Source organism: Cruoricaptor ignavus, assembly GCF_014961145.1.
Taxonomy (GTDB): Bacteria; Bacteroidota; Bacteroidia; order Flavobacteriales; family Weeksellaceae; genus Cruoricaptor; species Cruoricaptor ignavus.
Map to the genome: position 1 here is coordinate 748,478 of NZ_CP063145.1, position 115,343 is coordinate 863,820.

Here is a 115,343-nt window from a genome sequence, read left to right on the forward strand (position 1 = left end):
GTAATTCAGACAGTTATCGTAATTGCGCTGTTCCGTTTCATCCCAAAAGAAACGAGCGAGCTACTCGGGATGAAAACCCAGGTGGCCTACCCATTTTTCAGCAACATGGTGGCTAGCATCGCCACTTTTCTGATGCTGCTGCCCATCGCACTAAAAGTAAAATTGGAATTTTCCCGGGAACTTTTCGGCAGGATGTTCAGGTATTCCTGGCCTGTGATGATTGCAGGGCTGGCTTTTATGTTTAACGAAAATTTCGATAAACTCATCCAATATTACAAAATCCCTAAAGCTGATGCCGGCGCTTATTCGGGCTGCTACAAGCTTGCCGTACTGATGACGCTCTTTGTAACCGCCTACAGAATGGGCATCGAGCCGTTCTTCTTTAAGCAAATGAAGAACAACAACGCAAAAATCACTTATGCAAAAATTACGGAATATTTTGCATTTTTCGCAAGCATAGTGGCTATGGGAATTATTGCCAATATTTCCTGGCTGAAAAGGCTTTTCATCCCAGACAGCTCTTACTGGACAGCGATTGACATCGTACCGATTATCGTGATTGCCAACCTGTTTTTCGGGATTTATTACAACCTTTCCACCTGGTACAAGGTGACCGACCAAACGAAGTACGGCACCGTGATTTCCTGGCTTGGCGCGCTGATAACCATTGCGTTACACTTTTTATTACTGGAAAAATACGGCTTTATGGCATCAGCCTGGATTACGCTTTTCGCCTATTTTGTAATGATGCTCACCTCCTACTTCCTTGGGCAGAAGCACTACCCGATACCTTACCGCAGCCGCAAAATCTCAGCATTCCTAATCTTGCTGACAATTTTCGCCTTCATCAGCGTCAAAATCTTTAATTACAACTTTTGGATTGGCAACTTGCTCTTCCTGCTTTACACCGCCATCTTAATTTTCAGCGAGAAAGATTTTATTTTGAGCAGGCTGAAATCTAAAACGTTCGGAATAAATAAATGAAAACTTTTTCTCTAAATTTGCCAGTGTTTATGAAACTGAGTTGAGATTATGAAAATCATCGTTCCTATGGCTGGCCGAGGTTCCAGGCTGCGCCCACATACGCTTACCGTGCCAAAACCGCTGATACCAATCGCCGGGAAGCCCATCGTGCAAAGACTGGTGGAAGACATCGCAAAAGTTGCGGGTGAAAAAATTGACGAAATAGCCTTCATCATCGGTGATTTCGGAACGGAAGTGGAAGAATCGCTGGTGAAAATCGCGGAAAGCCTTGGGGCAAAAGGTTCGGTGTATGTGCAGAACGAGCCGCTGGGAACGGCGCACGCCATAAAATGCGCAGAAGATTCTATGCAGGGAGATGTGGTGGTGGCTTTTGCCGATACGCTTTTCCGCGCAGATTTTACGCTGGATAAAAATTCAGACGGCGTAATCTGGGTGAAGAAGGTGGAAAATCCTTCGGCTTTCGGCGTAGTGAAGCTGGATGATTACGGCTTCATCACAGATTTTGTGGAAAAGCCAAAGCAGTTCGTTTCAGACCTGGCAATCATCGGGATTTATTATTTTCAATCGGCGGAAAAGCTGATGTCGGAAATCAACTATCTCATCGACAATGACATTAAGGAAGGGGGTGAATATCAGCTAACTACAGCGCTGGAAAACCTTCGCAAGAAGGGCGCGAAATTCTCGCTGGGAAAGGTGGATGACTGGATGGACTGTGGCAACAAAAATGCTACCGTGGAAACCAACGGGAAAATTTTGGAGTACGAGAAGGATGAATTTTCCAGGCTGCCGGAAAACGCGAATATTGAAAATTCGCTGATTATTCCACCGTGCTTCATCGGCGAAGGCGTGGAAATCACGAACTCTAAAATCGGGCCGTATGTTTCGCTGGGCAAAGGCACGAAGGTCATCAATTCAAACATCGATAACTCCCTGATTCAGGATAAAACGGTGATAGACCACGGCAACCTTTCGAACTCGATGATTGGCAATAATGCCCAATACTACGGCGTTGCAAGGGAAATTTCGCTGGGCGACTATTCCGTGCTGGATTTCCTTTCCAAATAATTTAAAACGAAAAATTCAGGAAAAGCCGCGCAATTTACAGCGTGGCTTTCCGTTATTTTCAAAAGATTTTAGCCAATGAAAAAATTAGCGCTCATCATTGCAACCGCTTCGCTTTTAGCCGCCTGCAATTCCGTACCGAAATCTCATCCGCAAGAAACGCCTGCGGTTTCAGCAAATTCCAAAGCTGAACTGTTCAGCGCTGCGAACCGGAAGAAAAATTTCGGCCAGGTGAAATTCAGCAGCAAAATAAATGTGGAAACCGATAGAAACGTGCCAAGGCTGAACGGCACGATTTACATTGAAGAAGGGCAGAAAATCTGGGTGAATGTTTCGGCGGCGTTCATCAATGTGGCAAGGGCACTCATCACTAATCAGGGTGTAAAGGCCTATGAATCAATCAATAAGGAATTTGTGGATGAAGATTTCAGCTACCTGAACAAGCTGCTGAGCACGAATTTCATCAACTATCAATCCTTCCAGGATTTGCTTCTGGGAAGAACTTTCATCGATGTGAACGCCCGTGAATTCAGCGTGGCAGAAACTTCGCAGGGCTACACATTCTCCTCCATTAAACCAAACAAAATCAGTGCGGACGGCAAAACTTTCGAGTACACCGCCAAACTTGTTTACAGTAAAAATTTCGAGCTTAACTCGGTGGAAATCAACGAGAAAAACTACGGCGAAAGCGTATCCATCCAATATGGAAACCGGATGGAAACTTCTGCCGGAAGCCTTCCAAAAAATGTTAAAATAATCACAAAAGGAAAGAAACCGGTAGAGATTTCTTTGGAAAATACGAAATTTGACTTTGCTAAAATGAACGCGCCGTTTTCCGTGCCGCAAAATTACAAGAAAAAAGAAATCAAATGATGTGGAAGAAAATCTGCTTGCTTGCCTTCACCGCTGCGTTTACGCTTTCCTTCGGGCAGGAAAAGGAAAAACTTCAGCGGCAGAATAATGAGCTGAAGAAGCAGATTGCCGAAATAAATGCCAACCTTACGAAAACGAAAAACGAAGCGAAACTTTCGGTGGCGTATTTGGCAGAAGTTGGTAAAAAAATTGAGCTTCGGGAAAAGATTTACCGCAACACTCAGAAAGAAAAGGTTTTCATTGAGGACGATATTTACCTGAAGCAAAAGGAAATCAACAGGCAGAAAAAAGAGCTAGAAGCGCTCAGGAAAAACTACGCCGAAGTTTTGGTAAATGCCTATAAAAACAAGGGCATACAGAATAAGGTGACCTTCATCCTTTCCGCTCAAAATTTAGGGCAGGCCATCCGAAGGGTACAGTATCTGAGGACCTATTCCGATTATCAGAAAAAAAAATCGGACGAGATAATGCAGGCTGCCGCAAACATCCAGCGAAGCATAGACCAAAGACAGAAATCCGTAAAAGAAAAGGAAAACCTGCTGGCATCTCAGCAGCGTGATTTGAAAGTGATAGAGGCAGAAAAAGCTCAAAAAGAAATTCTGCTGAAAGAATTCCGCCAGAATGAAGCGAAACTTACCGACGAACTGAAGCAGAAGCAGCAGGAATCCAAAGCGTTGGAAGCAAAAATCCGCGCGATAATTGCGGAAGAAATTCGCATCGCCAAGGAAAAGGAAGCGAGAGAAAGAGCCGAAAGACTGGAAAAAGAACGGCAGGCAAAAATAGCGGCAGAGCGCGAAAAAGCGAGGATAGAAGCGGAAAACCGCGCGAGAATTGCAGCAGCTGCAGAAGCAAAAAGAAAGGCCGATGAAGAAGCGAGAAAGCTGAAAGAAATAGCCGATAAAAAAGCCGCTGAAGAAGCAGAACGGGCAAGGCTTGCGGAAGAAGCCGCACGAAAAAGCGCGGAAGATGCGCGAAAAGCAGCCGAAGCAGAAAAAGCGGAAGCCAAGAGAATAGCGGCAGCAAGGCAGGCCGCAGAAGCAGCGGCAAAAGCGAAGGCTGCGGAGGAAAAAGCAGCGGCAGCAAAAGCCGCAGAAGCAGAACTGGCGCGCAAAAACGAGGAGGCCAAAAAAGCGGCCGAAGCCAAAACGATGACGGCCTATGGCGTAGGAGCAGTTTCCGGAAGCAACTTTGCGGAAAACCGTGGCAGGATAGGCTTCCCAGTTGCCAAAGGCCACATCACGCACCGCTTTGGTAGGCAGCCGCACCCTGTTTTCAAAAACATCGTGGAAGAAAATAACGGCATTAAAATTTCCGTATCGCCGGGAACTCAGGCAAGGTGCGTATTTCCTGGCGTGGTTTCCCGCGTGTTTGTAGATGGCGGCACGAAAACCGTAATTGTGCGGCACGGTGGCTACTTCACGATTTATTCCAACCTGGAAAGCACTTCTGTGGCAGCAAATCAGCAGGTTTCCGCAGGAACAAATCTAGGAACCATCGGTACGGATTTTGACGGCAGCTACACACTGGATTTCCAGATCTGGAATGGCACAACGCCCGTGGATCCGCTGGGCTGGATTTCATATTAAAATTTAAGTCTTAACTTTACCAAAAATTTTCAAAAAATGTTCACACTCACAATACTTGCGCTTTCCTGGCAGCACATCCTAATAGTTGCGCTGATTGTGCTTTTGCTTTTCGGCGGTAAGAAAATTCCTGAAATGATGCGTGGTATGGGTTCCGGAATCAAGGAATTCAAAGATGCGATGAAGGAAGATGAAAAGATGCCGAAAAACACGATGAATACTACAGTTTCTGAACCCACAAAAACTACGGAAACTACTTCATCGAATCCAAATGCTTAAATTTTGAGTTTCACGGCGAAGGCTTGGGAAATCTTCAATCGGGCGGTTGAAGATTATCATCAATGGGACGACATCAACGCTGAAGAAAAAAATCCATTTGCAGACGGCAGTTTGGAACGGCTTTTGTATGCGAAAAACTGGATTGATACGGTTCAGTGGCATTTGGAAGATGAAATCCGGGCAAAGGACATTGCTCCGGGATTTGCCATAGAATTGAAGCGAAGAATCGATGCATCTAACCAAAAACGAACGGATTTGGTAGAACAATTGGACGACTGGTTTTTTGAAAAATTTAGCAAAAGCCAGCTGAACGAAGATGCACGAATCAATACGGAAACACCTGCTTGGGCAATAGATCGCCTTTCAATTCTGGCTTTGAAAATCTTCCATATGAAGGCAGAAGTTGAGCGAGAAAATGCAGATGAGCAGCACCGTGAAAAATGCAGGGCAAAACTGGAAACGCTGGAAATACAGCACCAAGATTTAAGCCGGGCAATAGACGAGCTGCTTGCCGATATTGAGGCCGGAAAGGTGGAAATGAAACTCTACCGCCAAATGAAGATGTACAACGATGAGGCGCTGAACCCAGTCCTTTACCAAAACAAAACATGATGAAAAGGCTTCTGATGCTGGCAGCTGCAGGATTGTTCGGGATTTCGTGCTCGTCGGAAAAAGTTTCGCTTTCGCCAATTTATGATCTGAATACTGATACTGGAGACCCCCGCCCGGAGAGCTTTGGAATTGTTCTGGACGAGATTTTCTATGCTTCTGAAATTACCGGACAGGTTTCCTCTTTCCCAAAATTTGAAAATCACGCCATCAATAAGGAAATTGGCGTACTGAAAAGCAATCTCAAAGACTATGTTGTGGCTGTGAGATCTTATGACGCACGGGAACGGAAATCTGCGCTAAAAAAGGTTCAAAAATCTTACTACAATATAGAAGGGCTTAGGAATTATATGCAGGGAGATGACAGCGCCGTGATAAGCCGGTATCTGGTAAGGATCAAGGGGAATATTTCCCAGATAGAACATATCTCATCTGAAAACACGATTCACAACTAACTGATGATTAGGCGGCAGGCAGAGGCAAATGTTCCGACCGATTTTGGTAAATTCAGCATTCTGGCATATTCCGAAAAACCAGATGACTGGATGCCGCACCTCGCCCTGATCTCGGAAGGGACTGACCTGAGCAAAACAGTGAATGTGCGCATCCACTCCGAATGCATTACAGGCGAAGTTTTCCATTCAAGGAAGTGCGAATGCGGACCGCAGCTGGATGCCGCTATAAAATTCATTCACGAAAATGGCGGCGTTATTATTTATCTTCGGCAGGAAGGCCGGAATATAGGGATTATTAACAAACTAAAAGCCTACGCACTTCAGGAAAAGGGCTTCGATACCGTACAGGCAAATGTTGAGCTTGGACTTTTACCTGATGCCCGAGATTTCGGAATTGCGGTGGAAATACTTGATGACTTGGGCGTTACCTCCATCAACCTTCTGACGAACAACCCTGAAAAACTCCGTTTCATAGAAGAAAGCTCTATTGAATTAAAATCAAGAATTCCGCTGATTATTGAGCCAAATGAAGATGATGCCAATTATCTTGAAGTGAAAAAAAACTATTTCGGGCATTTTTTTGGCAATCTTTGAAAATTGTCCGATACATAATTCTCAATAATATTATTTTCGCCAGCATACTGCCGTGAAGGGCAAAGTTGTAAATTTGCTTATCAAGCATACTTTCGATGAAACGACTGCCCATCATTCTCGCAATATTTTTCTCACAAATCCCCCAGTTTTCAGCGGCTCAATTTTTGCCAACAAACCTTTCTTCAAAAGAAAACCGAGCCGCAAAAAAATGGGTGAACAAAACTTACCGCTCGCTTTCTCAGGATGAGAAACTTGGGCAGCTTTTCATCGTGGCACTTTACACCAATAAAGGTGAGGAGCATATTCAAAGCGTAAGGCAAATTGTTGAAAATGAGCAAATTGGCGGCCTAATTCTGATGCAGGATGATGCTGGGCGGCACATTAATCTGGTAAATGAATTTCAGCGAAAATCGAAAGTAAAAATGCTGATCGGGATGGATGCAGAATGGGGGCTTTTCCAGAGAATTCCTGCGGCGCACAAATTGCCGTGGGCCATTACGCTGGGCGCTGTTCAGGATAAAAGTTTGATTTACGAAATGTCCTCAAAAATTGCGGAAGATGCGAAGAAAATCGGCGTGAACTGGGATTTTGCACCGGTTGTAGATGTGAATACCAATCCGCAAAACCCGATAATTGGCAACCGAAGCTTCGGCTCGGAAGTTGGGAATGTCACGGCTTCTGCGCTGGCCTACGCCAAAGGTTTGCAGGATAATGGCGTGCTGGCGGCCATCAAGCATTTCCCTGGGCACGGCGATACGGATACCGATTCTCACCTGGAATTGCCGGTGGTTTCGCACGATATTCAGCGGCTGGAAAATGTGGAAATGGCGCCGTTCCGAAATTTGATGAATGAGAAAATCGGCGGTGTGATGGTGGCGCACCTTTATGTGCCTGCGCTGGAAAATCGGCAGGGTGTTCCGGCATCAGTTTCGGAAATAATAGTGACGGGAATTCTGAAAAACCAACTGAAATATAATGGCCTAATCATCACCGATGCGCTGAATATGAATGCTGTGGCAGACCGCTACAAAGCCGGCGAACTGGATGCTTTGGCCTTCAAGGCGGGAAATGATTTAATGCTTTTTTCCCAAGATGTAAAGAAAGGTAAGCAGCTGATTCAGAATGAGTTATACAAAAACGAAATCCCAAAACGGCGATTGAAAGAGAGCGTGAAAAAAATTCTCCTGACGAAATATTACTTGGGATTAAATGATTTTCAACCCAGAAATTCCAGAAATATTTCGGAGGAAATCAACAATAAATCTCATCGGGAACTGGCGCAGAAAATTTATGCCAATGCTTTAACTTTAATCAAAAATGAAGGCCAGCTTTTACCGCTGAAAACCTCTGAAACTTATTATTTCGTGCCTTTGGAGGAAGCGGATTACAACACATTTTACAGCGAGCTTGAAAAGCGCTGCGCAAAAATTATTCTGAAAAAACCGTCCGAAATCGGCAGCATTCCGCGCAATTCAAAAGTGCTGGTGAGTTTCCACAAGGACAATTCCACGGCGTACAAACCTTACAAAATCTCAGACGAAAGCCAAACAATTCTTAAAGAAATTGCACAAAATCACCAAGTGCTTCTTAATGTTTTCGGCAGTCCGTACGCTTTGCGCGATATGGACATTAGCAGAATTCCGGCAGTTGCCGTGGCTTACGAAAACAACGATGATTCGATGATTGCCGCAGCAAAGGCTTTCCTTGGCAAAACAAAAATCCACGGCAGGCTTCCAGTCTTGGTAAACGACAGCCTGAAAGCTGGAACAGGAATGGATTTGGAAGAGGAATCACCAAAAAACACCAAATAATGAACCAATTGAAAAAATTCCTGCTGCCTTTACTGCTGCTATTTTCTGTGGTGGTCTTTGCGCAAAACTTGTCGAATTACTGGACGGCTGATGGCGGTAAAATTCACTGGGGGCATTTCAGCGGAAAGCCCGACCCAAAGGTTAATTTTGCGGCCTACATCTACACCGATGTGTACTACCAATATGATGTGGCGTACTCCGACCGCAACATCGTGAAAGTGCGGATGAAGACTACGCCGCTTGTTGCGAAAAAATCCTGGGTAAAGCCCAAACAAAAAACGGCCGAGCTTCTGCGACACGAACAGGGACACTTCAACATCTGCCAGATTTTTGCGGATGATTTCCGACGAAAAACGGAAGCCGCAACATTTTCCCGCGCAAATTACCACAGCGAAATCAGGAAGATGTACATAGAATTTCAGCGCTACTATGCTGCTATGGACAAAAAGTACGACAACCAAACCAACCACGGTTTGCACAAGGGCAGGCAGAAATCCTGGAATGATTGGTTTCGCCAACAGGGATATTGAATAATTTTTAAAATAAAGCACATATTTTTACGAAAATGAAAATAGGAATCATCTGCTATCCTACTTACGGTGGCAGCGGAATTGTGGCAACAGAACTGGGAATGTCTCTCGCAAAAAAAGGCTACGAAATTCATTTTATTTCGGGAAATCTTCCTGCAAGATTGGACATTACCAACCCTAATATCTTCTTCCATCGTGTTGATTTACAGTCATATCCGCTGTTCAAATATCAGCCGTATGAGATTGCGCTCTCATCGATGATTTATCGTGTGGTGAAACTTTACAAGCTGGATTTGCTTCACGCCCATTATGCCGTGCCCTACGCCTACGCTGCGTACACCGCGAAGCAAATGCTGAAGGATGAAGGGCTGGATGTTCCGCTGGTTACCACGCTTCACGGCACGGACATTACGCTGGTTGGCCAGCATCCGTCCTACAAGCACGCTGTGGAATTTTCCATCAACAAAAGCGATACAATTACCACAGTATCAGAGAGTTTGAAGGCTGATACCCTGAAGTTTTTTAACATTAAAAAAGACATCCAGGTTATTTATAATTTCATTGATAATGGGGATTTTGCTAAGGCTGAAAACCCTTGCCAAAGAAGGCAGTTTGCCAATCCTGATGAGAAGATTTTAATCCATGTCTCAAATTTAAGACCTGTTAAAAGAATTGCCGATGTCTTGAGAATTTTCAAAAATGTTGAAGCCAAGATAAAATCCAAACTAATCATCATTGGTGAAGGTCCAGAAATGGAGCGCATCAATCTTTTTCTGGAAGAAAATCCACACCTGATTGACAAAATCCGGCTACTTGGAAAAGTGAACGATCTTTACAGAGTCCTTGAACTGTCGGATGTTTTCCTGTTGCCATCAGAGCAGGAAAGTTTCGGGCTTGCAGCGCTGGAAGCGATGGCAGCGGGAACAGCGGTGGTAAGCTCCAACGCTGGCGGAATTTCGGAGGTGAATATTCAGGGTGAGACCGGATTTCTCGCGGAAACCGGAAATGTGGAAGCGATGAGCAACTACTGCATCAAACTTCTGCAGGATGAAAACCTGCTTTCGCAAATGAAACAGAATGCACTAAAACAAGCGCAACGCTTTGATATTCAAAATATTATACCAAAGTACGAAGCGATGTATCAGAGGACTATTGAAGAATTTCAAAAGTAAATTATCTGCTTTAAACTGTGAACTAAACCGTGACCGAAAAACACCTGCAATACATCTGGAATTTCAAGATTTTCGAAAATTTTGATTTTCGCGATGTGGAAGGCCATGCGCTGGAAATTCTGGATTTCGGGAAGTGGAACCACGATTCCGGACCAGATTTTTCTATGGGCAAAATTCGGCAAAATGGCGTGGAAATCATCGGGAATATTGAGCTGCACCTCCGTTCTTCCGACTGGATTTTGCACAATCACGATCACGATTCGGCTTATCAGAGTGTAGTACTGCACGCCGTTTTTCTTCACGATACAGAAGTTGAAAGCCTGATTAACAAAGGGATTCCAACGATTGAATTGAAAAATTACATCTCTGCGGAAACACTTCGGAAATTTCAAAATTTCGATGCAGCAACGCAATTTATTCCTTGCGAAAAAATTTTCATGCCGGAAAGAATCCCGTTCGGTTTTGGAGAAAATTCATTACTGAAAAAACTTTCAGAAAAATCTCAACTGCTTTCCGAAAGGCTGCAGAACAACGGCAATAATTATGAAGCGCTGATGTTTCAGGAAATTGCCGCAGCATTTGGCTTGAAGATCAATTCGGAAATTTTCCGTCAGATAGCGGAAAACCTACCATTTTCTGTCATTCAGAAAGTTAGGCAAAATCCGGTGCAGCTGGAAGCGCTGCTCTTCGGGAAAGCCGGTTGGCTGGAAAATCCGACTGATGAACAAACGAAAATCTGGCAGAAAGAATACAATTTTCTGCAGACGAAATTCCAACTCTCCGGCGAAAAAATTCCACCAAAATTTCTACGGCTTAGACCGCCAAACTTCCCTACAATCCGGCTTTCTCAATTGGCGCAGCTTTATCATCGTGAACCGAATTTATTTTCAAAAATAACCGAAGCGGAAAGCATCGCCGAACTTTATAAGATTTTTGAGGGCACCGCAGCGTCGGATTACTGGGACGACAAGTTTAACTTTGGAAAGGCCTCTTCTTTTTCACCTAAAAATCTCAGCAAAAGCTTCATCGATTTGGTTCTGATAAATTCCGTTCTCCCGGTGAAATTTTTCTACAATCTCAATTTTCGGGAAGACATTGCAGACAGCATTCTGGATTTTTATGCGCAGCTTCAGCCCGAGAAAAATTCGGTGATTGGCAACTGGAAGTCATTGAAAATCAGTGTGAAAAATGCGCTGGAAAGCCAGGCATACAATTACCACTACAAGACGATGTGCCTTTCGAAAAATTGCCTAAATTGCAGCATCGGATTTCAACTTTTGAAACAATGAGAGAGCCCAAAATCTTCGCGGAAATTCGGCACCGCGCCGAAAGACAATGGTTTGGCGTGCTTACAAGGTACGGCGCAAAGCTCGGCATTCCGGTTTCCAAGCTGCGTATCTTCTTCATTTACAGCACTTTCGCTACGGCAGGCATCTTCTTTCTCGTGTATTTGGCGCTCGCTTTTATGCTTTGGGTGAAGGATATTTTCATCACAAGAAGGCCAAGCGTTTTCGATTTGTAACTGATGGATTTTCAGAAAGTTAAGCCGGAAAACCCAGCACTGATACAGGAAATTTTTTCGGCTTATTCCAAAACATTTCCGGAAGAAGAGCGTAGAGACGAAGCGCAGTTTTCCGCGATTTTGCAAAATGAAGATGCGGCGGTTTTCAGCATTCGGGAAAATTCTGAAAACATCGGCTACATCGTGGTTTGGAAGTTTTTCGGGTTTAATTTTATCGAGCATTTTGAGATTTATGAAAAATTTCGAAGCAAAGGTTTTGGCAGTAAAATCCTTGCAAAAATTTCGGATATTTTCCCAAAAATAATTTTGGAATCTGAACCTTCTCACTTGAATAAAATCGCAGAGAACCGCATCAAATTTTACGAGAAAAACGGCTTCAAAATTATTGAAGAAAATTATCTGCAACCTTCCTACCGACTTGATAATCAGAAAGTTCCATTATTCTTAATGGCTAATTTTTCGGCAGAAAATTTAGACGAAATCAAGGATGAGATTTTCCGAACGGTTTACTCCAAAACAACTTAGCCGAAAATTCGCGCCAAATTATTATCTTTACAATAAATTCAGGCAAAAATGAAAAATATCGCAACTTACTTTTTTGCGGGAAGCCTCGCTTTTTCGGCGCTTTCCTGCGAATCTCAGAAAACTGTAAAAAATACTGAAACCACGATGAATACGGCGAACGCTGATGCGAAAATTCCAGCACATTTGGCGGATAATCCTTTGATGTATAAAAGCCCGCTGCAATACGAAACGCCGCAGTTTGACAAAATTCGGGACGAGCATTACAGGCCCGCTTTTGAATACGGGCTAAAAATTCACCAGCAGGAAATCGAGCAGATTGCCAACAATCCTGAAACGCCGAGCTTCAGCAACACGATAGTTGCACTGGAGAAATCCGGCGAGATTTTGGGCAGGGCACAGTCGGTTTTTTACAACCTGAACGGTTCGGATACCAACCCTACGATGCAGAAAATCAGCCAGGATTTCGCACCGATTTTTGCCGAGCATTCGGATAGAATCTACCTGAACGATTTGCTTTACAAAAGAATTCTGGTGATAAAGCCGGACAACCTGGATGCCGAAGGGAAAAGGCTTCTGCAGCATTACCGTGAAAATTTCGAGAAGGCTGGTGCTGCGCTTTCACCAGCAAAAAAGGCCGAGCTGAAAAAGATTAACAAAGAGCTTGCGGCGCTTTCCACGAAATTCGGCAATCAATTGCTGGAAGCGCGGAAAAATGCGGCACTCATCATCACCGATGTTCGTGAACTGGACGGGCTTACCGAAGACCAGATTGCAGCGGCAGCTGCTGCAGCGGAAAAGGCCGGGCAAAATGGCAAGTACCTGATTTCTCTACAAAATACAACGCAGCAGCCTTTGCTGGCAAGCCTGAAAAACCGCGCTACAAGGGAAAAACTCTTCAAGGCATCCTGGTACCGCGCGGAAAAAGGCGATGCCAACGATACGAGGAAAACCGTAGAACAGCTTGCGAAACTTCGGCTGAAAAAGGCGCAGATTTTAGGCAAGAAAAATTTTGCGGAATGGAAACTTCAGGATCAGATGGCGAAAAATCCTGAAGCGGCGATGAATTTGATGAAGCAATTGGCGCAGCCTGCCATAGAAACAGCGAAAAGGGAACAATCTGATATTCAGGCACTTATCAATCAGCAGGGCGGCAATTTCAAGGTAGAGCCTTGGGATTGGGATTTTTATGCTGAGCAGGTACGGAAGGCGAAATTTGATTTGGATGAAAATGAAATCAAGCCATATTTCGAGCTAACTACCGTTCTGGAAAAAGGCGTGTTCTACGCCGCGGAAAAATTCTACGGCATCACCTTCAAGCGAAGAACGGACATCCCAGTGTACCATCCTGATGTGATGGTTTACGAAGTTTTCGATTGGGATGGCAAATCGCTGGCGCTTTACTTCCTAGATTTTTACACGAGAGACAGCAAGCAAGGCGGTGCATGGATGAATAATTTCGTAGAACAGTCTCATCTTCTGGGCAAAAAACCTGTGGTGGTGAACTGCTACAATTACCAAAAACCTGCACCAGGAAAGCCTTCGCTGATAAGCTATGACAATGTGGAAACGATGTTTCACGAATTTGGGCATAGCATCCATGGAATTTTTGCCGACCAAAAATATGCGACGCTTTCCGGAACTGCGGTGCCAAGAGACTTCGTGGAATTCCCTTCGCAAATCAACGAGCATTTTGCGCTTGAGCCGGAAATTCTGAAAAACTACGCCATCCATTACCAAACGAAAAAGCCGATCCCTCAGGATTTGGTGGATAAAATAAAGCGGGCAAGCACTTTCAACCAAGGCTACCGCACTACGGAACTGGTTTCTGCAGCCATGGTGGATATGGACTGGCACACTGTGACTTCCGAAAGCCAGCTGAAACCGGTGCTGGAGTTTGAGAAGGCATCGCTTGCGAAAAACGGCTTCACGCTTAGCGCCGTTCCGCCGAGATACCATTCGCCGTATTTCTCGCACATTTTTGGCGGCGGATATTCGGCGGGCTATTACGCCTACATCTGGTCGGAAACTCTGGATGCCGATGCGTGGGAATGGATAAAGGCGAATGGTGGCATTACGCGTGAAAACGGCGACAGATTCCGGAAATACATCCTATCCGTAGGCAATTCCAAGGATTTGAACGAAGCCTATCGTGATTTTGCTGGTAGAAATCCGGATATTAAACCGCTGCTGAGAAACAGAGGCTTTATTAAATAAAAGCCAAGCTAAGAGGCAAAGATAACAGATGCGAAAACAAGCAGCAAGAAGCCAAAAGCCGATTGCTGCTTTTTTTTATCCTTCCAATTGTAGATTCAGCGCCTCCCAATCTGCCATTACTTTCTCGAGTTCGGCTTTCAGTTTTTCGTAGCTGGCCAGTTTTTCGGGCGAAGGATTTTCTTTGGAAAAATCCGTTTCCAGCTCGGAAATTCTTTGCTCATAACCTTCAATCTGCTCTTCTGCTTTTTTGATTTTATTCAGCAGATTTTTTTGTTCTTTACTCTGAATCTGAGGTTGAGGTTGAGGCTGAGGTTCAGGTTTAGATTCCTGAGAATGTTTCTGCTCGAGTTTTGCTTTTTCTAAAGACACTTCGCGCAAACTTTCTTTCTGCCGGTATTCCAGGTATTCATCGATGTTTCCGAGGAATTCCTTCATCTTTCCGTTGCGGAATTCAAAGATTTTATCGCTAAGGCCCTGCAGGAATTCTCTATCGTGCGAAATCACAATCAGCGTGCCGTCAAATTTCTGCAGCGCCAGCTTTATAATTTCCTTCGACTGGATATCCAAATGGTTCGTAGGCTCGTCCATTATCAGCACATTGAACGGCTGCAGCAGCAGCTTGCACAGCGCAAGCCTGTTCCGTTCACCGCCGGAAAGCACCTTCGTTTTCTTGTTCACAGCCTCACCCTGAAAAAGAAAACTTCCCAGCAAATCCCGCACCCTTGGCCTCGTTTCCTCGGTTGCCGCATCTTCCGCTTCCTGCTGCACGGTTTTCTCTGGATCCAGCACTTCCTCCTGATTTTGGGCGAAATAGCCGATACGAACATTATGCCCATCCTCCAAATTTCCGCTGAAATCTTTGGTAACGCCGGCTAAAATTTTCGCAAGCGTAGTCTTGCCCTGGCCATTCTGCCCGAGCAGCGCAATTCTGTCGCCTCTTTCCACGAAGAAATCTACACCATCGAAAACTAATTTTTCGCCATAGCTTTTGCCCAGATTTTCAGCCTTGAAGATTACTTTTCCAGGAACGATGCTCTGAACGAACCGGATGTTGAACTTTGAGACATCTTCATTATCCAGCTCAATTCTTTCAATTTTTTCTAATTTTTTGATTAACGATTGGGCAAAACTTGCCTTCGTTGCAGAAGCGCGGAACCTGTTGATATTGTCCTCCATCTGCTTGATTTCCGTATCCTGATTCTTTTTCGCCTGCTCCAGTTTTTCACGTCTTTCTTTGCGAAGTTCCAAGTATTTAGAGTAATTCGCTTTATAATCGTCAATTTTCTTATTGTTCACATCAAAAGTTCTGTTGCAAACAGCCGTCATAAACTGCTTGTCGTGGCTTACCAGAACGATGGCACCTGGATAATCTTTCAGGAAATTCTCCAGCCACATTATAGATTCCATATCAAGGTGGTTCGTGGGCTCGTCCAGCAGCATCAGGTCGTTTTTCTGCAGAAGAAGTTTCGCCAGTTCAATTCTCATCCGCCAACCTCCGGAAAATTCATCGGTAATTTTTTCGAAATCCTCCGCCTTGAAACCCAGCCCAAGAAGCACTTTTTCCATATCGCCCTCCAGGTTGTAGGCATCGTGGTGGAACAGCAGGTCGTTCAGCTCCGTAAGCCTGTCGATGAGTTTTGCATAATCGTCGCTTTCGTAGTCCGTTCTTGTAGCCAGCTGGTTTTCAACATCTTCTAGTTCGTTTTTCCAGAGATTAATCTGCTCGAAGGCCTGCATCGTTTCATCCCACACTGTGCGGCCTTTCACGAAATCCAGGTCCTGCTTCAGAACGCCGATGGAGATATTGCCTTCCGGCACCACATTGCCTTCGTAAAAATTAATCTCGTTGGAAAGGATTTTCAGCAGCGTGGATTTTCCTGCGCCGTTCTTCCCGACCAGCCCGATTTTATCATCTTTTTTAATAGTAAAATTCACATCCCGGAAAAGATAATTCCCGGAATGATGCAGCCCAAGGCCCTGAACTGAAAGCATACTTCAAGCGTATTTAATCCGCAAAAATAGGGAAATTTGCAGGGAAAGATTTTCTTACTTTTGTAAAAAAAATTGGGTTATGGAAAACATCTTGGTAATGCCGAAAAATGAAAGCGAACTTGAAAAAATAAAGGCTTTTTTGAAGGAAATCCACATTGCATTCAAGCCGGTGAAAAGTGGTGAAATCTCTGAAGAACTTTCAAATAAAGTGGAAGAAGCAAGAGCTGATTATGAAGCCGGACGAACTGTGAGAATCGACCGTAAAAACCTATGGGACAATACTTTATAGAATATTCAAAGCGCGCTGCAAAAGATTTAAAGAGCCTCTCCACATCCGGTTCATCAGCAATTAAGAAAAAAATTGAAAACCTTCTGGAAGAACTTGAAAACCACCCGAGAAAAGGAATTGGTTCGCCTGAGCGCTTAAAGTATTACAACGGCGAAATTTATAGCCGAACAATTAGCAAGAAAGATAGGCTGGTTTATGAAATCTTAGAGAGCGAGAAAGTTATTATTGTCGTCCAATTTCTTGGACATTATGATGACAAATAAATCCTCACGCCTCGATATTCTCCGTATTCTCAGAAACCACCGCATCGAAGCCGATTTTCTTGCGAGATTCTGAAATTTTCTCGGGATTTTCCAGGATGAAGTGGTTGCTGCGCACAAGTTCCGTGAGCATCGTCTGCATCTGCTCTGCCGCAATTCTTGGCAGGTCTGAATTTTTCGCGGCCTCTATCACCTGCTTTTTTCCGTTTTCCTGAATTCTCGCCAAATCTTCTTTGCTGAAAAGGTTGAAAGGCTGCTCCTCGATGTTGTAATATTTGTAATCGGTTTCCGTGGAAAGTATTTCCGGCGCCGGAAATTCCAGCAGGCGGATTTTCCGGCTCTCCTCATCCACAGCCCATTTGAATTTCTCGAAATCGTACCCTACGAGAACTTTCGCCTTCACGATCACCAGCGCTTTTTTCGTCTGCGGAATTACGCCGAGAAGCCTCGACTGCTCTTCGTAATTATAAATTTCATTGAACTGCCCTTCCGCCGAAACAATCTTGAAAACCTTCCGCATACTTTCAATCACGGTGTGGGAATTTTCCAGCACCACAGGCGGTTGGGCTTTCTTCCCGGAAATCAGGAAAACAATCAGGCCGCCCAGCAAAAGCCCGATGAGCAGCATTATTAAAATCGTAAGGTTCTGGTTGCCCTGCCCCATCTGATAAATAAAGTAGCCCAGCACAAGCACGGCAGCTATGCCTAAGCCCCAAACCCAGTATTTCGCGTTTTTCACTTCTATTTTTTTTGCAAAGATAATCAGAGGAAAACTTTCGGCATCATTTCCGCTTCAGTTCCAAAGGATTTGGCAAAATCAATTCTTCCGCCCTGCCTTTCAGCTCCAGCTTTTTGGCTAAAATATTTTGCGCTAATTTCCTGATAAACAAATCTTTATCCACCAATTTCCAGTAAGGATCTTCGTGCAGGAGTTTCGCTTCGCGCACATTGAAAAATTCCGTTTTCCAGGAATCAGGATTGTGGTAAAATTCTATGATGCCGCAATGTTCCGGGATTTCAGAATGCGGCACCAAGCCCATCGGTAAAAGAAAGCTGAAGCGGTTGCACACATAATCGCCACAGCAGATTTTATCGTGCTTCAGGAATTTCTCGCCGGTTTTCTGGTTGGTATAGAATTTTTTGAAATCATTGCGGAAATCCGGCTTTGAAAGTTTAATCTCGATTTCGTGGCTGAAGCCATCCCTGCCAATTCTCAGAATATCGGCTTCCCAATCGCCGTGGAAAAAATTCGTCAGCAGAATTTCTTCCGCGAAATCACACTGAGAATGCAGGAAGTTGTAAACGATTTCGTCAATGTTTATACGCGTTTTCATCAGCTTACCAATAAACTGCAACCACGGATATCAGAGTGGTCTATCCTTCCGGCAACAGAAAATTTCGGGTGAAGGCCTGCGGAATTTTCGTGCAGAATGCCCAAATCCTGCGTGGCGATGAACGCGCAGGAATGGCGGTTCGCCAAATCGATAATGCTGATGGCGCCGTTTTTTCCGGGCGGCATATATGCCATCGGGTCTTCCAGGCTGCGCACCAGGATCCTCATCCAGTTCGGCGATTCGTAGATGTTTCCGCCCAAAGAATATGCCTGGGAAAGCAGCTCCGTCATTGAATATTCTGAAAAAATCCGCTCGCTTTGGAAGCCGCTCTTTAGCGAATCCAGCAACTCATCCTTCGTCATTTCTTCCTTCCTGCCCTTCATTCCGCCAGTTTCTATCACTGTTAAATTTTCGGAAAAGTTAATTTTCTTTTGCGATAAATTTAAAAAATCCAGAAAATCCAACAATGCGAAAGAAACGCCAAAAAGTATAACTTTTTGATTATCAATGCTTTGCAATAAATTAAAGAGTTCCTGGTGATTGTAGAGAAAATAGCCGTTTTCTTTTCTGCCGGATTTTTTCATCAGAAAATCTACCATATAAATTAGCGAAGAATGCGGATTTTCCGAATAATTTGGCAGCAATCCTACAAAAATAAAATCTTCCGGATTGCCGATGAACTGGCGGAAACTTCGCTCAATGCTTTCTTCGTAAAGCTGAAAATCTGCGATGAAATGGCGGGATTTCGTTTGAATATTCGTAGTCCCGGAACTTTGGAAATAATGTTTCGGCGAAAAATTTTCATCGATAATCTGATGCTTCTTGAAGGCTTCGATCGGCAGAAATGGAATTTGTTCCAAGCTGTGAACTTCGGTTGGATTAATATTTAGCAGCTCCACAAACCGCCGATAAACAGGCTCATTTTCATACTGAAACCTAAAAGTTTCCAGGCAGGCTTCCAAAAATCCCGCCTGATTTTTTATTGAGAAAATATTTTTCAAGTTTTTATTTTTTTCTTTAACACTGAGACACGGATTGTTTGTCAATTATTTTGGTTAAAAACACCGAGACACGGATTCTGGTGAGTTTTTCTCTAACACTGAGACACGGATTTTTTTCAATTATATCGATAAAACACTGAGACACGGATTCTGGTGAATTTTTCTCTAACACTGAGACACGGATTGTTAGCCAATTATATCGATAAAACACTGAGACACGGATTCTGGTGAAAATCTCTTTGACAAAGAGACACGGGATTCTGTAAAGAAGTTCCTATCACGGTGCTTCTATAACGCTACATCGCCGTGAATTACCCTTTTGTAACCAGTTTTGAAATACGAGACATTGAAGTTGATGAGCAAGCCTAAACGGCATTTGCTGAGCTTCAAGTATGTGAGAACTTGCGCCAAGTGCAAATTGTGCAATGCATCGCAGGCCTTCACCTCGACAATCACCTTTCCGTTCAACAGCAAATCCACACGATAGAAATGTTCCATCGTTCTACCTTTGTAAACCACGGGCAGCGCTTTTTGCCTTTCTACAAACAGACCGCTTTCGCTCAGCTCATAAAAAAGACATTCTTCATAAATGCTTTCCAACAGCCCTGGCCCAAGCTCGCGGTGCAAACGAAGTCCGCAATCGAAAACTATTTGTGAAATTTCATTCTCGTGCAAATCCATTTTCCAATAATTTGTTTAACTCAAAAGGCCTGTGTCTCCGTGTCTTTTTCACAACATTAAAAAAATTCCGTGCCTCCGTGTTAATCATTATCAAATTCCAGCAATTCAAATTTATCTGTGAAAACGCCGTAAGTGAAATACGAAATCCAATCGCCAAGGTTGATGTATTTGGACTTTCCGCCGTATAAATCCAGCTCCATCGGTAAATGGCGGTGGCCGAAAATAAAATAATCGAAGTGCTGCGTTTTCAGTTTTTCTTTGGCGTAAAGTATTAAAAATTCATTCTCTTCGCCGAGAAATTTCAAATCTTCCGCGCCGGAAATCAGCTTGTTTTTCTGTGAAAGATGCGTGGCAATCTTCACCGAAATATCCGGGTGAATCCAGCGGAAAGCCAGCTGTGCCAAAGGATTCATGAAAAGCCTCTTCATCCTTTTGTAGCCTTTGTCTCCAGGCCCTAATCCATCACCGTGCGCAATCAGGAATTTTTTCCCGCCGATTTCAAATTCCTGCTTTTCGAAAAAAACCGTGATGCCCAGCTCTTTTTCGAAATAATCCTTCATCCACAAATCGTGGTTGCCCACGAAAAAATACATTTCTACGCCGCTGTCTTTCAGCTCTGCCAGCTTTCCCAGAACGCGCACAAAACCTCTGGGCACCACGGTTTTCCATTCGTGCCAGAAATCAAACAAATCGCCGAGGAGAAACAGCGCCTGGGCATCTGGCTTTATCATTTCCAGCCAGCGCACGAACTTTGCTTCCCGCTTTTTGCTCGAATGAAAATCCGGCGTACCAAAATGCTGATCGGAACAGAAGTAAATTTTCTTACCAGGCTGTAAATCAATCCGTTTCATCTCAATTTTCTTCCGCGAACCATTCTCCGTAAGAGTTTTCCGTCTCGTGAAGTTTCAAGTAGGCAAGCTGCACGGTTTCTGGCAAATTTCGCCGCAAAATAGCAGCGATGGCATACAGCATATTTTCGCAGGTTGGCTGGAAGTTGCAGTAAATCACGCGGTGCCCCTGCTCTTCCAGGGTTTTGCCCAGATCTTTGTGCGGCGATTGTGCATTCAGTAGAACGGCGTGGTCCCACACCTTCACGATGTGCTCTTCCACGATGGATTTAATGTCGGCAAAATCCACCACCATACCGTTTTTCGGGTGGTCTAAATCCTGTACCGGCTCACCTTTCACGGTCACGAAAAGCTTGTAGGAATGGCCGTGCATATTTTTGCACTTGCCGTCGTAATTAAAAAGGATGTGTGCAGTTTCGAAGGAAAAAATTTTGGTAACGCGTATCATCCCGCAAATTTACGATGATAATGGGAAACGCGGAAAAATGGAAATCAATAAAGTTTCTATAAAATTTTTTGATAAATTTCGCTCATCAATTAAAAAGCTAAAACCTAGCTCAAAAATATGCTTCTCGATTTGCTGCTACCGAACCGCTGCCTGCATTGCAACCGCATCATCCCTGCTGCAATGCCGGTTTGCGAAGCCTGCGAAGCGCAAATCCATTACACCCACTGGAATTTCGACGATAAAAATCCGCTGGCGCAAAAATGCCGGATGCTCTTCCCTACCGAAAAAGCCTTCGCGCTAATGCATTTCGGCAAGGAAGGACTGAGCCGCGAACTCATCCACAGCCTGAAATACAGGCAGCGCGAAATTCTTGGGAAAATGCTTGCCGAGCGAGTTGCCGAGCGCGTTATTTTTGATGACGACAAACCGCAGCTGATAGCATCTGTGCCGCTTCATCCTAAAAAACTCCGACAGCGCGGCTACAATCAGCTGCATCTTTTTGCGGATGCTTTGTCGGAAAAATGGAAAATTCCGCACAATAAAAATTTGCTGAAAAGAAACATCCATAAAAAATCCCAAGCCACCAGTAAATTTGACGAGAGATTTAAAACGCAAAACATTTTTAGCCTAAGCAAAACAATTGAAAATCAGCACATTATGGTTGTAGATGATGTATTCACCACGGGCAATACGATGGCAAGCATTGCGTGGGAATTCCTGAAATCAGAGGGCAACAGGGTAAGCGTTTTGGTAATGGCGATGGATTAGTGCTGTAGTTTTTCTCCGAAAGATAAATCGCCGGCATCGCCAAGGCCAGGCGTGATGTAGCCTTTCGCCGTCAGGTTTTGGTCTAATGCACCTATCCAAAGCTTGGCCTTTGGAAAGGCTTCCTGCAATGCATCCACACCCTGCTGCGCTGCAATTGCCGCCTCGATGTGAATTTGCGAAGGCGTACCGTGATTGAGCAAATCCTTCAGCGCTTCGATTAAGCTTGCACCTGTAGCCAACATTGGATCGGCCACGATTAGAGGCCTGCCGTCAATATTCGGGCAGGTGAGATAATCCTGCTTGATGGAGAAATAATCGTTGGCATCGTGCTTTCGGTATGCCGCCACAAAACCGCAATCCGCTTTGTCGAAATAATTCAGTACGCCCTGAAACAGCGGTACGCCAGCACGAAGAATGGTGACAATCACTGGCTGCACGGCGATTTCCTTCACCGTGATTTTGTCCAAAGGCGTCTGGATCTTCTTTTCCGAAAAATCCAGCGTTTTAGAAATTTCGTAGGCCGCAATTTCGCCGATACGTTCCAGATTTCTGCGGAAGCGAAGCCTATCCTGCTGTACGCCCACATCACGAAGCTCATTCACCCAGGAATTTACCAGCGAAAAATTTTGGGAAAGGATGGTCATACTTTTCAATTTTATTTCTGCCGGAAATACACCTCAAGCGGAACTCCCGTGAAGCCGAAATTTTTCCGTAACTGATTCTCCGTGAAGCGTTTATAAGGCTCCTTCACATATTGCGGCAGGTTGCAGAAAAATACAAACTGTGGCGAAGGCGTTCCCAGCTGCACGCAATATTTTATTTTGATGTATTTGCCCTTCAGTGCAGGAGGCGGATTTTCCTCAAATATTGGCAGCATCACCTCGTTCAGCTGGGATGTTTTGATTTTTTTGCTGCGGTTTTCGTAAACTTCCATCGCCGTTTCCACAGCTTTCAGGATGCGCTGCTTGTTTTTTGCCGACACGAAGAGTATCGGGACGTCTTGAAACTGCCCGAGTTTTTCGCGGATGCCTTTCTCAAAATCGCGCATCGTATTGGTTTCCTTTTCCACCAGATCCCATTTGTTCACAAGGATTACGATGCCCTTTCTGTTGCGTTGCGCAATGCCGAAAATATTCATATCCTGGCTTTCCCAGCCTTGCGTGGCATCCACCATTATTATCACCACATCAGAATGCTCTATCGCCCTCACACTGCGCATCACGGAGTAGAATTCCAGGTCCTCCTTCACCCTGGCTTTGCGGCGCATTCCCGCAGTATCCACCAGCACAAATTCGTGGCCGAACTTGTTGTAAAGGGTTTCGATGGAATCCCTTGTTGTGCCGGCAATATCCGTCACGATGTTTCTTTCCGCATCCAGCAAAGCGTTGGTCAGGGTAGATTTCCCGACATTCGGTCTGCCTGCTATCGTGATTCTTGGCAGGCCTTCAAACGGATCGGTGTAATCTGTGGTCGGGAAATCCTTCACAATATCGTCCAGCAGTTCTCCGGTTCCAGAACCTGTGGCGGAAGAAATGGTATAATATTTTTCGATGCCCAGCTGATAAAATTCCGTGGCAGGCAATTCTTCCTTGGCGGAATCTACTTTGTTCACCACGGTATAGAAGGGTTTTCCGCTCTGCCGCAGCATCCGGAACATTTCCTTATCGGTTTCGGTAAGGCCTTCCTCCACATTTACGAGGAAGATTATGGATGTGGCCTCATCCACAGCAAGCTCCACCTGCTTATCGATTTCCTCCTGGAAAATATCGCCGGTATTTACTTCGTAGCCACCGGTATCAATCACGGTAAACTCCACGCCGTTCCAGTCGGATTTTCCGTAATGCCGGTCTCTTGTAACACCGGAAGTACTGTCCACAATGGCTTCACGCCTTTCCAGCAGCCTGTTGAACAGGGTAGATTTCCCGACATTCGGCCGGCCGACAATTGCCACAATATTGCTCATAAGTTCAGTAAAAAATAAACGCTGATAAATATAGTAATTTACCAGCGTCTTTCCCGTTTAATTTCTTGTGGTTTCTCCAGGAAGATGCCACAACTTTACAAGCATTGTAAGATTAAACAATTTATATTTCAAACACAATCAGGTAACCGAATGGGAACCCTTCTCTCCACTTTTCTGAATTTCTTCGTCAGCAGATGCGACAAAGGTAATAAATAATCTGATACCTATATGAATTTTGAACAGGCTAATTTTTAAGAATTTGGCGGACTTCTTCGTAATTGAGACCTGCCCAACTGCAGAACTCCCGGACACTTATAAACTGATGCTCATTTTTGCCTAAATCCGTGCGGATTTTCTGCAATAATTCGCGGCTGTAACGCTCACTTCTGCCAGTGATTTGCATAATGTCCTTTGGGTTAATACTCATACACTATCCATACTTAGGCTATACTTTAATTATAAATAAAAAAGCCACTTTAGATAGTGGCTTTTTTTGCAGTTTCAGCGGTGCTTTTCTGCTGCAGTAAAGTCCGCAGGCTGGTCATATCTTCGCTGACTTTTTTATCTAGGACTTTGGCGTAATGCTGCGTGGTCTTGATGTTGCGGTGCCCAAGCATTTTGCTGACGCTCTCAATCGGGACATTGTTGGAAAGAGTAACGGTGGTAGCAAAAGTATGTCGGGCACATTCTGAGATTTGATTAAAACTTCTTTAATATCCTTGGTGGAAAGGGAATCTTTTTTTTCTTGGGCAATTGCAAAAATTCCCAGACACAGCATTAATGGTAATATAGTTTTTTTCATATTTTTTTTAAAAAGAATAGCCTATCCTTAAATGAATATCAAATTCCCCATAATTTCTATAGTTGAATTCGTGTCTTAGTCCTATACCAAAGCCAGCTTCATAATTAAAATGATTGCCTAAATTCCTTCTAATCCCCCATTTCGGAACAAAAGAAATGCTCTCAATTGTTTTTAGATTTTTATTGTTAGAGAAGACTACAGCATCCGGCCTGTAATTAATTGCAATTCCAAAAAAATTCCCTGAATTGTAATTTATTGGGTAGCCTTTTTCAAGTCTTTTTTCAAGGTTATAATAATATCTTGGTTCAAGTCTAAAATTTGGATGCCATACAGTGCCGTCTCCTACAAGCCAAATAGGTTCAATTCCAATTTCTGATCTTAGAGCAATTGACCTTGACAATTTTAATTCGTTGTTTGCCCAAAAACCAACAAAGCCTGTCTGAATATTGAAGATTGATTTTTCGAGACTGGTGGTTTTCTCTTGAGACAGTGCTAAAGTAGAAATAGTAAGTAGAGCAATTATATATATATATTTCATTTTTTGTAATTTAATTATTGTTTTGTAACAGACCAGCTGCCATTTAAAGATCCTTGTTTCCAAGTTCCTGATTTAGCATTTAAGTCGCCAGACAGATAAAAACCAGAATTTGAATAGGTGAACATAATAATACCATTATTATAGACTAATCCATAGAAAGTCTCTGAAACATTATTGAAAATTCGTCTCACTTCTATATTGCCAGCTTTATAGACCGTGATTTGTAACTGTCCGTTATCAGAGCCTGTATAAACTCCATACCAGTTTCCCTGGTATGGAGAAGTGTAATTTCTTAACTCTGTATTAAATTGATGTTGCTCAATAATTCGCTGGCAACCGGTGAAGCAAAATACAATAATTAATAAAAAAGTTAATCGTTTCATTTTTCTTAATTATTTATAGTACTAATCTTACTCCCATGCCATTCTATTGTAATATCATCTGTCGTTGCATTATAACGGACAAAATTATTTTCTACTTTTGCAGTAGAATTTTGTTTTACTGGCGTTCTGCCAGTTAACCAAAAACGCTGATAAATCAAAGGATTTAGCAGCGTTTGCATCATTTTGTAATAAAACTTGTGGTTTCTCCAGGAATCGAACCAGGGACACACGGATTTTCAGTCCGTTGCTCTACCAACTGAGCTAAGAAACCATCACTCGATTAGAGTGGTGCAAAAGTAATATTATTTTATTTAACCTGCAAATTTTTGATTTTATTTTTTTTCAAATCTTCATAGACGACTGCTCACCGGACGAGTAATCTGACATTGCCGGCTCAGGCTTGCTCAATTCTTCCAGCACAGGCTTTATCGTGCTCTCCGGCAAGTCGCTGATGCGGATGTACATCAGCCCGTCTATAGCATCGCTAAAGCTGGGATCCACATTGAAGGCGATTACTTTCGCATTCTGCTTGATGTATTTTTTGATGAGCACCGGCATCCGCATTCCGGGCTCCAGATCGTCTATTATTTTATCAAGCTTGTTCAGGTCGGTGTCGATTTCCTGAAGGAAGAGGTTTCTGTCGCGCCTGTCCATCTTTATCCGGTACTCATTTTTTGGGTGTACATACTGCGCCAGAGCAGAATCATAATAGTTGGAGCGCATAAATTCAATCATCAGCGCCTTGGAGAAAGACGAGAATTTATTCGAAATACTTACGCCACCCATCAGAAAATGATGATCAGGATTGCGCAGGCACACATACACGATGCCGCGCCACAGCAGGAACAGCGGCAAAGGTTTCTGCTGATATTCCTTTAAAATATAGGCCCTCCCCATCTCAATGGTTTTATGGAAAAAAGGCTTCAGTTCAGAATCGAAATCGAACAGCGATGCCGTGTAGAATCCTTTGATACCCAGCTCTGCCATTATTTCCCTGCCAAGCCCCATCCTGTAGGCACCGGCGATTTTCTCTGCTTCGTTATCCCAAAGAAAAAGGTGGCGGTAATGCTGGTCGTACTCATCCAGGTCGAAAGGAAGGTTGCTCCCCTCCCCTACCTCGCGGAAGGTAAGCTCGCGCTGGCGCCCAATCTCCCTCATTATCGACGGGATTTCTCCGTACTCGGCAAAATAAACCTCATAGCTTCCGTTGGCGAAAAGCAATTTCTCCGCACGCCTCAGCGCCTGGATCTCGTGCCTAAGATCTTCCCTCGGCGTTTCAGAGATAATGTTCTGAACTACGCTGCCCGAACTTAGGTCATGAAAGTTCAGACGCAGATTCGGAAGTTTCAGCAGATCGCGGATCTTTCGCCGCCTTTCGTAGTACGCCTTCAGAAGATAGATTTTTTTCCGCAAGAGTTCCTCAATTTCCCCAGCAGATTCCGCTGCTTCAATGTTTTTTGCAGAGACGGCCCTCCCAATTCTGATGCGCACCGGTTCGCCGCGCTTCCGCATCATTTCTGCGGGCAGCATCAGGGTCTGGAGATCGGGGTGTAGCCGCGCCATTCTGTAAAATATCCGGCTGTTCTCTGCGTGGAAATACATCGGAACTACCGGTACCCCGGCAGTTTTTATCATTTTTAAAACTGCTTTCTGCCACTCGCGGTCGCGCAGCTCGCGCTCTGCATTATTTTTGTTGGATACTTCACCCGCCGGGAAAATGCCCACACAGCCACCATTCTGCAGGTGCCGCAGAGTTGCCCGCATCCCGGAGGTGCTACTGAAGGCATCTTTCCTGCTTTCAAAAGGGTTCACGGGGATTACATAATCTGCCATAGGCTGAATTTTTTGCAGAAGAAAATTTCCCATTATCTTGAAATCCGGCCGCGCATCGCTGAAAATCTTCGTCATCAGCACCCCGTCGATCGCCCCAAGCGGATGATTTGCCACCACAATGAAAGCCCCGCCAGCAGGGATGCGCGTGAGATCTTCTTCAAAAACCACATACTGTATGCCGAGCTCCCGCAGAAAGGTATCAAAAAACTCATTACCCTGTAAGTCTTTCACCTTATCGTACAGGGCATTCACCTCATCAATTTTTGTGAGATTCATCACGCCGCGCGCGATTGGTTTTTTCAAAATACCCGCTCTGGAAAGCCCCGCGGCGGAAATCAAATCCTCCTGAGTGATAAGACTCATCGAAAAATATTTAACAAAAAACTAAAGTATGAAAATTTAGCGAAACACAATCTGTAGTGCAGAAGGGCTTGATTGCTCGATAAGCACATCTTTCCCCTCGTAAAATTTCTCCAGATCCCCAGGCGAAAAATGGCGGACAGTGAAAAGCGAGACATCCTTCACAAGGTCAACTTTGTAATCTTTCCTCAATTCAGAAATTAATTCTTCCAGGTTTCGGAATCTATCTTCCAGACACAGCGCGAGCGATATGGCAGAATTCTGCATCAATGAAATGTTAATTTTATTTTGAGCTAAAAGTCTGAAAATGTGGCTCATATGCTCCTCAGCAATGAAGGAAAAATCTTTGGTTGAAATTTTCAGCAAATGCTGGTTCCGCTTTAAAATATAGCTTTCAACAGATTGATTATCAAGGCTTAATCCTATTTTTGTACCGCTAGCCGACGGTTCTAGAAATGATTTAACGAAAAAAGGAATATTCTTCTGCTTCAGGGGCTGTAAAGTTTTCGGGTGAATGACCGACGCACCATAATAGGCAAGCTCAATAGCCTCCTCATAGGAGATGCTCTTCAGCAGCTGTACATTCTCAAAAACCTGCGGGTCGCCGGTCATCACGCCCGGAACATCTTTCCAGATAGTCATTGATTCCGCGTCGAGGCAGTACGCAAAAATCGCTGCGGAATAATCGGAGCCTTCCCTGCCGAGTGTTACAGTAGCGTCCTTCTCATCGGAGGCTATAAACCCTTGAGTTACAGCAGGTAAACTCATTTCCAGTTCAGAGATTTTCTTGGCGGTTGCGTCCCAATCCACATTGGCTTCCCGAAAATTGCTGTCTGTTTTTATCACGCATCTCGCATCCAGCCAGTTGTTGTAAAAACCCGCATCATTCAGATAAGCGCTGAGGATTTTTGATGAAATAATTTCTCCCGCGCTTACCACCTGGTCATAAGCAAAATCATAATCCGCCGAAGGATTTTCTGTTAAAAAATTAAAAATCTCAGAAAACTTTAATTTTATTTCCGAAAAAATAGTATGGTTCACCTGAAATAATTCCTCGGCTATATCCAGGTGAAAACTTTCCGAATCGCGAAGCTTGCGCACAAAATCCTCTCCCGCCGCCCAAGCATTTACCACCGCTTCCAACGCATTGGTTGTTTTTCCCATTGCCGATACTACAAGCAGGCATTCACCAAACCCCTGAGTATCAAGAACTTTCGATACATTTCTTACCGCTTTGGCATCTTTTACAGACGCTCCGCCGAATTTGAAAACCTTCATAATCTGCCATCATTTATACCTCAAAATTAAAATGATGATTCTTATCTGCAAAATTTTATTGAGCCAAGCGTGAAATATCAGTAAAAATTTTGCAAATTTGTGAGTAAATATTTCAGAAATGGCAGACCAGAATTTTCAGACGCTCGGCGAGTTTATCATTGAGAAACAGGAAGATTTCAAAGCTTCCACCGGAGAGTTTTCCAGGCTGATCAATGCGATGAAACTCGCTGCAAAAATGGTAAACCGCGAGGTAAATAAGGCCGGGCTGGTGGACATCGCAGGCGTGGCAGGCAGTACGAATATACAGGGTGAGGACCAGCAGAAACTGGATGTGCTCGCCAACGAAATCTTCATCGAAGCGCTCTCTCAGCGGGAGGTGGTCTGCGGCATCGCAAGTGAGGAAAACGACGATTTTATTGAGATAAAATGTACCAAACGCGGCCACCTCAGCAAGTATGTGGTGCTGATAGACCCGCTGGATGGCTCTTCCAACATCGATGTAAATGTCTCCGTAGGGACGATTTTCTCCATCTACCAGCGCGTGTCCGAGCCCGGCACACCTGTAGAGATGCGCGATTTCCTGCAAAAGGGCGAAAACCAACTGGCTGCGGGATACATTATTTACGGCTCCTCCACAATGCTCGTGTACACAACAGGAAACGGCGTGAATGGCTTTACCCTCGACCCGAGCCTTGGTACTTTCTACCTTTCTCATCCGAATATGACTATTCCCGAAAAGGGAAAAATTTATTCAATTAATGAAGGAAATTACATCAAATTCCCTCAGGGCGTGAAAGATTATTTAAAATACTGCCAAATGAATGAGGATGATAGACCTTATACTTCGCGCTATATCGGTTCGCTTTGCGCGGATTTCCATCGGAATATGATAAAGGGCGGCATCTACATTTACCCATCTTATGCCAAGGCGCCGAACGGCAAACTGCGCCTGCTTTACGAGTGCAACCCGATGGCTTTTCTGGCTGAGCAAGCCGGCGGAAAAGCGAGCGACGGTTTCCAAAGGATTATGGAAATAGAGCCTACGGAGCTGCATCAGCGTGTGCCGTTTTTCTGCGGAAGCCGAGAGATGGTAAGCAAGGCTGAGGAATTTATGGCTAAATATGAGGGAGCAGAATAAGCCGATGACAGCAAAATATTTCCGGCATATTTTAGAATTCAAGCGTCCCGGGGGAACTTCCCGGGGCGTTTTGCTCGAAAAGGAAACCTTTATCCTGGAAATTTTTGACGGCGAGAACAAAGGCATCGGTGAGTGTGCTGTTTTTCGCGGGCTGAGCTCTGATGATGTCCCGGAATATGAGCAAAAACTGGAGTGGCTCTGCAAAAACATAGGTGCAGATGAAACTTTTATAAAAAGAGAACTTCGCGATTTTCCATCCATTTGGTTTGGATTGGAGCAGGCCAAGCGGAATCTGGAATTTGGAAACGATCTTTATTTTCCTTCACAATTTACTGAAGGTCAAGGTTTTATAAAAATCAATGGACTGATTTGGATGGGCGATGCTGATTTTATGAAGTCGCAAATTCGGGAAAAACTGGATTTGGGATATGATTGCATCAAGCTTAAAATAGGTGTCAATTGGGAAGAGGAAAAGGCAATCCTGAAAAATCTTCGCAAAGAATTTTCCGCGGAAAAACTTGAACTGAGAGTAGATGCCAACGGCGGTTTCAGTTTTAATGCAGCGAAAGCCGTTCTGCAGGAGCTTGCCGAGCTGAAAATTCATTCCATAGAACAGCCGATAAAAGCTGGGAACACCGATGAAATGGCGGAACTTTGTGCAGAAACGCCAACTGCCATCGCTTTGGATGAGGAATTAATTGGCGTGAATGATTTTTCTGAAAAAAAAATATTGCTGGAAAAAATCAGGCCGCAGTTTATCATCCTGAAACCATCGCTTTGCGGAGGATTTTCCGGCAGTGATGAATGGATAGAACTTGCTGAAAATCAAGGTATTGGATGGTGGATAACATCTGCTCTGGAAAGCAACATCGGCCTGAATGCCATTGCGCAATATACTTTCACCAAGAAACCGAAAATGCCGCAAGGTTTGGGAACCGGTGCGCTTTTCACAAATAATTTTGAAAGCCGCCTGAATTTAGTTGGCGACAAGCTTTTTCATTTGTAAATCCCGAAAGTTTACTGAAAAAAAATCTGAAATCGCTATTTTTGCAGGCGACGATTTATTATGGAAGAAGAAAAAAAATCCCTGAATTTTATTGAGCAGATTATTCAAGATGATTTAGCTAAAGGATTGGAAAACAAGCAATTACGCTTCCGTTTTCCGCCGGAGCCAAACGGCTACCTTCACATTGGGCATACGAAAGCCATCTGCATCAATTTTGGTTTGGGAGAGAAATATAATGCGCCGGTAAACCTGCGCTTTGATGATACCAACCCTGAAAAAGAGGAGCAGGAATTTGTGGATGCCATCAAGAAAGATGTGGAATGGCTTGGTTTTCAATGGGATAAAGAAGTTTATGCATCTGATTACTTTCAGCAGCTGTACGATTGGGCTGTGGAAATGATAAAGCAGGGTAAGGCTTATGTGGACGAGCAATCTTCGGAAGAAATTACGGAACAGCGGAAAAATCCTGCTGAGCCAGGCATCGAGAGCCCATACAGAAACCGTCCTGCGGAGGAATCTCTGGCATTATTCGAGAAAATGAAGAGCGGCGAAATCGAGGAAGGAACAATGTCGCTTCGTGCAAAAATCGATATGTCTTCGCCGAATATGAATATGCGGGATCCTGTGATGTACCGCATCCTGAAAAGGCCCCACCACAGAACGGGAACCGATTGGAAAATCTACCCAATGTACGATTGGGCGCACGGACAGAGCGATTATATCGAGCAGATTTCGCACTCACTTTGCTCGCTGGAATTCGAAAATCACCGGCCGCTTTATGATTGGTATCTCGACCAAGTATATGATAATCAGCAGCTTAGAAACAAGCAGCGGGAATTTGCGCGGATGAATGTTACTTATATGATTACATCCAAGCGGAAGCTGCAGAGGCTGGTAGCGGAAAAAGTGGTGACAGGCTGGGATGATCCAAGAATGCCTACGATTTCCGGAATGCGAAGAAAAGGTTTTACGCCGAAAGCCATCCGAAATTTTATCGAGCGGGTTGGCGTTGCGAAAAGGGAGAATCTCATTGATATTCAATTACTTGAGTTCTGCGTTCGTGAGGATTTAAACAAAATTTCGAAGCGGCTGATGGTGGTGATGGAGCCCGTGAAACTCATCATCGAAAATTATCCTGAGGACAAGGAGGAATGGCTGGAAACGGAAAATAATCCGGAGGATGAAAATGCAGGAAACCGCGAAATCCCTTTCTCAAAGGAGCTTTTCATCGAGCGGGAAGATTTTAAGGAAGAGGCCAATAATAAATTTTTCCGCCTTAAACTTGGCGGGGAAGTTCGGCTGAAATCGGCGTACATTATTAAAGCCAACAGGGTTGAGAAAGATGAGAACGGTGAGATTACCACGATTTACGCAACTTATGACGAAGATTCAAAATCTGGAAGCGGAACGGAAGCCAGTTTGCGCAAGGTAAAGGGCACGCTGCACTGGGTTTCGGCGAAGCACGCTGTGCCGATTGAAGTTCGCGTTTATGACCGGCTTTTCACCGTGGAACAACCTGATGCTGAGAAAGATGCAGATTTTATGGATTTCATTAATCCTGATTCCTTGCAGAGGGTAACTGCTTTTGCTGAGCCGGAAATCAAGAATGTAAAAATTGGCGAACCGCTGCAGTTTCAGCGCATCGGATATTTCACGAAAGATGAAGATTCCACCGATGAAAAGGCGGTTTTCAACAGAACGGTGACGCTGAAGGATTCTTATAAGCCGGAGTAAATGAAGCCACTATTAATTTTGCTCGGCACCTTCATTATTTCTGTCGGCATTTTTCAACTGAGATTCAAAAATCCACACTGGCATCGCGCCGGAAGAATTGCTATGGCTGCGATGCTTTTCTTCACATCGGTGGCACATTTTGCATTTCTCCAAGGAATGTCCCAAATGATTCCAGATTTCATCCCTTTTAAAAAAGAATGGGTAATTATTACAGGAATTCTGGAAATTGCTGCGGGAATAGGATTACTTTTCAAAAAATCCCGGAAATTCACATCCATTCTTCTAATTATTTTTCTGATACTGATTTTGCCAGCAAACATCAATTCTGCAATGCAGAATCTCAACTATGAAACCGGAAATTTCGACGGAAACGGCATTTGCTATCTTTGGTTCCGCATTCCGATGCAGATATTTTATATCCTTTGGATTTGGAAGTTTGGCTACAAGCCAAAAGATTGATTATCAGAAATTTAGATTTTTCCGCAAAATATCATTCACGATTAATTTTGCGTGTTGCCGTGAATTTTCGATGAACCAAAGGTGCGTATCTCTGCCGCCGCAAACTACGCCAGCCAGATACAGGCCTTCCACATTGCTTTCCATAGTATCAGGATTATAGATTGGCTTCAATTGCGAACCCTGCAAAATAATGCCCGAATTTTTAAGAAATTCAAAATCGGGTAAATAGCCAGTCATTGCGAAGACGAAATCGTTTTCAATTTCAATCATTCTGCCTAATCTATCCCTGAAAATCAGGGTGTGCTCGGTGATTTCCGTAACACAGGCACCGAAATGCGCTTTGATTTTCCCTTCTAAAATTCTATTTTCAATGTCCGGCTTCACCCAGTATTTTACAGATTCACCGATGTGATTAGAGCGGACAATCATCGTAACTTCGCCACCCTTCCTGAAAATCTCTAAAGCCACATCCACAGCGGAATTGCTGGCACCGATTACCGCAACCTTCTGCCCTACATAAGGGTAAGGCTCGGTGTAATAATGCCGCACTTTCGGAAGTTCTTCACCGGGAATATTCATCAGATTAGGAATATCGTAAAAACCAGTAGCAATTACAACATTTTTCGCAAAATGAACTCCCTTGCTTGTTTCGATGCGAAAATCATCTTCTAACTTACTGATTTTCAATACCTTCTCATAAAGATTAATATTTAGGCTGTAGGTTCGTGCAACGGCGTGATAGTATTCCAGGGCATCTTTTCTGCCAGGCTTTACACTCGTTGTAATGAACGGAATTTCCGCAATTTCAAGCCGGTCTGCCGTCGAAAAAAACTGCATATAAAGCGGGTAATTGTAGATGCTGTTGGCAATCGTCCCCTTCTCGATGATACGGTACGAAAGCCCTGCCCTTGCAGCTTCCACGGCTGTTGCCAAACCGATGGGGCCGCCGCCAATGATTAGCAAATCCAAGATTTCCATTGAGCAAAGATAAGGCTTACATAATTGATAAGCGATGGGGATTAGCGGCCGGAAACTTTTTGCCCTTTACCTTTGCCTCTTTCCTTAGCTCTGCTTATCTTTGGAAAAACTTACGGATGTCCTTCGGCAAAGACCTTTTGCGCAAAATCAAAGAGGCGGACCTTTACGGCGAAGATGCGCACAGCATTTTCTCGCCGCCTTCACGCCCGATTTTGTCGTACGAGGAAATCCTGTCAAAAAATCCAAAATTTGCGGCGGTGAACATCCTGCTTTACCTGAAGGACAACCGCTGGTATTTTCCGCTGATGGTTCGCGCGAAAAACGATAAGGACAGGCACAGCGGACAAATTTCCCTGCCCGGCGGAAAAAGGGAGGATGGCGATGAAAATTTTGCGGCTACGGCAAAGCGCGAAACTTCCGAAGAAATGGGCATAGATGAGCATTTCGTGCGTATCATACGGGAAATTTCGCCCATCTACATTCCGCCCAGCAACTTCTATGCTTACGCCTTTATTTCGTACACCGGCAAAAATCCGCGGTTCAATCTGCAGGAAGCTGAAGCCGTGGAGCTGATAGAATTTCCGGTGGAATCCCTGATTTCGCTAGACGATGAGCCTGAAATAATGGCCTTCGCAGGAAGCCGCGGAATGGAAGTGCCGGTCATCAATTTCAACGGCTACATCATTTGGGGTGCCACCGCAATGATACTCAGCGAGTTCAGCCAGTTGCTCAAAAATTTGTAGATTTGTCTGCATTTTTCCAAATGGCGAAGACTAAGAAAAAAACGATTTTCCGCGATGCTTTCGGCACGCCTTACATCCTGAAAAGGCTGGTGATTTTCGTAATGGGGGTAATTTCTTACCGAAGGTTCAACGGCTTCAACAGGCTGAAAATCAGCGGCACGGAAAACATTGCAGAACTGCCGAAATCCAATGTGATGCTGGTTTCCAACCATCAGACTTATTTTGCCGATGTGATGGCGATGTACCATGTGATTTTCGCGACAAACAACGGCTACCTGAACACGATAAAAAACCCAATCTACCTGCTGAACCCGAAGGTTGATATTTACTATGTAGCCGCCGAAGAAACGATGAGCAAAGGCATTGCCAAGCTTTTCAAACTTGCCGGGGCGGTAACCGTGAAACGCACCTGGAGGGCCGGCGGAAAGGATGTAAACCGCATCGTGGATATGGGTGAAGTGGACAATATTTTGCGGGCGCTGGACAATGGCTGGGTCGTCACTTTTCCGCAGGGAACAACCGCCGCTTTTGCGCAGGGCAGAAAGGGAACGGCAAAACTCATCAAGCAGCAAAGGCCGATTGTAATTCCGGTGAAAATCAATGGTTTCCGAAGGGCTTTCGATAAGAAAGGACTGAAGCTGAAAGTGACAGGTGTAGAACCGACGATGGAATTTAAAAAGCCGCTGGAAATAGATTATGAGAACGAAACATCCCAGCAGATTCTGGATAAAATTATGTTTGCAATTGAGCAGACGAGCGATTTCAACAAGCTGCATAATTACGAAGAGCAGCTGAAACAGCGCAAACTTGCCGAAGCTGAAAAGCAGTAATTTTTACCGAAATTTTATTTGCTGAATTTAAAAAAATCATCAAAATTTTTACGAATAATTGAAAACGCATTTTATTGCAATTGGTGGAAGTGCGATGCACAATTTGGCAATAGCGCTGAAGGACAAGGGCTACGAAGTTTCGGGCTCTGATGATGCGATTTTTGAGCCATCGCTTTCCCGATTGAAAAACAAAGGCTTGCTGCCCGAAGAAAACGGCTGGTTTCCCGAAAAAATCACGGCGGATATTGATGCGGTAATTCTCGGGATGCACGCCCACGCCGATAATCCAGAGCTGGCAAGGGCAAAGGAATTAGACCTGAAAATCTACTCTTACCCAGAATTTCTCTACGAGCAAAGCAAGGATAAAACGCGGGTTGTAATTGCCGGTTCTCACGGGAAAACCACGATTACATCGATGATTTTGCACGCCCTGAATTTTCACCAAAAAGATGTGGATTATATGGTGGGCGCTCAGCTGGAAGGCTTCGATTGTATGGTGAAAATTTCTGACGGCACAGATTTTATGATTCTGGAAGGCGATGAATACCTTTCTTCCACGCTGGATCTTCGCCCGAAGTTTATGCTGTACCAGCCGAATATTGCGCTGATTTCCGGCATTGCCTGGGACCATATTAATGTGTTCAAAACTTTTGATGATTATGTGCAGCAGTTCCGAAATTTCGTGGAAACCATTACGCCGGGCGGTGTTTTGGTGTACAACGAAGAGGATGAGGAAGTGCAAAAGGTGGTAGAATCGGCGGGAAATTATTTCCGTGCGATGCCGTACAGAACGCCGGAATATGAAATTCGTGACGGCAAGGTTCACCTGAAAACGGAATTCGGCGAAGTGCCGGTTTCTGTGTTTGGCGCGCACAACCTGCTCAATATGGAGGGCGCACGCCTGATTTGCAACCAGCTGGGCATTCAGGATGAGGAATTTTATGAGGCGATAATGAATTTCAAAGGCGCTTCCAAAAGATTGGAGAAAATCGAAAGAGCCGATGCAGCCACGGTTTACAAAGATTTCGCCCACGCACCTTCCAAGGTGAAAGCCACGGTGAAAGCCTTTTGCGAACAGTTTGCAGGTCAGAAAACCTATGGCTTTCTGGAGCTTCACACCTACTCTTCGCTCAACCCTGTTTTCCTGGAGCAATATGCCGGAACAATGGATGGGCTTTCCGAAGCGGTAGTTTTCTATTCCGAAGAAGCATTGAAAATCAAAAGATTAGAGCCGATTTCTGCGGACTTCATCCGTGAGAAATTCCAAAGGGAAGATTTGTTGGTCTTCACAGATGCTCAGCAGCTCCACGCCTATTGGGATTTGCTCGATAAAAAAAGCGGTGCCTTCCTGATGATGAGCTCGGGAGACTTTGGAGGCATAAGCCTTCAGAACTGATAACTGTCCTATTTTTGGATTGAAGTAAATCCTTAACTTTGAGGAAATTAAAAATCTTATACTATGGAGGGATATTCGAGCATAGAGGAAGCAGCGGCACTGGTACAGAGCGGGCAGAGAATCTTTGGCCACGGCAGTGCCTGCACGCCCAATATCTTTTACTCCGCGCTGGCAAAACGCGCCCGGGAGCTGGAGAATGTAGAGCTGGTAAGCATCACGCAGCAGGGCCCGGTAGAAATCGCCAACCCCGAGTACGCAGGCAGCTTCCACATCCGCTCACTCTTCACTTCGGAGCCTGTACGCAAGGCGGTGAATGGGGAGAATGGAGATTATGTGCCGATTTTCCTCAGCGGTATCCCGCATCTCTTCCGCAATGGCATCCTGCCCCTTGATGTCGCAGTAGTTACGGTATCCCCACCCGACGAGCACGGATACTGCACACTGGGTACCTCTATCGATTGTGCTCAGACTGCAGTTCACACCGCCAAAACCGCCATTGCCATCGTAAACCCAAATATGCCCCGTACCTATGGCGACAGCGCTGTGCACAAAAGCCGCTTCGCCAAAATGGTGTGGCACGATGCACCCCTGATCACGCTGGATTACGGAGCAAAAGTTACAGATGTGGAGCGAAAAATAGGGCAGAATGTAGCAGAAATTATTGACGATAAAGCGACCCTGCAAATGGGCATCGGCACCATCCCGGATGCAGTCCTGAAATCGCTAAGCAACCACAAAGGCCTGGGCATCCACACCGAAATGCTCAGCGACGGCGTTATTGACCTTATTGAAAAAGGCGTAGTTACCAATGCCCACAAAGGTTTTAACAATTATAAGACCGTAACCAGCTTCAGCTTTGGCACAAAAAAGCTTTACGATTTCCTTCACAACAACCCTATCGTAAGTTTTTACAATGTGGAGCTTGTAAATTCCCCCGCGATGATTTTAAGAAACAAACGGATGCACGCCATCAATTCCGCGGTGGAAGTAGACCTCACCGGCCAGGTGTGCGCAGATTCTATCGGCACCTACCAGTTCTCCGGTATCGGTGGGCAGATGGACTTTATGACTGGCGCTGCCTACTCTGAAGGTGGCAAACCTATCATCGCCATCAGTTCCCGTACCAACAAGGGCATCCCGAGAATCGTCCCCGTGCTGAACCCGGGGGCAGGCGTGGTAACTACCCGCGGGCATGTGCACTATGTGGTGACGGAATACGGAACAGTGAATCTATTCGGCAAAGGGCTGAAGGAGCGTGCCAAGGCCCTTATCAGCATCGCCCACCCGGACGATCGGGAGGCACTTACCAAAGCCGCCTACGAGAGATTTAAAGTTTCAAATCTTTGAAGAAATGAGAAAAATAGCAGTACTTCTGCCGATATTTATCGGCAGTTTTTTTGCCAAGGCACAATATGCTAAAATCAATGCCTTGCTGGATAAGATTGAGGCAAGGCAGGGCATCAATCAGGACCTCAGCAAAATTTCTCTGGAGGGGAAACGCTTTGTAATGATTGAAAAAAATACGGAGCAAAGCATTCGCAACTTCCTTACCATCAACGGCGCCGTGGCAAATTACATCCGGGTGAGCGAGGATACTACAGGGAAAACCACTTCGCAAATCTACACCGGTGATGTAGTGAGGACGGAAGATAATATTCTTTCATTCCGGTTTGACAGGCTGGAGAATGAAAGAATCCCCCTGCCCGTTACCAAAACCTTGCTCCTTAAAAGCGAGAACAACATTCTGTACCTCAGCGATGTTAACACCCGTGAACGGTGGATAGACGAAGCAATGCTTCGCCCAAGATAGCGATATCGCTTACTGCCAAAGCGATTAATGCGCTTCCAGCCAGTTCTTCCCTACGCCCACTTCCACAAGCAGCGGCACCTGGGTTTCCACGGCGCTCTCCATTTCAGATTTTATCAGGCGTGTTGCCGTTTCCACTTCATCGTTTGGCGACTCGAAAATTAGTTCATCGTGCACCTGCAGCAGCATCTTAGTGGCTAATGAATGTTCCGCAAGTTGGCGGTCAATATTTATCATCGCAATCTTGATGATGTCCGCAGCGCTTCCCTGTATCGGTGCATTCACGGCATTTCGTTCGGCGTGGCCCTTCACCACGAAATTATTCGAGTTGATGTCCTTCAGGTGCCGCCTTCTGCCGAGAATTGTTTCCACAAAACCCAGTTCGCGCGCTTTCCTCACCTGCTCTGCCATCCATTCTTTCAGCCTTGGATAATTGCGGTAATACTCATCTATCATCTGCTTGGCTTCGGTGCGCGAAAGCCCGGTTTGCTCAGCAAGTCCGAACGCACCCTGCCCATAAACGATGCCGAAGTTCACCGTTTTTGCCTGGCTTCTCTGCAGCTTCGTAACCTCCTCAATCGGCACGCCGAAAAGTTTGGAAGCCGTGGAAGCGTGGATGTCCTGCCCTTCCTGAAACGCACGGATCATATTGGTTTCATCGGAAATTTCCGCGATGAGGCGCAATTCAATCTGGGAATAATCGGCGGAAATAATCTGCCTGCCTTCGCCTGCTACAAAGGCACCGCGGATTTGCTGTCCGCGCAAAGTGCGTATCGGTATGTTCTGCAAATTTGGGTTCACGGAGGCCAGCCTGCCTGTTGCCGCCGTCGTTTGCGAAAAATTCGTGTGCACCCTGCCATCATCCGCATCAATCTGCGTAGGCAGCGCATCCACATAGGTAGATTTCAGTTTCTGGTAAGTGCGGAATTCCAGAATAAGCGGGATGATGTCGTGCTTTGCCGAGAGCTTTTGCAGAACATCTTCGGAAGTCTGGTACTGCCCGGTTTTCGTTTTTTTCGCCTTTGGAGCCAGCTGCAGTTTTTCGAAGAGAATCTCGCCCAATTGCTTTGGTGAATTCACATTAAAATTCGTTTCGGCGAGTTCAAAAATTTTCTGTTCCAGATTTTGCAGGTCGCTTTGTAGATCAACGCTTTCCTGCTTCAGCCAGTTTTCGTCTAGCAGCACGCCCTCCAGCTCCATTTTTGCCAGCACTTCCATCAGTGGCATTTCCACTTCGTAGAAAAGTTTCTGCAGACTTTCCTTCTCCAGCTGCGGTGCGAAGACCTCGTAAAGCTGATAGGTAACATCTGCATCTTCCGCGGCGTATTCCGTAGCTTCCTTCAGCGGCACTTCGCGGAAGCTCAGTTGCTTTTTCCCTTTGCCGATGAGGGTTTCAATTGATACGGGTTTGTAATTTAGGTAAATTTCCGAGAGGTAATCCAGCCCGTGCCTTCCATCGGGATTCAGCAGGTAGTGCGCGATCATCGTGTCGAACAGCAGGCCTTTGAATTGCATGCCGTACAGCCTTAAGATTTTATAATCAAACTTCAGGTTGTGCGCTATTTTCATCACCGTTTCCTTTTCAAAAAACGGTTTAAAAATGTTTAGAATCTCCAGCGCTTCTTCCCTATTTTCCGGCAGCGGTACATAGTATGCCAGGCCTTTTTTATAAGAGAAACTTAGCCCTACCAGTTCCGCTTCCATCTCGTTCAGCGAGGTGGTTTCCGTGTCGAATGCCACGGCTTTCTGCTGCATCAGGTTCTGCACCAGCATCTTCATTCCGGTTTCAGTATCGATGAACTGGTAAAGGTGCTTGTTTTCTGCTATGGTGCTTTTCGCGGAAGCTGGTCGCTCTTGCTGTTCATAGTTGGCGAACAGATCCAGCTGCACGCTGCCTTCTTTCGCTTCTGCCTTATCATACCGGGAAATCCTGTTAGGGTCGGTATTTGCAGATGTTTCCGCGGATGTTTCCGGCGCAAAGGCACGGTACATATTCTCGTAAAGCCTGCGGAATTCCAGCTCATCAAATACTTCCTTAACCTTCTCAAAATCGGGCGTTTCCAGATTGTACTGCTCTTCTTCAAAATCAATCGGAACATCGCAGATGATGGTTGCCAGCTTTTTGGAGAGGATGCCCTGCTCCTTGCAGGCCTCCACCTTCTCGCGCAGCTTACCCTTGATTTCGTGCGTGTTTTCCAGCAGATTTTCGATGCTACCGTACTCCTTCAGGAATTTCTTCGCCGTCTTCTCTCCCACTCCATCCAGTCCGGGAATGTTGTCCACGCTATCTCCCATCATTGCCAGGAAGTCTATGACTTGCTTAGGGTCCTCAATTTCGTACTTCGCCTTTATTTCCTCCACGCCCAGTATTTCCACTTCGCTGCCTTTCAGCCCGGGTTTGTAGATTTTGATATTCTCCGTCACCAGCTGCCCGAAGTCCTTATCCGGCGTTACCATAAAGATTTTATAGCCTTCTTTTTCGGCTTTGTTGGCAATGGTGGCAATTACATCATCGGCCTCGTAGCCTTCCACGCCCAGCACAGGGATGCCCATAACATCCAGGATTTTGTGGATGTACGGCACGGCGTTCAGGATGGCCTCGGGCGTTTCCGCTCTGTTCGCTTTATACTCGGCGAAATCATTGGTGCGCACATTGGTTTTCCCTACATCGAAGACTACGGCAAGGTGCGTAGGCCTTTCACGGCGGATGAGCTCAATCAGCGAGTTGGTAAAGCCGAAGATTGCCGAAGTATCGAAGCCTGCGGAAGTCAGCCTCGGATTTCTAATCAGCGCATAATACCCGCGGAAAATCATCGCGTAGGCATCTATCAGGAAAAGGCGTTTGTCGGGGGCGTTCAACTTTTATATTCGTTTGAAATTTTTTATAAAATTAGCTATTTTGGATGATTAGGTAAACCTGATTTGGAAATTCACAATTATATATCTGGCATTGGCATTGAAAGTGCCAGTCCAAATGGTGCCGCTTTGTCCTCTTCACATTGACAAGGCGAAAACAAAAAATTAGTCTTAAATATCTTTCATTTTTTCAATTTCTTTATATTTAATATGGCAGTTACCATAATAAGTAAATTAGATGATAAAATCAAAAGAAATGAAGTTACACTTATATGTTTATCCAAATAAGATATTATTGATACTATTTCTAAACATAATGTAAATACCAATAATACATAAAAAAAATATTTTTTGATAATAAATAAGTTACTCATAAAATCTTGTTTATATAATCTGATTCAAGAGATGATAACATAGCCTTAAACTCTCCTCATCATATTTTAGTTTTAAACCCGTTTCCTTATTTATTAAAGCTAAGTTTCCTCATATTTACGTTTAATACTTTGCTCGTCCAAAACCACTTTATTAGTAGAAGAGTTGATTGTTTTGAATGATAAACCTTTCATTTGACCTTTAGCATTAATAAAACCTTGTAAAATCTCAGGCTTATTTAAATTATTTACTTCGGTTTCAAAAGTTGTAACTTCTCTTTCATTGTCATTACATGAAATTACTGTCATCGTCAATGACATCAATAATACTGTACTTAAAACTTTCTTCAAAACATTAAAACTTATTAATTTAATTATTGAACAAAAATAAAAAAACGCACAATCTGACCGGCTTTTGTGGGTGTGGTGACCACAAAAATGAAGGTAAAACAGCAGCAATTCCAAAATACACTACCTTTACAGAATGATTCCCGAACTGAAAATGCGCACGGTAACGGTGCAGCGCTACATACTGCCGCTGAGAGAGGGCGGCAGCCTGCCTGCCCTTGCCGAAGCCGATGATGATTTTAAATATGTGGTGAAATTTCGCGGCGCAGGGCACGGCACTAAGATGCTCGTCTCCGAATTGCTCGGAGGAAAAATAGCGCAGGCTTTAGGGCTGAACATTCCGGAACTGGTTTTTGCTAAGCTGGATGAGGATTTCGGGCGAACGGAAGCCGATGAGGAAATTCAGGATTTGCTGAAGTTTTCCGAAGGCCTAAACCTTGCGATGCACTACCTGAGCGGTGCGTTGGCCTACGATGCCTCCGTGCAGTTGGAGCCGCTGCTTGCTTCCAAAATCGTGTGGCTGGATGCGTTCATCACGAATATTGACCGAACATTTAAAAATACCAACCTGCTGTGGTGGCACAAAGAGTTGTGGATCATTGACAACGGCGCATCCTTCTACTTCCACCACAACTGGCAAAATTTCGATGAGGCGGCGAAAAGCCCGTTCAAATATGTGAAGGACCACATCCTTCTGCCACAAGCAAAGAATTTGGATGATGCAGATGATTTTGCGAAATCTATACTAAACGAGGCTGTTTTCCGTGAAATCGTAAATTTACTTCCAGACGACTTTCTGCAATGGCAGGATGCAGAGGAAACGCCGGAGCAGATTCGTGAAATTTATTTTAACTTTTTAGTGAATCGGCTGAGGCATTCACAAATTTTTGTAAAAGAAGCAGAAAATGCACGCGGATAAACTGTATGAATACGCCGTAATTCGTCTCGTGCCAAAACCTGAACGGGAAGAATTTTTTAATATCGGCCTGGTGCTGTTCAGCAAAAAGGAAAAATTCATCCGGGTGGAAACAAAAATTTGCCCGAAGAAATTCGCGCTTTTCTGCCCTGAACTAGATTTGAAAGAAATTGAAATAAGTGTAGATTATTTTAAGAAAATCGCAAACGGCGACAATTCTGCATCGCCATTGTCCCACTTAGAAATACCGGAGCGCTTCCGCTGGCTTACCGCGGTGCGCAGCGCCATCATCCAAACCTCGCGCCCTCATCCCGGAAAATCAGCAGATTTGGATAAAACTTTTGAGCGGTTGTTTGCGGAAGTTGTTTTGTAAATTCGGATGATCTCAAAAACTCATCACTCCACTTTCTCCAGCTTTGCGAACTTTAGTATCAGGTTTTTTTCGCCTTCATTTTGGAAGAGTACGCGGGCTTTGATGTTTTCAGGATCTGTACCATCCAGGAACTTAACTTCGCCGATGCCAAATCTGTCGTGCCGCACTTTGTCGCCCACCTCAATATTATCGCTCGATTTGCCGCTTGGGTTGATGATTTTCGCCGAAGCTACTGGCGTTAATTTAGGTGAAATTTTTTCCGCTTGATGTGGCGGCGTATCTGTAGCGCGAATTTTCCTTTTCGGCTGAATTTTGTTGAAACTTCGCGGCATACTTGGCGTGTCATCGAAAATGCTTGACCTTAGCCCAGAATGATTCACGAAGCGGCTTTCTACAGCTGGATTAATGAATTCCAGATATTCTGCATCCACTTCGCTCAGAAAACGGCTTGGCTCAGCATCGGTGATTTTCCCCCACTGGAAACGCTGCACTGCATAGGTGAAGAAAGCCTGCTTTTCCGCCCTTGTGAGCGCTACATAAAATAGCCGCCGCTCTTCTTCCAGCTCTTCCCTGGTGCTGCTGCTCATAAAACTCGGGAAGAGGTTTTCTTCCAGCCCTACCATATGAACCACCGGGAATTCCAAGCCTTTGGAAAGGTGGATGGTCATCAGCGAAACCTTATCGCCGCCGTCATCCTTATTGTCTTGATCTGTGGAAAGCGCGATGTTTTCCAGGAAGCCGGATAGCGATGCATCGCCGTCTTCTAGCTGCTGCTGCTCTTCGATGAAGCCCTGCATAGAGTTCATAAGTTCCTGCACATTTTCCACCCGGGAAATGCCTTCTGGTGTCTGGTCGTCCTTCAGGAATTTGATGAGGCCGCTGCGTTTCGCCACTTCCATCGCCACGGTGTACACATTCTCGGTTTTCAGCATCGCCTGGAATGACTTTATCATCGCCCAGAAATCCGCAAGTTTCGTAATCGCCGCATTGTTTAAGGCTAAATGCTGAGAGTAGAAACCGATGTTGTCCAGAACCTTCGCCACGGAAACATCCTGAGAATCTGCAAAGGCGATGAGCTTGTTCTGCGTAGTTTCGCCAATTCCACGAGCAGGATAGTTGATGATTCTGAGCAGGGCTTCCGTATCATTTTCATTCACCAAAAGCCGCAGATACGCCAGCAGGTCCTTCACCTCCTTCCTTTGGTAAAAGCTGAGCCCGCCGAAAACGCGGTACGGAATGTTGCGCTTCCTTAGGGCATCTTCAAAGGCACGGGTCTGAGAATTGGTGCGGTAGAGAATTGCGAAATCGCTAAAATGCCTCTGTTGAGAATTGTGCAGATCCCAGATGTTCGTGGCTACAAATCCCGCCTCATCGGCATCGGAAAGCGCGCGGTAAACCTTGATTTTCTCGCCGGGCTCATTCTCGGAAAACACATTTTTCTTGAACTGAGATTTATTTTTGGCGATGACTACATTGGCCGCATTCACGATGTTCTGCGTGGAGCGGTAGTTCTGTTCCAGCGAGACTATCGCAGCATCCGGATAATCCTTCTTGAAATTCAGGATGTTGTAAATATTCGCGCCGCGGAAAGAGTAGATGGACTGTGCATCATCCCCCACCACGCAGATGTTTTCAAACTTCGAGGCCAGCGCCTTCACAATCAGGTATTGGGAATGGTTCGTATCCTGATACTCATCCACCAAAATATAGCGGAACCTGTCCTGATACTTCGCCAGAACTTCCGGAAATCTTGTAAGTAGCTCGTTGGTTTTCAGCAATAAATCATCGAAATCCATCGCGCCGTTGCGAAAGCACTGCTCCACATAGCGGCGGTAAATTTCGCCCGTGAATTTCATATTCGCCCTCTCATCAGCCTCCATCAGCTCAGGATTTTCGAAATAAGCCTTCACCGTGATGAGGTTATTCTTGTAATTGGAAATGCGCGACATCACCTTTTTCGGTTTGTAGAGGTCGCCGTCGATGTTCATTTCCTTGATAACTTTCTTCAGCACATTGAGCGAATCCTGCGTATCATAAATCGTGAAATTCGCCGGGAAGCCCAGGTAGTGCGCTTCGCTGCGGAGGATGCGTGCGAAAACCGAGTGGAAAGTTCCCATCCAGATGCTCTTCGCATTGCTTGTGCCCACCACCTTGGCGATGCGGTCCTTCATTTCGCGGGCTGCTTTATTGGTAAAGGTGAGCGCCAGAATGTTGAACGGGTCCACACCGTTCGTGATGAGGTGTGCGATGCGCATCGTGAGCACGCGCGTTTTCCCCGAGCCTGCGCCTGCAAGCACCATCAGCGGTCCTTCGGTGGTAGTTACCGCTTCATACTGCGGCTCGTTCAATCCCTTCAGATAGTCTTCCAAACCAGGAATAGTTTAATTTGCAAAAATAAGGAAAATTTGAGGCGTCGAGCGCAATTGCTATTCTTATGGTCTAAATTTTTATTTTTGTAAACCTGAAACCAAATTTATGTTAGAGCAGATAGACGCATTGCTGCTGGAGGTGGCGAAGTTCAGCCCGGAATCCAAAGAAGCCCTTGAGAATTTCCGCATTAAATTCAGTGGGAAAAAGGGCATCCTGAACGATCTTTTTGCCAAGTTCAAAGAAGTGCCGAACGAGCAGAAAAAAGAATTCGGGCAGAAAATCAATGCGCTGAAACAGGCTGTAAATGAGCGCATTGAAAATTTTAAAACTGAAAATTCTTCCGCAAAAACGGAAGCGAAAGAAGACCTGACGAGGCCAGGCTTCCCGATGGAAATGGGCAGCCGCCATCCAATCAGCCTGGTGAAAAACCGCATCATCGAAATCTTCAAGTCCATTGGTTTTGCAGTGGCCGACGGACCGGAAATTGAGGACGACTGGCACAACTTCACCGCGCTGAACCTTCCGGAATATCATCCGGCAAGAGATATGCAGGATACCTTCTTCATCGAGCAAAATCCCGATGTGCTGCTGCGCACGCACACTTCATCCGTACAGGTGCGCTATATGGAATCGCACGAGCCGCCCATCCGCATTTTGTCGCCGGGAAGAGTGTTCCGAAACGAAGCCATTTCATCGCGGTCGCACTGTATTTTCCATCAGATTGAAGGGCTCTACATCGATAAAAATGTCAGCTTTGCAGATTTGAAACAAACGCTGCAGTTCTTCACCACGGAACTTTTCGGCAAATCGAAAATTCGGCTGAGACCATCGTATTTTCCGTTCACCGAGCCAAGCGCAGAGGTGGATGTTTACTGGGGCCTGAACTCTGAGACCGATTACAGAATCACGAAAGGCACAGGCTGGCTGGAAATTATGGGCTGTGGAATGGTGGACCCTGCCGTTCTGAAAAATGTGAATATCAACCCGGATGAATTTTCCGGCTACGCCTTTGGTATGGGCATAGAGCGCATCGTGATGCTGCTGTATCAAATTGGCGACATCAGGATGTTTTTTGAAAATGACTTGAGGATGCTAAGGCAATTCCGGAGCGTATGAGCAAATCTTAAAAATGCATAAAAAAAGCCTCTTTATGAGGCTTTCGTTATTTGGAAAAATATAGCGGATATTTCACATTGGAGAAACTCTCGATATCTGCCCGTATGGATCCCACCACGAGGTCGGCCTTGATGGCTAGCGGTATGTGGTTGGCATCGTTGCTTACCCACATTACCACGCTTTCTTTGGATTTAAAAACCTGCCCGCTCTTTACCACCGGTAAAATTTTTAGAGCGCTGATGCTGCCGAAACGGGTCTTCAGGTTCTCAACCGCTGCTACTTTCAGCTGGAAGGGGAACATCTCGTCATCGATCCAGACATTTACATTATGAACAGATCCTACGGTCAGCTGGGAAGCGGGCAAGCCCCTAAGATAATAGAATGCAGAGAGCATATCCTGCATACCGGCAGGAAACTTGATAGCCCTATCCGGATTGGCGGGATTTTTTTTATCCTTTAAAATAAGCGTATTGCTTTGGTGGTTAAATGCCGCGGTAAGGTGCTGAGTATAGCCGCCCTCGCGTACATTCCGTACATAATAGCTGGGCAGCCCAGTATTCTGGTTGATGTAGCTTTCGTAATAATCTTCCACTTTGAAAAGACCTTTTACCGCGCCAGTAGTTTTCCCCACACCCCTTACATAAAGGTGGGGCTGTCCCTGGTAGCGCACTGCCTGCGTGGTAAGCGTAGCGGTGCCTGCATTAATAGGCCCGTAATGAACACGAAAATGGAGCCTTTCATTAGTGCTCACATTACTGGGCTGAGCATTGGCGGCAAGAAATAAAAACAGAGAGAAAAAATAAAATATTCGTTTCATAGTGGCGACATTTGCAAAATTTCTGCCAAACCTAAATTTCCTTTTTGGCTCGGGCAACTTTACACTTTTTTCTCTGCGCCTTAATTTTTGTAATTTTGTAAATTAAAAGGAAAATTTAATGATTGAAACGGATTTGCTGATTATCGGCGCTGGGCCTACTGGGCTTTTCGCCGTTTTTGAAGCAGGGCTTCTCAAGATAAAATGCCACATCATCGATGCGCTGCCGCAGCCTGGCGGGCAGCTCGCCGAGCTCTATCCTAAAAAACCGATTTTCGATATTCCCGGTTATCCGTCGGTTGGTGCCGGTGAATTGGTGGATAATCTGATGGAGCAGATTAAGCAGTTTCAGCCCGGTTTCACACTTGCTGAAACCGCGGAGACTTTGACGAAAATTGACGATGAATGGTTTGAGGTGGTGACGAACAAAGGCACCGTGCACCGTGCAAAAGCCGTGGCAATTGCCGGAGGTTTGGGAACCTTCGAGCCGAGAAAACCTGCCCTGGAAAATCTTGCAGATTACGAAGATAAAGGCGTGGAATATTTCGTGAAAGACCCGGAGCATTTCCGAAACAAGCGCGTCGTGATTGCAGGTGGCGGAGATTCTGCGCTGGACTGGAGCATTTTCCTTGCCGATGTGGCGTCAGAAGTTACGCTGGTGCACCGCAGAAACGAATTCCGCGGCGCTCTCGATTCTGTGGATAAAGTGCAGGCGCTGAGAAATCAGGGAAAAATCAACCTGATAACGCCGGCGGAAATCGTAGCGCTGAAAGGCGACGGAAGGCTGGAAGCCGTGACGATAGAGCGGGAAGGTGAGCGTACCGATGTGGAAACGGATTTCTTCGTGCCGCTTTTCGGGCTTACGCCAAAGCTCGGCGAAATCGCGAATTGGGGGCTGGAAATCGATAAAAATTCCATCGTGGTGAATAACGCGCTGGATTATCAGACGAACATTGAAGGCGTTTACGCAATCGGCGATATCAACACCTATCCCGGCAAGCTGAAGCTGATTCTCTGCGGTTTCCACGAAGCTACGCTGATGTGCCAAAGCGTTTACCAAAGGCTGAATCCCGGCAAGAAATATGTGCTGAAATACACCACGGTAAGCGGTGTGGACGGCTTTGACGGCTCAAGAAAAGAGGCCGAAAAAGCGGTGGTGAAAAAGATAGACTGATTTATTTAAAATGATAATGGATGATTGATAAATGATTGGCCCTATAGGGAAAAGATTTAGCGATTTTTTCTTCGCTAATCAATTATCATCTATCAACTGTCAGTGATTACATATGGACATCAACCTGAAGATAACCGACCGAAACGGCTTGCTGCACGAAGTTGCGGCGCCTACAGATATGTCAATGAACGTGATGGAAGTTGTGCGCGCTTACGAGCTTGCGGAAGAAGGCACCATCGGTGTTTGTGGCGGTATGGCGATGTGTGCATCCTGCCAGATTTATGTGCTGGAAGGCGCGGAAAAACTGCAGCCGATGGAAACCGATGAGGATGCGATGCTTGCCGAGGCCTTTCACACGCAGGACAATTCCAGGCTGGGCTGCCAAATTCCAATCACGGAAGAGTTGGAAGGCTTGGCAGTGGAATTGGCGCCGTATCCTTGATTTTAAAGCCAAGATGTAAAACCCGGAATCAATATAAAAAAGGTTGCCGTTTCAGCAACCTTCCTCTTTACTTTTCCGGAATATTTTTCAAAATATCCTGAAGGAAATCCCAGAATTTCTGTACGGATTTCACGCTTGCCTTTTCGTCCGGTGAGTGTGCGCCGCGAATTGTAGGTCCGAAGCTTACCATTTCCATTTCAGGGTAGTGGGCACCGATGATGCCGCATTCCAAACCTGCGTGGCAAGCCACTACGGAAGGTTTTGCGCCGAATTTTTCTTGGTAAATTTTTTCCATCACCTGCACAATTTCTGAGCCTGGCTTTGGTTTCCAACCTGGATATGAGCCGCCGAATTCCACGCTCATTCCAGCCAGTTCAAATACAGATTTTAGCTGTTCTGCCACCGCATTTTTGGTGGATTCCACGGAAGAGCGCGACAAGCAAAGCACCTTGAAATTACCATCTTTCAGTTCTACCCGAGCAATATTGTTGGAAGTTTCCACAAGGCCTTCCACATCGGGCGACATACGGTAAACGCCGTTGTGTGCGGCTTTCAGCGCAAGGATGATTTTTCGGGAATCCTTTTCAGATATTGCGTTTCCTGAAATGGTGGCTTTTTCGATTTTTATTTCTAAATCCTTTTCCAGCGATGCAAATTCATCCAGGATTTCGGATTTTATTTTTTCAGCCTTTGCCAAAAAATCATCGGCAGTTTTTACGGAAATTTCTGCCACAGCCTCTCTGGGAATGGCGTTTCTCAAACCGCCGCCATCAATGCTGATGAGCTTTAAACCACTATCAAGACCTGCATAAAGTAGCCTGCCCAAAATCACATTGGCATTGCCAAGCCCTTTGATGATATCCATTCCGGAATGCCCGCCCTGCAAGCCTTTCACGGAAATTTTCACGCCTTCATCCGAAGTTTGCGCCGTCTCAAATTTTGCAGTGGCAGTCACATCCACACCGCCTGCACAGCCAATATCAATCTCGTCATCTTCCTCAGTATCAAGGTTTAACAGAATTTCGCCCTTCAGCGTTCCAGGCTTCAGGTTGAGAGCGCCGGTCATTCCAGTTTCTTCATCAATCGTGAAAAGCGCTTCCAGCTCAGGATGCGCCAATTCGCTGCTTTCTAAAACTGCCATCATTGATGCCACGCCAATTCCGTTATCGGCACCAAGCGTGGTGCCCTTCGCCCAAACCCATTCACCGTCGGTCTCCATCTGAATGCCCTGAGTATCAAAATCAAAATCCACATCTGCATTTTTTTGGCACACCATATCAAGATGCGATTGCAGCACGGTGGGTTTGCGGCTTTCCATTCCGGAAGTTGCAGGTTTCCGGATGATCAAATTCCCAACCTCATCCACTGTTGTAGGCAATCCGAGATTTTCGCCAAATTTCCGGATGAATTCTATTACTCTTTCCTCTTTTTTAGAAGGCCGCGGAACTTCGTTCAGTGCCGCGAAGTTTTTCCAAATGGCCTGTGGCTCAAGATGTTTTACTTCCATAATTTTTTGTTTAGATTCTAATCCCTGTGCGTTCAACTTCGGCAAGAAAACCAGAAGGGTCAAAGTTTTTTTCAATCATCACAGGCTCAATTCTGCTGTCAATTTCGCCACGAAGTTCCCAAAGTTTCGGCACAATATCAAAGTAATCGCCCTGCATTTCATCAACGATGATGGCAATATCAATATCGCTGTCATCCGTGAAAGAGCCTTTTGCAAAAGAGCCAAACATTATCAGCTCTGCATCTTCAATCAGCCTCTGTACGCAGGATTTGTACTGCCTGGCTAGGTTTATAGCTGCTGCCTGATCCATTGTGTTAATTTTTTTGTTTGGTCAATTATCTCTCTGCACCGCTCAGTTGACAAAGCCTGAAAAAGCCTTTCTTTGTAGGAAGGATATCTTGATTCAATGTTCAGCGGTTCCAGAAGATGGATGGTTTCGATAAAGTTTTCGTCGAATTTTTCCCAAAGCCCTGATTTTTCCGCTAATCTCCTAAGCGAATGGATGAACGGCGGCGTTGATTTTTGGGTTTTTACAAAGTGCGCTTTCAGCATTTTCTCCGCAGCTTGATGACACATAAATCCCACATACAGGAAACGCTTGGTTTCAAGCATAGCTTCGGCGGTTTCCAAATCGTAATCGGAAATTTCCACCCAATATTTTATGCTTTCCTGAGTGTTTTGCACAATTAAAGCTTTTTTCAAATTTACAAATTTTACAAAAACTAAATTACAGCACTATCATTACAAATTGCTAATTACCCATTACCAATGCTAAATCCCTATCTTTGCACGATGGAATTTCCGAGCAAGGTTTTGGCAAAGGCGGTAGAAGAGATTTCCGGTCTTCCGGGCATCGGCAAAAAATCGGCGCTAAGGCTTGCCCTGCATCTTCTGCGCCAGCCTGAAAGCCAGGCCATAGCCTTGGGCGATGCTTTGCAGAAAATGGTCACGGAAATCCGGTACTGCAAGGAATGCCACAATTTTTCCGACTCAGAAGTTTGTGAAATTTGCGCCAGCGAAAAGCGAATTTCCGAAACTCTGTGCATTGTGGAAGATGTGCGCGATGTGATGGCCATTGAAAATACAGGGAAATTTCTTGGGAAATATCTGGTTCTTGGCGGAAGAATTTCACCGATGGAAGGCATTGGGCCAGGCCAGCTGAACATTTCATCCATCGAGAAAAAAATTGAGAGTGGGCAGGTTCGCGAAGTGATTTTTGCACTTAGCGCAACGATGGAAGGCGATACCACGACATACTATATCTACAAGAAATTCAGGCATTTACCAGTGAATTTTACGACGATAGCCCGCGGAATTTCGGTGGGTGATGAACTGGAATATGCCGACGAAATTTCGCTTGGAAGATCCATCCAAAACCGCCAGCCTTATAACGAAAAAAGTTAGCGGATGAAGGTCAGTTTTATCATCGTCAATTATAATGTGACTGCGCTGCTGCGGAATTGCCTGAATTCCATCGTCCGTTTTGCCAATGTGCCGCACGAAATTATCGTGATTGATAACAATTCGCCGGATGATTCCTGGAGGCAACTTCAGGCGGAATTTCCTGCCGTGAAATTCTTCGCTAATGAAAAAAACGAAGGCTTCAGCAAGGCGAACAATAAGGCTGCCGCCAAAGCACAGGGCGATTTTCTCTACTTCCTGAACCCTGATACCGAGCTGAAGGATTTTTATTTGGCAGAGCTGATCGACTTTGCGGAAAGCACGCCGAATTTCGGCTGCCTTGGCTTGCGGATGCACGATAAAGACGGGAAATTTCTTCCGGAAAGCAAGCGCTCAGTTCCTGATTTGGTATATTCATTCAAAAAACTTTTCCTGAATTCCAAAGGGAAAAAGTCGCAGAAAAATTACTACCGGAACGATATTCCGCTAACTGCCATTGCAGAAGTGGAAGTGATAACCGGTGCTAATCTTCTGGTGCGACGCAGTGTGTTTCAGGAAGTTGGCGGTTTCGATGAAGCCTATTTTATGTACGGTGAAGATATTGATTTGTGCTACACTTTGATTTTGAACGGCTACCGCAATTTCTACTACGGCAAGCACGAACTGCTGCATCACAAAGGCCAAAGCACGGAAAAAAATCAAAAATACCTCGACCGGTTTTACGGTGCAATGGCAATTTTCGTCAATAAATATTACCGGAAAAATCCGCTGGAATTTCTCGTGATGTCGGCAGGTTTACGCATCCGCAAACTTTACGATATGCTCGTAATACGGTTACATTAAAAAGCCTGCTGTATTCTCAGCAGGCTATTCTAATAACTAAAATTGATTATTTCACGGGAGCTACAGGCGCAGGCTGCCCAGGTTTTACTGGCTGAGTATTCACAGGTGCGGTCTGCTTAGGCTTGGTCGGCAGCGGCTGCGTTTGGTTCGGCGTTGCAGTCATTACCACGCTCAGGGTTACGAGTACCACGATGGAGCAGGCAAGGATCCAAGTAGCTTTCTCCATAAAATCATTGGTGCGCTGCACGCCAAACTGCGCCGAAGAACTGCCGCCAAAAGTTGCCGAAAGCCCGCCGCCTTTAGGGTTTTGCGCCATTATTATAATGATGAGCAGCACGCTCAATATCATCAGAAGTACCATAAATAAAACGAAAACACCGCTCATTCTGCAAAAATTTTGAGTGCAAATGTAAGGATTTTCCGCCAAAACAAAAAACCGCCCATTTTCTGAGCGGCTTTTGTATTACAGATTTAATTTTACTGAAAATCAGAGTCTTTCGCCACATTCACTTGTTGGGAAGTCACCGTCATTTCAAGATTCATACCACCGATGGTTTGCGTAATCTTGAACGGCATCTTCACCCCGGAAACATCGCGGTAATCTGCGAACATTGTAGGGATGGTTTGCCCGGCAATTGTACGCACCTCACCGGTTTTCAGCCCAGTTTTTACGCTGTAATAGTAGGTTGTAGTGCCGCTTTTCACCACATAGCAATCTTCACCGTTGAAGTTTTCAATGCCGGAAAGCTGCGCACCTTTAAAATCCAGCTCCGGGAAAAGCGCGCGGTTTGCCAATTCTGCCGCAGCATCGGCAGGCATCGGTATTTTCTGTCCCTGCGCTTCCATATAGCCTGCCTCCCCGTCGAACACCATTTTCTGCATCGTCTGCCCCATCATCTTCACTTCCGTCCGTGTTTTTCCACCTTCAGCCATCGTGCTCAGCATCGTAAGCTCCATACCCTGAAGCTTTGCGGAAGCCTCCGTGCTTACCGATTTTATTTTCTTCACATTAGCTTCTCCGCCGATTGCGTCGATGTACTTTTTGCCAACAGTTTCCGCCGTTACATTAGCATCTACTTTTTTCGCCAAAGGCTTTGCCACAGGGTTGGCATTCGTATCGTAGTACTTCACATCGTAGCCGAGTTTCTCCAGCGGCTCTCCGATTTCGGAAGCCTTGCCGGCGATGAAGATTCGGCTTTGCCCTGGAAGAATGTTGCGCTGAACGGCCTTCTTCACATCATTTACCGTAACGGCATCGATGGATTTTAAATAATTTTGGTAAAAATTCGTTGGCAGATTGTAAATTCTCTGATTCACTGCGAAGCGCGCCAGAGTTTCCGGCCTTTCCAGAGAGCGGATGAAATCGCCCTTCAGCTTTGCCTTCGCATCTGCGAGTTCCTTTTCGGATACAGTGCCTATACCGTTCAATTCATTCATAAATTCCACCACCGCCTTGTCTGTCACCTCATTTCGTACACTTGCGTTTGCACGGAAACTCGGCGAATATTTGCTGACGCTAAGCCCTGAGTAGGCCCCGTAGGTAAAGCCGTTTTTCTCCCGAAGGTTCATAAACAGGCGGGATTCTCCACCGCCCCCGAGGATGTAGTTGGCAACCATAGACGCGAAATAATCTGGATCGCTCATTTTAAGCTCGGTAAGGTTGCCCACGCTGATGACTGACTGCACTGCGGAAGGCACATCTACGATGTTTATCTCCGTCCTGGCAACATTATTGGCTGGCTCCAGCGCAGGGTATACCGTGCCGGATTTCTTCCAGCCGCTGAAGTGCTGCTCCGCCAGTTTTTTTGCCTCATCATATTTAATATCCCCGCTGATAACGAGGTAAGCCTGATCCGGCGCAAAGTACTTGTGGAAGTAATTTTCCACATCGCGCACCGAAACCCTGCGGATGCTCTGCTCGGTAGGGAATTCCCCGCGGGAAGTATTTTTGCCATAAATCACGGCGTTCCCTGTTCTGCGGGCGATGGCATCTGCGCTTTTCTCATCCACTTTCAGGCTTTCTATCTCGCGGTCTTTCGCCTTTTCTATCTCTTTCTGGTCAAATCTCGGATTCTTCACTGCATCTGCCATCATCCCGAAAACTTCCGGGAAATATTTGGATAATGAATTGGCAAAGGCGCCACTCTGGGTAAAATTCAGCGAAGCACCGAGATAATCGATTCTCTTGTTGAAGGCATCTTTGCTCATCGTTTTCGTACCCTCGCCCAGCTGGCTCGCGAGGATGTCGCTCACGCCGGCGATGTTGCCCTCCAGCACCGGCTGGCGGTCTATGGAGAGGGATGCCGTTACGCGCGGCAGCTTATGGTTTTCTACAATCATCACCGTAAGGCCGTTTTCCATACGGAAGGATTTCGGCTCCGTGATGTTTACAGTGGGCGATTTTGTGGATACAGGCATTTTGTTTATGTCGATGCCGCCCTTGGTTTTTGTGTTAATATTTTGGTCTGTCACCACTTTTTTCGTAGCGTTGTTCTGGTTTTGGCAGCCGGTCGCAAATAAGGACGCAGCAATCAGCGGGTATATTAGCTTTTTCATGTCGTTACTTTTTTTCCGGTACATAATTGATGATCACTCTCTGATTGCTGTTCAGATATTTCTTCGCCACATCGCGGATTTCCTCTCGCGTGATGGAGCGGTAGATGTCGATGTCTTTGTTAATGAGGTTCGTGTCGCCCATCAGCATATAGTTGGTGGCAAGCGAGCTCGCTATGCCCTGCACCGTGGAGTTCGCATTTACAAACTCATTTTCAAATTTGTTCTGCAGTTTTTGGTAATCCTCTTCGGAAATTAAGCTCGTCTGAGCTTTTTTAATTTCCTCGTCTATTACCTTTTGAAGGTCTGCCTTTGGCGTGGCGCCCATCGGGATTGCGAAGAATGCAAATACACCTGCATCCTCGAAGCCTATGCTGTTGGCACTTACGCTCAGGGCTTTCTTCTGCTCGTCCACTAGTTTTTTGTAAAGCACGGAAGACTTCCCGCCGCTGAGATAGGTGGAAATCATGTCTAGCACCCTGGCGTCTCGCGACTTGTTGGATGGCGTGCGGTAGCTGTAGATGTATGCCGGCAGCTGGATGTTGGCATCGGTAACCGTTACCTCCGTTTCTTTGGTAATCGGCTGCTCCTGCGGGAATTTTTTCTCCGCAACCACGCCTTTCGGGATACCGCCGAAGTAGGTTTCTACCCACCTTTTCGTCTGCTCCGGCTGGATGTCGCCAGCCACTACGAGCACAGCATTGTTCGGTACATAATATTTTTTGTAAAAATTCCGGAACTCCTCCAGCTGTGCAGCATTCAGGTCTTCCATAGAGCCAATCACCGACCAGCGATAAGGGTGGTTTTTAAAGGTGTTGGCGAGGATGGAGTTGAAAAGATTACCATACGGCTGGTTGTCCATACGCATGCGTTTTTCTTCCTTCACCACTTCGCGCTGCGTATCCACGCCTATCTGCTCCACCTGTCCGCTGCGCATTCTTTCCGCTTCCATCCAGAGCCCCAGCTGCTCGTTGTTGCTCGGGAAGGTCTCGTAGTAGTAGGTGCGGTCGTTGGTCGTGTTCGCATTGTTGGTACCTCCGTTGCTGGATACGATCTTAAACCACTCTCCGCGCCCGATATTCTGCGTACCCTCGAAGAGCAGGTGCTCAAAGAAATGCGCGAAACCGGAACGCCCAATCTCCTCATCCTTGGAGCCTACATGGTACATCACCCCTGTAGTTACCACCGGCACGGTATTATCCTGATGCAGAATTACATGCAGACCGTTGGGAAGGTCGTACTCCTCAAATTTAATCTGCTGTGCGCTCGCCACCGATCCCAGCAGGGCTGCAGCTGCCACAGAAAGAATACTTTTTTTCATAAAACATCATTGAAAACTTTGTAAAGATAAAAAATTTTCAATCAATCGAAATACTTTAAATTGATAATTTCATTATTTTAAATTTGCCCCTGCCGTTTCAGCAGAATTCAGAAAGTCAATCTTTATTTATTTTTGCTTTTGTATTTTGATTAAATTTGCTGTATGCTTTTGGAAATCCGCCACTTACATTTTTCGTACTCACCAGAAAAACCGCTGTTTCAGGATTTGAATCTTGAAATTGGTCAAGGTAAAATCGTGGCTGTAGCCGGCGAATCTGGCTGCGGAAAAACCTCCCTGCTAAGCTTGATTTACGGTCTTCTTGATTGGCAAAGCGGTGAGATTTTCTTCGATGGAAAACCGCTTTTCGGCCCGAAAAGAAATTTGGTGCCCGGCGAAAAGGAAATGAAACTGGTAGCGCAGGATTATGACCTCCTGCCCTATTCCACAGCTGCAGAAAATGTGGGTAAATTCCTGAGCAACAGTAATTTAGCCCTGAAAAAATCTACCGTGGAAGAATTGCTTTGGGTGGTAGGGATGCAGGATTTTGCCGATGTAAAACCGCAGTTTCTTAGCGGTGGACAGCAGCAAAGAATTGCGATTGCAAGGGCACTTTCCGTGGTTCCAAAATTGCTTTTGCTGGATGAGCCTTTCAGCAATATCGATTTTTCGCGGCGTGCCGAACTTCGCGAAAATGTGCTGAACTATGCCAAAGCGAAAAATATTTCCGTGCTGATTTCCACGCACAATCTGCAGGAAATTTTGCCCTGGCTCGATGAAATCATCGTGATGGAAAATGGCAAAATCATCGCGCAAAATTCACCGCAAATAATTTACAATCAGCAGGATAGCGAATACATTGCCAAACTTTTCGGCGAAGTGAATGTAATTTCAGCGGAGCATAGGGCGCAATTTAATCTCGGTAAAAAATTCTACTTTCCGCACGAAATTCAACTCTGCGAAAAGGGAATTTCCGCTGAAATAATCGAGAGCCTTTTTGCTGGAAGCTATTACAGAAACCGCGTCAACATTGCCGGTGAAGATTTTGTTTTCCATTCCCTGAAGCCGGTTTCAGGAAAGGTGCAGGTGTGCTTTTCGGAATAACTTCAGGCCTTCTTCACAAATTCCGATTTCAGCGCCATCGCACCGAAGCCATCTATTTTGCAGTCGATATTATGGTCAGAATCCGGCCGAAGCCTGATGTTCTTCACCTTTGTGCCCGCCTTCACTGGCTTTGGCGCGCCTTTCACCGGCAGATCCTTTATCACCACCACAGCATCGCCGTTCTGCAACTCATTGCCATTGCTGTCGAAAACTTTTTCAGAATCTCCCGCTTCATCAGGGTTAAATTCGTGGAAGCACTGGCTACAAACCACCATTCCATCCTGCTCATAAGTAAATTCCGATTGGCATTGCGGGCAAGCCGGAAGTTCCGTCATCTCAAAAAATTTTCCGCAAATTTACACATTATATATATGGTGCGCGCTGAATTTCATTTCGCTAATTTTGCAAATTCACTCACGACTTGATGGAACTCATTCACAGGAACTTGCTCATCGGCATTCACGATGCGCTGAACGAAACTTTTTTTGAAAAAAATAAATACGCCGACAAGGTGATAGAGCGGCTGCTGAAGGCGAATAAAAAATGGGGAAGCGCCGACAGAGCGGTGGTTTCCGGAATTTTCTACGACATCATCCGCTGGAAAAAGCGGCTGGAATATTTCATCGGGGAAGGCGCAAAACCGGGCAACATCTACAAACTCATCCTGGCCTACCTGCTTTGGACGGACACGAAATTCAAGCGCTTCGATGAATTCGATGGGATAAAAACGGCGGACATCCAGGCGAAAATCAAGAAAGGAAAAGTGCCTACGAAAGCGATAGAATTTTCCATACCGGATTGGCTGGCGGAAACCCTTGCCAAAGAACTTGGCGAAAATTGGGAAAAGGAAATGAAGGCAATGAACGAGCAGGCGCCCACAATCCTTCGGGCTAATACGCTGAAAACCAATGCGCAAGACTTAATCACCGAGCTGGAAAACGAAGGCGTGAAAAGCTTCCGCGTGAAAAATATTCCTGATGCGGTTCAGCTGGAAGAGAAGAAAAATGTATTCCTGACTTCCGCATTCAAAAATGGCCTATTCGAAGTGCAGGATTCCGGCTCACAATTGATTGCGGAATTTCTGGATGTAAAACCTGGACAGCGTGTGGTGGATGCCTGTGCAGGTGCTGGCGGAAAAACGCTGCATATCGCTGCGCTGATGCAGAATAAGGGGCAGATTATCGCTCTGGATATTTTCAACTGGAAACTTGCCGAGCTGAAACGCCGCGCCAAAAGGGCCGGTGCGCACAACATAGAAACCCGGCTGATTGACGATAATAAGGTGGTGAAACGGCTGCATAATTCAGCGGACAGACTGCTGATTGATGCGCCGTGTTCTGGGCTTGGCGTACTGCGCCGAAATCCCGATACGAAATGGAAAATCGATGAAGCCTTTATCGAAAAAATCAAGGATGAGCAGCGACAGATTTTGCAGGAATATTCCAAAATCGTGAAGAAGGGCGGCAAAATGGTGTATGCCACCTGCTCGGTACTCCCTTCAGAAAATGGGCAGCAGGTTTCTCTTTTTTTGGAGAATAATGCAGATTTTAATCTCGTAAAGGAAAAAACAATTTTACCAAGCGAAGGTTTTGACGGATTTTATATGGCGCTGCTGGAGAGAAAAAATTAAGTCTGATGGCGAAAAAAATAGACCGCTCCACTCCGGAAAAAAAGTTCCTGCCGTGGGCTCTTGCCACTGCGATGTTTATGCAGATGCTGGATTCCACGATTATGAACACCTCCCTGCCGGCGATAGCCGAAGACCTCGGAGAATCGCCGCTCAATATGCAGAACGCCATCATCAGCTATGTGCTTACGCTCGCGGTGTGTATGCCGGCGAGCGGTTTTCTGGCTGACCGCATCGGTACGAAGCGCGTCTTCCTCGGTGCGCTGGCGGTGTTCGGCATCGGTTCTTTACTATGCGCCGCCTCCCCGAACCTGGATACGCTGGTGCTTGCGAGAATAATCCAGGGAATCGGGGGTAGCCTGATGACGCCGGTGGGCAGGCTCGCTATGATAAAGACCTTCCCGAAAGATGAATTTGTAAGTGCTTTGAACTATGCCTCCATCCCCGCCCTCATAGGTCCGGTACTCGGGCCGCTGGTAGGCGGCTACTTCTCGGTATACCTCAGCTGGCACTGGATATTCCTCATTAATATTCCATTCGCTGTGGCGGGAATTATTTTTGGTTTAAAGTATATGCCAGATTACTATGGCACCAGCCCGGATTTCGATTTTGCCGGATTCCTGCTCTTTGCAGCAGGGTCCCTGGCGCTCTCGATGTCGTTAGAGATGCTGGGACACTCAAGCAAAATTACTATCGTACTCCTGGTTGCCGTTCTTGGCTTCGCAATGCTTTACTTTTATTATCGCTATGCCCGGCGGGCGCGCAACCCGCTTTTCCCGCTATCGCTCTTTAGCCTGCGCACATTCCGGATCGGCATCCTTGGCAATCTGGCTACCAGGCTGGGTATCAGCTCGGTACCGCTGCTTGTTCCCCTGATGATTCAGGTGGAATTTGGGGAGAGCGCCGTAGTTTCTGGATGGATCGTGGCACCAATGGCGCTGACTTCAATGCTCGGCAAATCTGCTGTGGTGAGACTGCTGAACCGCTTTGGATACCGCAAAATTTTGATGACTAATACCGTGATCATCGGGCTTCTGATCTGCTGCCTCGGCATTCCCGGAATCCACGCCAATACTTACACTTTCCTGCCCATCGTGGCAGTACTTGGCTTTTTTAATTCTATCCAGTTTACCGCTATGAATACCATCGCTATGGCGGATTTAACTAATAACCTCACCAGCCCCGGGAATTCTCTGATTGCGGTAAACCAGCAGCTCGCAATTGGCTTCGGTATCGCCTTCGGATTGGTGGTTTTGAAACTTTTCCAAAACTCTCCGGCCACCGTCGGCAGCAGCCATCTCGCCTTTCGCTATACCTTTTTCGTCATAGGAATTTTCACCGTACTTTCATCCGGGGTATTCCGCAGACTGCAGCTTACTGATGGAGATAATTTGAGGAGCCGCCAATGAGCCTTGTGACCAGTGTTTAAGTTTCGTAATTTTGCAGCCGCAAATTTTCGCTGATGCGCACAAAATCTACAGGACGGAAAAAAATCAACATCGTAACGCTGGGTTGCTCGAAAAACCTTTACGATTCCGAAGTTTTGATGGGGCAGCTAAAGGCTTCCGGAAAGGATGTGGTGCACGAAGAAAAGGGCGATATTGTGGTAATCAACACCTGTGGCTTCATCGATAATGCGAAGGAAGAATCCATCAACACTATTCTGGATTTCGTGGAAGCGAAGAACCGCGGCGAAGTTGAGAAAGTATTTGTAACTGGCTGTCTTTCAGAACGATACAAGCCGGATTTGGAAAAAGAAATTCCCAATGTTGACCAATATTTCGGCACGAGAGATTTACCCATTTTGCTGAAACATCTTGGCGCAGATTACCGCCACGAACTTGTAGGCGAAAGGCTGACCACCACCCCAAAACACTATGCCTACCTGAAAATTTCCGAAGGCTGTGACAGGCCGTGCAGTTTTTGCGCCATACCTTTGATGCGCGGAAAACACACCTCCACGCCCATCGAAAAACTGGTGTTGGAAGCGGAAAACCTGGCAAGGCAAGGCACGAAGGAACTCATCCTGATCGCCCAGGACCTCACATATTACGGCCTGGATATTTACAGAAAACGGGCACTGGCAGAGCTGCTGAGAGCGCTGGCAAAAGTGGACGGCATAGAATGGATACGGCTGCACTATGCCTTCCCATCGGGATTTCCAGAAGATGTGCTAGATGTAATCCGGGAAGAAGAAAAAATTTGCAACTACATCGATATTCCACTGCAACACATCAACACGGAAATTCTGCAATCCATGAAGCGCGGAACCACGCACGAAAAAACGAACATGCTGCTGCAAAAATTCCGCGAGAAGGTGCCTGATATGGCCATCCGCACTACATTAATCGTGGGCTATCCCGGTGAAACGGAAGAGAAATTTCAGGAACTGAAAGCCTGGGTGGAAGCGCAGCAATTCGACAGGCTGGGCTGCTTCACCTACTCTCACGAAGAAAATACGGCGGCTTTTGCGCTGGAAGACGATGTGCCACAGGACGTGAAGGAAAGGCGTGTGGAAGAGATTATGGAAGTACAGGCGCAGATTTCCTGGGCGAAAAATCAGCGGAAAATCGGGAAGGTCTTCAAGTGTATTTTTGATAGGAAGGAAGGGAATTATTTTGTGGGCAGAACGGAATATGATTCGCCGGATGTTGATAACACGGTGCTTGTTTCGGCAGAGGATGCCTACATTTCGCCAGGCGATTTTGCCAATGTGCTGATAACCTCTGCGGAAGAATTCGATTTATATGGTGAAATTGTTGACTAAAAAATTAAGCTGAGAAAAACTTCAGCTTTTTTTGTTTTAAAAATTTGATTATCAACAATTTACACCTTAAACCTATGCACTTCAACCATCCAGTATGTTAATTACCTTAACTTTTCTCAATCGAATTTAACACTTTTTAAGAATCTTTGCGGAACGGCTTGGATAGGGATTTCGCACAAAGGCTTAACATTTCTTTAACAGTCCGTTAAGAAACATTAACTAACAAAAATTTGCAGCAATGGAAGTGGGTATAATTTTGCGCCGTTAATCAACAAAAAAATTGAAAATGATTAAAAGATTTTTGCTGACGGTAATGATGGTGCTTTCCACTCTTACACTATCGTCATTCCAAAACTATGCCGATAACGAAAAACAGACGACTATCGCTTCTTACTACGGCAACAGCCACCACGGCAAGCCGACTGCAAGCGGAAAGAAATTCAGCAACTACGAACTTACGGCTGCGCACAAAACGCTACCTTTCGGAACGAAGGTACGCGTAACCAACCCGAAAAACGGCAAAAGCGTTGTGGTAACAATTACCGACCGTGGGCCATTCATCAAAGGTAGGCAGCTGGATCTTTCCCAAAAGGCTTTCTCGGAAATTGGGAGCCTGAAATCCGGGATTATGAAGGTGGAGTATGAAGTGATTTAAGACTTGAGACACAAGAAGCAAGAGCCAAGTAAAAAGTAAAAAGTGTCATCCTGAGCTTGCCGAAGGATAATTTCAAATCTTGATTTTAAACTTAATAAAAAGGCTGCGGGAAACCGCGGTCTTTTTTATTTCAGCTCCACCAGTACAGGGCAATGATCGGAATGCCGAACTTCCGGCAAAATGAGCGCGCGGGAAATCCGGTGCGCTATGCTGCGCGAAACCAAGTGATAATCCAGCCGCCAGCCTTTGTTGCGCTCCCTTGCTAATGCACGGTAGCTCCACCATGTATATTGGTGCGGTCTATCGTTCAGAAGCCGGAAGCTGTCCACGAAATCACCCTCGTCCAAAAACCGGCCCAGCCATTCCCTTTCCATCGGCAAAAAACCGGAAACATTTTTCAGGCGAACCGGATCGTGAATATCAATCGGCTGATGACAAATGTTGAAATCTCCGGAGATTATTAGGTTGGGAATTTTCTTCTTCAGATTTTTAACATAAATCAGCAAATCTTCGCAGAACCGCATCTTGAAGCCAAGCCGCTCAATATTTGAAGCGGAAGGCACATAAACGGAAATCACGGAAAAATCCTGAAAATCTGCACGGATGATTCTGCCCTCGCTGTCGTAATCTTCGATGCCGCAGCCCAATTCCACATTCAGCGGCTGCACTTTCGATGCGATGCCTACACCGCTATAGCCTTTGCGAACGGCGCTGTGCCAGTAGCTGTGGTAGCCCAGTTTCTCGAAACTCGCGATATCAATCTGGTCATTACCTGCCTTGCTTTCCTGGATGCAGATGATGTCCGGCGATGCTGCTTGCAGCCAGCCGAGAAAATCCTTGGTAAAGGCCGCGCGAATTCCGTTTACATTGTAACTGATGATTTTCACGCGCTAAATTTAGGCTTTTAATATCTTTGCGAAATTATCTAAAAAAATTATGTCACCTACCTTACTGCTCATCATCGTTCTGGCCTACTTTGGTTTGCTGCTTTTCGTGGCGCTTCGTACCGGAAAGAATAGCGATAACGAAAGCTTCTTCATTGGTAACAGAAAATCGAACTGGATGCTTGTAGCATTCGGGATGATTGGCACATCGCTTTCTGGCGTCACCTTCGTTTCGGTGCCCGGTGCGGTAGGTGCGGATAAGTTTCATTACCTGCAGATTACCATAGGCTATCTCATTGGGTATCTTACGATTGCGTACATTTTGCTGCCGCTGTATTACCGCCTGAAACTTACTTCCATCTATGGCTATCTTCAGCAGAGGATGGGCGAAATTTCGTACAAAACCGGTGCGTGGATTTTTATCGTCTCCAGGTTGGTAGGTGCTACGGCAAGATTGTACCTGGTGGTTAATATATTGCAGATCAGCATTTTGCAGAGTTTGGGCGTGCCATTCATTGTGACCACCATTGTCATTCTGGCGATGATCATCCTCTACACTTATGAAGGTGGCGTGAAAACAATCGTGTGGACGGATACGCTGCAAACCACCTGTATGCTGCTTGGGCTGGTGATTTGCTCCGTGTACATTATGCAAGATCTGAACCTGAACTTCCCGGAAAGCCTTTATGAAATGGATAAATACGGCTTCACGGAAGTTTTCGTGGGCGATGTGAACAGCAATAAATTTTTTATCAAGCAAATACTTGCCGGCGCATTCATCACCATTACAATGACGGGCATTGATCAGGAAATGATGCAGAAATCCCTTTCCGTAACGAAGTTGAAAGACTCGCAGAAAAATATGGTGAGCCTTGGTTTTATAATGCTTGGCGTTATTTCGCTATTCCTATTCCTGGGCGGCTTGCTGCACCTTTACGGCATCAAGGAAGGCGTGCAATCAAGCGGCGACCAACTTTTTCCCGATATCGCCATCAATCACATGCCGCCGTTCATTTCCATCATCTTCATCATCGCGCTGATTTCCGCGCTTTTCCCAAGTGCAGATGGTGCCATCACGGCGCTCACATCTTCCCTATGCATCGATGTTTTTGGGATAAAATCAAAACCGTGGACGCCGCAGCGCAAGGAAAAATTCCGCAAGAATGTACACCTCATCGTAGCGCTGGCTTTTTTGGTAATGGTGGTGATTTTCAAGATTATTGATGATAAATCGATGATTGGCCTGATTCTCAAACTGGCTGGCTTCACATACGGACCACTGCTTGGGCTTTTCGCCTTTGGAATTTTCACGAAATACCGCGTGAAAGACCGCCTCGTACCGCTGGTCTGCATACTGGCACCGCTCATTTCCTTCATCATTGATAAATACCAGGCCCAGCTTTTCGGCGATTTCCAAATCGGCCTGGAACTACTGATAATCAATGGCTTACTGACTTTCCTGGGATTGTGGATGATTAGGGAGAAGAGATAGTTGAGGTTAAGGTTAAGGTTTGTCATTCTGAGCTTGTCGAAGGATAAAAAATCTAACAGTTAAAAATTCATACGCTTTGACTTCTCACTTTGCTCAATCGCTCTTTTTTCCCTAAATTCGCAGACTAAGATTTTGGTATGGATTACAATCTTGATGAGCTGAAAATCAAGGCGATACAGATTCGTAGGGATATTTTGAGAATGGTACACGCCGTAAATTCCGGACATCCCGGCGGTTCATTGGGCTGCACGGAATTTTTCGTGGCACTCTACGGCGTCATTATGGATTACAAACTTCCTTTCACAATGGAAGGCAAAAACGAAGACCTGTTCTTCCTTTCAAACGGCCACATTTCCCCGGTTTTTTACTCAACTTTGGCACGCTTCGGCTTCTTCCCGATTCCGGAACTTGCCACCTTCCGAAAACTCGATTCAAGATTGCAGGGGCATCCTACAACGCACGAAGGTTTGCCGGGAGTTCGCATAGCATCCGGCTCGCTCGGCCAGGGACTTTCCGTGGCCATCGGTGCAGCATTGGGCAAAAAACTGGATGGCGATGAAAATCTTGTGTACTCACTTCACGGTGACGGCGAATTACAGGAAGGCCAAATCTGGGAAGCGCTGATGTTCGCCGCGCATCACAAGGTGGACAACCTGATTTCTACCATCGATTATAACAACCGCCAAATCGACGGGGATGTAGATGATGTGATGTCTCTCGGCGATTTGCACGCCAAGCTTTCCGCTTTCGGCTGGGAAGTTCTGGAAGAAAAAAATGGCAACGATCTGGAAGCCGTGATTGCTATTCTGAATTTTGCAAAATCTAAAACCAGGCAGGGAAAACCAGTGGCCATCATCCTTCATACTGAGATGGGCAGCGGTGTGGATTATATGATGGGAACGCATTCCTGGCACGGCAAGGCGCCAAATGACGAGCAACTTGCGCTGGGCATCAAGCAGCTATACCTGGAAGCACCGGGCGATTATTAATTTTTGGATGAAACCTTCATCAGGCAATGAAATACACTTACACAGACAAAAAAGATACAAGAAGCGGATTTGGCGCAGGATTGGCGCAACTTGCTGATAATCCAGATGTTGTGGCACTTTGCGCCGATTTGATTGGCTCGCTGAAAATGGAAGGCTTCATCGAAAAGGCGCCGGAAAGATTTTTCCAGGTGGGCATCGCGGAAGCCAATATGATGGGGATTGCTGCTGGCCTGGCGATAAATGGCAAAATTCCATTCACCGGAACTTTTGCAAATTTCTCTACTTCACGGGTTTACGATCAGATTCGGCAGAGCATCGCTTATTCCGGGAAAAATGTGAAAATTTGCGCTTCTCACGCAGGTTTGACATTGGGTGAAGATGGCGCTACCCATCAGGTTTTGGAAGATATCGGGATGATGAAAATGCTGCCCGGAATGACGGTCATTAATCCTTGTGATTTCAACCAAACCAAGGCGGCAACGCTTGCCATCGCAGATTTTGATGGGCCTGTTTATCTTCGCTTTGGAAGGCCGGCGGTTCCGGTTTTCATCCCGGAAGATATGCCGTTTGAAATCGGAAAAGGCATTCTTCTGCAGGAAGGAACGGATGTGACGATTGTGGCCACGGGGCATTTGGTGTGGGAATCTCTGGTTGCGGCGGAAGAATTGGCGAAGGATGGCATTTCCTGCGAAGTAATTAACATCCACACAATCAAGCCGTTAGACGAAGAAATTATTTTAAAATCGGTTGAAAAAACCAACTGCATCGTAACGGCGGAAGAGCATAATTATCTCGGTGGTTTAGGTGAATCCGTTGCTGGAATGCTCGCAAGAAAAAGACCGACAAGGCAGGAATTTGTGGCAGTGAACGATACTTTCGGCGAATCTGCAACACCGGCCGAACTGATGAGGAAATATGGAATTGATTCCTTTGCGGTAACTGAAGCGGTAAAGAGATTGGTAAAAAATTAGGATTAAAATAAAAAGCGTTGGATAATTTTTAACCAACGCTTTTTTATTCAAAAAATCTTAACGGAAAAATTTCCACCGTGGAATTACCATAAATAATCCCACGGCAAAATACACGAAAAGTAGCTGCACATCGAAGTACAGGAAGGTGGAGAGATAAAAGCGGTGCAACATAAAATGCAGCACAACAAGTACGGGCATTGCAATTACGCCTATTTTCCTTTGAAAAAGCATAGAAATTACGCAGGCAAAAATCGCCAAGTCGATGGAGAAAATCAGCCAGAAATACCAGTCCTGAATTTCCACATCCTTCCTTTCGCTGAACAGCGCCAGGTCTGTATTCACGCTGAGAAACGCCGCCACCAAAAGTACTGCGATGCCGATGTAGTAAGGCAGTGTAGGCTTTTCGGGAACATTCCCAAAATAATTGTCGTCCATATTCAAAAATAAAAAACTTTTGAAAACCGAGGTCCTCAAAAGTTTACAAATATTATAAGAAAATTTACAGTTCTATAGCCTGTATCAATTTATTGCGGTCGCATAGATACTCTTCCATTGATATCATACTTTCGGTGCGCATCACATCTTCGATGTCATCGATCATATAGATCACGCGTTTTGCGTCTTCAGTATTTTTTGCCCGGATCTTGCAGAAAATATTATACTTACCAGAGAGAACGCTCATCTCAATAACATTCGGAATTTTTGAAATTTCTTCAAGAACCTCCTGTGTACGGTTAGATTTTGTCAAAAAAACTCCAACGTAAGCAGTAAAATTAAAATCCAGCTTGGAATAATCCAAAGTAAGCGAGGAGCCGAGTATTATGCCTGCGTCTTCCATCTTTTTCACGCGTACATGGATTGTTCCTGCTGAAACATCCATTTGCTTGGCAATTTCCGTGAACGGCATCCGGGTGTTATTCACGAGGTAATCCAGGATTTGTTTGTCGATTTCGTCCAGTTGAAATTTCATAGTGTATTTTTAAATTTTCCGAAATAATTTTTACAAAATTACAAATTTTGTGCTAATAATAGCCAGAGTATAAATTTCCGATAAAATTTAACATTCAGTTCACATTTCTTGATGAGCCAGTGCTGTCGGTTCGGATGCTGTCAGCAGGTTTTCTGGTTCTATTCCGGCGCCGGAATATTGTATTGAAACTTTTGCTATACACTACCCCTACGCCATAGGTCTGGTTGGCAGATGGGCTGCCCGTTGCGGTACCGGCAACCAGCCCGATATTAGAAGGTTTTGAGTATACGCGCAGTAGCCGGGTGCCGTCGTTTGCCTTACTCCAGTCATACTCTACGATGCCCTCGCCAGAGAGGTAGCTGTTGTTGGCATCCTCCGTCTTGGTTACCGGGACGCCAAGGCCGGTGCGGATGCTCACACGGGGGGAGAGGGAGAAGGTCACTGTGGCATTGGCGCGGTCTCCCGTGTTGGTCATATCGTCCCCCTTCAGGTAGTTCATATCAATCTGAAATTCATTGCTGATGGTATTCAGTACAGAGCCCAGCTGCTTGAAGAGGAGGTTGTAGCCGGAAGATTCCAGCTGGTTGGAAACATCGAAATCCAGCCCGGCAGTCCCGGAAAGGTTGAAACTGTTCAGCACCAGCACGGAGCCGAACTGGATGAGCTTCTCATCCTCATTGCTCATCTTGGTTGCAAGCGTTTCTTTCAGCTGGGAGGACAAGTCCGGGGCCGTCACATCCAGATTTACCTCCGGGCTGTTCAGCGTGCCGGTAATATTAACCCCCAGCACCACAGCGATCGGCGGAAGCGAGCCGACATTGAGATATGGCCCCGCGTTGGTCACGGTGCGCATATAGTTGGCATTGATGGTGAGCTGGGGCTCCATCACATCCCCATCCCAGCGGATGCTGCTGCCCCTCACGATCTGGAAGGTGCGCTCCAGCACCGCTCGGCTTACGAAAGTTCCGTTATCCACAAGGTAATCGCCATTCATAATAATTTCGCCGCTTCGGAATAGCCGGAATCTCAGTTTTTCCGCCGTACCGCGCACGGAAATATCGCCTACATCCTCACCCACAAGGACATTCACGGTAGTCCCCTTGTCCACTGCCAGCGTAAAATCGATATTGATGCCCGGGCCGGCAGGTTTTTTCTGTTCTGCGATTATTCTCCCTGTTTCATCTGCTTTTAGAAATCTCAGCATTTTAAATTCCTCCACATTGGAAGTAGAATCGCTGTTGAATGTAAAAACGCTGTTGTTCAGAGCTTTCATATTCGGCGTACTGATGTCCAGAGAAGAGAGCGGCCCGGAGACGAAGAGGTCTCCCTGCCCGTACACCCTGCCCCAAAACAGGTCTGAATCTTTCTCCGTAGTATTTAACAATATGAGATTATCGGCACGCATAATGAGGTTCACCCCCATATTCGACAGCGTCTCAAACTGGATGGTTCCGGATATATTGCCCGAGGAATTTGGCCTTCCGTCGGAAACCTGGATGTTGTTCAAAATTGCCAAGCCACGGGATAAATTGATCACTGTATCCTCAAAGGAATAATCAGCGCCGGTAAAATCCAGCTTCATCCCAAATCCGGAAAGTGCGATGTCCCCGCTGTAATCCAGATCCTTGAAGTTTCCGCCGATTTTCAGTTCGCCATTGGCATATCCACGGATATTACTGAAAACTCCTTTCAGAAATTCCTGCGCAAATGCCAGCTGGAAATCGTTCATTTTGGCTGAAACATCCAGCTTTGGAGATGCAAAGTTGGCATCCACGGTTCCGGTAACTTTCAGATTATCAGCACCGAATATTTCGGATGAAACTATCCTGGCATCGATGTCGAAAATATTTGCCACCCCGCTTTCTTTTGCACTCAGCACCAGCCTTCCCATATCGCTGCCGCTCATCAGGATATCATCCACCGTGAGGTTCAGCTTCGGCTGCAGAACCTTACCTTTTACATCCAGTTTAATCTCTCCGTTGGCAACCCCTTGAAAGTCAATGCTTTGATCCGCACCCTGCATCTCAAAAATCTTTGCAATCTGAAAGTTTTTCGCCGCCGCATCAAGGCTTAAATCCTCTGCTGATTTAAATTTCGCATTCCGAATTAAAAGTTCGCTGTCATCCGAAAAAAGTCTGAGATTTTGTACGAGAAAATCGCCCTGTTTCTTTCTGAAAACTATAGAGTGGCTTCCCTCGCCGTCGCCAATCTGCCACTGCACACCACGGAATTTAATGCCGGTATCATTAAACCGGAATACATAATCTCCCGCCGCATCGGTGGTTTGGGTAAGGCTTAGCGCATACTGCTGAAGTTTGTCCTGAGCGTCCTCCGCCGTGGTTCCGTGCAGAAAACGGGCATCTACGGCAAGCATCTCCTCGCTACTTTTATCTCCAGTAAGCGCAATATCCCGGAAGATATTATTTCCAAAATCCGCACGGGAGGCGGAAAGCAAAAACTGTTTCTGAGGCGCCCCTGTATCTATTTTCAGATTAAGATCCTTCACAGCAAGTTCATTATCCGCCGAAATTTCGTCCGTAGCATCCGCCTCATTTTTCAGCTGATAATTGAGGCTTCTTGCAGAGATATCCAGTTGCAAATCATTACTGTTCCCAAGGTAGCGGCCTGCAATCATCGCTCCCTCCGGTAAGCGAAGTTCAGGGAGGAAATAATTCATCAACCCTTGGTTTACAATGAAATTCAAACTAAAATCCTGCCCCCGATAAGTCCTCTGGTTGCCGGAACCAGCGAGTATTTTCGAGAGTCCGCTCTCTACCATTCGCGGCAAATCTTCTAGGCTAAAATTTCCGCGAATCTCTCCCTCAGCGATGCCTGGCAGGTGCGCCTGTGCGATACGCGAGCCGCCTTCTAGCCAGGTCTTTAGGCTGCCGCTTGTGATTTGGAAATGCTGTCCGCCCGCATACGAATCTACATCCGAAAGCTCTGCATCCATCTGTAAATCAGATAGATCCGTCATTGAAAGCTTTGCATTTATCAATCCTTTCAGGATTTGCCTCTGCGGAGATTCGGAGAAGTAGGCAAGGTTTAAATAATCAATATCCCCCTGAAAATCAGCGGAAAACCGTCTCGTACTGAAATCAAAAAAACCCCGGATGTCCGCCCTTGCGTTAGCATCTTTGGATGAAATAATACCTCGGTAAGTTTTTTTGTCCAGAAGCCCATCAAGGGATACTTTCTTCAGAACTTTCTCGAGAATTTCGATGCGTTCAATTTCTGCTTTCGCATTGATTATCATCTTGTTAACATCAAAGCTTTGCCCCTCGAGGATTACTTTTCCGGTGATGAGCCCCACGGTTTTATTGTGAGTAATGGCGGCAGCATTCAGGTTGGTAAAATCTGCCGACCCACGGTAAACCGGAGTATCTGTATCGAATTTCTCGAGGTAAAAATTTCTCACCGAGGCCTGCCCGATTTCTGCAATCAGGTTGCCGCTCGGGATGAAGACCTGTTTTGGCGTCACCCGCGCTTGCCCGGCATAGCGCATTCTGCCGAAGCCGTCCGCAAAATTTCCCATCTTCTCCGCGACGAATGTGGGCATCAAAGCTTTCAGGCCTTGGTAAGTAAGGTCGAAACTGAGAGTACGGCTCTCGATCCGAAAATCTTCATTTTTGTGCAGTAAACTTTTAAGCCTTGCCGTTTTCGTCGCTATGCTTACGCCCGCACCCCCGACCACGAAATTCTCCAGATAGAAATCATTCAGCGGGCCGGTCATCTTCCCAGAAATTCTGAAATCACCGTAATTATCCCAGTTAGTCGCAAAGTAGCTGATGTCGTACCCGCTGGCGAAACTGCCGGGTTGCAACTTCAGATTCCAGCGAACTTTGTCGGCAAAATCCTGCCAGCCGGTTTTTGGGTCAAGGATAAATTCTAAATCTCCCTGCAGCAGAGAATGATCGGTATAAAATGTGAGATTCTTTAGGCTAAGGTGCCTTTTAGTAAGCTCCAGATCGCCCGAAAAGGTATCCACGGTGTGGGCCTTGCCCCAGCGCCGCGTGGTGAACCTGAAGTTATTAACCTGTGCCTTTACATCAGGTCCGTTCACCCTGAGTTTCGGCACTATCAGGTTTACATTTTTCGCATCCAGCCAGCGGCCTTCATCTTCTTCACTGTTTTCATTAACGATGGAGAGCCTGGAGCTGAGGAGCTCCACTCTGGAATTCAGCTGGAAGGGCGGCTTATCCGGGTCGCGCTCTTTCCCGCTGTCAAACAGATTGATATATCTGATAAAATTCGATATGCTATCACCCTTGTAAGTGATCACACGGATGTCAGCATCCCGCAGCTGGAGGGCGTCGAAGCTGAGGCTGTTGTTTTTATTTTTGCTGAGTGCGTTTGCCGCCAGAGCAATCCAGTTTGATCTCGCGCGGAACTCCCTAGCCTTGATGAACTCCAGACCCCGGTAGTCCTTGATGCGCAGATCTTCAATTTTCACATCGCCGAAATAATCCACCGTCACCACGCCCGTTCTCATCTCCGCCTTGAAATCCTGATTCAGAATTTGCAGGGCCTGCTGTGCCGCCCATCTTTTTGTAACATCCAGATTTACAGCGATTAATATCAGCGTAATGAGTGTCAGCCCACTCCAGAACAAAATTAACAAAAGCTTGGCCCACCATTTATAATTGGTGACATCCCTGGCTGCTTGTCCAGCAAATTCCTGAGCCGTTTCCACCGGATGGTTTACGGCATCAGATGCCAGCTGACGAGCATCTTCCGCAGCGTGGCGTACTTTTTCCACACCCTTTTCCACGGAAGATTTCCGGCGATTTTTATTATTACCTAAATTTGCCATAAATTATGAGCCAGCCCATCATTCTTGCTATCGAATCTTCCTGCGATGATACTTCTGCAGCGGTAATTCGCGGCAGCGAAATTCTTTCCAATGTAGCAGCATCGCAGGCCATCCACAACGATTATGGCGGCGTAGTGCCAGAACTTGCTTCCAGGGCCCACCAGCAAAACATAGTGCCCGTGGTACAGCAAGCGCTAAGGCAAGCAAATATAGGAAAAAATGACATCTCGGCAATTGGTTTTACGCGTGGTCCCGGTTTGCTCGGTTCGCTGCTTGTGGGCACTTCCTTCGCGAAAAGTTTGGCGATGAGTCTTTCCGTTCCCCTCATAGAGGTCAATCATCTCCAGGCGCACATTCTGGCGCACTTCATTGCCGATGCCAATCCTGAGCCGCCGAAGTTCCCGTTCCTTTGCCTTACGGTTTCCGGCGGACATACGATGATTGTTTTGGTGAAAGATTTTTTCGAAATGGAAATCATCGGTAGAACGACCGACGATGCAGCCGGTGAAGCTTTCGATAAAATCGGGAAAATTTTCGGGCTGGATTATCCTGCCGGCCCAATTATCGACCGGCTTGCAAAATCCGGAACGCCGGAGTTTCAGTTTGGGAAGCCAAAGTTGGACGGCTACGATTATTCATTTTCCGGCATTAAAACTTCGGTGCTTTATTTCATTCAGAAACAGCTGAAGGATAATCCAAATTTCATCGCCGAAAACCTGAACAACCTTTGTGCATCGGTTCAAAAAGCAATTGTGGAAATTTTGATGGAAAAGCTGGAGAAAGCCGCTAAAGATTTGAATATCAATGAAGTAGCAATAGCAGGCGGAGTTTCTGCAAATTCCGAACTGAGGGCTGCAATGAAGGAAAATCAGCAAAAATTGGGGTGGGAAATTTACATCCCGAAATTTGAATACACCACCGATAATGCTGCGATGATTGCTATGGTTGCCCAGTTGAAATTTGCCCGAAGAGAATTTGCAGATTTGGAAGTTTCAGCCACTGCACGCTATGATTTTGCTAAAGATTTTGAAAATTAATTACTGATGAAATTATTTGTCGGAAGCATTTTTCCGGAAATCGAAATCAATAGTGATGAGCAGCACCACATCTCAAAAGTTTTGAGAATGAAGGCTGGCGAAGAAATCCACATCACCGATGGGCAGGGCAATTTGGCAAAAGGCAGTTTAATTTTCGAAGGGAAAAAAGCAACGCTTCAAAACCCTGAAATCTTTCAAAATCTTCCGGATTTTTCGACGAAGCTACACATCGCCATTGCACCAACGAAAAACATCGACCGTACCGAATTTTTCGTGGAAAAAGCCACAGAATTAGGCATTTCGGAAATCACCTTCCTTCTCACAGAAAAATCCGAACGGAAGATTCTAAATTTGGAACGCATTGAAAAACAATGCATTGCAGCATCCAAGCAGAGCCTGCGCTTTCATTTCCCGAAAATCAACGGGCTTGTAAAACTTTCAGATTTCGTGCAAAATCTCCCACCGGAAAACTCCTTCGTATGCCACTGCCACGAAAATTTGGAACGACTTGATTTATCGGAAATCCCTCATTATCAAAGCCTTACATTTCTCATCGGTCCTGAAGGCGATTTTTCCGAGAAGGAAATTTCTCTGCTAAAATCTCACGGCATAAAATCTGTAAGCCTTGGCAAACAGCGCCTTCGCACAGAAACCGCGGGCATTTTCCTTGCCGGTTGGAATTATAAGAATTTTAATGATAAATAATATGTGGTAGGCGGCGAAAAGCTGGCACACACAAAAAACGCAACGAACAAACGCCCTACTCTTTCACCACTTTTTTCGTGGACGATTTTCCATTGCTGAAATCTGCTTTTAGCAAGTAAATTCCTTTCGGTAAATTGCTGATATTTAGAACATTATGATTTTGTTCAACTAATTTTTTACCATCCCAACTGAAAAGTGCCACCTTCTCTATTTTCTCAGTGCTCTCCACTTTTACTACATCCTTCACGGGATTTGGATAAATGGAAAACTTGCCCTGCGAAATTTCATCGGTACCCATAATTACCGTGGTGTAAACGGCGGAAGTAAAGCCGCTGCTTAACCCGTTGCTGCATTTCGCCTGCACAAAGGCTTCGTAGCGGTAGCCATCCATCAGGTCTGCCCTTGTGTCTTTCGGCTCTCCGCTTACCTCCTGCAGTTTTTCATCCATCAGGCCTGCGTAGGTGTTGTATCTGCCCCAAAGCGTTTGCCACTGCGTTGTCGCCGGCTCATCCTTCCATTCCAAAGTTACCTTCGTACCGCTTTGCTCGGTGATTTTTAGGTCGTAGGGTTGTGCGCATTTTTCAGCGTTGGAAGGCGCATTCTGAAGATACATCGAAATCGGGAAATAGCCCTGTTTTCCTACAAACTTAGCATCCGGCACATCTATCTTCACTGTGTGATTTCCAGGGGAAAGATTGCCCAGATGGATTTCGCGGTTCGGAATCAAATCTCCGGGGCACCAGTTGCTCCAGCTTACCCATCGTCTCAGTGTACGTGGCGAAGAGCTGTAAATTCCGTTGCCCTGCGTATTATAAACCCTAAAATCTTCGCAGCTTTTTCCGCCGGGCGTAAACTCCATCACCAGCTGATTGTCCACATAAACGAAGTGCTTCCTGCGGTTGTATTCTTCGCCGCCGCTGTTTGCACCGTGGTTGGAAATTATTAAGTGAAGCCTGGCATCATTCATAGGCTCCTGAAGCGTAAAATTCACAATTCTAGTGGTTTGCCCCTCTACATCCGTGGCGTTGTAATTATTCAGATATTTCCTGTACTGAAGTGGCAGCAGAGCATTTTGCCCAACCGATTGAAATGGCTGAGACGATACAAACTCCAAATCTCCGCGGAAAACATCCGTTCTTCCAGCGCAGCCTGCCACCTGAGAATTCGCCGCTTCAGAATAGCCATCAGCACGAAATTCAATCCAGAAATCATAAAGAGCGGCAAGCTTCGCATCGTGCACAATCTGTGATACATTATCCACCTGAAAGCTGTACGGCACTTCGTTCGGCATCTTGTTTTTGTTCATAAACGGCGTGATGAACCTGCCGATTTCTATGCGCTGCACCTGCTGATTTTCCCAGGTATAAGTGCGGAGACCTTTCGGAACCAGCGCCAAATTCACACCGGCAATCCTGTCATAATTATCGCAGGCTGCCTTTATTTTCACATTCATTTTCAGGCCGTTGCCAAACTGCGCGATTTCTTCCGAGGAAAGTTTTCGGGAAATAATATCCCTCTCATAGCCGTGAATGCGGATGGCACCAGCCGGAATTTGCGAAAATGCTTCGGGCGGTAGCTGCTGCCCTTCGCCAAGATAGTGGTACATACTATAGAAAGGCACATCTTCGAACACCCTCACGGTTTGTGCGGGCGCTAAGTTTGTTGCGACATGTATCACAACTATTGCAGCAGATAATTTTAACTTCATATTGTTGCAAATAAGGCAACAAACTTAAAGGATTACTGCGAAAAATGCAAGAAAAAAACTAATCAGAAATAAAAAAAATCCTGGAATTTCCAGGATCAGCAGAAAGGAAGGGATTCGAACCCTCGATACGGTTACCCGTATACTACCTTTCCAGGGTAGCCTCTTCAACCACTCGAGCACCTTTCTTTGTGGTTTGCAAAAATAGGAATTTTTTTCTATCCTGGCAAAGTTTTATTCCGAGATTTCGCCGCAGAGGTTTTTTGCAAAATTTTCTGCAAAACTACCAGTGTACTGAGGATTATCGAGAATGTGCATAGCTTTGGTAATAGCCGCTTCCGCAGTGAGATCTCCACCGCTGATGGCACCTAATTTCGTAAAAACATTGCTGTTTTCATACTTGCCGAACGAAATTTTCCCGGAAACACATTGGCTGATCACCACCACATCAATATTTTTCATCCGAAGTTTTCGCAAAGTCTCCGCGGTTTTTCCGTCATTCGGTACCGTTCCGGAGCCGTAAACTTGCAGTATCAACACGCGAAGCTGAGGCAGCGAAAGTAAAATTTCCAAGTCCATCCCTGGAAAAATGCGCCAGAATACCACCCCTTCGGCAAGATGCGCATCTACCGAAAACGCCTTCCTCTGCTGCCCTCGGTACAGCGCCTCTTTCACAACATTCAGGTGTACGCCGCTCTGCCCGAGCGCCGGCCAGTTCGGGCTTTGGTAGGCATCAAAATATTCGGCAGAATATTTCAGCGAGCGGTTACCACGCAACAACTTGTATTCAAAATAAAGTGCAACTTCCTGAATTACAGCGTCTTCGTTATCGTAAAGAGATGCGTAGTAAATGCTCGTCAGCAGATTTTCTTTCGCATCTGTTCTTAAATCACCAATCGGCAATTGCGAGCCCGTTAAAATTACCGGTTTGCGAAGATTTTTCAGCATAAAACTCAGCGCGGAAGCAGTGTATGCCATAGTATCCGTGCCGTGGAGAATCACGAAGCCATCCGTTTCCTGATAATGTTTTTGAATTATTTCTGCAATTTCCTTCCATTCCGCAGGCCCCATATCGCTGGAATCCACCGGATTTTTGAAAGAATGGACGGCAATTTCACTTTCTATTAAACCCAGCTCGGGAAGTTTTTGGAAAATTTTCCCGAAATCAAACGGGCGGAGGCTCCCCGTTTCGTAGTCTTTCTCCATCCCGATGGTGCCGCCTGTGTAGATCAGCAGAACTTTTCTTTTCATTTTTTAAAAATACTGAAATATTTTTGCAGAATGAAATCCCAGCAGGAAATTTATGAATATTTAAAACAGTTCCTTACCGCCGAGCGGCTTGCCAAAATAGAGTTTTTCGCATCAGAAAGCTCAGATTTTGTTTTGCCCGTGCTGGAGGATGTTTACCAGTTCCGGAATGCCGCGGCGATTGTGCGTAGCGCCGAAGCCTGCGGTTTCCACAAAGTGGTGGCGATGGAGAAAAAAAATATCTTCAAGCCGAATCTGGAGGTGACCAAAGGCGCCGATACCTGGGTGGAAATCGAGCGGCTCCCGCACAGCATCACTTCACTGGAAAAAATTAAAAGGCGCGGGTACAGACTCATCGCGGTATCACCGGAGGACGATGCCGTCCCGCTGCCAGAATTTAAAATCGCCCAGCCGGCTGCCCTGATATTCGGCACCGAGTGGCAGGGTGTTTCAGGGGAATTCATTGAACTTTGCGACGAAACGCTCGCCATACCGATGTATGGTTTTACCCAAAGTTTCAATGTCTCGGTGGCTGCGGCAATCTGCTGCTACGATCTTAAACAGAAACTGATCCAGAACGGTATTGACCATAAACTCCGCCCTGAAATGCAGCTCCCTCTAAAAATCCGCTGGGCTATTAATTCCATCCGCAGCGGTGAGGAAATTTACAGACAGTTTTTAGAAAGTTGAGAGAAAATTTTCGTAGATTAAAAAAGTTTTATAAATTTGCCAAATAATCATCAGGAGATCCGCAATGGCGGACACCAACCGAGAGACCAGAATCCACGGTGGTACAGTATGAGGGCTTTGCCAAAATATAAGAAGTTTGCCTTGCGTTTTTCCTGATAAAATTTTTTTTCAATGAATGATTTTATCACGGCAGCGGCGGCAATTTCCGGCACGCAAGATTTAGATTCTAAGATTGCTCCGCAAAGTTTCCAATTAAGTTTTGAGATTAATGATGAGCTGGTCTGGGTGGAATTCCGGCAGAGCGGGAATACTTTTGTCGGCGAGTTTCTGAACATCTTCCGAGGTGCTGCTTTTGAGACAAAATTTGAGGCAAAAAATCACGGAGCTGGCTCACTTTCGGACGAGAAACTCATTCAGGCAGCGGAGAAACATTTCAACTATTTTAATGTATTTCGAAGTGCTGGCGCGGAGGCATTATTTACACAAAATTTCTGTCCGCTGAGGAAGCGCGCGCTGCGGAGGCACCGCCCGAATTTTGATTATGTGAAATATTTCCTTTCCGAAGGAAATTTCGACTTGAAATCTTACGGCGCGAGGGCAAACGCAAGCTGGTACCGACTGTATGCCCAGTGCCTGCGCGGCCCGGAGGAGTACAGGCGTGCCACTGCGCTGAGCAGCTATTCCGCAAAGAGCGCTTAAGCATTTTGCAAAAAAAAAGCTGCATTACTGCAGCCTCTTTTTATTTGTTGATTTTCAAATCTTTCCCCGCGATGTCTTCCCAGCGATAGTAGTGGAAGGTGCGGTCGGTACTCATCACCACAAACATACCGTGGCGGAATTTATCATTCAGCGGAATGCTAACCATATCGGAGCCGTCGCTCTCCTGCGCTGCCACTTTTACTACTTTCAGCAGTTCCTGCCTGTTGCCCTCCCTGCGGAAGATATGGAATTTATTGGCTCCCTGATCGGAGACCAGGATGTAGCCAGTTTTGGGCCCGGTCTTGTAGATCGATATTCCTTCGTGATCGGATGCGAAACCAGTCTGAGCAAACAGGTTCAGTTCCTCGTTGCCTTTAGCAGGATCGGCGTGGTATTTTCTAACGCCCACCTGCTCGTCGGAGTAATAGATGAAGCCGTTTTCATTATCTACCGCGATGGACTCTATCTCCTTTTTGCCGCTGTATTTTCCAAATTTCCGAACCAAATCGGCTTTTACTACGCCTCTGCCATCATCCTCCAGGAGGTATTGCCAAAGGTATCCCTCAGCAGGACCCGTCTTCCTCCCTACAATGGCGTAAATTTTCCCGTCGGGGGCGGTGTATAATGCGATGCCCATAAGATCGCGGAAGCCTTCGCCAGCCTCGCCTTCGAAAACAGGTATACCGCCGCCGTCCACCGCCTTCATATCCGGAAGAGAGAAAATGCGCAGTTTGTGTGTGAGCCGCTCGGTAGTTACCGCGATGTCTGTCGGTCTACCATTGATTTTCAAGCCGTAGGCGATGTCTACATTATTTGGCCGCTGTAGTCCGGAAACGGTAAGCTCAGGAATAATCCTCCCCTCCAGATCGAAAACGAAGAGCGCACCGTCCTTATCCTTATCTGTGCCTACAATCAGGCTTTTGGACGGGTCTTTTTTATTAATCCAAATGGCGGGGTCGTCCGTATCGTGCTTTACTGGCTGGGTAATGACGGCAGGCTGTATCACCTCTTCCGAAATAGCCGCGCTCTGCTGCGTAGTTTTGCAAGAAATAATGATTGCAGAAAAAACTGCTACTCTTACAAATTTTTTCATAATAAAATTATTTAACTCCATACGCACCTATCGTCGCTGATGGCGCGGGGGATTCATAGGTTATTCCATCCATCACCAGACCTTTCGGGAAGTTTTTGGTGATGTTCGTTTTGCCCTTACCGATGGCCGGCGAGCCCGGCATCAGCCGGAAATCCCACTCCGGATTGAATACAGCATTATACATATCGGTATTCAGTGGATAGTTTACAAATTTCGGGTCGTTGGCGCCAGGTGTCTTGGTATCGAGGATATCGTTTACTCCCCCCACCTGATCTTTCCCGTTCGGCGTAAAGCCTTTTACCGCTTCCGCATTATGGCCATAGTATAGATTGTTCGCTATGGCGGAGCGCGCATCCTTAGGCTTTTTGGTATCCTCCTTTACTCCGAAACGCGTATTCACGAAAAGTGTGTTGTAGATTTCTGCATGCACCGTCTGCTCCAGCCATATGGAGCCGCCTTTTATGCTCGGTCTCCGCCAGCCGGTATTCAGTATCGTATTGTTGTATGCTACTACATGCGCCTGGGGAGATCTGTCGCCCGCGTTGGAAAGCTTCATCGCGTTGGTATTGTTGGAATAAAACAGGTTATAGCTTACATCCGCAAGCGTGCCCGACTTGATATTTACACCCTCGCCGCCGCTTTTCCCGGTGGTGTAGAATTTATTTCCCGTAATGATGAGCTGCCCGCCATCGAAGTAAGTAGAATCATCAAAGAAGTTTTTGATAATTGAGTTCTTCATCACAAGCTTCCCGTTGCTGTTTGAAAACCATATCGCCGGAAGATTCTCTCCGGCTGCAGCTTTGTAGAGCCCAAGTTTTACAGAAAGCGAAGACTGAGTAGTGGATGCGCCGCCATATTCGATGATTGCGTGCTCTAAAAGAACTTCCTCCGCAGACTGCCCGCATAAGATTCCGCCCCAGTTCTGCCCCCAGGAATCGGGGGTGCGGAGCTCTTTCACGGTGGTAATCCTCACCGGGCTTTCCTCAGTGCCTTTTACATAGAGATTCCCCAGCACAATGAATTCCGGCTTCGCCTCGGCATCCATCTCCACCGTGCAGCCCTCCTCTATCACGAGGCGCTTCCCGGCAGGGATCACAATATCTCCGGATACTTTTACGACGCTGTTTCTCGTCCAGGTTCCAGAAACCTCTCCGGAAACGCCGGCAGAGCTGGAATTGATTTCGGACAGATCCACATCATGGTTTGCATCCTCGCAGGACATAAAACCAAGGCAGGCAGCTAGAAGTGTATATCTTAGAATTTTCATTTATAAAATTTTTAGTTAAAATTTCACTCGGAGGCCAAGGAGATAGGTTTGTTTATAGAAATCTTTCCGGATCAGTGTTTCGCCGCTGGAAATATCCTGCCCGGCAATATCGGCATTCTGCTCATTCACCCCTTTTATGAAGAGTTTCATAGGCGTATCCAGCAGGTTGTTCGCCTTTGCGTAGATGCTCAGCCTATCGCCAAGTCTTTTCTCAAGTGATGCATCCATCTGGATGAAACCCTTCTGCCAAATGTCATTATCCAAAAACTGGGAAACTGTGGAAATTCTCGGCCCGGTGTATGAGCCGGCAATCTGCGCATCCCAGCCGGACTGAGGATTTTTGTAAAGCAGGGAAAGATTCGCGATGTGCTCACTCTGCCCATACAGAGGCCGCTTCTGATCTTGGGTAATAGTCTCCAGGTTGCCTGCGGCATCGCGCACGCGGACGGATTTCGGAGTGGTGATTTCAGAGTGCGTGTATGTGTAGTTGGCCTTAAAACCAAAACTGCTGAAGAACTTTATCACATCCACCTCTACCCCATAATTTTCCGCGGTGCCGAAGTTGCCCGGAGAATAGAAAATGTCCTGCCCGCGGGTTTTATCCGGCTGCAAGGTGTACTCGATAGGGTCTTTGATATTCTTGTAGAAAACGCCCACCATATACTGATCGGAGGCTTTCGGGAAAAACTCATAGCGAAGATCCACATTATCTGCCTTGGCTCGCTTCAGATCCGGGTTCCCTCTTTCAGAATACTCCTCATAAACCAGTTTTGAAGGCACAATCTCGAAGAAGCCTGGCCTGTTGATGGATTTAAAATAAGTAGCCCGCAGGTTTTGCGTAGGCGTTATTTTATACTTCACACTTGCCGAAGGCAGCGCATCGGTATATTTTTGGCTAAGCTCCGGCCGGTCTTCGCCCATCGGGAAGAGCAGCGTGTAAGACTGGTCCGTATGCTCGAAACGGATACCGCCGCTCAGTTCTATTTTTTCAAGTTTAGCTTCCAGCATTCCGTATCCTGCAGCGATCTTCTCCGCAGCATCGTAGGTCAGGGAGTTGGCCACCGCTCCTTTCGGATTTTCCACATCATACTGAATATCAGCTACATCCATAAAATCCGTTCCGAGAATATGGTTCCTGCTCACAGGATAGAGTGAGTAGTTGTTGTAGAAATGGCTGCGTTCCTTATCCCGGTACATCCCTCCGGCGAGGATGTTAAAGCCGTCAGCCACCGTTACTTTTAAGTTAAGATACCCGGCATAGTCGTTATCCGTATTCCTCAGCCAGGTTCTAAAGGCATTGTTCGGCGAGGTCTGCGTATCTACAAAATTTCTCCTTATTCCGAGCGTCCCGAAATTCGTCTGATCAGGCACCTGGTTATCCGCTGAGGATACTACGCCCGACCAGTCAAGGGAGAACCTGCCCGGGATGATGCTATGTTCGCCACGCAAAGTAGTGTTCCAGATGCGCTGCTGTGTGAATCGGGAGCGGTAGGAGTAGCTGAGATCGGCGTTTCCCGCCAAAGGCTCATAATTCGCATTGGAGGCATTGGCAGTAAGGCTCTCCCTCAGCTGCGTGTTGCGTAGCAGCATAAAAGAGTTGAACAATTTCAGCTGATGGTTTGCGTTGATTCTGAAATCAAGAATACCGTAAGCACCCATACGCTGCTGATTTTCAAAGTATTTCCTGTCGGATTCTGAGGTAATGACTCCGTACTTCATTGTATCCACATTGGATGTGGAGTAGAATTTACTATCCGTCATCCGGTTGCTGTTCTGATAGCTCACCGCGGCGAGCACGCCCAGCTTATTATCGGCAAACCTTCTGCCCAGGGTAAGGCCACCCGTAAAATTCGGCATGGCATTTAGTCTTTCTATTTGATACCTGCTTTTCGGGAAATCTGCCACTGTGGCATTATAAGATCTTCCGAACCGCTCGTAGGGAGATTTAAATTTAATATCGGAAGTATCAAACGAATGGAACTTCCTCTCAAACAGCGCCTGAGAATATCCCACCGCCATATTTGCCGCAATCTCCCTGGCAGCAGGTGCGCTTTTCATCACCATGTTTACACCCCCTCCTATCGCATCGCCTTCCATATAAGGCAAAAGCGATTTGTAAACTTCCAGCCTGTCCAAAAGTTCAGAAGGGAAAATATCCAGCGGCACATATCTGTGGCGGTTTTCAGGCGAAGGGATTTTTACGCCATTTACTAAGGTATAATTGTAGCGCTTGTCCATACCTCGGAGGATCGCATACTGGCCTTCGCCGTTGCTGCTGCGCTCCACGGAAACGCCGGACACACGCTGAATAACATTGGCTACGCTGAGATCCGGAGAAATCTGTATGGCATTTCCTGACACCACATTCACCACTTCTGGTGCGCGCTGCTCTATCCTCCTTGCCATACCCTCCGTATCGTGGCGGCGGATTCCACGGATCGTCACTCCGCTGATTTCACGCGCATCCTTATCGGAAAGGCTGTAGCTCACTGTCACAGCCTGATCACTGCTAACTGTAATATCCTCATTCACCCCCTGAAATCTTGGGTGAGAAATGGTGATGCTATAGCTTCCATCCTCCAGATTGAGAAAGCTGAAAGAGCCATCCAGCCCGGTTTGCGTACGGATATTCCCAGGCTGAAGCACAATATTTGCCCCAGCCACCGCCTCGCCACTCTCGCTGCTCTGCACCGTTCCTCTGATTTCTTGGGCATAGAGAAATGCCGGCGCGATGAGCATCAGCGGAAGGGATATAATATATTTTTTCATAAATCCTATTTAAACCGCTAAATTAAATTTAAAAAGTCTTCAGCATATTAAGAAAATGTTAATTTTTTTTAATGCAGCCAATTATCATAAAAAAAACCGCCTCATAATATGAGACGGATATAAAAAATAATTCCAGTATTTTACTTATGCCTGAACATTGTTGTTCTGCCCGATTACGAAAGGTTCAACTTCCTTAATCTCGCCGAACTGCTGCTCGTAGTTTTGGATGTTCTGCTGTAGCGCGTTCAAAACTCTCTTCGCGTGAAGCGGCGCCAAGATTACCCTTGAGCGTACCTGTGCCTGCTGAACGCCTGGCATAAGCTGGATGAAATCCAACACGAATTCAGACGGCGAGTGGTTTACAAGCGCAAGGTTGCAATATGCACCGGCAGCCACCATCTCGTTCAGTTGGATGTTAATGTTGTTGTCGTTGTTTTGGTTTTGGTCCATTGTTATTCTGTTTAGGTTTAAAAAAGTTTGACGCTCAAAGTTAAGGAAAGTTTTTCAACGGTGCCTTATTTTGAGCGTCAAACGGAAAAATTATTCGTAATCTGCAAATTCCTTCTTAGAGCCTACGATTACATTCTGATACTCCTTCAAGCCTGTACCAGCAGGGATTCTGTGCCCTACGATTACATTTTCCTTCAGGCCGTTCAGCTCGTCCACCTTACCTGAAACCGCTGCTTCGTTCAGCACCTTGGTTGTTTCCTGGAAAGATGCTGCGGACATAAAGGATTTCGTCTGAAGCGCTGCCCTTGTGATACCCTGAAGCACCGGCGTTGCCGTTGCAGGAAGCGCTTCCCTTGCCTCCACAAGTTTCAGGTCTTCCCTCTTCAGCTTGGAATTTTCATCGCGAAGTTCTCTTGCGGAAATCATCTGCCCAGGCTGAAGCTCCTTGGAATCTCCTGCATCCACTACCACCTTCATTCCGAAAATCCTATTATTTTCCTCGATGAAGTCGTATTTATGTTCCAGCGAGCCTTCCAGGAACTGCGTATCGCCGCCATCCACGATTTCAACCTTCGTCATCATCTGGCGCACGATGATTTCAAAGTGCTTGTCATCAATCTTCACACCCTGCAATCTGTACACCTCCTGAATTTCGTTCACCAAATATTCCTGAACCGCGGTAGGTCCTTTGATTCTCAGGATATCATCCGGCGTTACGGAACCGTCTGAAAGCGGCGTACCAGCACGAACGAAGTCGTTTTCCTGCACCAGGATTTGGTTGGAAAGTTTCACAAGGTAGGTTTTTCTCTCGCCTGTTTTCGCTTCCACGATAAGTTCGCGGTTTCCACGCTTGATTTTTCCGTAAGATACCACCCCGTCAATCTCCGTTACAACGGCAGGGTTGGATGGATTCCTTGCTTCGAAAAGCTCCGTAACCCTTGGAAGACCACCGGTAATATCGCCTGCCTTCGCTGATTTTCTCGGGATTTTAATCAAAATCTTACCAGCCTTGATTTTCTCGCCGTCGTTCACCATAAGGTGCGCTCCAACAGGCAGGTTGTAAGATTTCTGCTCTTCACCTTTCGCATCCACCACCCGAAGTGTTGGCACGGCTTTGCGGCTTCTCGATTCTATGATTACCTTCTCTTCAAAACCAGTCTGCTCATCTATTTCCAGCTGGAAGGAAGTACCTTGGATAATGTCTTCGTACTCCACTTTACCGGAAGCTTCCGCGATGATTACGGCGTTGTAAGGATCCCATTTTGCAATCAAATCGCCTTTGCTCACCTTAGCACCCGGTTTCACGGAAATTACGGAACCGTAAGGAATGTTGGCCACCATCAGTGGCGTTCTCTGCTCATTATCCGAAACAAGGCGGAATTCCGAAGAGCGCGAAACTACAACTTCTGCCGTGTTTCCGTTCTCATCCTCGGAAGTTACCGTGCGGATTTCATCCATTTCCACGATACCATCCCTCCTTGCCACGATGGAAGGATTTACAGAGACATTCCCTGCCGTACCACCCTGGTGGAAGGTCCTCAGCGTAAGCTGGGTACCAGGTTCACCGATGGATTGCGCCGCGATAACGCCCACAGCCTCACCCATATGGATTGGCTTGCCGGTTGCCAAGTTTCTGCCATAGCATTTTGCGCAGATACCTTTCCTCGCTTCGCAAGTCAGCGGAGAACGCACTTCCACGCTTTCTAAGCCAAGGTTTTCTATTGTTTTTGCTAAATTCTCGTCAATCAGTTCATCCGCTCCCACGATTTTCTCGTCCGTTTCAGGATGATAGATGTCGTGCAGGGAAATTCTACCCAGAATTCTCTCGGAAATTCTTTCCACGATTTCGTCGTTCTTCTTCAGCGGCGTAATTTCCGTTCCGCGAAGTGTGTGGCAATCGTCCTCCGTAATAATCACATCCTGAGCCACATCCACCAGCCTTCTGGTCAGATATCCTGCATCGGCAGTTTTCAGAGCTGTATCGGCAAGACCTTTACGGGCACCGTGCGTGGAAATGAAGTATTCCAGGATGGAAAGGCCTTCTTTAAAGTTCGCAACAATCGGGTTTTCAATAATTTCCGAACCTGTGGAGCCGGCTTTCTGTGGCTTCGCCATCAGCCCCCTCATACCGGAAAGCTGGCGAATCTGCTCCTTGGAACCACGGGCACCTGAATCCAGCATCATATAAACGGAATTGAAGCCACCCTGGTCGGTCTTCATCCTGTTCATAATCATCTCCGTAAGGCCGGCGTTCGTATTTGTCCACACATCAATTACCTGGTTGTAGCGCTCCGTATCGGTGATGAGACCCATATTATAATTCGCACGGATTTCATCCACATTCTCCACAGCCTGAGCAATCATCTGCTGCTTTTCTTCCGGCACCACAATGTCGCCAAGCGAGAAGGAAAGCCCACCCTTAAAGGCATTGCTGTAGCCCATATCCTTCATATCGTCCAGGAATTTCACCGTGGTTGGGAAATCGGTATCAGCCAAGATACGGCCGATTACATTCCGCAGAGATTTTTTCGTTAAAAGCTCATTTACGAAGCCTACTTGTTCTGGAACGATTTGGTTGAACAGAATTCTACCCACCGTAGTTTCCGTAAGTTTCGTGGTGATTTCACCATTTTCCTTGATTGGCAGCCTGCACCGTACTTTAGCGTTCAGCGAAACCTTGCCTTCGTTGTAGGCGATTTCCGCTTCTTCCGGTGAGTAGAAAGTAAGGCCTTCACCCAAAACCTTGTGATCTTCGGTAGAGTGCGCTTCCTTGGTCATAAAATAAAGCCCAAGCACCATATCCTGAGAAGGCACCGTAATCGGCGAGCCGTTTGCAGGATTCAGGATGTTCTGAGAGCCCAGCATCAGCAGCTGCGCTTCCAGGATAGCCTCTGGGCCAAGCGGCAAGTGCACCGCCATTTGGTCCCCATCAAAGTCAGCATTGAAGGCCGTGGTTACCAATGGGTGCAGCTGAATGGCCTTACCCTCGATCATTTTCGGTTGGAAAGCCTGGATACCCAGCCTGTGAAGCGTAGGCGCACGGTTCAGAAGGACAGGGTGGCCCTTCATCACATTTTCCAGAATATCGTAAACAACGGGCTCTTTCCTGTCGATAATTCTCTTTGCAGATTTTACCGTTTTTACAATGCCTCTTTCAATTAACTTCCTGATAATGAACGGCTTATAAAGTTCTGCCGCCATATCTTTCGGCAGACCGCATTCGTGAAGCTGCAAATCCGGACCTACCACGATTACTGAACGCGCCGAGTAATCCACCCTTTTACCCAAAAGGTTTTGGCGGAACCTACCCTGCTTCCCTTTCAATGAATCGGAAAGGGATTTCAGCGGCCTGTTGCTCTCGGATTTTACCGCAGAAGATTTTCTTGTATTGTCGAAAAGTGAATCCACCGCTTCCTGAAGCATTCGCTTTTCATTACGCAAAATTACTTCCGGCGCTTTGATTTCCAATAGCCTTTTCAGGCGGTTGTTTCTGATGATTACCCTGCGGTAAAGGTCGTTCAGATCGGATGTTGCAAAGCGGCCGCCATCCAGTGGAACAAGCGGGCGAAGTTCCGGCGGAATCACGGGCAGCACCCGCATTATCATCCATTCCGGCCGGTTTATCATCCTTGTATTGGCGCTTCGCAGCGCTTCCACCACATTCAGCCTTTTCAGCGCCTCCGTTCTTCTCTGCTTAGAGCCTTCGTTGTGCGCCTTATGTCTCAGGTCGTAAGAAAGTGCATCCAGGTCGATTCTTTTCAGCAAATCTTCCACGGCTTCCGCACCCATTTTTGCGATGAACTTATTCGGATCAGAATCTTCAAGATACTGATTTTCAGCAGGTAGCGTATCCAGGATGTCCAGATATTCTTCCTCGGTAAGGAATTCCATTTCCTCAAAGTCGGAGCCGTCGGCTTTCTTTGCCGCACCCTGCTGTATCACCACGTATCTTTCGTAGTAGATGATCATATCCAGCTTCTTGCTCGGCATTCCGAGAAGGTAGCCTATCTTATTTGGCAGTGAGCGGAAATACCAGATGTGTGCCACCGGCACTACCAGATTGATGTGGCCTATTCTTTCGCGGCGCACTTTCTTCTCGGTTACTTCCACACCGCATCTATCGCACACTATGCCTTTGTAGCGGATTCTCTTATACTTTCCGCAGGCACATTCGTAATCCTTCACCGGGCCGAAGATTTTCTCGCAGAAAAGTCCGTCTCTTTCCGGCTTGTGCGTGCGGTAGTTGATGGTTTCTGGCTTCAGCACCTCGCCTCTTGATTCCTGCAGGATGGATTCCGGCGAAGCCAGTCCAATCGTGATTTTATTAAACCTACTTGATTTATTTTTGTTTGACATTTTTATTTGTTAATTAAGAGATTTTGTGATTAAGAGATTAAGAAATTTAATACCGGCATCCTACCTAATTTCTCAATACCTTAATATCATAATTGATTTTTGTCTTTTAAATTTATTCCTCTAACCTCACATCCAATCCAAGGCCCTGCAGTTCGTGCAGCAATACATTGAAGGATTCCGGGATACCGGGCTCCGGCATTGCTTCACCTTTGGCAATCGCCTCGTAAGTTTTCGTTCTTCCCGTCACATCGTCGGATTTCACGGTAAGGATTTCACGAAGAATGTTGGATGCACCGAAGGCTTCCAACGCCCAGACTTCCATCTCACCGAAACGCTGACCACCGAACTGAGCCTTACCGCCCAAAGGTTGCTGCGTGATGAGAGAGTACGGGCCGATAGAGCGGGCGTGCATCTTATCATCCACCATATGCCCAAGTTTCAGCATATAGATTACGCCCACAGTGGCAGGCTGCGTGAATCTTTCGCCGGTACCACCATCATACAGATAGGTGTTACCGAATTTCGGAAGGCCGGCTTCATCGGTGTACTTCGTGATTTCTTCCAGCGATGCGCCGTCGAAAATCGGCGTGGCAAATTTCAGCCCAAGCTTCTGCCCTGCCCAGCCGAGAACGGTTTCATAAATCTGCCCGATGTTCATACGGGATGGCACCCCCAGTGGATTCAGCACTATGTCCACAGGCGTTCCGTCTTCGAGGAACGGCATATCTTCTTCGCGCACAATCCGCGAAACGATGCCCTTGTTTCCGTGGCGGCCCGCCATTTTATCACCTACTTTCAGCTTGCGCTTTTTAGCGATGTACACTTTTGCCGTCTTCATAATTCCCGGGGCAAGCTCATCACCTATCGTCACGGCATCCTTCTCACGGTTCATCACGCTACGGATGCTGTTTACTTTAATCTTATAATTATGCAGCAGCTGATTGATCAGCTCATTCCTGTCCTCATCCACAGTCCACTCTGCTCCGCTGATGTTCACATAATCGTCTATGGACTGCAGGAGCTTCAGCGTGAACTTTGTTCCTTTGGAAATTACCTCTTCATTCAGGTCATTCGTTACCCCTTGGGAAACTTTGCCGTTTACCAAAACATTGAGTTTTTCCACAAGGATACCGCGAAGCTCGTCAAATTTTACTTGGTAATCATTATCGATTTCCTCGAGTTTTAGTTTCTCCTCGCTGCGCTTTTTCTTATCCTTTATGTTTCTGGAGAAGAGTTTTTTATCTACCACTACCCCGCTAAGTGAAGAGTCTGCCTTCAGGGATGCGTCCTTTACATCTCCGGCTTTATCGCCGAAGATGGCTCGCAGGAGTTTCTCCTCCGGCGTAGGGTCAGATTCTCCTTTTGGAGTGATCTTTCCAATCATAATATCACCCGGTTTTACCTCTGCCCCGATGCGGATCATACCGTTTTCGTCCAGATCTTTGGTAGCCTCCTCGGACACATTTGGGATATCGGAAGTCAGCTCCTCCATACCGAGCTTGGTATCGCGCACATCTAGCGAATATTCGTCGATGTGGATGGAAGTAAACCAGTCTTCGCGTACCACTCTTTCGTTGATTACTATCGCGTCCTCAAAGTTATACCCCTTCCACGGCATAAATGCCACCACGAGGTTCCGCCCGATGGCGAGCTCGCCGTTTTCCGTAGCGTAGCCATCGCAGAGCACCTGTCCTTTTTCCACACGCTCTCCTACTTTTACATTTGGCCGTAGGGTGATGGTGGTACTCTGGTTGGTTTTTCTGAATTTTGTAAGGTTGTATGTTTTTGTTGCGGGCTCAAAGGAAACCAGCTCCTCGTCTTCCGTACGCTCGTATTTTATCACGATTTTCTCAGCATCCACATACTCTACCACGCCGTTTCCTTCAGCGTTGATGAGCACGCGGCTGTCTTTTGCCACCTGCCTTTCCAGCCCGGTACCTACGATTGGGGCTTCCGGGCGGAGGAGCGGCACTGCCTGGCGCATCATGTTGGAGCCCATCAGCGCGCGGTTCGCATCGTCGTGCTCAAGGAAAGGGATAAGGGAGGCGGAGATACCGGAAATCTGGTTCGGTGCCACATCCACAAGATCTACCTGCTGCGGCTCTACCACGGGGTAGTCTCCATCCACACGGGCGATGATCCTGTCCGACTCGAAGTCGCCGCTTTCAGACATTTCCACATTCGCCTGTGCGATTACCTTGCCTTCTTCATCCTCGGCGTTGAGATATACCGCCGGAGATTCCAGATCTACTCTGCCGTTTTCCACTTTTCTGTATGGGGTCTCTATGAAGCCCAAATTGTTGATTTTGGCATAAAGACCGAGCGAGGAGATCAAACCGATATTCGGCCCTTCCGGCGTCTCGATCGGGCAAATCCTGCCGTAGTGTGTGTGGTGCACATCCCGCACCTCGAAACCTGCGCGCTCTCTTGAAAGCCCGCCCGGCCCGAGTGCCGAAAGCCTTCTCTTGTGGGTAATTTCGGAAAGCGGGTTGGTCTGGTCCATAAACTGGGACAGCTGGTTGGTACCGAAGAACGAGTTGATAACCGAGGTGAGCGTCTTGGCATTTACAAGATCTCTTGGAGTAAATACCTCGTTATCGCGTACATTCATTCGTTCGCGGATGGTTCTTGCGATTCTGGACAGCCCCACACCGAACTGACCGGCAAGCTGCTCGCCTACGGTTTTAATCCTACGGTTGGAGAGATGGTCAATATCGTCGATCTCCGCCTTGGAGTTCACCAACTCGATAAGGTGGCGAACGATGGCGATAATGTCTTCTTTCGTTAAAACCTCAGTATCCTCGGAGATCTTCAGCCCAAGCTTCTTATTCAGCCTGTACCTGCCTACCTCTCCCAGGGAGTATCTTTGCTCGGAGAAGAAAAGTTTTTCTATGATGCCCCTTGCGGTTTCTTCATCAGGCGGTTCCGCGTTGCGTAGCTGACGGTAGATGTACTCCACCGCTTCTTTCTCAGAGTTGGTAGGGTCTTTCTGCAGGGTATTCTGGATGATGGTAAACTCTCCGGAGTTTTCCTTGTGAATCAGCACGGACTTCACGCCGGATTCCAGGATCATATCGATGTGCTCTTTTTCAAGAACGGTCTCCCGGTCCAGGATGATTTCATTTCTCTCCACGGAAACTACCTCGCCGGTATCTTCATCCACAAAATCTTCGAACCAGGTATTCAGCACGCGTGCCGCGAGCGTTCTGCCTTCGTATTTTTTCAGGCTTGCCTTGGTGGCTTTTACTTCCTCTGCAAGATCGAAAAGCTGGAGGATATCCTTGTCGGATTCATAGCCTATCGCGCGCAGCAGCGTAGTAAGCGGGAGCTTCTTCTTCCGGTCGATGTAGGCATACATCACATTGTTGATATCCGTAGTAAACTCCATCCAGGAACCCTTGAACGGGATAATTCTGGAGAAATAAAGCTTGGAGCCGTTGGCGTGGTAAGTCTGCCCGAAGAATACGCCCGGCGAGCGGTGCAGCTGCGTAACGATCACGCGCTCGGCACCGTTGATAATGAATGATCCGGAAGGCGTCATATAAGGCACGGGGCCCAGGTACACATCCTGAATCATAGTTTCAAAGTCCTCGTGCTCCGGATCGGTGCAGTACAGCTTCAGCACTGCCTTCAGCGGCACGGCATAGGTAAGCCCGCGCTCTATACATTCATCTATGCTGTACTTTGGCGTTCCCAGCTCGTAGTCCATAAACTCCAGCACGAATTGGTTTCTGGAGTCGGAGATAGGGAAATTCTCAAGGAAAGTTTTGTAAAGCCCCTCCTTTTTGCGGTCTTCAGGTAGCGTATCAAGCTGGAAGAATTCCTTGAAGGACTCGATCTGGATGTCCAGGAAATCCGGCGTGATCACCTTCCCCTTTACCGAAGAGAAATTAATTCTTTCGTCTGGCTGAGTGTTCTTCAGTGTTTTACTCATCTTTAAAGGTTCAATGTTTTTCTAAAAATTAAAATCAGCGAGAGCCCCCGGAGGTAAGAAAGCCTGAGAAAATCAGAAAGAAGAAAATACAACTGCTGCACTTCCTGCTTTTTTTGAAAATCCCGAGCCTGCTCCGCACGCTCCTCAACTCAAAAATGCAACCCCGTTATATCTTTTCACGGCGTAGTGCAGACGCTTCCGGACAACTTTTTAACCACGAAAACGCGGAAAACTCTTCCGTATATTTGAAAGAGTAATTCCGTAAAATATTCAGTTTAAAATCTTGATTGCCCCAAAGTGAAATGCAAAGATAAGCATTTATTTTATTTTGACAAAAAAGATTGCAGCAAAAGGGAAACTAAAAAAAAACCGCCCTTAGAGGGCGGCTTATAAGAATTCAAATTAATTAACAGGTTTCCAGAAACTCCAAACTGTACCGTTGAAAATTGCCAGCTGATTCGTTTTTAAATCATATGCCATCATACCCGGTGCTGGATTTATAATCTTCAGGTGTGGGCTTTCCATTGAAGGTAGAACCATAGCTTTATTAGCATCGGAAAGAACAAGGATGCCTTCTGCATTATCTTCTTGATTTTCGCCAATAATAACCTTTGCTTCTTTATGTTCTTCCTTATTATGTTGAACATTCGCTATATCGGCGGGCACCTTGCCAGTTGTATCATCTATAAAACCATTAGGTAATCTTACGTTTGTAACGTTAAATGTCAATGGTGACCAATCAGTCGCATTTTGACAGTTATTCTGCTTGCAGTAGCTCACAATTCCGGTAGCTGCATCCATAATGATAGTTCCAGGCACCTTACCTGCACGAACAACCTCTAAATTCTGCACATATGGTATAATCACACCACGGTTACCATTTCCAAATTCTAAAGACACAGAAGAACTGGAGACTTCATCTTTACCAAATGCAACCTGTGCGGAGAAATGAGCTGAAGCAGTAAGTATTAAAGTTAGAATTATCTTTTTCATATTCTCTTATTTTGATTTATGATCAGGGCACGCCTGTTTATTAAAGCACTTCCACTGGTTACCATCATATATCTTGAGGCATTTTTCAGTGGTATCATATACCATCATACCTTTAACAGATTTATTTTTAGGAATTTTAGTCGCAGGATTATCAACCCTATTGATTACAAAACCCTTGGTATTTGCCTCCATTACCAGCCAAGCTCCTTGTCTTACCATTGGCCAGTTATCATTCTCAGCACCAGCTCTACCCAGTGCGGTAATACCCGCATTGGTGCTTAATGTTTGACCATCAGTAGCAGGCAATCTATAGCAAGCCTCTGGAAGAAGGTGGATAATAACTTGAGAAACCCTACTTATAGTAGTACTGCCACACAAAGCATTTACTGTATATTTAAATTTATATGTGCCTGGACTGTTTTCGGCAATATTCCAGCGGTTTCCATCTATGGTGGTAAGCTTCGAATCGCTCATCACCTCCCACTTCCCAAAGGTATCCGGCTGGCCACCAAGGTAATCAAACAGGTTATGACTCTGTGTACCATCATAATAGAACGCATGCTCACTACTTTCGCCAGCAGACGGATTAGTAAAACTATCTTCGCGAAGCATTATTTGGTCATATGTATCCACGCAGTATTCTTTGCCTTCAGGAGACGTGATGTGGACCTGATAAACACCTGCCTTATCAGCAGTGAAATTTTCCAAATCCAAGAAGGATTTTGTACTTAGTACACCACCACTAAGAAGGTTACCATTCGCATCTTTTATTTTCCTCCATTCAAACCTTAGAACATCCAAATCGTTTACGCGGAGCCGTATTTTTGGTACATTACCATCACAATCTCCGTCCACAGAGATACCCGGTTTATACAGAACAGTTACATCCACAGCTTGCGTGTTGACTTTTCCACATTCATCTTTAACATGAACTATATAAACCCCTTTCTCTAATTTCGTAAATACAGGCTCACTTTGGTAAGGATAAATTTCAACACCATTTTTATAAAGTGCGTAAGTTAGTTTTTGACTACCTTTTTTAGCTGATACAAATAAATTATATGATTTATTAGAACATTCGAAAGATTGGGTCTTAATTTCAAGGGCGTCCGTAGGGTTATTATATTCAAATTCATAAATAACAGATGGCTCACTACAGTTACTACTATAAAACAACCCATCGTCTTTTAGAGTATTGTACACATTACCAGTCTGCCTAACTTGATAAATTCCGGTAGGAAGGTTTCTTGGTTCCCAAGTATAACTTTGCGTTAGTTTAGGATCATCTTTTAGAATTCTATCTCTAGGGGCTTCTTTATAAAAACTGTATGTGCCATTTGGCTGTTTTTTCCATAGAGAAATTCTTCTATTTAATTCGAATGTACCCAAGTTTTCCCATGTAACTTGGATTTTTGGCTGCGCTTCACAGCTGGACACGGGAGCAACTGTGACGGGCAAAGTTTGTATTACATCGAGCTGCTTTTCTTGGCTCTCAGAGGGGCAGTTTTTGGTTGTAAAAGTATAAGTATACTTACCAATTGGCAAGATAATTGCTCCTCTCGATATCCCGCCTGTACCTTTAACAAACTGTGTTATATAATATGTTTCCCCAGCTCCTTGCGCAGAAGTAGATTTTATTGTAATTTTCTCGAAATCAGCTTCACTGGTATTAAATATAACATAGGTTTTATCCGCCTCGCAGGTTGCGGTTTGATGATAATAAACAAACGGATCACTATCTTTTATTTCATACATGAAATTTTTTTTGTTTCCGCACTGATCTTCAACCTCGAATTTATATATACCTGTTCCAAAATTTTCAGTATTTGAAAAGGTATGAGCAAACTTTAAAGTGTCATAGTCTGCATTATACTGAGGAATTAAAGTGCTCCCGTCTGGCGCAATAGCTTTAAGAATTTTAAATTTAGTATTACTTTTAAATGTGAAACTATTCGTGGATTTACAACTAGTAGACGAAAATATTTTAATAGGAAGGACTTCAGGATTAAGGGGAAGAGTTTGCACCTTGCCGCACAAATCTTCTACTATCAACTTTATATCTTTTGCCGTATTTGGAATCACCAAATCATTACCATAGCGATCTACCGTTGTTTCTCCCAAGGATTTCGAAGACTCATAAGCTGGATTCAATTCTTCCACAAACTGGGGATTCCCCGCAGCATCGGTATATGTAATTGCAATTCTCTTCAACTGCACCTTTTGATTTGGCGACTGTTGATCCAAATTATTTTTCAGGCCCACTTTAAAATTCCAGAAACCACAAGTCTCTACAGTAAAACCATATAAATAATCATATTTGCTTTCTTCGCCCTCAGGCATAATATCCCAGATAGGTTTCGTTATTCCTATTTTATACACGAATGCATTCTCTCCGCAAGCATCTATCACTTCCACATCATAAAATCCATTTGAGAGATCAGCATAGCTCATAGTTTTTGAGGAGCTTTTGTCAGTCTTAATTAGTGTTCTCTTCGTACTATCCTTACTATCAATCTTATAAATATTATAAGTATATGGGCCTTTACCCTTGAGAACATTTACATTTAGCGCTTCGCAAGAGGCATCATCTCCGTCGGCAGAAATTTTAATTTTCTCAAGTTGATTTTGAATAACAAAATCCAAGGTACCCCTTCTTTTTTCCTCTACAGTCTCGCCAGATATAGTTTCAACTGCTATAATCTGATAATTGCCAGCTGGTAGAGAGCTATAACTTGGGCCGCTGGATATATTCAATTCTTTATTAGTCTTAAGATCTATAATGGTATAGGAGTAGGAACCATTCGGCCTTCCATTAGTAACTTTCCACTCAACAGATCCGTTGCTCTTGCAAGTTTCGTGATTAAGACTCGTAATTACAATATTCAGATTATCTTGCGCGATGAACAATGAAAAACTGAGCAGTAAGAGAAATGATAAAATTTTCTTCATAATATTATTAAAAAAATTTCTGCAAAAATAGAAATATTTTATAACAAAAATAATATGGAATATTAACGAATTGTTAACACTTCTTCAATACGGCTTATTGGGGGCAATTCCTTGCGCTGAAAAGTACCGAAATACGGGTGTTTCCATACTCATCGATACAAGGGTCCTCAATAATAGTAGGCGATGTTTATGAAGAAGATAACTTTAATAATAATTTTCTTCCAAAAGTTCTCAGTTTTGATTTACTTTCTTTTTTTTCTTCGGGTCATCTCCCTGTTTGCCTTCGAAAAAGGGCATCCGACCGAAAGAAGACCGAAAGAAAATTGGGAGGACGGTGTGAGGAAAACATTTTGAATTGACTACAAAAAAATCAGCACCGGGAAATCCCGATGCTGATAAAAAACGCTAACAAAAATTGCATCTGATCACTTCACGCTCCAGAAGCTCCACACAGTCCCATTAAAGATGGCCAACTGGTTGGTTTTGGTGTCGTAAGCCATCATACCAGGTGCAGGATTAACAATATTCAGATGAGGACTGTCCATTTTTGGCAGGATCATAGCCGTGTTTGTATCGCTGAGCACCAAAATTCCAATAGCTGTCCGCTGAAGGTTTTTTTTCCGATCAGCAAGCACGCTATTCTGTGACCCATCAGGTCTTTCTCAATAGCGATCAAATTATGTACTTCTCCTCAAAACAAAAAAAACCACAGAGAACCTGTGGCACTTGTGATTATAAAAAAACTTCTAGTCGTTGGAAACTGTCACCCAGCTATAATTTGTGCCTGGGCCGTTCGAAGCTACTACCTTAACACACCTGCTTCCTGATGTGGTACCAACGAAAGTTGAGCTGCCTCCTCCATATTGCATATTTAATAAACCATATAAAGTAATTTTCGGTGCGTAACTTCCACCTGCTCCATTTCCCACATTACATACGTTATACCACTGCCCGGCATTAGTTGAAGAGGCAGCTGGTAAATTGACAGAAACCACAGTAGCACTTGCGTTTCTCGCTGCCGCATAAATAAAAATGTTACTATTGGCAGGATAATCAGTTAATGTAATGGTTGTTGTAGAATTGGGAGCTGCATACCAATAAGTTTTTTCGTTAGGAGCACCGGACGAAGGAATACCAGATACCACTCCTAAATTGCCATTTGCATCTGCAACTACAGTTTGCGTAGCTGTAAACGTAGTACTCTGCGTTGCAGCACCGTTGTAGATTTTACCTGAACCACTCACCGGAAGACTGCTGACACGGGCTGTACCATTTACATGCAGTGTTTCGGAAGGCATAGGAGTATTAACCCCCACTTTTCCTGTCTGGGCAAACGCCGTGGCGGACATCAGCAAAACGCTAGCAAATAATGTTTTTTTCATAATATAGATTATTTAATTGGATGCGAAAATATAAACTGCTATAAAGTGTAAAATTTAAAAACTAACACAATTTGAAAAATCTATTTGCTGTCGTTCTGTTGGCTGGTGCAGTCTCAATGGCAACAGCGCAACGTCTGGAAAGGTAGGGTTTAATACAAGCGCTCCTGCAGCAACATTAGATGTAAGAAATATCATCTTTTTATCATATTGAATATCATTATTCTGGATGCTATAAATTATTTTTCTGTTTTGTATAATAACAATTATGTCAAGCAAAAGTTTCCGCAATTAATATTGACCATAATTAATATGACAGGCATATCATCGTAAAGTTAATTATTGTTAAAATTAATTTTTTTCCAATTAATCAACGTAAATTTGCAACCATATTAGATAGATGAAAAATTATTTTATATTTTGGTGAAACAAGTCCTTATAGAGAATATTTTTCACATCGCAAATATACGAACTTAAATGAAACACTTTCGAACTTAATTAAAATTTACGTTAAGATTATTTAATACAATATCATTATCCAGAATATCAGTCAAATTTTAGATTCTTTTCCCTCACGTTTGTTCTCACCTCCGGTGAATTTTAAACAAAAAAACCTCGGAAAGTAAAACTTCCCGAGGCTGTTCCGTAAGAACGGCTATTTATTATAGCAATTACTTCAGCTCCACTTCAGCTCCAGCTTCTTCAAGCTGCTTTTTCAGAGCTTCTGCCTCGTCTTTTGCAATACCAGTTTTGATTGGTGCAGGTGCGCCGTCCACAAGGTCTTTTGCTTCCTTCAGGCCTACACCTGTAAGGTCTTTCACCAATTTAACTACCGCAAGTTTAGAAGCACCGGCTGCCTTAAGGATTACATCAAATTCAGTTTTCTCCTCAGCACCACCAGCAGCATCGCCACCGCCAGCACCAGGGCCAGCAGCTACAGCTACAGCCGCTGCAGCAGGTTCGATGCCATACTCATCCTTCAGGATGTCGCTAAGTTCCTTTACTTCTTTTACGGTAAGGTTTACCAGGTTTTCTGCAAGTTCTTTAAGATCTGCCATTTTTGAATTCTTTTTGTTGTTAAACGATTATTTTTTTTGAGTGAGTGTTAATTTTCTTTGTTTTCGAGTGTCTTCAGAACGCCGGTAATGGTATTCGCACCGGATTGAAGCTGAGACATAACATTCTTGATAGGCGACTGAAGCAGGCCGATAAGCTCGCCAAGCAATTCTTGCTTAGACTTGATGGCCGCCAGCTCATCTACTTGATCGCCGATGTAAACCGCGCTGTCCACCCAGGCACTTTTGATGACAGGCTTCTCAGATTTCTTCCTAAGCTCCTTCACCATTTTCGCCGGTGCATTGCCGGTCTCGCTCAGCATTATCACGGTGTTGCCCTTGAAAGTGTCGAACATTTCAGAGTAATCTCTATCCTCGATGCTTTCCATTGCCTTTCTCAGCAATGTGTTCTTCACCATTTTTACTTTGATATTGTTCTTGAACGCCTGCCTTCTAAAATCTGAAGACGCACCAGCGTTAAGACCTTCGATGTCCGCAACATACACCACATTGGTGCTCTGCAGCAATTCCGTAATCTCGCGGATTACCGCTACTTTTTCTTCCTTGGTCATTGTTTCAGATTTAGTTTACAGATTTAGTATCAATTGCAATACCCGGGCTCATCGTAGATGACAGGTAAATAGATTTCATATAAGTGCCTTTCGCAGCCGTAGGCTTAAGCCTCTGCAGCGTGGCAATCAGCTCAGACGCATTATCCTTAATCTTCTCTGCATCGAAGGATACTTTGCCGATGGCAGCGTGCACGATACCGTATTTATCTACCTTAAAATCAATCTTACCAGATTTCACTTCAGAAACGGCCTTCCCGATTTCCATCGTTACCGTTCCGGATTTTGGGTTCGGCATGAGGCCTCTTGGCCCTAGAACTCTACCCAGCGGCCCCAGTTTACCCATCACCGCAGGCATCGTCACGATTACATCTACATCCGTCCAGCCGTCCTTTATTTTTTGAAGATAATCATCCAGCCCCACGAAATCAGCACCAGCTTCTTTCGCCTCGGCTTCTTTATCCGGCGTTACCAAAGCAAGAACGCGCACATCCTTACCCGTTCCGTGCGGAAGGGAAACCACGCCGCGCACCATCTGGTTCGCTTTCCGCGGATCTACACCAAGGCGCACCGCGATATCTACAGACGCATCGAATTTAGCCGTATTCACTTCCTTCACAAGGTTTGCACCTTCTTCCAATGTGTAGAATCTGCCTTTCTCAACTTTGCCTGCCACTTCTTTTTGCTTCTTTGTAAGTTTTGCCATTTCAGTAAGTTTTAAGCGTTAGTTGTAGGTCTGTTTCCTGTTACACGAAGGCCCATAGAGCGGGCTGTACCTGCTACCATACTCAGCGCAGAATCTAGGGTAAAGCAGTTCAGGTCGCTCATTTTATCCTCGGCGATTTTCTGCACCTGCTCCCAGGTTACGGAGCCCACCTTGTTTCTGTTCGGCTCACCGGAGCCTCCCTTCACTTTGGCAGCATCCATCAGCTGTACTGCAGCCGGCGGCGTTTTGATGACGAAATCGAAAGATTTGTCCTCATACACCGTGATCACCACAGGAAGCACCTGTCCTGGCTTATCCTGCGTTCTCCCGTTGAACTGCTTACAAAACTCCATAATGTTCACCCCTGCAGAACCGAGAGCCGGGCCAACAGGCGGCGAAGGATTGGCGGCGCCACCCTTTACCTGGAGTTTTACCATTTTAAAGACTTTCTTAGCCATCTTTCTTAGTTTAAATGAATAATGAAAAAAGCGGAAGCATTATTCTAAACGCTTTGGCGCTTATCTCACCTCACGCCAAAACATTTGAGAGCGCAAAAGTATAAATAATTTTCTGAATGACAAAATATTATGTCAATGTTTTGATGAGTTTTATTTTCAGACTAAAAGATTGCCAAATCGCGGGGAGTTTCAGCGTCAGTGAAAACGGTAGGCGGCTTCATTCAGAGTATTGTTTTTCAGGAAATTTTCATACTCTTCAGAAAAAATTTTCCTGTTGTAAGGGGACTTGCCGCTTTGCGAGCCCAGCCGTACTTTTTGCTTTCCATATTTGTTATTCATCCTGTCCATAGCCTTCATCACCGGGCGGTGCACCTCCTCCCAGTCCTGTTCGAAGAGGCTTGTAATCCGCTCGTTTTCCGGGACGAAATCTGAGACGATAACGCCCGCTTTTTTATACATAAAGCCTTCTGCAAAAATTTCGGAAAAGATTTCTCCGGCGGCCTTTGCAAGAGTGATGGCGCTATTGGTGGGGTTATTCAGGCGAAGCGTTCTGCCGTTCTGGTAGACGCCGAGCTCCGGGCGGAAGCGGTTGGTCTTTATAAATACCGTAATCTCCCGGCAGCAGCTGCTTTGCCGGCGGAGTTTTTCCGCGCAGATAAAGGCAAATGTCTTTATGCGCTCGGCCAGCTCCTCCGGCTCGCTTATCATTTCCATAAAGCTCCGGGTGGTGGCTATGGATTTCTTTTTCGCGGGGTCATCCAGCTCCAACTGCTGCTCTCTCGCTCTTGCACCGTGCACCTTTCGGTAAAGCTTCTGCGATGAATCCCAAAGACCGCCTTCCGTCCGTATCATCGGCGTTGTACGGCGGAAGCATACCGCCCCAAAATCTTTCACATCCTTGTGCCTTATCGGCTCAAGTAAAAGCGAGAAGGTTTTTCCCACACCGGCAGCTCCGCCGCCAACCAGAATATCAGCGGAAGACGAGAGAGCCTCCATCTGGTAGCCCTCCTGCGGTCTTATGATTTCTGTCTGCAAGATTTTACCGGTTATTATCGGGAATCTGGAAAATAGTAACCTGCTGAGTTTCTGGAAGCGGATTTTCCGGATCATTGCTGTGGATGTGCCGGTGTGCCGGATAAAGCCCCTCAAGTTTAGAAAGTTCCTTCAAGTAAGCCAATGCTATCTTAAGACCTTGCGGCGTGTTTTTGAATTTCGGATCCATATTGCGAAGGTTGTTCTGAAGCTCTGCAATTCTGGAATCCAGCTTGGCCTGTATGTCGATAATCCGGTCACGCCGCCAGTTAGCGTGTGCTTCTCGGTAATATCTTCTGGCCGTCTCAATGGAGATGCCCCAAGACTGCATCGCCTGCTTCTTGATGAGATATTCCGGCACGGAATCAATCATCCAGCCCATCATCGTGAAGATGCGCTGATCTTTTTCCAGCTTAGGTGTATGTTTTCCTCTTCTGCTCATTATTCATTTGGGAACATCATCTTGATGCCGTCTATTAGGCGGCTAAGGTCTAAAATATACTGCACGAGCCGCATCCTTTCGTACTCCCGCTTCATCCGGATAGCTTCTGATGAATCCGGTATCGGATCCTGGTAGCCAATAAGAACCATTTCGTTCCTTTTTTTCTCCTCTTCCAGGTAGCTGATAATCTTGTCTCTCATATCTATTAACATTTTGTAATTTTCCATTTTCTCGAGTATTTTATGCCAAAAATACTCAACCGATTATCAACCGGCACGGTTACCGAATTTAATCGGCAACCGTAAAATTTTTTCAGTGGTTTTTCTTTTATGGGCGAAAACCTTCTCAAAAAACCTGCGCAAGGAAAAAATGCAGCATAAAACCCAGTTGCTTTTTGAAGTTATTTAGTCGTTAAACAAGATGTTATAAATGCATTCTTTGTTGATATGCAACCTATCATTTAGTATTAGGCCGTGATCTGCGGTGCAGACCAAATCGTTGTCAATCCTACCGGTTACAGCTTCCGGACTGATAGTTTCCACCTCAACCCAGAATCTTTCTCCCATCACACTTACCTTTACGAAGTCTCCAGGCTCGATGTTCCGTAGGTCATCATCGCTCGGTGCGCAGAATGTTTCCGGGTGCTGCTTTTTCATTTCCTGTGCGTTCACTAAGTGCGCTTTTTTAAATTTTAAGTTCATTTTTGAAATTGTTTTTATTTTGTTTATGCTTAGTCAATAGCGTCCTAAATAAAAAAAATAAGAAGGAATTAGAGTAACTCAAAGTACCTTTGAGGTTGCACAACAAAAAAACCTTCTTATGGATTCAAAATTAACATTATTTTCCCAAATCATTTCAAAAATAGACCGAGTAATTTTCAAAAAAATAGTCAAAGAAAAAAAGACCGATTACCGAAATAAAGGATTCGATAGTTGGACCCATTTAGTTTCTATGCTTTTCTGTCATTTTGCCAAAAGCACTTCGGTACGGGATATTTCCAATGGACTTCGTAGCGCAACGGGCAACCTCAATCATTTAGGGATAAAAACAGCACCTTCCAAATCTTCTATTAGCTACCAGAATGGAAAACGAGATGCAGACTTGTTCAAAGATTTGTATTTCATATTATTAGAACATTTAGGACAGCACACCAAACAAAAACGAGTAAAGCTGAAAATAAAAGTTCCCGTTTATCTATTAGATTCCACTCTTATTTCCCTGTGTCTTTCTTTATTTGATTGGGCAACGTATCGCACTAAGAAAGGAGCTGTAAAGATGCATACCTTGCTTGAATACGATGGGAAACTTCCGGTTTATGTGAATATTACCAAAGGAAGTGTTGCGGATAATAAAGGGGCTGAAAACATTCCTTTGGAAAAGGGAGCAGTCATTGTTGCAGACCGATTCTATAACGATTTTCCAATGCTCTCTATTTGGGACAGCAAAGGTGTTTTCTTCGTAATAAGACATAAAGAAAATCTGAAATTTGAAACTTTACAGGAACGAGAACTTCCACCAAAAGGAGCGCAAAACATTTTGAAAGACGAAGACATAATCCTTTCAAACCCTATTTCAAAAGAAAAATACCCTAAAAAATTAAGAAGAGTGGCGGTTTGGGACGATGAAAACAAGCAAACTATCGAAATTATCACCAATAATTTCACTTGGGCAGCTTCCACCATTGCAGAACTGTACAAACAAAGGTGGCAGATTGAGATTTTTTTCAGAGACATCAAGCAATTGCTTCATATCAAAACATTTATCGGAACATCTGAAAATGCAGTTAAAATACAAATTTGGACGGCTCTAATTACCATTCTTATCCTAAAATACCTAAAATCAATCGCAAAATATCCTTGGCAATTATCAAATCTAGTAGCATTTATCCGACTGAATATTTTTGTGAAAATTAATCTCCAGTATTGGCTCGACAAACCTTTTGACCAACCACCTGAATCTCAAAAAACATATTATCAAGGGGTTCTTTTTTGAAATTAAATGTAAAGCTAAATGTAAAATAGGTATTTAGGCTGTTTCTATTTTTAATAATTTTTATTTAGGACAGTATTGAACAATCTTTATGATAAAAAAAAGACGCACTCGCCCGTAAGATAAAATATTCGTATATTTGCAGACTATCTTTTTGGGGTTGACTGGTTTCGACAGCAGGACCAATGGGTAATTAAGCACGCAGAGAACCGCAGCGCGATCTCTTTAATCCCTTGCTGCAAACATTAACTGGCAACGAAGAGTTTGCTCTTGCTGCTTAATCTGAAGCACAGTAGGATAAGCGTTTTCCCGAAGCACAGTAAGGAAACAGGATGTCTCGCCACAGTTCTTTTCTGCGACGGTGGGCTCTGAGGCATAGGAAAGCGGAAATAAGCTGCCGGAGGTTTCGGCCGGCAGACGAAAACCGAAGAAAATAAGCGCAGTGTTGGCGGTCTATTGTCTGCACTTCGTCGAAAATTAAGAATAGACTAAGCGTGTAGAAAGCTTGCGTATTGCCTGTTTGGACGAGGGTTCGAATCCCTCCAACTCCACAATAACCACTATGAATACGGGGTTTAACCGGTGTCAGGGACTAAATAAGGGACTAGCATGATTGGCTCTTGTTTCCGAATCTTTCTTCAGTTGTTCTAACAATTGGTTAGAATTCTGGGCCTCCTAGTATTGGATGACAAAAATATATTATCTTTTAAATCCTCTTTTCTTTTTATTGTCAAGATCTTCAATCTGCCTTTCTACAACATGTAATAATTTTGCCACATCATTTTTTAAAGTAGTATCAATTTCACGAAACGTAGCGTATCCTCTATCTCTTGCAGATAACAGAAGGTTTATGTTATTAAATTGGTCTTCCCTCGTTTTCTTGATAATATCAGACGGAATCCAATCTTGATTATTCCATGAATTATCTTTTAGAGTAAAATAAGCAAGATCATCCTTTGCGTACAATGAGAAAATTTGAATGTTATTTACAATTTTCTCATGATACAACTTATCTAATGATTCGGAAACCCCTGCCACCGCTTGATTATGCGATGAAACATCCGCTAACCGCCCATATCCTGAGCTATTAACTTCTTCTTGATAACGAACATAAATCCCTAACTCCGTAAGAATCTGCGGTGCTGATATGGCAAGTGCATCAACAATATACCCTACCTCTTTAAATTGCTTACAAGTTTGAGTGGGAATGTCTGGATTCCGCATTGTGCCCTCTATTATAATGCTATAATTGTTATTAAGTGCGTCGTTTATCAAATTTTCAGTAAACATATTTGAAAATATTTGAGTTTCAGAAGAAAAACGATGCGGAATTTTTCTTAATTCGTCATGTCTAGGATGGAATATCCTGAAATTATCCCCATTAACGATAAGAAAGTCTTGAGTTGGATAATATTCCTTACATTTTTTTACAAGGCTACCCTTTCCACTAGCTGGTTGTCCTCCCAACAAAACTGCAACAGGATTCTCGCTTGATTTTAAACCGCTAAGAAATAGATTTTTCTTTTTTTCGTATATATTACGAATTTCAGACTCTCTCATATTTTGCTTTCACGATAGGGCTGTAAAGTTTATCGATTTTCTCCATCACTGAAAGCCTGGAATGGTCATCTCCGTAGTACAATAATTTTTCTTCAGCGTCATACTTTCGGATTTCAGTCATTAATAGTGCTTTTTCAGTCTCAGTTGCATCATCTAGCTTCCTGATTTCTATTGCTCTCATTTCATTAACAAGCATCAATGCCGTGTCCAGCATCATTGGAAATTTTATCTCTTCGTTCATTTTTAGTATTTTCTAATCCTTATTTCAATTCCAGTGTGGTGCGATTAATACCCGCTAATTTATAAATTTTTCTTTCAGTTTTATAGCTGTTTTTAAGTTCGTATTTTTATCAATTGGTTGATATCAGTGGAATATTTTGGGGAGAGTTTTTTCTGATTCATTTTCCAAGTTCTTTGTATGTCCATTCCTGCAAGTTTAATTTTATCACTGCCAAGTTTTTTATTCATTTTGTCAATAGTTTCCATCAGTGGCCTGTGTTTACCCTGAAAATCTTCATCGAATAGTGATTGAGTGCGTTCATCTTCTGGAACGAATTCTGAAACAATTACACCAGCTTTCTTGTAAGACAAGCCTTCAACAAAAATTCTGTTTAGAGCATCTTTTGCAGCCTTAGAAATTACAATTGCGCTGTTGGATGAATTGACAAGCGGAATGGAAAAAGAATTGGAATATTGCCTATCTGATGTTCGGAAGCGGTCTGTTGTGATAAATACTGTAACAAACCTACAACAGGATTGTTGTTTCCTTAGTTTTTCTGCACACTTAAATGCAAATGTAGTTATTCGTTCCAGCAAGTATTCGTAGTCCTGTGATCGCTTTTCAAAAGTCCGTGTGGTGGCAATCATTTTTTTATCCTTTCTTTCAGATAAATTATATTGTGGAATTCCCTGTAATTCACGGTGCATTCTTACGCCATAAATTCCCATTATTTTCTGCACATAACCTTCCGGAAGCTGAGTGAAATCATATGCAGTTTTAATTCCTTCTGCGCTAAAGCGTTCGAAATATCTTCTTCCTATCCCCCATACATCTTCCAAAGGAAACCATTTAATTGCGCTTTCAATTTTCTTTGCATTATCTATAATGTAAACGCCGTTTGTTCGTTCGGGAAACTTCTTTGCAATTTTGTTGGCTACTTTAGCAAGCGTTTTCGAGGGAGCTATACCAATGGAGCAAGGAACATCAAGGCCGTTCAGAATATGCATACGAAGTTTTTCGCAATGTTCCTGAAGATTGACATAAGGATAACCGTGAAAATCTAAAAAGCTCTCATCAATACTATAAATTTCTACATCCTGACAATATCTTCTGCAGATATTGGTAATGCGGTTTGAAATATCTCCGTAAAGAACGAAGTTTGCAGAAAACACGGCTACACTTTCCCTATCTGCCAAATCTTTAAACTGAAAATATGGCTGTCCCATCTTAATGCCTAAGGCTTTCGCTTCATTAGACCGTGCTATGGCGCAACCATCATTATTGGAGAGAACCACAACGGGAGTATTTCTTAAATCAGGTCTGAAAATTCTCTCACAGGAAGCGTAAAAATTATTCCCATCAATCAGCCCGTACATTAGTTTAATTTATGAATGTTAAATGTTGCAATACCCCAAATTTGAAATTCATCGAATTCAGTAATGGTAATATTATTATAGGCAGGATTTTCTGACTTCAGAATAATTTCTGAAAGCTGCAAACTGTTCGGTTTATACTTCGGTTGAAAGACTTTTATAAAAAATTCACCATCCAAAAAGACTACGGCTTTATCTCCAGTTTTGGGAATAGTTCCTTTTTCGATAACAAGAATATCATTATCAAATATCCCAATATCTTTAAGGCTATCTCCAGTAACTCTACCTAAAAATGTTGTGTCTTTATCCCGGATTATATGTTTCAGCAAATCAATGGTATCTTCCGGAAAATCCAGTGCCGGACTCTCAAATGAGCCATAACCGCCAGCTTTTATTTTGGCAGGTATTAAGGGTACAGGAATATCATCCCCGTTTATCTTGTATAGTTCCAATTTTTGCATACAGCAAAATTAGATACTATGTATATCAATTCAAAATTTTGAATTGGTATAAAATATATCAAAAATTTTATAACTAGAATAAACCTGCATTGAGATTGGTTGCACAAGTTCAGCTTCGTGATTTGGGAAGGCAAAGTCTTGAATTTCCGGATTTGTCAGCCAGTCCTTTTCCATTGAATGAAAAAGAACGACCGGCATTCGGTGCTTTGTGTTGTGGATTTCGGTCATCAGTTCGTTTGCCTGCGTTGTGACGATAGAAACCGATGTGATTTCTTCACCGGTCTGTTTGTCGGTCCAAATATTATAAATGCCACCGAGAGAAAAAATTTGCTGGTCTTTTACGGTCAGGTGGTGTTTGTGCTTCTCCTTCCCTTTCTCGTCTATCCATTTCCATTCATAAAATCCATTTACCAGAACGAGACAGCGTTTATTCACGCTATTTTTGAAAGAATTTTTTTCTGCTACGGTTTCAATTTTTGCATTTAATGTTTGTTTCTGAATGCTGCGGTCTTTAGCCCAAAATGGAATTATGCCCCAGCTTGCAGTTGAGAGTTCCGTTGATGTTTCGTCAAGAATTACAGGAATTTGCGGATTCGAAAATCCATTTACGAAAGCTGAATTTTTGAATTCGGCGTTATCCGTGTTTACTCCATATATTTCTTTGATAGCCTTTTTGGTAAGGCTTAAATCAACATAATAGCACATTGTTATAAATTCAAAGTTTAAGATTCAAAATTGCTGCAGTAATTCTCTTATCCAAAATTCGTGCAGATTGAGTTTATCCAGGATGAGATAGAGAATTGCAGCGCAAGCTGCCAGTGCTACGAAATTTAACACAAGTATGATAAGAATTATATCAAGCTTTCTGTTGGGGTCAGAATAACTTTCCCAAATGCATTTACACCACCTTCATAAACAATAAAATTACCATCTCCCTTTTCATTAAATCCACCGACTAAAGCATCACCCTCACTTATATCACCTTGCATTTCATCTTTATAGTTTTTGAAATTTTTAAAACAAGAAATGAATAAATTTCCTTTTTCAAAGAAATCATTCAAATATTTTTCACTACTTAAAATTCTATAAATTGGTTTTATTCTGTACCCCCAGGCAATTTGATAAGCTGACGCACTTTGTATAAATTCTAACATAACTTTTTAATTTCTATTCAACCTTCTATTAGACAATTTTTTCCAAATCCTATCTGCTATTTCCACATCTTGTTTCGAGAATCCATAATTATCTATTAGGATTTTTTTGTTTGTAATTTCGAGTATTGTATCAACACTTTCGTTTGCACGAATCATTTCATCTATAGAGCCAATAAGTTCCTCATTTGACTCATGATAGGGAAGAAAAATGTTTTCAACTTCGCTCGGCATCAACTCCAAAACACCACCACCATGACTTCTCCCTGAAATTTCAGCAAATGCAAAAGATAGAGAGTTATAATAGCTCGCAATAAATGCATTTTGATTAACATTTTTCTTAATATTTACTCTATGCATCGTCTCAGTTGTATAAGCATTAGCCTGATTTATAATGAGCTTTGGATATAAGTGATTTCTTCTGATAAATAGTGCATCTGAAATTTTAAGTGAAGGAATTATCTGCCATTCGTCACCGTGACAAGATATACTCTTGGTGGCTTCCCGGAAGTTTCTTTATTTTTTTTGTTATCTGGTGAAATATTTTCTTTAAAAGTCAAACCAGCGACTTCCTTGATTCTGATAATTGCCTGGTGAGCATTCTTATTTTCAAAGTGCATGACCGCCTTCAGAATTCCCCCTCCTTCATTTTTCATAAAATTGAAAAATTGTGTCTCAGTAACTGCGTAACGATTTCCTTCGTCTCGGAAATAATAATTATTCCCTGACCTGCGTTCGTATTTCAGCTTGCCACGATCAGCCAAGTCTTGAAAATACGACAATACCGAGTATTTATTTGCTGCGTCGAGAATTTCCTGATTTGGTGTCATTTAGATAGTCATTATATTTAAAAATTTCTGCGGCCTCTTCATCCCAATTTTTTCTTGGCAGCAGCTGGAGAGTTATAAAAATATCTTGTTTCTTATTGTAGGTATCAACTCGTTCCAACCTTCCCTTGAAGTCTTTATCTATAATTCTGTTGAGCGAATAAGGAAGAATTGTATCAGTAACAAAAACATAATATCTTGTGTAAAATCCAGCTGTATTAGTTTCAAACCTTTTGTAGTGTTTTCCAAAAAGAATTGTGTCGGTTAATTGTTTTTTTTCCTTGTATCCTGGCACTTCCCCCTGCTGATTCATAATACCGCTCTTTTTATTCTTTACCGAGAATTGAGAATAGTTAACAGGAAGAGATTTAAAGTTGGTTTGTCTGGCTTTAGAAATATTTGTTGTTGTGTAATATGCGGTGTCAATAATAAAGTTAACTTCTCTTGTTATCTCCGGAATTTGATTGTCAGGAACAAATTCTATGATCGTGTCACCTTTGTAATTTAACTTGGATACATGAAAACTGTGAATTTTATCTAATCCTGATGAGGCGTCTAAGTAGACATTAGAAATAAGGTCGATTCCTCCTTTCTCAGATTTTATTTTCTTTTGGCAGCTTAGCGGTAAAATGAAGAGTAGTGAACAAGATAAAATATTTCTCATTATTTAAATCATTTTAAATTGGTGCAGGCGGGAGATCAACCCACCCGCACCTAAAAGAATATATAAAAATTAATGTCCTCGTGAGCGGCTGTGTTCAAGAACTTGAGATTTTTCGTGTGATTTGCTCATCTGATATGACTCATTGTTGATTTTTATCCTATTCATTTCTGAATCATAAAGTGTGATATTCTTGAACTGAGGATTGAGAACAGCACGAGCTTCTACCTTCTTATCATCTAAATCAACCATCACTTTTACCACATTACCTTTCTCAAGAGACTTTATCAGATTATCCCTGTACTCTGGCTTATTGACAATGATGTTTGATTTGTTGAGTATTGCCGCTGTGTCCACTCCGTAGTTTTTATGGAAAAAATCGTACTTAAAATTTCCTTGTTCGGTTTTCTCCTTGAAATTCATACGGATAAACACAGATTCCTTTTCATTTGTTTCCTTGCTTAAAAAATGCGTTTTGACCGCTCGGCCTTCCAATAGATTTATGGCTTCTTTGGCCGTAAAAGCTGGCGCTTTAGACGCGCCGAATGTGTGTGTTCTACTTTCCCCTTTTGATGTTTCCAAGGTTGCTTCGTATGTCCCAAATGACACATTATTGTCTTTTTCTTTTTTAAAATGCAGATTGAACTCTGCGGTATTCCCCTCACTGGCAAGCATAGATTTAGTTTTAACGGTGAATTCACTCTTTTCAAGCTCAAAGTTTTGTTTTATCTCTTTCATAATGTTGGGATCATTACCGAAACCTAAGTATTTCAGTTTCACTGCCAATTTTTGTTCATTTTCTGGATTCATATCTTTTTTATTTATGTTATCATTTGTTATAAGTTTAGAAAATCTGTTAATTTGCTTTTGGATCTGCTCTTCCGTCATACCTGCGCTTATGATAGTTCTGCTTTCCGCTTCACCCTTCCATATTCTATGCAGATTTTCTAAATCAGTGGCCGAGAGCGTTTCGTAAATGCCTGTCTTATCAATATATAATTGCAAAATGTCTGCAGTAGCCTTGTCATAATAAAGTAATTCATGAGGATGCTTTGCTGCACTTTCGGCAAGGTTCCGAAGTGTCCCTCCTATTATTGTAAAACCCTCTTCCTGTTCAATCTTTGTCTGTTCCGCTTTAGTAATCAAGTTCTCAAAATTCTTCTCAATGTGCTTCCTGTCGCTAGTGCTGAGATCTCCATCATAAATATTAGAAAACAGCTCTTGCGCTTTTTCTGCGCCGCTTCTGCTAACATCCGATTTGTCCTCTTCTGAAAGTGCTGCGTACCGGATAAGATTCTCTGTTGTATCGCCAGAGTTCGCCACGCTGAGAAAAAAATCGTCAGTTTTTTTTCCGGAAGTGTATGCAATGCCTTCTTCATATACAATGATGACCTTATCATTCTTTGAATCGTATCCATATACCTGTTTACCTTCAAGTGAACGCAAAACCTTTTCGCTATTATCACTTTCCAGTACAAGTACATCGAGTAACCCAACATTAGCCGCTTTACATCGTTCTTTAAGCTGTTCCAATTTGATATAATCATAGCATGTGGTATACAGAATCAGAGATGTTCCGGAGTATGCTGAAACTGCTTCGAGTGCTGCATTTACCTGGTCATGTTTTGGAAGAATTATCTTCGCATTGATCTCATTTTTTCTGTTTAAGACAAGTACTTCCGATTTGTCGGATAACCCGTATTTCTGCGTCATGAGGAAAGCTGCAACATCCATCGGACTTGTAATCCTTGAAAATCCCGGCTGATAATTCTCTGCATATATTTGCTTGTTGAAGGAATAAGCACGAATATCTACCTGCGGTGTTTCCTGCGCCTTAATCTGGTTAGTTTCTATATCGTGGACTTCATTGAATACCGCATATCGGCCGCTTCGAGTATTGATAATAATACCATCCTCAATTCTAATCCCGCTTCCTTCAAATACCTTCTTCATCATATTGATCATCATACGATCCTGCTTGCTAGAGTGTAAATCGCCACTGGGATGATTGTGAACAATATACATACTTTGAGTATTAAGACGTTGCGCAGCACTGTATATGGCCTTTACATCCACTAGTGATGAACTAATGTCTCCAGTTGAAAGATGCTGCACCATAAAGGTGTTATCCTTGAATCTGTGAACGACAAACGCGCTTTCGACTGATTCATCCTCAAGATTCCTGAATAGCCAAGCCACATCATCGCGATCTGTGATTTTTGTTCCACTTGTTAAATTTAATCCTCCATATTCTGAGAATCGTCTTTCGATCATGGCAAACTGGTTCTGACCTTCATATTTTTCCAGCATATCACCTTTTTGCCATAATGGAGCATTAAGCGGTCTCCCCTCGCTGTTTATTATATATCTTTTCTTGTCGGACATAATCAAAAGTTTTATCGGCGTCTGCCACGAGACCTGTTTACTTCCTGTTCTTCTTCCAAATCCTCTTCAAAGTCAATTTCTGTCTGCCTGTCACGATTTCGGTTGGCATCTTGGTATAGATCAGGATCGTTCACATCTAGGCGAATATCTGTCTGTTCCGCATTAGTATTATTAACAGGATTTATACTGTCAACAGCATTGATTTCTTTAGATACAATGTTCAAATTTGCAGTTATATCCTTAGCTATTTCTGGAAATTTATCAATCTTATCCTCCAGCATACCTTTCAATTCCAGCAGTTCAGTCTTATATCTGTTTTTTTGTTGTGGATTATTTAATTCAAGGATTGTTTTTGTTGCTTTCTCTGGATTCTTAATAATATCAATTTCCCTTATCTCGTTTTGTTCGTTGAAAATCATTAATTTTTTTGAAAATTCGAGCTCCTTACTTTCATCCGCATAGTGATTTAATTCAGTAACATACTGCACATTATTATCTCGTGCAGCATCCTTGATCTGATCTAAGTTTTTACTTCTGTAAAAAAGATTAACTTCCAACCTTGTATTGTTTTCTTTCAGTTGGAAAGTAAGTCGCTGGTTTTCTTTATCTACGATAATTGCATAACCATTCAAAAATTTTGAGATGTCTTTATCAGACAATCGTGTGGAGAAAGTCTGATCTGCATTGAGGATTCCATAGTGTTGCAGTTGTTCCTTTGGTAAATTGTCAGTTTCCATAATTTATATTTGCCATTATATTGTTTACAGATATTAGTTGGTTTAAAAATCTAACAGGATTGATGTATTGTCCATTTTCTTTCACAGCGAAGTGCAGATGCGGGCCTGTAGAACGCCCGCTGTTACCACTTCTTCCGATTACATACCCAGCATTTACTCTTTCTCCTGGCTTGTAATATATTTCGGATAGATGGAGATATGCGGTTTCATACTTCTCGGAATGTCTTATTTTCATAAAATTTCCGCTCGCAGCATCGTATCCTACATTAGACACCACACCGTCCAGCACTGCTTTCACTCGCTGATAGCTTACTGCTATATCAATTCCGTTATGCATCTTCATAAATCCCAGCACAGGATGTATTCTGTTGCCAAATCCAGAGGTAATACTTAACTTGCCGTCAACCGGCATTGACATTTTTGAAATCAATGTTTCAGTAATAGGTTCGGGAACAAAATCAAAGGTCTGCATACTGTTGGCTGTCGCCTTAATGCTGTTTTTCGGAATTGATCTCTGTAGACTGGAAACCAGTATGAGAGAATCCCGCATGCGCCTTAAATTAGCTACATTCATTTGATTTTCCTCGTGATATAATTTAATAAGTGACCGCATGGAATCCAACGAACCTTGAAGTAATTCTTTGTTGGAAAGTTTCTTTTTATTGATATCTTTTTTTGGCAGAGGAA

108 protein-coding genes, 2 tRNA genes, 1 other RNA gene, 1 pseudogene and 1 riboswitch (2 of these 113 running past the window's edge) are annotated in these 115,343 nt (G+C 44.8%); of the genes and pseudogenes, 48 read left to right on the forward strand and 64 right to left on the reverse strand.

The features are described 5' to 3' along the window. The 15 genes from IMZ16_RS03455 to IMZ16_RS03525 form a co-directional block, all read left to right on the forward strand. Positions 1–984: the 3' portion of a lipopolysaccharide biosynthesis protein gene (locus IMZ16_RS03455; protein ID WP_193440503.1), read on the forward strand. The gene continues 456 nt to the left of window position 1, outside the view; only the last 984 of its 1,440 coding nucleotides appear in the window; its start codon lies beyond the left edge, outside the window; its stop codon occupies positions 982–984. 48 nt (positions 985–1,032) lie between these two features. Then, positions 1,033–2,049 (forward strand): sugar phosphate nucleotidyltransferase, encoded by a 1,017-nt coding sequence (locus IMZ16_RS03460; protein WP_193440504.1) that lies wholly within the window; start codon positions 1,033–1,035, stop codon positions 2,047–2,049. 75 nt (positions 2,050–2,124) lie between these two features. Then, on the forward strand, positions 2,125–2,919 hold the full coding sequence (locus IMZ16_RS03465; RefSeq protein WP_193440505.1) for a DUF4292 domain-containing protein: 795 nt from the start codon (positions 2,125–2,127) through the stop codon (positions 2,917–2,919). Further along, on the forward strand, positions 2,916–4,505 hold the full coding sequence (locus IMZ16_RS03470) for a murein hydrolase activator EnvC family protein (RefSeq protein ID WP_193440506.1): 1,590 nt from the start codon (positions 2,916–2,918) through the stop codon (positions 4,503–4,505). The genes IMZ16_RS03465 and IMZ16_RS03470 overlap by 4 nt, the downstream gene beginning before the upstream one ends. Before the next feature lie 36 nt (positions 4,506–4,541). Next, on the forward strand, positions 4,542–4,781 hold the full coding sequence (locus tag IMZ16_RS03475; protein ID WP_073180709.1) for a twin-arginine translocase TatA/TatE family subunit: 240 nt from the start codon (positions 4,542–4,544) through the stop codon (positions 4,779–4,781). A gap of 3 nt (positions 4,782–4,784) precedes the next feature. Next, positions 4,785–5,393: a DUF4254 domain-containing protein gene (locus tag IMZ16_RS03480; protein WP_193440507.1), complete on the forward strand. Its 609-nt coding sequence runs from the start codon at positions 4,785–4,787 to the stop codon at positions 5,391–5,393. Then, positions 5,390–5,845: a hypothetical protein gene (locus IMZ16_RS03485; RefSeq protein ID WP_159430244.1), complete on the forward strand. Its 456-nt coding sequence runs from the start codon at positions 5,390–5,392 to the stop codon at positions 5,843–5,845. Before IMZ16_RS03480 ends, IMZ16_RS03485 begins: the two co-directional genes overlap by 4 nt. A 3-nt stretch (positions 5,846–5,848) precedes the next feature. Beyond that, a complete protein-coding gene (ribA, locus tag IMZ16_RS03490; RefSeq protein ID WP_073180703.1) occupies positions 5,849–6,439 on the forward strand; it encodes a GTP cyclohydrolase II in 591 nt (196 codons plus the stop codon). 95 nt (positions 6,440–6,534) lie between these two features. Further along, positions 6,535–8,250, forward strand: coding sequence for a glycoside hydrolase family 3 protein (locus tag IMZ16_RS03495; protein WP_193440508.1), 1,716 nt, complete (start codon positions 6,535–6,537; stop codon positions 8,248–8,250). Then, complete coding sequence (locus IMZ16_RS03500; RefSeq protein ID WP_193440509.1) at positions 8,250–8,780, forward strand: DUF922 domain-containing protein; 531 nt, start codon at positions 8,250–8,252, stop codon at positions 8,778–8,780. Before IMZ16_RS03495 ends, IMZ16_RS03500 begins: the two co-directional genes overlap by 1 nt. A gap of 35 nt (positions 8,781–8,815) precedes the next feature. Beyond that, a complete protein-coding gene (gene bshA / locus IMZ16_RS03505) occupies positions 8,816–9,952 on the forward strand; it encodes an N-acetyl-alpha-D-glucosaminyl L-malate synthase BshA (protein WP_193440510.1) in 1,137 nt (378 codons plus the stop codon). A 29-nt stretch (positions 9,953–9,981) separates the two neighbouring features. Further along, positions 9,982–11,241 (forward strand): DUF2851 family protein, encoded by a 1,260-nt coding sequence (locus tag IMZ16_RS03510; protein WP_193440511.1) that lies wholly within the window; start codon positions 9,982–9,984, stop codon positions 11,239–11,241. 11 nt (positions 11,242–11,252) lie between these two features. Then, on the forward strand, positions 11,253–11,474 hold the full coding sequence (locus IMZ16_RS03515; protein ID WP_185113772.1) for a PspC family transcriptional regulator: 222 nt from the start codon (positions 11,253–11,255) through the stop codon (positions 11,472–11,474). 3 nt (positions 11,475–11,477) lie between these two features. Continuing rightward, positions 11,478–11,999, forward strand: a complete 522-nt coding sequence (locus IMZ16_RS03520; RefSeq protein ID WP_193440512.1) for a GNAT family N-acetyltransferase — start codon at positions 11,478–11,480, stop codon at positions 11,997–11,999. 48 nt (positions 12,000–12,047) lie between these two features. Continuing rightward, positions 12,048–14,213, forward strand: coding sequence for a M3 family metallopeptidase (locus IMZ16_RS03525; protein WP_193440513.1), 2,166 nt, complete (start codon positions 12,048–12,050; stop codon positions 14,211–14,213). Positions 14,214–14,288: 75 nt separating this feature from the next. On the opposite strand, the gene IMZ16_RS03530 is transcribed toward IMZ16_RS03525, so the two are convergent. Beyond that, positions 14,289–16,205 carry an ABC-F family ATP-binding cassette domain-containing protein gene (locus IMZ16_RS03530; RefSeq protein WP_193440514.1) on the reverse strand — a complete coding sequence of 639 codons (1,917 nt, stop codon included), beginning with the start codon at positions 16,203–16,205 and terminating at the stop codon, positions 14,289–14,291. Positions 16,206–16,284: 79 nt separating this feature from the next. On the opposite strand from IMZ16_RS03530, the gene IMZ16_RS03535 reads away from it, so the two are divergent. Both IMZ16_RS03535 and IMZ16_RS03540 read left to right on the forward strand, forming a co-directional pair. After that, complete coding sequence (locus IMZ16_RS03535; RefSeq protein WP_073180683.1) at positions 16,285–16,494, forward strand: DUF2683 family protein; 210 nt, start codon at positions 16,285–16,287, stop codon at positions 16,492–16,494. Beyond that, positions 16,476–16,757, forward strand: coding sequence for a Txe/YoeB family addiction module toxin (locus tag IMZ16_RS03540; RefSeq protein ID WP_193440515.1), 282 nt, complete (start codon positions 16,476–16,478; stop codon positions 16,755–16,757). The genes IMZ16_RS03535 and IMZ16_RS03540 overlap by 19 nt, the downstream gene beginning before the upstream one ends. A 4-nt stretch (positions 16,758–16,761) precedes the next feature. Here IMZ16_RS03540 and IMZ16_RS03545 read toward each other — a convergent pair whose 3' ends face one another. The 6 genes from IMZ16_RS03545 to IMZ16_RS03570 form a co-directional block, all read right to left on the reverse strand. Continuing rightward, complete coding sequence (locus IMZ16_RS03545; protein WP_193440516.1) at positions 16,762–17,493, reverse strand: DUF4230 domain-containing protein; 732 nt, start codon at positions 17,491–17,493, stop codon at positions 16,762–16,764. A gap of 43 nt (positions 17,494–17,536) precedes the next feature. Next, positions 17,537–18,088 (reverse strand): hypothetical protein, encoded by a 552-nt coding sequence (locus tag IMZ16_RS03550; RefSeq protein WP_193440517.1) that lies wholly within the window; start codon positions 18,086–18,088, stop codon positions 17,537–17,539. After that, positions 18,088–19,089, reverse strand: a complete 1,002-nt coding sequence (locus tag IMZ16_RS03555) for a LuxE/PaaK family acyltransferase (RefSeq protein WP_193440518.1) — start codon at positions 19,087–19,089, stop codon at positions 18,088–18,090. The genes IMZ16_RS03550 and IMZ16_RS03555 overlap by 1 nt, the downstream gene beginning before the upstream one ends. Positions 19,090–19,377: 288 nt before the next feature. Continuing rightward, positions 19,378–19,770, reverse strand: a complete 393-nt coding sequence (locus IMZ16_RS03560; RefSeq protein WP_317173238.1) for a GxxExxY protein — start codon at positions 19,768–19,770, stop codon at positions 19,378–19,380. Between the two features lie 80 nt (positions 19,771–19,850). Then, positions 19,851–20,621 carry a UDP-2,3-diacylglucosamine diphosphatase gene (locus IMZ16_RS03565; RefSeq protein WP_193440519.1) on the reverse strand — a complete coding sequence of 257 codons (771 nt, stop codon included), beginning with the start codon at positions 20,619–20,621 and terminating at the stop codon, positions 19,851–19,853. A gap of 1 nt (position 20,622) precedes the next feature. Continuing rightward, positions 20,623–21,066 carry a 6-pyruvoyl trahydropterin synthase family protein gene (locus tag IMZ16_RS03570; RefSeq protein WP_193440520.1) on the reverse strand — a complete coding sequence of 148 codons (444 nt, stop codon included), beginning with the start codon at positions 21,064–21,066 and terminating at the stop codon, positions 20,623–20,625. A 117-nt stretch (positions 21,067–21,183) separates the two neighbouring features. Between IMZ16_RS03570 and IMZ16_RS03575 the strand changes: the two genes are divergently transcribed. Further along, entirely contained in the window at positions 21,184–21,834 is a 651-nt protein-coding gene (locus IMZ16_RS03575; protein WP_193440521.1) for a ComF family protein, read from the forward strand. Here the strand turns inward: IMZ16_RS03575 and upp are convergent. The 9 genes and pseudogenes from upp to IMZ16_RS03620 form a co-directional block, all read right to left on the reverse strand. Further along, entirely contained in the window at positions 21,831–22,478 is a 648-nt protein-coding gene (upp, locus tag IMZ16_RS03580; protein WP_193440522.1) for a uracil phosphoribosyltransferase, read from the reverse strand. The genes IMZ16_RS03575 and upp overlap by 4 nt on opposite strands. Before the next feature lie 11 nt (positions 22,479–22,489). Next, positions 22,490–23,797: a ribosome biogenesis GTPase Der gene (gene der, locus IMZ16_RS03585; RefSeq protein WP_193440523.1), complete on the reverse strand. Its 1,308-nt coding sequence runs from the start codon at positions 23,795–23,797 to the stop codon at positions 22,490–22,492. Positions 23,798–24,273: 476 nt separating this feature from the next. Next, positions 24,274–24,480 (reverse strand): annotated as a pseudogene (locus IMZ16_RS03590) (tyrosine-type recombinase/integrase); the annotation flags it as partial. 126 nt (positions 24,481–24,606) lie between these two features. Then, positions 24,607–25,137, reverse strand: a complete 531-nt coding sequence (locus IMZ16_RS03595; RefSeq protein WP_193440524.1) for a hypothetical protein — start codon at positions 25,135–25,137, stop codon at positions 24,607–24,609. A gap of 14 nt (positions 25,138–25,151) precedes the next feature. Continuing rightward, positions 25,152–25,520, reverse strand: a complete 369-nt coding sequence (locus tag IMZ16_RS03600) for a hypothetical protein (RefSeq protein WP_193440525.1) — start codon at positions 25,518–25,520, stop codon at positions 25,152–25,154. Between the two features lie 5 nt (positions 25,521–25,525). Further along, entirely contained in the window at positions 25,526–25,702 is a 177-nt protein-coding gene (locus IMZ16_RS03605; RefSeq protein WP_159430207.1) for a hypothetical protein, read from the reverse strand. A 16-nt stretch (positions 25,703–25,718) separates the two neighbouring features. After that, positions 25,719–25,791: transfer RNA gene (locus IMZ16_RS03610), tRNA-Phe, on the reverse strand. Between the two features lie 71 nt (positions 25,792–25,862). Continuing rightward, positions 25,863–27,716 carry a lysophospholipid acyltransferase family protein gene (locus tag IMZ16_RS03615; protein ID WP_193440526.1) on the reverse strand — a complete coding sequence of 618 codons (1,854 nt, stop codon included), beginning with the start codon at positions 27,714–27,716 and terminating at the stop codon, positions 25,863–25,865. A gap of 36 nt (positions 27,717–27,752) precedes the next feature. Beyond that, a complete protein-coding gene (locus tag IMZ16_RS03620) occupies positions 27,753–28,991 on the reverse strand; it encodes an aspartate kinase (RefSeq protein WP_193440527.1) in 1,239 nt (412 codons plus the stop codon). A 118-nt stretch (positions 28,992–29,109) separates the two neighbouring features. On the opposite strand from IMZ16_RS03620, the gene fbp reads away from it, so the two are divergent. Genes fbp through IMZ16_RS03640 form a run of 4 tightly spaced genes read left to right on the forward strand, consistent with a single transcriptional unit; the run spans position 29,110 to position 33,328 of the window. Then, complete coding sequence (gene fbp, locus IMZ16_RS03625) at positions 29,110–30,129, forward strand: class 1 fructose-bisphosphatase (protein ID WP_193440528.1); 1,020 nt, start codon at positions 29,110–29,112, stop codon at positions 30,127–30,129. A gap of 4 nt (positions 30,130–30,133) precedes the next feature. Next, positions 30,134–31,135 (forward strand): o-succinylbenzoate synthase, encoded by a 1,002-nt coding sequence (gene menC / locus IMZ16_RS03630; protein ID WP_193440786.1) that lies wholly within the window; start codon positions 30,134–30,136, stop codon positions 31,133–31,135. A 60-nt stretch (positions 31,136–31,195) separates the two neighbouring features. Next, the gene (locus tag IMZ16_RS03635; RefSeq protein WP_193440529.1) at positions 31,196–32,869 is read left to right on the forward strand and encodes a glutamine--tRNA ligase/YqeY domain fusion protein; all 1,674 of its coding nucleotides are present in this window, start codon (positions 31,196–31,198) and stop codon (positions 32,867–32,869) included. After that, positions 32,870–33,328 carry a DoxX family protein gene (locus IMZ16_RS03640; RefSeq protein WP_193440530.1) on the forward strand — a complete coding sequence of 153 codons (459 nt, stop codon included), beginning with the start codon at positions 32,870–32,872 and terminating at the stop codon, positions 33,326–33,328. Positions 33,329–33,331: 3 nt separating this feature from the next. On the opposite strand, the gene IMZ16_RS03645 is transcribed toward IMZ16_RS03640, so the two are convergent. Next, on the reverse strand, positions 33,332–34,306 hold the full coding sequence (locus IMZ16_RS03645) for a YpdA family putative bacillithiol disulfide reductase (protein ID WP_193440531.1): 975 nt from the start codon (positions 34,304–34,306) through the stop codon (positions 33,332–33,334). Between the two features lie 116 nt (positions 34,307–34,422). Here IMZ16_RS03645 and IMZ16_RS03650 point away from each other — a divergent pair, with 116 nt between their 5' ends. The 5 genes from IMZ16_RS03650 (at position 34,423) to IMZ16_RS03670 (ending at position 39,085) form a co-directional block, all read left to right on the forward strand. Then, the gene (locus IMZ16_RS03650; protein WP_193440532.1) at positions 34,423–35,049 is read left to right on the forward strand and encodes an NUDIX hydrolase; all 627 of its coding nucleotides are present in this window, start codon (positions 34,423–34,425) and stop codon (positions 35,047–35,049) included. Between the two features lie 20 nt (positions 35,050–35,069). After that, on the forward strand, positions 35,070–35,879 hold the full coding sequence (locus tag IMZ16_RS03655) for a lysophospholipid acyltransferase family protein (protein ID WP_193440533.1): 810 nt from the start codon (positions 35,070–35,072) through the stop codon (positions 35,877–35,879). 58 nt (positions 35,880–35,937) lie between these two features. Next, positions 35,938–37,275, forward strand: a complete 1,338-nt coding sequence (locus tag IMZ16_RS03660) for a UDP-N-acetylmuramate--L-alanine ligase (RefSeq protein ID WP_193440534.1) — start codon at positions 35,938–35,940, stop codon at positions 37,273–37,275. A 63-nt stretch (positions 37,276–37,338) separates the two neighbouring features. Beyond that, positions 37,339–38,622, forward strand: coding sequence for an acetyl-CoA hydrolase/transferase family protein (locus tag IMZ16_RS03665; RefSeq protein ID WP_073177144.1), 1,284 nt, complete (start codon positions 37,339–37,341; stop codon positions 38,620–38,622). Positions 38,623–38,626: 4 nt separating this feature from the next. Continuing rightward, a complete protein-coding gene (locus IMZ16_RS03670) occupies positions 38,627–39,085 on the forward strand; it encodes a hypothetical protein (RefSeq protein WP_193440535.1) in 459 nt (152 codons plus the stop codon). Between the two features lie 24 nt (positions 39,086–39,109). Here the strand turns inward: IMZ16_RS03670 and polA are convergent, their stop codons facing one another. Both polA and IMZ16_RS03680 read right to left on the reverse strand, forming a co-directional pair. Then, complete coding sequence (gene polA / locus IMZ16_RS03675; RefSeq protein WP_394368281.1) at positions 39,110–41,896, reverse strand: DNA polymerase I; 2,787 nt, start codon at positions 41,894–41,896, stop codon at positions 39,110–39,112. Positions 41,897–42,411: 515 nt separating this feature from the next. After that, on the reverse strand, positions 42,412–42,660 hold the full coding sequence (locus IMZ16_RS03680; protein WP_193440537.1) for a hypothetical protein: 249 nt from the start codon (positions 42,658–42,660) through the stop codon (positions 42,412–42,414). Between the two features lie 133 nt (positions 42,661–42,793). Here IMZ16_RS03680 and IMZ16_RS03685 point away from each other — a divergent pair, with 133 nt between their 5' ends. Continuing rightward, a complete protein-coding gene (locus IMZ16_RS03685; protein ID WP_193440538.1) occupies positions 42,794–43,576 on the forward strand; it encodes a HipA family kinase in 783 nt (260 codons plus the stop codon). After that, positions 43,563–43,946: a DUF3037 domain-containing protein gene (locus IMZ16_RS03690; protein WP_193440539.1), complete on the forward strand. Its 384-nt coding sequence runs from the start codon at positions 43,563–43,565 to the stop codon at positions 43,944–43,946. Before IMZ16_RS03685 ends, IMZ16_RS03690 begins: the two co-directional genes overlap by 14 nt. Positions 43,947–43,969: 23 nt before the next feature. On the opposite strand, the gene IMZ16_RS03695 is transcribed toward IMZ16_RS03690, so the two are convergent. Next, the gene (locus IMZ16_RS03695; protein WP_193440540.1) at positions 43,970–46,315 is read right to left on the reverse strand and encodes an ATP-dependent helicase; all 2,346 of its coding nucleotides are present in this window, start codon (positions 46,313–46,315) and stop codon (positions 43,970–43,972) included. A 106-nt stretch (positions 46,316–46,421) separates the two neighbouring features. On the opposite strand from IMZ16_RS03695, the gene pheS reads away from it, so the two are divergent. After that, a complete protein-coding gene (gene pheS, locus IMZ16_RS03700) occupies positions 46,422–47,432 on the forward strand; it encodes a phenylalanine--tRNA ligase subunit alpha (protein ID WP_193440541.1) in 1,011 nt (336 codons plus the stop codon). Between the two features lie 46 nt (positions 47,433–47,478). On the opposite strand, the gene IMZ16_RS03705 is transcribed toward pheS, so the two are convergent. Beyond that, positions 47,479–48,249 (reverse strand): DUF3108 domain-containing protein, encoded by a 771-nt coding sequence (locus IMZ16_RS03705; RefSeq protein WP_193440542.1) that lies wholly within the window; start codon positions 48,247–48,249, stop codon positions 47,479–47,481. 118 nt (positions 48,250–48,367) lie between these two features. Between IMZ16_RS03705 and IMZ16_RS03710 the strand changes: the two genes are divergently transcribed. Further along, complete coding sequence (locus IMZ16_RS03710; protein ID WP_193440543.1) at positions 48,368–49,420, forward strand: NAD(P)/FAD-dependent oxidoreductase; 1,053 nt, start codon at positions 48,368–48,370, stop codon at positions 49,418–49,420. A gap of 112 nt (positions 49,421–49,532) precedes the next feature. Then, positions 49,533–49,862: a 2Fe-2S iron-sulfur cluster-binding protein gene (locus IMZ16_RS03715; protein ID WP_193440544.1), complete on the forward strand. Its 330-nt coding sequence runs from the start codon at positions 49,533–49,535 to the stop codon at positions 49,860–49,862. A gap of 67 nt (positions 49,863–49,929) precedes the next feature. On the opposite strand, the gene IMZ16_RS03720 is transcribed toward IMZ16_RS03715, so the two are convergent. Genes IMZ16_RS03720 through IMZ16_RS03730 form a run of 3 tightly spaced genes read right to left on the reverse strand, consistent with a single transcriptional unit; the run spans position 49,930 to position 52,071 of the window. Next, entirely contained in the window at positions 49,930–51,369 is a 1,440-nt protein-coding gene (locus IMZ16_RS03720) for an aminoacyl-histidine dipeptidase (RefSeq protein ID WP_193440545.1), read from the reverse strand. A gap of 10 nt (positions 51,370–51,379) precedes the next feature. Then, positions 51,380–51,679 carry a nucleotidyltransferase domain-containing protein gene (locus IMZ16_RS03725; protein ID WP_193440546.1) on the reverse strand — a complete coding sequence of 100 codons (300 nt, stop codon included), beginning with the start codon at positions 51,677–51,679 and terminating at the stop codon, positions 51,380–51,382. After that, entirely contained in the window at positions 51,658–52,071 is a 414-nt protein-coding gene (locus IMZ16_RS03730; protein WP_227411558.1) for a HEPN domain-containing protein, read from the reverse strand. The genes IMZ16_RS03725 and IMZ16_RS03730 overlap by 22 nt, the downstream gene beginning before the upstream one ends. A gap of 90 nt (positions 52,072–52,161) precedes the next feature. Here IMZ16_RS03730 and recR point away from each other — a divergent pair, with 90 nt between their 5' ends. Continuing rightward, positions 52,162–52,773 (forward strand): recombination mediator RecR, encoded by a 612-nt coding sequence (recR, locus tag IMZ16_RS03735; protein WP_193440547.1) that lies wholly within the window; start codon positions 52,162–52,164, stop codon positions 52,771–52,773. Positions 52,774–52,776: 3 nt separating this feature from the next. Beyond that, positions 52,777–53,613 carry a glycosyltransferase family 2 protein gene (locus tag IMZ16_RS03740; protein WP_193440548.1) on the forward strand — a complete coding sequence of 279 codons (837 nt, stop codon included), beginning with the start codon at positions 52,777–52,779 and terminating at the stop codon, positions 53,611–53,613. Positions 53,614–53,659: 46 nt separating this feature from the next. Here IMZ16_RS03740 and secG read toward each other — a convergent pair whose 3' ends face one another. The 3 genes from secG to IMZ16_RS03755 form a co-directional block, all read right to left on the reverse strand. Next, a complete protein-coding gene (gene secG, locus IMZ16_RS03745) occupies positions 53,660–53,998 on the reverse strand; it encodes a preprotein translocase subunit SecG (RefSeq protein ID WP_073177181.1) in 339 nt (112 codons plus the stop codon). Between the two features lie 92 nt (positions 53,999–54,090). After that, complete coding sequence (locus IMZ16_RS03750; protein WP_193440549.1) at positions 54,091–56,169, reverse strand: M16 family metallopeptidase; 2,079 nt, start codon at positions 56,167–56,169, stop codon at positions 54,091–54,093. 4 nt (positions 56,170–56,173) lie between these two features. Continuing rightward, on the reverse strand, positions 56,174–57,487 hold the full coding sequence (locus IMZ16_RS03755) for a M16 family metallopeptidase (protein WP_193440550.1): 1,314 nt from the start codon (positions 57,485–57,487) through the stop codon (positions 56,174–56,176). A gap of 162 nt (positions 57,488–57,649) precedes the next feature. Between IMZ16_RS03755 and IMZ16_RS03760 the strand changes: the two genes are divergently transcribed. Next, the gene (locus IMZ16_RS03760) at positions 57,650–58,588 is read left to right on the forward strand and encodes a sulfate/molybdate ABC transporter ATP-binding protein (RefSeq protein ID WP_193440551.1); all 939 of its coding nucleotides are present in this window, start codon (positions 57,650–57,652) and stop codon (positions 58,586–58,588) included. 2 nt (positions 58,589–58,590) lie between these two features. Here IMZ16_RS03760 and IMZ16_RS03765 read toward each other — a convergent pair whose 3' ends face one another. Continuing rightward, entirely contained in the window at positions 58,591–58,923 is a 333-nt protein-coding gene (locus IMZ16_RS03765) for a zinc ribbon domain-containing protein YjdM (RefSeq protein ID WP_073177945.1), read from the reverse strand. 89 nt (positions 58,924–59,012) lie between these two features. Between IMZ16_RS03765 and IMZ16_RS03770 the strand changes: the two genes are divergently transcribed. From IMZ16_RS03770 to IMZ16_RS03785, 4 genes are all read left to right on the forward strand, one after another. Further along, positions 59,013–60,218 carry an RsmB/NOP family class I SAM-dependent RNA methyltransferase gene (locus tag IMZ16_RS03770; protein ID WP_193440788.1) on the forward strand — a complete coding sequence of 402 codons (1,206 nt, stop codon included), beginning with the start codon at positions 59,013–59,015 and terminating at the stop codon, positions 60,216–60,218. Between the two features lie 5 nt (positions 60,219–60,223). Further along, the gene (locus IMZ16_RS03775) at positions 60,224–61,624 is read left to right on the forward strand and encodes an MFS transporter (protein ID WP_193440552.1); all 1,401 of its coding nucleotides are present in this window, start codon (positions 60,224–60,226) and stop codon (positions 61,622–61,624) included. A gap of 53 nt (positions 61,625–61,677) precedes the next feature. Further along, complete coding sequence (gene rimO, locus IMZ16_RS03780; protein WP_193440553.1) at positions 61,678–62,982, forward strand: 30S ribosomal protein S12 methylthiotransferase RimO; 1,305 nt, start codon at positions 61,678–61,680, stop codon at positions 62,980–62,982. Positions 62,983–63,268: 286 nt separating this feature from the next. After that, positions 63,269–63,637 (forward strand): septal ring lytic transglycosylase RlpA family protein, encoded by a 369-nt coding sequence (locus IMZ16_RS03785; protein ID WP_193440554.1) that lies wholly within the window; start codon positions 63,269–63,271, stop codon positions 63,635–63,637. 125 nt (positions 63,638–63,762) lie between these two features. Here IMZ16_RS03785 and IMZ16_RS03790 read toward each other — a convergent pair whose 3' ends face one another. Further along, on the reverse strand, positions 63,763–64,524 hold the full coding sequence (locus IMZ16_RS03790) for an exodeoxyribonuclease III (protein WP_193440555.1): 762 nt from the start codon (positions 64,522–64,524) through the stop codon (positions 63,763–63,765). A gap of 49 nt (positions 64,525–64,573) precedes the next feature. Here IMZ16_RS03790 and IMZ16_RS03795 point away from each other — a divergent pair, with 49 nt between their 5' ends. From IMZ16_RS03795 to IMZ16_RS03805, 3 genes are all read left to right on the forward strand, one after another. Then, complete coding sequence (locus IMZ16_RS03795; protein WP_193440556.1) at positions 64,574–66,013, forward strand: sodium:solute symporter; 1,440 nt, start codon at positions 64,574–64,576, stop codon at positions 66,011–66,013. Positions 66,014–66,150: 137 nt separating this feature from the next. Further along, positions 66,151–67,002: a transketolase gene (locus IMZ16_RS03800; protein ID WP_193440557.1), complete on the forward strand. Its 852-nt coding sequence runs from the start codon at positions 66,151–66,153 to the stop codon at positions 67,000–67,002. A 26-nt stretch (positions 67,003–67,028) separates the two neighbouring features. After that, positions 67,029–67,973 (forward strand): transketolase family protein, encoded by a 945-nt coding sequence (locus IMZ16_RS03805; RefSeq protein ID WP_193440558.1) that lies wholly within the window; start codon positions 67,029–67,031, stop codon positions 67,971–67,973. Between the two features lie 57 nt (positions 67,974–68,030). On the opposite strand, the gene IMZ16_RS03810 is transcribed toward IMZ16_RS03805, so the two are convergent. From IMZ16_RS03810 to IMZ16_RS03820, 3 genes are all read right to left on the reverse strand, one after another. After that, a complete protein-coding gene (locus tag IMZ16_RS03810) occupies positions 68,031–68,408 on the reverse strand; it encodes a hypothetical protein (protein WP_193440559.1) in 378 nt (125 codons plus the stop codon). Between the two features lie 64 nt (positions 68,409–68,472). Then, on the reverse strand, positions 68,473–68,943 hold the full coding sequence (locus IMZ16_RS03815) for an Lrp/AsnC family transcriptional regulator (protein WP_073177210.1): 471 nt from the start codon (positions 68,941–68,943) through the stop codon (positions 68,473–68,475). A gap of 94 nt (positions 68,944–69,037) precedes the next feature. Further along, entirely contained in the window at positions 69,038–73,756 is a 4,719-nt protein-coding gene (locus tag IMZ16_RS03820) for a translocation/assembly module TamB domain-containing protein (RefSeq protein ID WP_193440560.1), read from the reverse strand. A 5-nt stretch (positions 73,757–73,761) separates the two neighbouring features. Between IMZ16_RS03820 and tsaD the strand changes: the two genes are divergently transcribed. Both tsaD and IMZ16_RS03830 read left to right on the forward strand, forming a co-directional pair. Then, positions 73,762–74,793, forward strand: coding sequence for a tRNA (adenosine(37)-N6)-threonylcarbamoyltransferase complex transferase subunit TsaD (gene tsaD, locus IMZ16_RS03825; RefSeq protein ID WP_193440561.1), 1,032 nt, complete (start codon positions 73,762–73,764; stop codon positions 74,791–74,793). 6 nt (positions 74,794–74,799) lie between these two features. Beyond that, complete coding sequence (locus IMZ16_RS03830; RefSeq protein WP_193440562.1) at positions 74,800–75,498, forward strand: RsmE family RNA methyltransferase; 699 nt, start codon at positions 74,800–74,802, stop codon at positions 75,496–75,498. A gap of 55 nt (positions 75,499–75,553) precedes the next feature. Here IMZ16_RS03830 and IMZ16_RS03835 read toward each other — a convergent pair whose 3' ends face one another. The 3 genes from IMZ16_RS03835 to IMZ16_RS03845 form a co-directional block, all read right to left on the reverse strand. Continuing rightward, positions 75,554–77,206, reverse strand: coding sequence for a peptide-N-glycosidase F-related protein (locus IMZ16_RS03835; RefSeq protein WP_193440563.1), 1,653 nt, complete (start codon positions 77,204–77,206; stop codon positions 75,554–75,556). A gap of 99 nt (positions 77,207–77,305) precedes the next feature. Beyond that, positions 77,306–77,392, reverse strand: a tRNA-Ser gene (locus IMZ16_RS03840). Positions 77,393–77,437: 45 nt separating this feature from the next. Further along, a complete protein-coding gene (locus IMZ16_RS03845; RefSeq protein WP_193440564.1) occupies positions 77,438–78,454 on the reverse strand; it encodes an asparaginase in 1,017 nt (338 codons plus the stop codon). Positions 78,455–78,484: 30 nt separating this feature from the next. On the opposite strand from IMZ16_RS03845, the gene IMZ16_RS03850 reads away from it, so the two are divergent. Beyond that, a complete protein-coding gene (locus IMZ16_RS03850; RefSeq protein ID WP_193440565.1) occupies positions 78,485–79,141 on the forward strand; it encodes a TrmH family RNA methyltransferase in 657 nt (218 codons plus the stop codon). Positions 79,142–79,183: 42 nt separating this feature from the next. Next, positions 79,184–79,279, forward strand: a riboswitch (SAM-I-IV-variant riboswitch). Positions 79,280–79,312: 33 nt separating this feature from the next. Then, the gene (locus IMZ16_RS03855; protein ID WP_193440566.1) at positions 79,313–79,840 is read left to right on the forward strand and encodes a hypothetical protein; all 528 of its coding nucleotides are present in this window, start codon (positions 79,313–79,315) and stop codon (positions 79,838–79,840) included. A 40-nt stretch (positions 79,841–79,880) separates the two neighbouring features. Here IMZ16_RS03855 and IMZ16_RS03860 read toward each other — a convergent pair whose 3' ends face one another. From IMZ16_RS03860 to IMZ16_RS03940, 17 genes are all read right to left on the reverse strand, one after another. Further along, positions 79,881–80,933 (reverse strand): phytase, encoded by a 1,053-nt coding sequence (locus IMZ16_RS03860; protein ID WP_193440567.1) that lies wholly within the window; start codon positions 80,931–80,933, stop codon positions 79,881–79,883. A gap of 7 nt (positions 80,934–80,940) precedes the next feature. Beyond that, positions 80,941–82,200: a right-handed parallel beta-helix repeat-containing protein gene (locus IMZ16_RS03865; RefSeq protein ID WP_193440568.1), complete on the reverse strand. Its 1,260-nt coding sequence runs from the start codon at positions 82,198–82,200 to the stop codon at positions 80,941–80,943. A 15-nt stretch (positions 82,201–82,215) separates the two neighbouring features. Further along, a complete protein-coding gene (locus tag IMZ16_RS03870; protein ID WP_193440569.1) occupies positions 82,216–84,969 on the reverse strand; it encodes a TonB-dependent receptor in 2,754 nt (917 codons plus the stop codon). A 144-nt stretch (positions 84,970–85,113) separates the two neighbouring features. Beyond that, positions 85,114–85,419: a DUF3467 domain-containing protein gene (locus IMZ16_RS03875; protein WP_073177236.1), complete on the reverse strand. Its 306-nt coding sequence runs from the start codon at positions 85,417–85,419 to the stop codon at positions 85,114–85,116. Positions 85,420–85,509: 90 nt separating this feature from the next. After that, a complete protein-coding gene (gene rpoC, locus IMZ16_RS03880) occupies positions 85,510–89,775 on the reverse strand; it encodes a DNA-directed RNA polymerase subunit beta' (RefSeq protein WP_193440570.1) in 4,266 nt (1,421 codons plus the stop codon). A 112-nt stretch (positions 89,776–89,887) separates the two neighbouring features. Then, on the reverse strand, positions 89,888–93,709 hold the full coding sequence (gene rpoB, locus IMZ16_RS03885) for a DNA-directed RNA polymerase subunit beta (RefSeq protein ID WP_193440571.1): 3,822 nt from the start codon (positions 93,707–93,709) through the stop codon (positions 89,888–89,890). A gap of 402 nt (positions 93,710–94,111) precedes the next feature. Beyond that, positions 94,112–94,702, reverse strand: a complete 591-nt coding sequence (locus tag IMZ16_RS03890; RefSeq protein ID WP_193440572.1) for a hypothetical protein — start codon at positions 94,700–94,702, stop codon at positions 94,112–94,114. A gap of 6 nt (positions 94,703–94,708) precedes the next feature. Then, positions 94,709–97,651: a hypothetical protein gene (locus IMZ16_RS03895; RefSeq protein ID WP_193440573.1), complete on the reverse strand. Its 2,943-nt coding sequence runs from the start codon at positions 97,649–97,651 to the stop codon at positions 94,709–94,711. Positions 97,652–98,397: 746 nt separating this feature from the next. Next, a complete protein-coding gene (locus tag IMZ16_RS03900; protein WP_193440574.1) occupies positions 98,398–99,033 on the reverse strand; it encodes a hypothetical protein in 636 nt (211 codons plus the stop codon). A 668-nt stretch (positions 99,034–99,701) separates the two neighbouring features. Then, on the reverse strand, positions 99,702–100,088 hold the full coding sequence (gene rplL, locus IMZ16_RS03905; RefSeq protein WP_073177258.1) for a 50S ribosomal protein L7/L12: 387 nt from the start codon (positions 100,086–100,088) through the stop codon (positions 99,702–99,704). A 47-nt stretch (positions 100,089–100,135) separates the two neighbouring features. Then, entirely contained in the window at positions 100,136–100,657 is a 522-nt protein-coding gene (gene rplJ, locus IMZ16_RS03910; RefSeq protein ID WP_073177260.1) for a 50S ribosomal protein L10, read from the reverse strand. 10 nt (positions 100,658–100,667) lie between these two features. After that, a complete protein-coding gene (gene rplA / locus IMZ16_RS03915) occupies positions 100,668–101,360 on the reverse strand; it encodes a 50S ribosomal protein L1 (protein ID WP_193440575.1) in 693 nt (230 codons plus the stop codon). 11 nt (positions 101,361–101,371) lie between these two features. Further along, a complete protein-coding gene (gene rplK, locus IMZ16_RS03920) occupies positions 101,372–101,818 on the reverse strand; it encodes a 50S ribosomal protein L11 (RefSeq protein ID WP_073177264.1) in 447 nt (148 codons plus the stop codon). Between the two features lie 195 nt (positions 101,819–102,013). Beyond that, on the reverse strand, positions 102,014–102,928 hold the full coding sequence (locus tag IMZ16_RS03925) for a DinB/UmuC family translesion DNA polymerase (RefSeq protein ID WP_193440576.1): 915 nt from the start codon (positions 102,926–102,928) through the stop codon (positions 102,014–102,016). Continuing rightward, positions 102,858–103,292, reverse strand: a complete 435-nt coding sequence (locus IMZ16_RS03930; protein WP_193440577.1) for a hypothetical protein — start codon at positions 103,290–103,292, stop codon at positions 102,858–102,860. The genes IMZ16_RS03925 and IMZ16_RS03930 overlap by 71 nt, the downstream gene beginning before the upstream one ends. After that, entirely contained in the window at positions 103,292–103,492 is a 201-nt protein-coding gene (locus tag IMZ16_RS03935) for a hypothetical protein (protein WP_193440578.1), read from the reverse strand. Before IMZ16_RS03935 ends, IMZ16_RS03930 begins: the two co-directional genes overlap by 1 nt. A 204-nt stretch (positions 103,493–103,696) precedes the next feature. Continuing rightward, the gene (locus IMZ16_RS03940) at positions 103,697–103,993 is read right to left on the reverse strand and encodes a hypothetical protein (protein WP_193440579.1); all 297 of its coding nucleotides are present in this window, start codon (positions 103,991–103,993) and stop codon (positions 103,697–103,699) included. Between the two features lie 118 nt (positions 103,994–104,111). On the opposite strand from IMZ16_RS03940, the gene IMZ16_RS03950 reads away from it, so the two are divergent. Both IMZ16_RS03950 and ssrA read left to right on the forward strand, forming a co-directional pair. After that, a complete protein-coding gene (locus IMZ16_RS03950; RefSeq protein ID WP_124985314.1) occupies positions 104,112–105,284 on the forward strand; it encodes an IS4 family transposase in 1,173 nt (390 codons plus the stop codon). A 153-nt stretch (positions 105,285–105,437) separates the two neighbouring features. Beyond that, positions 105,438–105,835: a transfer-messenger RNA gene (ssrA, locus tag IMZ16_RS03955) on the forward strand. A 145-nt stretch (positions 105,836–105,980) separates the two neighbouring features. Here ssrA and IMZ16_RS03960 read toward each other — a convergent pair. From IMZ16_RS03960 to IMZ16_RS04015, 12 genes are all read right to left on the reverse strand, one after another. Further along, a complete protein-coding gene (locus tag IMZ16_RS03960) occupies positions 105,981–106,841 on the reverse strand; it encodes a zeta toxin family protein (protein WP_193440581.1) in 861 nt (286 codons plus the stop codon). Beyond that, on the reverse strand, positions 106,828–107,082 hold the full coding sequence (locus IMZ16_RS03965) for a hypothetical protein (protein ID WP_193440582.1): 255 nt from the start codon (positions 107,080–107,082) through the stop codon (positions 106,828–106,830). Before IMZ16_RS03965 ends, IMZ16_RS03960 begins: the two co-directional genes overlap by 14 nt. Before the next feature lie 92 nt (positions 107,083–107,174). Next, a complete protein-coding gene (locus IMZ16_RS03970; protein ID WP_193440583.1) occupies positions 107,175–108,437 on the reverse strand; it encodes a Y-family DNA polymerase in 1,263 nt (420 codons plus the stop codon). Then, positions 108,437–108,895, reverse strand: coding sequence for a LexA family protein (locus IMZ16_RS03975; protein WP_193440584.1), 459 nt, complete (start codon positions 108,893–108,895; stop codon positions 108,437–108,439). The genes IMZ16_RS03970 and IMZ16_RS03975 overlap by 1 nt, the downstream gene beginning before the upstream one ends. A 30-nt stretch (positions 108,896–108,925) precedes the next feature. After that, positions 108,926–109,600 (reverse strand): SOS response-associated peptidase, encoded by a 675-nt coding sequence (locus IMZ16_RS03980; RefSeq protein WP_193440585.1) that lies wholly within the window; start codon positions 109,598–109,600, stop codon positions 108,926–108,928. A 146-nt stretch (positions 109,601–109,746) separates the two neighbouring features. Further along, on the reverse strand, positions 109,747–110,049 hold the full coding sequence (locus IMZ16_RS03985) for a hypothetical protein (RefSeq protein ID WP_193440586.1): 303 nt from the start codon (positions 110,047–110,049) through the stop codon (positions 109,747–109,749). 6 nt (positions 110,050–110,055) lie between these two features. Beyond that, complete coding sequence (locus tag IMZ16_RS03990; protein WP_394368282.1) at positions 110,056–110,535, reverse strand: hypothetical protein; 480 nt, start codon at positions 110,533–110,535, stop codon at positions 110,056–110,058. Beyond that, positions 110,505–110,876: a hypothetical protein gene (locus tag IMZ16_RS03995; RefSeq protein ID WP_193440588.1), complete on the reverse strand. Its 372-nt coding sequence runs from the start codon at positions 110,874–110,876 to the stop codon at positions 110,505–110,507. Before IMZ16_RS03995 ends, IMZ16_RS03990 begins: the two co-directional genes overlap by 31 nt. Further along, positions 110,839–111,537 carry a hypothetical protein gene (locus tag IMZ16_RS04000; protein WP_193440589.1) on the reverse strand — a complete coding sequence of 233 codons (699 nt, stop codon included), beginning with the start codon at positions 111,535–111,537 and terminating at the stop codon, positions 110,839–110,841. The genes IMZ16_RS03995 and IMZ16_RS04000 overlap by 38 nt, the downstream gene beginning before the upstream one ends. 69 nt (positions 111,538–111,606) lie before the next feature. After that, positions 111,607–113,919, reverse strand: coding sequence for a JAB domain-containing protein (locus IMZ16_RS04005; protein ID WP_193440590.1), 2,313 nt, complete (start codon positions 113,917–113,919; stop codon positions 111,607–111,609). 11 nt (positions 113,920–113,930) lie between these two features. After that, on the reverse strand, positions 113,931–114,656 hold the full coding sequence (locus IMZ16_RS04010; RefSeq protein ID WP_193440591.1) for a hypothetical protein: 726 nt from the start codon (positions 114,654–114,656) through the stop codon (positions 113,931–113,933). Further along, positions 114,646–115,343, reverse strand: partial view of a M23 family metallopeptidase gene (locus IMZ16_RS04015; RefSeq protein WP_193440592.1) — the 3' portion only. It continues 118 nt past the right edge of the window; only the last 698 of its 816 coding nucleotides appear in the window; its start codon lies beyond the right edge, outside the window — the gene reads right to left on this strand; the stop codon is at positions 114,646–114,648. The genes IMZ16_RS04010 and IMZ16_RS04015 overlap by 11 nt, the downstream gene beginning before the upstream one ends.

Excerpts from the sequence above, each read along its gene's own strand:
- IMZ16_RS03460 (WP_193440504.1), top strand. The coding sequence starts at position 1,033 with ATGAAAATCATCGTTCCTATGGCTGGCCGAGGTTCCAGGCTGCGCCCA.
- IMZ16_RS03465 (WP_193440505.1), top strand. The coding sequence starts at position 2,125 with ATGAAAAAATTAGCGCTCATCATTGCAACCGCTTCGCTTTTAGCCGCC.
- IMZ16_RS03470 (WP_193440506.1), top strand. The coding sequence starts at position 2,916 with ATGATGTGGAAGAAAATCTGCTTGCTTGCCTTCACCGCTGCGTTTACG.
- IMZ16_RS03475 (WP_073180709.1), top strand. The coding sequence starts at position 4,542 with ATGTTCACACTCACAATACTTGCGCTTTCCTGGCAGCACATCCTAATA.
- IMZ16_RS03485 (WP_159430244.1), top strand. The coding sequence starts at position 5,390 with ATGATGAAAAGGCTTCTGATGCTGGCAGCTGCAGGATTGTTCGGGATT.
- ribA (WP_073180703.1), top strand. The coding sequence starts at position 5,849 with ATGATTAGGCGGCAGGCAGAGGCAAATGTTCCGACCGATTTTGGTAAA.
- IMZ16_RS03495 (WP_193440508.1), top strand. The coding sequence starts at position 6,535 with ATGAAACGACTGCCCATCATTCTCGCAATATTTTTCTCACAAATCCCC.
- IMZ16_RS03500 (WP_193440509.1), top strand. The coding sequence starts at position 8,250 with ATGAACCAATTGAAAAAATTCCTGCTGCCTTTACTGCTGCTATTTTCT.
- bshA (WP_193440510.1), top strand. The coding sequence starts at position 8,816 with ATGAAAATAGGAATCATCTGCTATCCTACTTACGGTGGCAGCGGAATT.
- IMZ16_RS03520 (WP_193440512.1), top strand. The coding sequence starts at position 11,478 with ATGGATTTTCAGAAAGTTAAGCCGGAAAACCCAGCACTGATACAGGAA.
- IMZ16_RS03525 (WP_193440513.1), top strand. The coding sequence starts at position 12,048 with ATGAAAAATATCGCAACTTACTTTTTTGCGGGAAGCCTCGCTTTTTCG.
- IMZ16_RS03530 (WP_193440514.1), bottom strand. The coding sequence starts at position 16,205 with ATGCTTTCAGTTCAGGGCCTTGGGCTGCATCATTCCGGGAATTATCTT.
- IMZ16_RS03535 (WP_073180683.1), top strand. The coding sequence starts at position 16,285 with ATGGAAAACATCTTGGTAATGCCGAAAAATGAAAGCGAACTTGAAAAA.
- IMZ16_RS03540 (WP_193440515.1), top strand. The coding sequence starts at position 16,476 with ATGGGACAATACTTTATAGAATATTCAAAGCGCGCTGCAAAAGATTTA.
- IMZ16_RS03550 (WP_193440517.1), bottom strand. The coding sequence starts at position 18,088 with ATGAAAACGCGTATAAACATTGACGAAATCGTTTACAACTTCCTGCAT.
- IMZ16_RS03560 (WP_317173238.1), bottom strand. The coding sequence starts at position 19,770 with ATGGATTTGCACGAGAATGAAATTTCACAAATAGTTTTCGATTGCGGA.
- IMZ16_RS03565 (WP_193440519.1), bottom strand. The coding sequence starts at position 20,621 with ATGAAACGGATTGATTTACAGCCTGGTAAGAAAATTTACTTCTGTTCC.
- IMZ16_RS03570 (WP_193440520.1), bottom strand. The coding sequence starts at position 21,066 with ATGATACGCGTTACCAAAATTTTTTCCTTCGAAACTGCACACATCCTT.
- IMZ16_RS03575 (WP_193440521.1), top strand. The coding sequence starts at position 21,184 with ATGCTTCTCGATTTGCTGCTACCGAACCGCTGCCTGCATTGCAACCGC.
- upp (WP_193440522.1), bottom strand. The coding sequence starts at position 22,478 with ATGACCATCCTTTCCCAAAATTTTTCGCTGGTAAATTCCTGGGTGAAT.
- der (WP_193440523.1), bottom strand. The coding sequence starts at position 23,797 with ATGAGCAATATTGTGGCAATTGTCGGCCGGCCGAATGTCGGGAAATCT.
- IMZ16_RS03595 (WP_193440524.1), bottom strand. The coding sequence starts at position 25,137 with ATGAAATATATATATATAATTGCTCTACTTACTATTTCTACTTTAGCA.
- IMZ16_RS03600 (WP_193440525.1), bottom strand. The coding sequence starts at position 25,520 with ATGAAACGATTAACTTTTTTATTAATTATTGTATTTTGCTTCACCGGT.
- IMZ16_RS03605 (WP_159430207.1), bottom strand. The coding sequence starts at position 25,702 with ATGATGCAAACGCTGCTAAATCCTTTGATTTATCAGCGTTTTTGGTTA.
- IMZ16_RS03615 (WP_193440526.1), bottom strand. The coding sequence starts at position 27,716 with ATGAGTCTTATCACTCAGGAGGATTTGATTTCCGCCGCGGGGCTTTCC.
- IMZ16_RS03620 (WP_193440527.1), bottom strand. The coding sequence starts at position 28,991 with ATGAAGGTTTTCAAATTCGGCGGAGCGTCTGTAAAAGATGCCAAAGCG.
- fbp (WP_193440528.1), top strand. The coding sequence starts at position 29,110 with ATGGCAGACCAGAATTTTCAGACGCTCGGCGAGTTTATCATTGAGAAA.
- menC (WP_193440786.1), top strand. The coding sequence starts at position 30,134 with ATGACAGCAAAATATTTCCGGCATATTTTAGAATTCAAGCGTCCCGGG.
- IMZ16_RS03635 (WP_193440529.1), top strand. The coding sequence starts at position 31,196 with ATGGAAGAAGAAAAAAAATCCCTGAATTTTATTGAGCAGATTATTCAA.
- IMZ16_RS03640 (WP_193440530.1), top strand. The coding sequence starts at position 32,870 with ATGAAGCCACTATTAATTTTGCTCGGCACCTTCATTATTTCTGTCGGC.
- IMZ16_RS03645 (WP_193440531.1), bottom strand. The coding sequence starts at position 34,306 with ATGGAAATCTTGGATTTGCTAATCATTGGCGGCGGCCCCATCGGTTTG.
- IMZ16_RS03650 (WP_193440532.1), top strand. The coding sequence starts at position 34,423 with ATGTCCTTCGGCAAAGACCTTTTGCGCAAAATCAAAGAGGCGGACCTT.
- IMZ16_RS03655 (WP_193440533.1), top strand. The coding sequence starts at position 35,070 with ATGGCGAAGACTAAGAAAAAAACGATTTTCCGCGATGCTTTCGGCACG.
- IMZ16_RS03665 (WP_073177144.1), top strand. The coding sequence starts at position 37,339 with ATGGAGGGATATTCGAGCATAGAGGAAGCAGCGGCACTGGTACAGAGC.
- IMZ16_RS03670 (WP_193440535.1), top strand. The coding sequence starts at position 38,627 with ATGAGAAAAATAGCAGTACTTCTGCCGATATTTATCGGCAGTTTTTTT.
- polA (WP_394368281.1), bottom strand. The coding sequence starts at position 41,896 with ATGATTTTCCGCGGGTATTATGCGCTGATTAGAAATCCGAGGCTGACT.
- IMZ16_RS03685 (WP_193440538.1), top strand. The coding sequence starts at position 42,794 with ATGATTCCCGAACTGAAAATGCGCACGGTAACGGTGCAGCGCTACATA.
- IMZ16_RS03690 (WP_193440539.1), top strand. The coding sequence starts at position 43,563 with ATGCACGCGGATAAACTGTATGAATACGCCGTAATTCGTCTCGTGCCA.
- pheS (WP_193440541.1), top strand. The coding sequence starts at position 46,422 with ATGTTAGAGCAGATAGACGCATTGCTGCTGGAGGTGGCGAAGTTCAGC.
- IMZ16_RS03705 (WP_193440542.1), bottom strand. The coding sequence starts at position 48,249 with ATGAAACGAATATTTTATTTTTTCTCTCTGTTTTTATTTCTTGCCGCC.
- IMZ16_RS03710 (WP_193440543.1), top strand. The coding sequence starts at position 48,368 with ATGATTGAAACGGATTTGCTGATTATCGGCGCTGGGCCTACTGGGCTT.
- IMZ16_RS03715 (WP_193440544.1), top strand. The coding sequence starts at position 49,533 with ATGGACATCAACCTGAAGATAACCGACCGAAACGGCTTGCTGCACGAA.
- IMZ16_RS03720 (WP_193440545.1), bottom strand. The coding sequence starts at position 51,369 with ATGGAAGTAAAACATCTTGAGCCACAGGCCATTTGGAAAAACTTCGCG.
- IMZ16_RS03725 (WP_193440546.1), bottom strand. The coding sequence starts at position 51,679 with ATGGATCAGGCAGCAGCTATAAACCTAGCCAGGCAGTACAAATCCTGC.
- recR (WP_193440547.1), top strand. The coding sequence starts at position 52,162 with ATGGAATTTCCGAGCAAGGTTTTGGCAAAGGCGGTAGAAGAGATTTCC.
- IMZ16_RS03740 (WP_193440548.1), top strand. The coding sequence starts at position 52,777 with ATGAAGGTCAGTTTTATCATCGTCAATTATAATGTGACTGCGCTGCTG.
- secG (WP_073177181.1), bottom strand. The coding sequence starts at position 53,998 with ATGAGCGGTGTTTTCGTTTTATTTATGGTACTTCTGATGATATTGAGC.
- IMZ16_RS03750 (WP_193440549.1), bottom strand. The coding sequence starts at position 56,169 with ATGAAAAAGCTAATATACCCGCTGATTGCTGCGTCCTTATTTGCGACC.
- IMZ16_RS03755 (WP_193440550.1), bottom strand. The coding sequence starts at position 57,487 with ATGAAAAAAAGTATTCTTTCTGTGGCAGCTGCAGCCCTGCTGGGATCG.
- IMZ16_RS03760 (WP_193440551.1), top strand. The coding sequence starts at position 57,650 with ATGCTTTTGGAAATCCGCCACTTACATTTTTCGTACTCACCAGAAAAA.
- IMZ16_RS03765 (WP_073177945.1), bottom strand. The coding sequence starts at position 58,923 with ATGACGGAACTTCCGGCTTGCCCGCAATGCCAATCGGAATTTACTTAT.
- IMZ16_RS03770 (WP_193440788.1), top strand. The coding sequence starts at position 59,013 with ATGGAACTCATTCACAGGAACTTGCTCATCGGCATTCACGATGCGCTG.
- IMZ16_RS03775 (WP_193440552.1), top strand. The coding sequence starts at position 60,224 with ATGGCGAAAAAAATAGACCGCTCCACTCCGGAAAAAAAGTTCCTGCCG.
- rimO (WP_193440553.1), top strand. The coding sequence starts at position 61,678 with ATGCGCACAAAATCTACAGGACGGAAAAAAATCAACATCGTAACGCTG.
- IMZ16_RS03785 (WP_193440554.1), top strand. The coding sequence starts at position 63,269 with ATGATTAAAAGATTTTTGCTGACGGTAATGATGGTGCTTTCCACTCTT.
- IMZ16_RS03795 (WP_193440556.1), top strand. The coding sequence starts at position 64,574 with ATGTCACCTACCTTACTGCTCATCATCGTTCTGGCCTACTTTGGTTTG.
- IMZ16_RS03800 (WP_193440557.1), top strand. The coding sequence starts at position 66,151 with ATGGATTACAATCTTGATGAGCTGAAAATCAAGGCGATACAGATTCGT.
- IMZ16_RS03805 (WP_193440558.1), top strand. The coding sequence starts at position 67,029 with ATGAAATACACTTACACAGACAAAAAAGATACAAGAAGCGGATTTGGC.
- IMZ16_RS03810 (WP_193440559.1), bottom strand. The coding sequence starts at position 68,408 with ATGGACGACAATTATTTTGGGAATGTTCCCGAAAAGCCTACACTGCCT.
- IMZ16_RS03815 (WP_073177210.1), bottom strand. The coding sequence starts at position 68,943 with ATGAAATTTCAACTGGACGAAATCGACAAACAAATCCTGGATTACCTC.
- IMZ16_RS03820 (WP_193440560.1), bottom strand. The coding sequence starts at position 73,756 with ATGGCAAATTTAGGTAATAATAAAAATCGCCGGAAATCTTCCGTGGAA.
- tsaD (WP_193440561.1), top strand. The coding sequence starts at position 73,762 with ATGAGCCAGCCCATCATTCTTGCTATCGAATCTTCCTGCGATGATACT.
- IMZ16_RS03830 (WP_193440562.1), top strand. The coding sequence starts at position 74,800 with ATGAAATTATTTGTCGGAAGCATTTTTCCGGAAATCGAAATCAATAGT.
- IMZ16_RS03835 (WP_193440563.1), bottom strand. The coding sequence starts at position 77,206 with ATGAAGTTAAAATTATCTGCTGCAATAGTTGTGATACATGTCGCAACA.
- IMZ16_RS03845 (WP_193440564.1), bottom strand. The coding sequence starts at position 78,454 with ATGAAAAGAAAAGTTCTGCTGATCTACACAGGCGGCACCATCGGGATG.
- IMZ16_RS03850 (WP_193440565.1), top strand. The coding sequence starts at position 78,485 with ATGAAATCCCAGCAGGAAATTTATGAATATTTAAAACAGTTCCTTACC.
- IMZ16_RS03855 (WP_193440566.1), top strand. The coding sequence starts at position 79,313 with ATGAATGATTTTATCACGGCAGCGGCGGCAATTTCCGGCACGCAAGAT.
- IMZ16_RS03860 (WP_193440567.1), bottom strand. The coding sequence starts at position 80,933 with ATGAAAAAATTTGTAAGAGTAGCAGTTTTTTCTGCAATCATTATTTCT.
- IMZ16_RS03865 (WP_193440568.1), bottom strand. The coding sequence starts at position 82,200 with ATGAAAATTCTAAGATATACACTTCTAGCTGCCTGCCTTGGTTTTATG.
- IMZ16_RS03870 (WP_193440569.1), bottom strand. The coding sequence starts at position 84,969 with ATGAAAAAATATATTATATCCCTTCCGCTGATGCTCATCGCGCCGGCA.
- IMZ16_RS03875 (WP_073177236.1), bottom strand. The coding sequence starts at position 85,419 with ATGGACCAAAACCAAAACAACGACAACAACATTAACATCCAACTGAAC.
- rpoC (WP_193440570.1), bottom strand. The coding sequence starts at position 89,775 with ATGTCAAACAAAAATAAATCAAGTAGGTTTAATAAAATCACGATTGGA.
- rpoB (WP_193440571.1), bottom strand. The coding sequence starts at position 93,709 with ATGAGTAAAACACTGAAGAACACTCAGCCAGACGAAAGAATTAATTTC.
- IMZ16_RS03890 (WP_193440572.1), bottom strand. The coding sequence starts at position 94,702 with ATGAAAAAGATAATTCTAACTTTAATACTTACTGCTTCAGCTCATTTC.
- IMZ16_RS03895 (WP_193440573.1), bottom strand. The coding sequence starts at position 97,651 with ATGAAGAAAATTTTATCATTTCTCTTACTGCTCAGTTTTTCATTGTTC.
- IMZ16_RS03900 (WP_193440574.1), bottom strand. The coding sequence starts at position 99,033 with ATGAAAAAAACATTATTTGCTAGCGTTTTGCTGATGTCCGCCACGGCG.
- rplL (WP_073177258.1), bottom strand. The coding sequence starts at position 100,088 with ATGGCAGATCTTAAAGAACTTGCAGAAAACCTGGTAAACCTTACCGTA.
- rplJ (WP_073177260.1), bottom strand. The coding sequence starts at position 100,657 with ATGACCAAGGAAGAAAAAGTAGCGGTAATCCGCGAGATTACGGAATTG.
- rplA (WP_193440575.1), bottom strand. The coding sequence starts at position 101,360 with ATGGCAAAACTTACAAAGAAGCAAAAAGAAGTGGCAGGCAAAGTTGAG.
- rplK (WP_073177264.1), bottom strand. The coding sequence starts at position 101,818 with ATGGCTAAGAAAGTCTTTAAAATGGTAAAACTCCAGGTAAAGGGTGGC.
- IMZ16_RS03925 (WP_193440576.1), bottom strand. The coding sequence starts at position 102,928 with ATGATCCGGAAAATCCGCTTCCAGAAACTCAGCAGGTTACTATTTTCC.
- IMZ16_RS03930 (WP_193440577.1), bottom strand. The coding sequence starts at position 103,292 with ATGAGCAGAAGAGGAAAACATACACCTAAGCTGGAAAAAGATCAGCGC.
- IMZ16_RS03935 (WP_193440578.1), bottom strand. The coding sequence starts at position 103,492 with ATGAGAGACAAGATTATCAGCTACCTGGAAGAGGAGAAAAAAAGGAAC.
- IMZ16_RS03940 (WP_193440579.1), bottom strand. The coding sequence starts at position 103,993 with ATGAACTTAAAATTTAAAAAAGCGCACTTAGTGAACGCACAGGAAATG.
- IMZ16_RS03950 (WP_124985314.1), top strand. The coding sequence starts at position 104,112 with ATGGATTCAAAATTAACATTATTTTCCCAAATCATTTCAAAAATAGAC.
- IMZ16_RS03960 (WP_193440581.1), bottom strand. The coding sequence starts at position 106,841 with ATGAGAGAGTCTGAAATTCGTAATATATACGAAAAAAAGAAAAATCTA.
- IMZ16_RS03965 (WP_193440582.1), bottom strand. The coding sequence starts at position 107,082 with ATGAACGAAGAGATAAAATTTCCAATGATGCTGGACACGGCATTGATG.
- IMZ16_RS03970 (WP_193440583.1), bottom strand. The coding sequence starts at position 108,437 with ATGTACGGGCTGATTGATGGGAATAATTTTTACGCTTCCTGTGAGAGA.
- IMZ16_RS03975 (WP_193440584.1), bottom strand. The coding sequence starts at position 108,895 with ATGCAAAAATTGGAACTATACAAGATAAACGGGGATGATATTCCTGTA.
- IMZ16_RS03980 (WP_193440585.1), bottom strand. The coding sequence starts at position 109,600 with ATGTGCTATTATGTTGATTTAAGCCTTACCAAAAAGGCTATCAAAGAA.
- IMZ16_RS03985 (WP_193440586.1), bottom strand. The coding sequence starts at position 110,049 with ATGTTAGAATTTATACAAAGTGCGTCAGCTTATCAAATTGCCTGGGGG.
- IMZ16_RS03995 (WP_193440588.1), bottom strand. The coding sequence starts at position 110,876 with ATGACACCAAATCAGGAAATTCTCGACGCAGCAAATAAATACTCGGTA.
- IMZ16_RS04000 (WP_193440589.1), bottom strand. The coding sequence starts at position 111,537 with ATGAGAAATATTTTATCTTGTTCACTACTCTTCATTTTACCGCTAAGC.
- IMZ16_RS04005 (WP_193440590.1), bottom strand. The coding sequence starts at position 113,919 with ATGTCCGACAAGAAAAGATATATAATAAACAGCGAGGGGAGACCGCTT.
- IMZ16_RS04010 (WP_193440591.1), bottom strand. The coding sequence starts at position 114,656 with ATGGAAACTGACAATTTACCAAAGGAACAACTGCAACACTATGGAATC.